Origin of the sequence: Gramella sp. KN1008 (assembly GCF_004332155.1) — a bacterium.
GTDB lineage: Bacteria > Bacteroidota > Bacteroidia > Flavobacteriales > Flavobacteriaceae > Christiangramia.
Genome location: NZ_SJDV01000004.1, coordinates 1 through 115343, shown reverse-complemented (window position 1 = coordinate 115343; position 115343 = coordinate 1). Strand labels below are relative to the sequence as shown.

The following is a 115343-nucleotide window of genomic DNA, read 5'->3' as shown; positions in this document are numbered from 1 at the left end:
TTAAGTAGTTTCGCCAGGTTATCGTCCACCTCTTTCAGATCGTTTATCTGACTATATCTTAAGGGTTTATGATTGTTGTTGACATGTTTGTAGCTTTTCTTGGATATAAATTCGAGACTCTGTGCTATATCGGTAAGATATCCCAGTATCGTTATATAAAAACTACTTCCCCTAACACTTTTTTCATCCAGCCTTTTAATGAAGAAGAAAATATGATCTCTTAATTCCTCAATTTCAGCATCTAATTTTTCCACTCCTTTCTTGCTCTTCTTAAGCTGCTTCTTCTCTTGCAGTGCCAAGCCCTGAAGTACATCTGTATAAATCTTGTTCGTTCTGGTTATCACATTGGAAATATTATTGGCACTTTCGGCAATGATCCCCTGCACAGTACTGCTTTCAGACTTTTGCAGTCCTGAGGTGCTGGTTTTAGCCTCCTGTTTCTTTTTATGAGAAAGATAGTTTCTTACCAGCAATCCGATCGCTACAAGAAGTAAAATGGCAATAGCAGTTCCTCTACCAAGGAAAATGATATATGTTAGGATACCGGCTGCAGCAAAGGCACTAAAGGCCGTAAAGAACCATCCTCCGATCACATTAAGAACCCCGGCTACCCTGTAAACCGCACTTTCACGTCCCCAGGCCCTGTCGGCTAATGAAGTTCCCATCGCCACCATAAAAGTTACATAGGTGGTAGAAAGAGGTAATTTGTATGAAGTAGCGATAGAAATTAAGACTCCGGCAACCGTTAGGTTGATAGACGCCCTAATCATATCAAACGCAGGCTTGTCTTCATAATTAATATATGAATCGTCTTCTTCGGGTTTGGAGAAGCTTCTGCTCATCTTTCTCTGAGCCCTCACTGGAATGATCGTTTTTATTGCTGAAAAAAGTTTGGTGCTACCCTTAACCACACTTCTTGATAGAATATTAGGATCGAATTTTTCAGATCCATAGCCCTGTCTGGAAAGACCAATCTCTGTTTCGGCAACGCTCCTTGCCTTTTTAGAAAGCCACAAGGTAACCACCATGATACCACCCGCGATAAACAGAAGATACGGTTGTGCAGGCACCTTGCTCTGAAGAACTTCCATTGAGAAAGTCGTGGCAGCCTCCCCTGAAGCCGACCAGGCCAGGAATGAATGGTACGCGGCCATTGGCACCCCGATAAAGTTTACAAGGTCGTTACCTGAAAAAGCAAGAGCCAGACCAAAAGTACCTATGGCTATTACAACCGGCAGTACACTCTTTTTAGTCATTTTGGTATAGGCAAACGAAAACAGGGTCCAGAACACATAACTAATTATTATGATAAGCACAGCCTGACTTTCAAGCACATCTTTAAAATCCCCGTAATAAGGAGTCCCTTTAAGACCTTTGAATACTATAAAATAGCCAATAGCGGTCAAACAAAAACCTCCGAAGAAAGCTCCAAAATTCTTTATCTTTTTTTCATATTCAAAGGTGAATATAAGTCGGGAGAGCCACTGGATAATAGCTCCCACAGTAAACGCGATGAAAACAGAAAGAAATATCCCACTAATAATCTGCGTAGCCTTTTCAGTATTTATATAGTTCAGCACGTCTCCAAAAACCTCGGTATCGTTCATACTGATCTTGATGAGTGCCATCACAACAGCAGCACCTAGAAGCTCAAAGACGATTGAAACCGTGGTAGACGTAGGCATCCCCAAGGTATTAAAGAAGTCGAGCAGGAGTATATCGGTGATCATGACCGCCATAAAAATGATCATGATCTCATCAAAATAGAACTCTCCCGGCATGAATATACCTTTCCTGGCTACCTCCATCATTCCACTGGAGAAAACCGCTCCTATAAATATCCCCAAACTGGCGACAATCATGATGGTCTTAAATGAAATTGCCTTTGAACCAATGGCAGAATTCAGGAAGTTTACAGCATCGTTGCTAACCCCAACCACAAGGTCGGCAATTGCAAGAACGACCAATGCCACTAACATTAATAGATAGATATTTTCCATTATTTTAATTTAAATTTTAAGGCCAGTATTTTATATTATCGCAAACACCTGGTACCGAAAATGTTATTCTTTTTAAAAAACAATATCGAGTCCTAAACGGAAAAATCATTGATACTTATTCCGTTTTTGGCGGTGCAAAGAAACAAAACAAATGTTAACTGAATGTTTCCAAACGGTTAATATATAACTACAATTTTCTGTTATTAAAATGTCTTAATTTAATTTTCGAGAAGATATTAAATAAAAACTTACTGTTATTCAATATTGCAAATAATGGATATACATAAAATTCCAAAAAACAAAAAGCCCGACATTTATGTCAGGCTTAAGCTCTTAGCTTAGTACTATCACTTCATATCCGTTTAACACCGGTAAGCTTAGTGTAAATCTTCCATTGCGTTTTGATATATCCAGATCTGATTTTGAAACTCTCGCTCTTGCCGAAGAAAATTCGCCTGCAAGGTCAATATTGATTTCCTTAAAAATTTCAGGTTTCCGGAATCCGGCTTGTGTTTTTCCTGAACAATTAATCAGATGTAGTAGTGAACGTTGCTGATCTGGCTGATACATTAAAACCATTTCAACTCTGGGTGGAGCATCTGTAATGATCTGACGATCATTCCCCAGCAGAGATTCCATAATATCGGAAAACATTTCTATATCAGCCGTTGGAGCCTCCCCCATATAATACTCGCTAATATCCCATTGTCCTAAATACGAGATCTGTCCGTTCCCTACATCACGTGTGATATGGGCGGGCTTATCTTCTAATTCTAAATTAGAAGGTATTCCAAATGGTGGCGGTTGATCGATAAATAATGCCCGACCTCCTTTTTCAACATATTCCTGAATACCATCCATCAAGGCGCCTGGCATAACGATTACGAGATCATAATCCTGTGATGCGTTTTTCAGAGAATCCGGATTTTCTGAAACAGCAACAGGAATATGTAATTCTGTCATCAGGGCATAAATGCCTTTGTTTGTGTGATTCGACCGCGGAGAAGTTTCAGGCCTGCATAGAAGCAATACCCGTGAGCGATTCAGCTGAAGGCCAAAAAGGTCTGAATTTTCTTTATACCATGCATTGAGCCGGGCTGCCTCTTCAAGCTCAACCTGATGTGACGGGTTTAATAAAGTCCCTTGAGTGCAAAACGCAACTGGTGAACCGTGGGCTCCGAATTGATAATAACGCACCTTCATTTCTTCTACTAAGTTCGAATCAAATTCAGAAGGATCACCAGAATAAGAAAACCACTGGTCAATTCCCACTCTGTCAGGATAAGAAGTTCGCTGTCGGTTGATTTGCTCACTGGAGGAATAAATCCAATCACCCGCATGGGTTTCCAAATGATGACCATGACTGGTATCATCCTCATCTGCATTTATATATAGCGTTCCGGGTCGCTTCTTATAAATAGCGTTTGCAATCTTTCTTGAAGTGTTATCGGCTGCTTCTTCAATAAATTCGACGAATTCTGCATCCGGTTCATCAGGCAGAGGCCTTCCGTATTTCTCCTGAAAATCGCTCTTACAACTCTCACAATAGCAAATCTTTTCATGACCGCCAAAGTTTAAAAACCAGTTAATATAAACTATATCCGGCTCATATTTCTCAAGTACTTCGGTAATAATACTTACGCCCTGAGTGGGATAAAAATTCGAGTTCAGACAGGGTTTGGCTCGACCCACGGAATCAGTTACCGTACTGCCATCTTTATGGCGAATAAACCATTCCGGGTGAGCCTCCAGTGCCTCTTTACTTAGATGTGTGAAATCGAAACGTGCTCCAGTCCTCATATTGTTTTGTTTAGCCAATTTAGCCATACCTCCATAAAGATCGCCTCCCTCCGGAAGTGCAGTGCAGGCTTCATTAAAAGGAATATTGGACGGATAGTAGGCTCCTTCATCGACAGCGGTATTCATGATACAGTTGAAATCAGCCTTTACCAGCCTGTCAAATACAGCTTCAGGATCTGCAGATGCATGCTGCGGGCTTAAATGACACCAGGCTAAGCGCAAGGACTCTGTATTGATCCAGGTGGGCTTTAAAGGGGCAGGAGGAAGATCTGTTTTTGCTCTACTCCCGGTTACCAGATCGCTAAAGGTGCGGGCGGTCATTACGGGCAATACGGAAGATGTGATTGCTATTCCACTAATGGAGATAAATTTTCTTCGCTTCATTGTATATATTTAAGAGATTTAGGGGCTTTATTGTGAGGTTCGTTATATCTGTCACCAGACAGTAATTACCTGAAAACGAAAAATGCTGCTGAAGTTTAAAATAAAATGATAAATATCAATAGAATAATATTGGTGAAGTTGTCATTCACTTTCTCTTCAAAGAAAAAATCTATTCCTGTTCTCCACCTTACTCCTGCTTTTCCAGCATCATGAAAAAGTTTTCTATGGCTACGTTTTTTCAAAAAAATAAATATAACTAAAAGAAAATAATGAAGCAGTTTGGAGTTATTATTCCTGTGTTATAAGCATAAAAAAGCCTTACGATTTCTCGAAAGGCTTTTTTATTTGCTCTTCAGAATAACTCCGATCTCTTAATCATCGTCCTCATCATCACCATTCCCATCTTCTTCACTGAGGAAATTCCCTTCAAGATCAAATTCCAGCTCCACACCATTGTTAAGAGTTACCTCATATTCATCGTCATCTTTTTCAGCTTCTATAATACTATTATCTGGATAGTTCTCAGCAATATAATCCAGAATCACCTGGGGTAGTTCAGATGGGTTTATATTTTCTTCATCCTCACCCTGGTCATCATCATTTTCATCCTGGGCCTGTCCAAGGAAATTACCATTCCCGTCAAAAATAAGCTCAATATCGTTATCTAGTTCAACCTCATAATTTCCGTTATTTTCCAGTTCAGCTTCTTCTATATTTATACCGGGATAATAAGTACTTATAAAATCCAAAATATTCTGAGGAAGATCAGAAGGGTCTATCTCTTCGTCATCAAATTCATTTTCATCATTATCAATTCCCAGAAATTCTCCCTGTGAATTAAAGACCAGTTCAACTCCATTACTAAGCTCGATTTCATAGTTCTGGTTATCTTCAATTTCAGCCTCATAAATGGTTAATCCCGGGTAGTTCTCTGTAATATAATCGAGGATGTTTTGAGGCAATGTAGCAGTTCTTACGTGGGTATCTGCTGAAAAAGCAACAGCATTTAGATCGGGCTCTTGCTCAGGTATTGCATCATCGTCTGAACATGCCTGGAGAAGTAAAAACGCGAATAAGACTGCACCTAAAATTCGATATGTTTTCATAATTATCGGTTTTATATGTGTATAAAAAGAAAGCAATTGTGGCAACCTTAAAAATAACGTATAGATACCAATTACATTGTATGAATTAACATTTACAGTTTAAATAAACCGAGGATCGACTTCACCTTTTATTAAGGTTAAGAATTAATTGCTGAGAAGAAATTTAAATTAAAAAACCCCACCGTTTGGTGGGGTTTTTTAAGGCTCCTCAGGTTGGGCTCGAACCAACGACCCTCTGATTAACAGTCAGATGCTCTAACCAACTGAGCTACTGAGGAAGGTTTTGCTTTAAAAGCGGTTGCAAATATAAATCAATTTTTAAATGCTGTCAAAAGATTTTTTTACTTTTTTCAATCAAATTTTTAATTGATTTTCTACTATTCAAACAACCAGCGATATATATCATTTCCGTTGGCATATAATACCAGTGCGATAAGGATAAAGAAGCCTACCATTTGTGCAATTTCCATGAACTTATCGTTAGGCTTTCTACCAGTCACCATTTCATAAAGAAGGAACATCACATGCCCACCATCGAGTGCAGGGATTGGAAGTATATTCATGAAAGCAAGAATAATAGAAAGCAAGGCTGTGGTATGCCAGAAGCCGGCCCAGTTCCAGGTATCGGGAAACAATCCCCCAATAGCACCAAAACCGCCCAACTGAGAGGCTCCCTTCTTGGTAAATACATATTTGAACTGGTAAACATAATCTCTAAGCGTCCAGTATCCATAGTCAAATCCTTTGCTAATACTTTCTGTAAATCCAAAGGTCTTTCTTTTTATTTCTATGCCTGTCACCGGTGCGATCCCTAATTTTCCTTCCTCATCAGGCTCTACGGTAGTACTCAGGATCTCCCCATTCCTTTTATAGACCACTTCGATCTCCTTCTGTTTATTTTCGGTTGAAATAGGAGCGATCTCATGCCAGTAACCAATTTCAGTATTGTTAAGAGAAATGATACTGTCACCTTTTTTAAGTCCGGCTTTTGCCGCAGCCATATTTTCCACCACTGTATCAAGCACCGGGTAATTGATAGGTACAAAAGGCTGCATCACCCCCTGTTCGAACATTTTTACGCCGATTTCTTCAGGGATCGTAATGGTCTCTTCTTCACCATTTTCATGAATAACAGTGATCGTTCTTACATCTCTCATAAAAAGATGCTTGTTGATATCGAGGCTGTTTTCAAATTCCTTTCCGTTAACCTTCAGGATCTTATCTCCATCTTCAAAACCATATTCCTTAAAAGAATCAACCACTGCAAAACCTTCAGGCATCTGATCTGGACCAATATAAACCTTCCCCCATACGAACATGATCATCATATAGATAAGGAAACCAAGCACAAGATTTACGGTTACACCACCAAGCATTATTATTAGTCGCTGCCAGGCCGGTTTGCTTCTGAACTCCCATTCCTTAGGGGGTTCAGCCATTTGCTCCTTATCCATACTTTCATCGATCATTCCTGAGATCTTCACATATCCTCCAAGTGGCAACCAGCCAATCCCATAGACTGTGTCACCGATCTTCTTTTTGAAAAGAGCGAACTTTACATCAAAGAAGAGGAAGAACTTTTCAACCCTCGTTTTAAAAAGCTTAGCCGGAACGAAATGACCTAGCTCGTGCAAAACGATTAAGAAAGAAAGGCTTAATATTAATTGTATGGCTTTTACTAAAAATGGATCCATTAGTTAACTTCAAATTTAAAATCGCACAAAAGTAAGTTTTTATGTGCTCCCAGAAAAGTTTATATTATTTCAACTTGAGCCTTCTGAAATTTTTGGAAAGTGAATTCGACTATTTGAGACTCAGGCTATAACTTTGCACAAAATCAATTCTATGCTCAAGTTCTTTGCACGCTACAAAACCTTTGCCATAGTTTTCTTTATCCTTTCGGTAATAATCGTTTATATAATTTATACCTTAAAGGTTCCGGAAGAAAGACTGCCGGTATATCAGCCCGAAATGGTGAATGCCGAACTGGTTGACTCCACCGTGCAATATGTAAGAAAATATCATAAGATAGCTGATTTCAAACTGGTGAACCAGAACGGAGATACCATTACTCAGGATTTCTATAAAGACAAAATATATATAGCCGATTTTTTCTTTACCACCTGCCTTACCATCTGCCCCGTAATGACCGACCATATGCTGAAGATCCAGAAGGAGATAAAGGATGATAACGAAGTACTTTTACTCTCTCATACCGTATTTCCGGTAGCAGACAGCGTCCCCGTATTAAAGAAGTACGCGGTGGAAAAAGGTGTTCTTGACGAAAAATGGAACCTGGTCACGGGTGACAAAAAGCAAATCTATGATCTTGCCAGAAAATCTTACCTGGCCACCAAGTCTACGGGTGACGGAGGACCTTACGATATGATCCATACCGAAAATTTTGTCCTGGTAGATAAAAACAGGCAAATACGTGGCTTTTATGATGGCACCAATCCTCAAGCAATAGAAGACCTGATGCACGATCTTGAGGTTTTAAAAGCCGAATATAATTAAAGCCTACTTTTTCCCTCTTTAACTTTTGTATTGGGTTAAATTCCATTACTTTTGCCTTGTTTAAAATGAATCTAAATAAAAAGTGAAGGTAACAGTAGCCAATCTTAGAAGGGGCCAGCGAGGGATCATCAAGGAGTTCCCCGCAGATATGCTTCCATTAAAGCTGCTTGAAATGGGTTGCCTTCCCGGAAACGAGGTAGAGCTAGTACAAACCGCCCCCTTTAAAGACCCAATGTATCTTAATATTAACGGCAGCCATCTGGCTATAAGGAAGGAAACCGCTCTATTAATAGAAATTGAACTAATAGGCTAATATGGCTAAGCAAATTAATGTTGCTTTAATCGGAAATCCCAATACCGGAAAGACCTCTGTATTTAACCAGCTCACCGGCCTAAATCAAAAGGTGGGTAATTATCCTGGTATCACAGTAGAAAAAAAGGAAGGGATCTGTAAGTTGCCGCGGGGTATAAAAGCCCATATCATAGATCTTCCCGGCACATATAGTCTCAATGCTTCTTCTTTTGACGAGAATGTAGTTATAGAACTCCTGCTCAATAAAAATGACAAGGATTTTCCCGATGTAGCCGTAGTGGTTAGCGATGTAGAGAATTTAAAAAGGAATCTGCTCCTTTTTACCCAGATAAAGGATCTTGGTATTCCTACTATTCTTGTGGTAAATATGGCCGACCGGATGGAACGGAAAGGAATTAGCCTGGACGTTGAACTTCTGGAAGAACGGCTCAAGACGAAAGTAGCTCTTGTGAGTGCCAGGAAAAGGATGGGAATAGATTATCTAAAGGAACTGATCCTTAATTATAAGCACCTTCCCTTAGATCCATGCGTGAATGCTTCCATTATAGACCCCGACTATTTTGGTAATCTGCGAAAAGCATTCCCAAACCAGTCTTTATATAAACTATGGCTGGTAATTACACAGGACGTGAACTTCGGGAATATTGACCGATCAGGTCTTGAGAACGAGACCGATTTCAACACCAAATCCAAGAGCGACCTTAAAAGGCTTCAGCAGAAGGAAACTATTTTAAGATATCAGTTCATTAACGGGGTACTAAAGGAGACCATGACGGTAGACAAGAATGCAGCCAGAGACCTCAGATCAAGACTGGACCGCATACTTACTCATAAAGTATATGGCTACATGATATTTTTTGGGATCCTGCTCCTAATTTTCCAGGCGATCTACAGCTGGTCCAGCTATCCGATGGATATGATCGATGCTGCTTTTGCCTCGCTTAGTGAAACTACCAAAAACAATCTGCCATCGGGCCCCTTTACCAACCTTATTTCAGAAGGTATCATACCGGGGCTTGGAGGAATCGCCATATTTATCCCGCAGATCGCGTTTCTTTTCTTCTTCATTTCCCTATTAGAGGAATCGGGTTATATGAGCCGCGTGGTATTTCTGATGGACCGCATCATGAGACGCTTTGGTCTTAGTGGAAAAAGTGTGGTTCCCCTTGTATCCGGTACGGCCTGTGCGATTCCCGCGGTAATGGCCACCAGGAATATTGAACACTGGAAAGAAAGACTTATTACGATACTGGTAGTTCCTTTTACTACCTGCTCTGCAAGGCTCCCCGTTTATCTTATCATTATTGCACTGGTGATCCCTGATAAAGCCTTTTTTGGTTTCAATTTACAGGGCCTGACCCTTATGGTTCTTTATCTGCTCGGATTCGGAATGGCGATCTTTTCGGCCTGGGCGCTTAACAAGATCATGAATACAAGGACCAAAAGTTATTTCGTGATAGAAATGCCTAATTATAAGGTACCAATGGCAAAGAATGTAGGGATAAATGTGGTTGAAAAGACCAAATCCTTCGTTTTTGGAGCCGGGAAGATTATACTCGCTATTTCTGTGATCCTCTGGGTTCTGGCCAGCTATGGGCCGGGAGAAAATTTCGAGAATGCCGAAGAGATAGTCTCTTCAAGGTATGATGCCGAAAGTGATATTTCCCGGGGCGAACTGGAGGAAGAAATCGCCTCCTATAAGCTGAAGAATTCCTATATAGGTATTATGGGAAGAGGAATTGAACCTGCAGTGGCCCCACTAGGATATGACTGGAAAATAGGAATAGCCATCATTAGTTCTTTTGCGGCAAGAGAAGTGTTTGTTGGCACCCTGGCAACTATTTACAGTGTTGGTAGTGATGAAGAAGAAACGATCAAGAACCGGATGGCTGCCGAAACAAATCCAGTACTTGGCGGACCTTTGTTCACTTTCGCCAGTGGAGTAAGCCTACTGTTATTTTATGCCTTTGCAATGCAATGCATGAGTACGCTAGCTATCGTAAAACGTGAGACAAATACCTGGAAGTGGCCACTCTTACAGCTTGTTGTAATGAGTAGCTTTGCTTATGTGGTAGCCCTCATTGCATTTCAATTATTGAAATAGTAAGAAATCTGATATAAAACGACTTAAAGAACATGGAAATCTTACAGGAAATATTAGTATTCATCACCTTCTTTGGAGCCAGCGGATATCTCTTCACTAAATTTATCTGGAAACCTTCATTTTTAGGAGGCAAAAAGAAAGAGACCGGAGCCTGTGGAATAGTTTCCGATTGTAATTGCGGGGATTAGTCTTTTTCGAGCCTTAGCCTTACCTCCATATTTACAGTATATTCTTCCTGCTGGATCTTATAACCGGCGGTAGGATACGGAGTGACCTCAAATTCAGATAAGTTAATATCCATTCCTTTCAATTTATCAGATAAAACAAAATCATGACCAGTAATAATGTCGGTGCCCAGTGATTTTCCATCTTCGAAGAATTCCACCAAAACTTTTACATTACCGGCCCAGATACATGTTACCCCATTACCTTTAGGACACCTGGAGTCATTGACCACCTTTTTAAACTGAATCGCTTTATTCTCAAATGAAAGAAGATCCCCTTTACAGAGTTGGGAAGAATAATATTTGTCGGGTATCGCCTGCTGCTCCTGAATTTCAGCAACAGGGAAACAATAGCAGTATAAAGCTGTGATAAGGCTAATTAGGCTGGTCATAAGGTTCTTTTATATATGAACAATCAAAACCCGTGCCCGTTACAGCCCTTACCTATCCAAGACCGACGTCAAGGGTCATCATCACCATAAATCCACCTATGAAGCCCATAGTGGAAATATCGGTAAAATTACCCTGCTGAGCTTCGGGCACCACCTCTTCAACTACAACGAATATCATGGCCCCGGCAGCAAAACAAAGTGCATAAGGCAAAATAGGCTGAAAGGTCATCACCGCCCAGGCACCTAATACCGCAGCAGCCGGTTCAACGATCGCCGAAAGCTGACCATAGTTAAAACACTTCCATCGGCTAAGGCCCTGTCTCCTAAGGGGCATTGAAACTGCAAGGCCTTCAGGGAAGTTTTGGAGCCCTATTCCTAACGCCAGAGCTACCGCTCCGCCAATACTGGCTCCTTCGAAGCCGGCACTCACTCCACCAAAAAGAACTCCTACAGCAAGACCTTCCGGAATATTGTGAAGCGTAATAGCGAGTGTTAATAACACAGATTTATGCCAGGGAGTTTTAATCCCTTCCTTTTCGCTCATTTTAAAGTTCACGTGCAGGTGAGGCAGCACTTTATCCAGTCCGAAGATAAACAGTGCCCCAAGTCCGAAACCTATCACAGCCGGAACGACCTTTACAAAGCCATCTCCCGGACTCATTTCAATACCCGGTGCAAGAAGACTCCAGAAACTGGCAGCGACCATAACACCCCCAGTAAAACCTAGCATCCCGTCAAAAAAGGCACGGTTCATTCCCTTAAAAACAAAGACCAGTGAAGCCCCCAGGGCCGTTAGTCCCCATGTGAATAATGTAGCCAGAAAGGCTGCTAAAATAGGATCTATAGATTGAAAGTACTCTAATATATTGTCCATTTTTATACCGTTTTAATAAAAAGATTGGTCGATATCTGGTTTGATATCATAAGTTTTTTTCCTTCCATTTTGATAAGCATCGACTTGTCAAAATCTTCCTTTTCCATCACCTCCATTTCCTTTCCCAAAGAGATATCGTTCTTATCAAGATACTGAAGAAACTCGGCAGAAGAATCTTTTACTCCAACACAGATACCCGTCTCTCCAATTGCGAGGTCTGCCAACAGGACTCGATTTGCCACACTGAAGTTACCCTGGGCATCGGGAATTGGATCTCCATGAGGATCTCTTTTGGGAAATTCGAGAAATTTATCCAGCTCGTTGGTGAGCTTTTCAGATTTGATATGTTCAAGCTGTTCTGCCACCTCGTGTACCTCATCCCAGTTGAACCCAAGCTTCTCCACCAGAAAAACCTCCCATAACCTGTGTTTGCGTATCACTTCGATAGCTGCCTTCTTACCTGCCTTACTAAGCTTTACGCCCTGATATTTTTTATAATTAACTAAATCTTTATCAGAAAGCCTTTTTACCATATCGGTAACCGAGGAAGCTTTGGTTTGCATCTCCTCGGCAAGAGCATTTGTACTTACTCCGCTTTTATAAGCTGTTTCCAGGTGAAATATGGCCTTAAGGTAGTTTTCTTCAGAAAGACTGAACATATTTTATATTTTATTTCGACAAAAATACATTTTTTAATTTGATAAATCAATTTTTTAGGTAAGCCTAAATTATTTTGTACCTTTGCCAAAAATTGAATTAATGAAGAATCTGCTTAGAATAGTTTTGAGCCTGGTTGTTTCCGCCGTGAGTGCGCAGAACATTGAAGTTTCGGGAATAGTAAACGCAGATGAAAAGCCCGTTCCCTTCGCCAACATATTTGTTCAAAGCACCAGCAAAGGCACCAGTGCCGATATGAGCGGAAATTTCAACATTGCTTTGGATGCTGAAAAAACAGAGCTCACTATCCAGGCAATTGGATTCAAGACAAAAAGGATCAGCATAAACCCTCAGGAATATACCGACAGAAAACTTATTATAAATCTGGAAGAAGATGCATTGGGTTTAGACCAGGTAGTAGTAAGTGCAACCCGGAACCGCATTAATCTTAAGGAAGCGCCTGTAATTGTGAATGTGCTAAATTCCAAACTTTTCAATGCCACCCAATCTGTATCGGTCGCTGAAACTCTCAATTTTCAACCGGGTGTTCGTGTTGAGACCAATTGCCAGAACTGTGGTTTTACTCAGGTTCGGTTAAACGGACTCGATGGAAGCTATACCCAGGTTCTTATCAATAGCCGTGCTGTCTTTAGTGCCCTGAACAGTGTTTATGGACTCGAACAGATCCCAACCTCCATTCTTGACCGGGTAGAGGTTGTTAGAAGTGGTGGCTCGGCACTATTCGGCTCCAATGCGATTGCCGGAACGGTCAATATCATAACAAAAGAACCAGTCCTGAATACCTGGAACGTTTCCGGAAACATGGCCCTGATAGATGGTGAAATCCCAGACAGGACCCTGAATGTAACAGGATCTGTTGTTACCGAAGACCTTAACAGCGGAGTGACCATCTATGGCATGAACCGGGACCGGGCTGCCTATGATGCCAATGGTGACGGTTTTACTGAGATCACGGAACTTACAAACAACACGCTTGGAGCAAAGGCATTTATGAAGCCCAATGAGACAAGCAAGATCACGCTTGATCTTACAGCCCTTAAGGAATACCGAAGAGGAGGCGACAGACTAGAACTTGCTCCGCATTTGACTGATATTACTGAAGAGTTGGATCATAATACGCTAATTGGAGGACTTACCTACGATCTTTCAAACCGGGAAATGAATAATAACTTCTCCTTTTATATATCCGGTCAGCATACCGACCGGAAAAGCTATTATGGTGGACTTGGCGGCGGGAGAACGGCCCAGGATAGTACCGCTGCTTCAAATGCCTATGGAAATACCAAAGATGTTGCGTTCCTTTCAGGATTTCAGTTTACCAGAAACTTTGAAAACAATGATGTGCTTACCACTGGGATAGAATATAACCTCAGCAATACGGAAGATGCCATTACCGGGTACAGTAGGTTCATAGATCAGGAAGTGAACACCTACTCGGCATTTGCTCAATATGAATGGAAACCAGTTGAAAAATTCACTGCTCTCCTTGGCACCAGGCTGGATCATGTTAATGTTCTTGGTGACTATAGTGTAGAAAATGTTGAGAGAAGATCTGAAATAGAGCAGACCGTATTAAGCCCCAGGTTAACCGTGTTATATGATATAACCGAAGAATTACAGTTCAGGGGAGGTTATGCAAGGGGTTTCAGGGCTCCGCAGGCATTCAATGAGGACCTTCATATTTCATCGGTTGGTGGTGAACCCCAGTTCGTGATCCTTTCCGATGATCTTGAAACCGAATATTCCAATGCGTACACCGCTTCGTTCAATTATTCCAAAAGTATAAACAAGCTTCAAACCGATTTCCTGCTGGAAGGCTTTTATACTGAACTTAAAAATCCATTTACAACGGTGAGCACAGGGGCAAGTCTGCCTAATGGTTCTATTCTGAAAGAAGTAAGAAACGGAAGCGGAGCTTACGTAACCGGAACAAATTTCGAAATTGGGGTCTCCCCTTCTTCCAAACTGACATTTCAATTAGGCGGGACATACCAGAGATCTATCTATAAAGAAGGACAGGTGCTCTACGAAGCTTCTGATGAAACCGAGAAAGATGTGATCGTTACTAAATTTGTAAGGAATCCTGATCTTTACGGCTATTTTAATATCAACACCTCTCCATTTAAAGGGTTTTCTGCAGATTTTACAGGTACTTATACCGGTGAAATGAGCATTCCAAAAGTGGTGAATGCTAATGGATTCCTTGATTTAAAGGAATCTCCATCATTCGTAGACGTAAACCTAAAACTGACACAGCATATTGATATAACCGAAAATTTTCATATAAATCTTAGTACGGGAGTCCAGAATGTGTTCAACTCTTATCAGAATGATTTTGATTCCGGCCCTACACGGGATTCAGATTATATCTATGGACCATCTAGACCCCGTACTTTTTTCTTCGGTGTCAAATTTGGAAACCTTCATGATTAAAGCTTATAAATGATGAAACGAATATTTTTCATATTGCTCCTCCTTTGCTTTCAGGGATTAACAGCCCAAAAATCTGAGATCGAATGGATAAGTTTTGAAGAGCTTGATGATTCGCTGAATATTGAAAATAAGCCCGTACTTGTATATTTTTATACTGACTGGTGTGTGTATTGCAAGAAAATGGACAGGAACGCCTTTAAAAACCCTGAAGTCGTATCTAAGGTCAACCAGGATTTCTATGCAGTAAAAATGAATGCTGAAACTCTGGATTCAATAGAATTTGAAGGTCAGACCTTCATCAACGAACAGGCAAAAACTAAACGAAATGGAATTCATCAGATTCCTCTGATCTTAGCAAGTCGGGATAATAAAAAAGTCTCTTTCCCCACGCTTTTAGTACTGGATAAAAAATTCAGGATTCGTAAAAGGAGTTTTGAGTATATGACTTCCGAAAGGATGAAAGAATTGATAAAAGGCTAGAGAATTATTTATAACCCTCTCTCTCCTTCTTAATTTCATCGTAAGCCTCCTGGACTTTCCTGAATTTCTCTTCGGCTCCCTTTCTATAGGCTTCATCCATATGGCCCAGTTTATCGGGATGGTATTTCTTGGCCATTTTCCTGAAGGCCTTCTTCACTTCATCATCAGTGGCACTTTTGTCTATTTCCAGAATAGTATAGGCCGAATCGGTCTTTTTAAAGAACATGGCCTTGATACTCTCGAAATCACGATGACCTATCTGCAAATAGCCGGCGATATCCTTTATCACATCGGCTTCCGCATCGCTTACCCTGCCATCGGCCTGGGCTATTCCGAATAAAAAGTGAATAATCTGGAGCCTGGTGGGATATCTCGTCCTGGCCGCCAGGTAGCGAGCCACATTGGCTGCTGAAACCTGTCTGCTCTTAACCACCTCATTAAAGGTTCTGAAAGTGGCGTTGGCTCTTTCCTTGCCATAAGCCTGAACAAAATAAGACCGTACATAATCCAGTTCGGTTTGTGAGACATGGCCGTCTGCCTTGATTACAATAGAACAAAGAGAAAGTAAATTCAGCTCAAAATCTCCCGGAGAAACCCTTTGCTTCTGCTCCCCGAAAAGAGAACTAAAAATCCCTCCGGAAGAACGAATATAGTTATCCAGTAAAGATCCTATTATAAATCCGAGAATAGCTCCGGGAAACCTGAAGTACATGTATCCCAGAATTGCTGCCAGCCATTTGATCATCGGCAATTTTCTTTAGCCGCTAAGATAGTATTTTCAATATTCAAATATAAATATATGCTCTTATATCCTGATTTCACGGCTATAAAACAAACCTATCTGCTAATAGTAATTAGAAATTTGAAATATGTGCACCTTAACTTAATTTGGTATCTTTGTCATTCATAAACGTTTAATACAAAAACAAGGCATATATGTACCCAGCAGAATTGGTTAAACCAATGAGAAAAGACCTTACAAGCATTGGTTTTGAAGAATTACATACCGTAGAAGATGTTGAAAGAGCTATGCAGGCTAAAGGGACTACTTTAGTGGTAGTGAATTCGGTTTGTGGTTGTGCGGCAGCGAATGCACGTCCGGGAGCCAGAATTTCTCTTCAGAATGCTAAAAAACCTGATAATTTATATACTGTATTTGCAGGAGTAGATAAAGAGGCTACAGATAAAGCGAGAGGTTATATGGTACCTTTCCCTCCATCTTCTCCTTCCATGGCTCTATTTAAAGACGGTGAGCTTGTTCATATGCTTGAGCGCCATCATATTGAGGGACGCCCGGCTGAGATGATCGCCGAAAATCTTATGGGAGCCTATAACGAGTTTTGCTAATCCAGATACGGATTGCTTAACAAGCCACGCAGTTAGCGTGGCTTTTTTTATGCTTCAAATTTGAAATAGCTAAATTTGTACTTTTTAAAAACCAAAATGAAGAAAATCTTTTCCTATCCACTATCGGTCATCTTTTATATTTTCTTTTTCATTACACTGCTCATTTTTCATCCAATTCAGTGGCTGAGTCTAAAGCTGGGGGGATATGAAGCGCACAAAAAAAGTGTGGATATCTTCAATTTCTTCCTTATGAGATGCCTGAACATTCTCGGAACAACTTTTACCATAGAGAATGAATATGATATTCCAATAGACAAAACCTGCATTTTCGTGGCCAACCATCAGGGAATGTATGATATTCCTCCTATCATCTGGTATTTCAGAAAACATCATCCAAAATTTGTAAGCAAGAAAGAACTGGGGAAAGGGATCCCTAGTATTTCCTTCAACCTTCGCCATGGAGGCTCTGTCCTGATAGACCGTAAGAATAGAAGAGAATCCCTGCTAAAGATGAGTGAGTTTGGCGATTACCTGGGCAAAACAAAGCGCTCTGCAGTTATCTTTCCTGAAGGTACACGAAGCAGGACAGGAAAGCCAAAGGAATTCAGAACCAACGGGATGATGATGCTCTTTAAAAAACTACCGGAAGCCGTCGTGGTTCCTATTACCATAAACAACTCATGGAAGCTTTTTAAACATGGGAATTTCCCCATAGACCTTGGGGTACATGTCCATTTAAAAACCCATAAGCCTGTTCCAGTTAATTCCAATGATGCCGCTGGGCTGGCTGCCCAGGTAGAAAGAACAATTATTGCCGATATACGCTAAAGAATATTTATGTCAAAAAGTGCGGTTGTAGAGAACACCATCCATTTTGTAAAAGAAAATCTGAAAAATGCCGAAGGAGGGCACGACTGGTTTCATATCCAAAGAGTACTTAACAATTCGCGGCTCATCGCCAAAGGTGAAAAGTGCGATATGCTGATCGTTGAACTGGGAGCCCTGCTCCATGATATTGCCGATTCAAAATTCCATGCTGGAGATGAAAGCGTGGGTCCGAAAATGGCAGAAGAATTCCTGGGATCACAGGAGGTCTCTGATGAAGTTATACAGCATGTGATACAAATAATAAAAAATATATCTTTTAAAGGCGGAAATGTTGAGCAAAAGTTCTCTTCGATAGAGCTGGATATAGTTCAGGATGCCGACAGGCTGGATGCGCTGGGCGCTATTGGTATCGCCAGAACTTTCAATTACGGAGGATTTAAAGGCCGGGCTCTTTACGATCCGGAAATAGAACCCAATCTCAATATGACCAAAGAGGAATATAAAGCCTCCACTGCTCCTACCATAAATCACTTTTATGAAAAGTTATTGCTGTTAAAAGACAGAATGAATACCGAAACCGGTAGAAGGATCGCAGCCGACAGGCATGCCTTTATGGTTGAGTATCTAAACCAGTTCTACGCGGAATGGAATGGTGAAGCTTAAAAAAGCTTCATCTGGCCATCCTTATATTCTTCATGTAATTTACAGTTAAGCTTAGGCCTTTCCCTGTCTTTCAGATACAAATTCCTTGCTATTTTGAACTGCTGGGCAACCTGTGTTGCAAATTCCCCTTCTCCCTTCATTCTGGTTCCAAACCGGCTATCATTCAAGCTTCCTCCATGCACACTCTCTATTTGATGAAGCACTTTATCTGCCCTGTCTGGCATGGCTTTTCTTATCCAGTCGGTAAAGATCTGGCCAATAGATCCGTTGAGTCTTACAATCGTGTAACCAACCCCAAGTGCTCCCCTTTCTGATATTTCCTTCACCAGAGGCATTATCTCATGAGAGTTTATTGAAGGAATTATAGGCGCCATCATAACGCTTACTGGAATATTTGCAGCAGAAAGTTTTTCTAAGGTGTCAAGCCTTTTTTTAATACTGGCTGTTCGGGGTTCCAGTATCCTCCTTGTTTCTTCCTGCAGTGAGGTAATTGAAAGATTCACATGTACCAGATTATCGGCGGCAAGTTCCTTTAGAATATCAATATCGCGCTGTACCAGGGCATTCTTCGTGATCATTCCCACTGGGTGCCGGTATTTTAGAAAAGTCTGAAGCAGCCTTCTGGTTATCTGAAGCTTTTTCTCTATAGGCTGGTAACAATCGGTATTTCCTGAAAGAACAATGGGAGTCGCTTTCCAGCTTTTACTTTTAAGTTTCTGTTCCAGCAACTCTACAGCATTTCTTTTAACCAGAATCTTTTGTTCAAAATCAAGCCCGGCACTATAGCCCCAGTATTCATGTGAATTCCTTGCATAGCAATAGATACAGCCATGTTCACATCCCTGATAAGGATTCAGTGAATATTCAAGTCCAACATCGGGGCTGGTAACCTTGTTAACAATGGTCCTGGGAAAAGTTTCAATAATTGTGGTTCTGGATTCTGTTGCTTCATCTCCTTCCGCCGCACAATAATTAAGGAAATCATCCCTCATTTCATTGCTATGTTCATTGAAACGGTTCGCTACATTAAGCTGGGCTCCACGACCTTTTATAAATTCTTCAGCAGACATAAAAGCAAAAATATGGAATTTTTCCTTTTTAAAGGATTTATTCCATATTAAAATATATAAAAAGACCGCTATTATTAGCGGTCTCTCATCTGAATTATTTCCCTGGGAAGTCTGCCCTTCGCTTATTTAAAAAAGCAGAGGTTCCCTCTTTAAAATCTTCGGTGCCAAACGAACGACCAAACTCTTGAATTTCGGTCTCAAAACCATTCACCCCAGATTCATAATTGGCATTTATAGCCTTAATTGCCGCACCTATTGCTACCATAGAGTTCTTCATGATCTTATTCGCAATACTTTCAGCAAACTCTAATAACTCATCTGGTTCTACAACATGATTTACCAGGTTATACTGTAAGGCCTGGTTAGCATCTACCATACCAGCGGTCATGATCATTTCCATGGCTCTTCCTTTACCTACTAATTGCGGCAATCTTTGAGTTCCTCCATATCCCGGGATCACCCCAAGGGAAACTTCCGGAAGTCCCATTTTGGCATTATCACTGGCTATTCTGAAGTGAGCTGCCATGGCCAGTTCAAGTCCACCTCCAAGCGCAAAACCATTCACCGCAGCTATCACCGGCTTCGAGAAGTTGGCCACATAACTGAACAGTTTTTCCTGTCCTTCAGCAGCAAGGCGTTTCCCTTCTTTAGGAGAAAAATCGGCAAACTCACTAATATCAGCTCCTGCAACAAAGGCCTTTTCACCGCTTCCTGTCAGGATGATAACCTTAACTTCATCATTAGACCTGGCCTGCTTGAATGCATTATGAAGTTCCTGTATGGTCTCCCTGTTTAGTGCATTTAATTTTTTGGGCCTGTTAACCGTAATGGTTAAAATATTGTCTTCAATCTCTTCTAAAATATTGTTATAACTCATAAGGTTTATTTTGGAAATCTAACATTAAAGATAGTGCCTTTATTTTGTTTTGAAACAAAACTAATTGATCCGCCGTAGGTCTCTACTATATTTTTAACCATAGCCAGGCCCAATCCCATTCCGCTGGATTTGGTGGTGAATTTAGGTTCAAAGACCTTGTCTTTATTCTCATCTAAAATACCTGAACCATTATCTGAAACCGAAACACGCACCAAATCTTCTTCCTCCTCCACCATCACCAATATATGTGGATCTTCCACATCTTTAAGTGCCTGGATCGCATTTTTTACCAGGTTGGTCACCACACGTATCAACTGCGTCCTGTCAAATTTTGCCAGGATTTCATCTTTTTCACATTTGAATTCGATGTATCGCTCATTGAAAATATCAAGAGCAAGTTTCACTATTTTAGGCACGTTAAGGGTCTCATTCTGTTGTGCCGGCATCTTTGCAAAATTAGAAAATGCAGATGCGATAGAGCTCATGGTATCTATCTGATTGATAAGTGTATTGCTGTATTCATCAACCTTTTGCTCAATTTCGGGATCATCCTTATCAAAATTGCGCTGAAAGCTCTGTACGCTTAATCTCATAGGCGTCAAAGGATTCTTGATCTCGTGAGCCACCTGTTTGGCCATTTCTCTCCAGGCCTGCTCCCGCTCGCTTGTGGCCAGTTTCACCGCACTTTCCTCCAGTTCGTCTATCATACTGTTATAAGCTGAAACAAGGGCATAGATCTCTTCCGTGGCATTGGAAAGTTCTATCTTCTGATTCCTTTTGTCCAGCCTCGTCTGATTGATCTTTTCTGAAACGATCTTGAGTGATTTTGTAATATATTTTGAAAGGAAAAATGAAAGTATAATGGCTATGACCAGCATGAATAAATAGACCTCAGCCATCCGCATCAGAAAATTGTTCAGGTCACGATTCAACAGGCTGTCATCCTGGAGATACGGTAAATAAAGTATCGCCAGCGGTTTAAATTTATTATCAGTTATATAAGTATATGCCGACTGGTATTTCTGACCGTTCACTTCGGTTCTGTTCATGTACCTCTTATCGGGAGAGGCTTCCAGCTTCTTTAGGATGCTTTTATCGAGTTTGGTCTCGGTGGTATCTCTAAAGAAAGATTCGTCAGACTTTATGATAAGCTCACCTTCCAGATCATAGATATGAATCTGCATTTCATGAACCTCTGCCATCTCATCTATCTTATCCTTTCCGCTAAAAATAGGTTCAAGATTTTCAGTTTCCACCACATAAGTGGTCTGGTTTAGAACATATTTTATATTCTCAAGGATGGCCTTTTGCTTCCTTTCAAGTCTTTCTTCGTGATAATTTTCGGCTTCCAGCTTATACTGATAGACCGTAACTCCAAATATGAGTATCGAGGCGCCCAGCACCAATAATATCATGGAGATGAAAATACGGGTCCTTAAAGATAATTTAAGCAGTTTCATATAAGCTCACTTGCCTCAATTGTTACAATTATCGCACCATTTCAGGCCTCGGGATTCTTTGCTCTTATTCTCTTATAAAGTCTTATCCCCAGCATAAGTATTGCTGAAAGTAAAAAGATCCCTATCACTCCATAAATCCAGTTGATCGCATCCCTTACTATTACAAGGAAGATCACAGCAAAAAGAATAAGTGTAGAACCCTCGTTCCATATTCTCATTTGGTTGGAGGTCCACTTCACGACATCTTTCTGCAGCTCCTTGAAAATAAAATGACACTTCATATGATAGGCATATAAAAGCACCACAAAAACCAGTTTTACATGCATCCATGGCTGCTGAAGCCATTCCGGGATCATAAATAATAATATGAAAGCAAAGATACTTGCAAGGATGGCCGATGGCCAGGTAATTATGAACCAGAGTCTTTTCGTCATCAGTTTTAGCTGATCACCGATAATTGTCTTTTTGGGTTCTTCTTCCTGAAAGGCCTCTATCTGGTAGACAAATAGCCTGGGAATATAAAAAAGCCCTGCAAACCACGTGATCACGAAGATTAGATGAAGGGCTTTTATATAGTTATAGTATTCCATTATTCTTCTTCAGCTTCAACGAAAAGATAGTTCAGATCCAGTTCATTAAATTGTTCATTAAATTCCTTTACCTCATCAGAAAGCAACCGGTCAAATTTATCCAGTTCGGTATTTATTTTTGCTGTCAGCTCTTCTTTCACCTTAATATCCTGCTCGGTTGGAGGGAAATCATCCATTCCTACCAGGCTGTTCAAATGGGCCAGTTTATTGGTAAGTTTAATTGGGAAATTCAATGGATCCTGACCGCTTCTGTTCTTCGTTTGATAAAGCGCATTCTCAATCTCTGATAGTTGCTCACTTAATGCTTCAGCTTTTTCGATAAGCGGCTCCACTTTTTCATTGCCCTTATATTGTTTCTGAAAGTCCTTTAGCTGGGCTTCTATGTTTCGCATTTTTCGAATGGACTTATGAGCCTTGTCCACCGTATTGTTCACATCAGTAATAAAATCATACTGTTTCTGCATCCCTGCAACATCAACCTCAGCATTCTTATCTGGCAGGATGTTGAAATTTTCGGATAGAACCTCATCCCCTACTTCAAGTACCACCTTATACTCACCCGGAACAGCCTGGGGAGCATCGGTACTTGCCCACCATAATATCATTCCGTCCAGTCGTTCGGCACCTTCACCTCGCATATCCCAGTTATGCATATTTGAACCTTCGGTTACCTCAAGCTTGTTCTTTTCGGCCTCTGAACTAAAACTCTGGATAGTATCATTGGCAGCATTCAGGTAGCTCAGTTTTATCTTTTTGTCCTTTGGATCTGTAACATAGAAATAGGTGGTCACTCCTGAAGGATGATTGGTTCCCGCAGTAAGAGATTCTCTGGAGCGACCATCCATCCTGTATGCATCCTTTGGTTTGAACAAAATATTCGAAGCATCCTTTTCCACCTCGGATAACTGGTGGATTAAGGTAAGATCATCAATTATCCAGAGACTTCTTCCCTGGGTAGCAACTATAAGATTGTTCTCTTTGATCGCAAGGTCTGTGATTGGAACTATTGGGAGATTAAGCTGAAACGGTTTCCAGTTGGCTCCATCATCAAAAGAAATATACATTCCGGTTTCGGTTCCAGCATAAAGTAGATCTTCCTTCTTTGGATCTTCTCTCAATACACGTGTAAAATGTTCAGCCGGGATGCCATCGGTTATCTTCTTCCATGATTTTCCAAAGTCTTCGGTCTTATATAAATAGGGTGTAAAATCTCCCAGTTTATAACGGGTACCGGCTACATAGGCAGTGGCCTCATCAAAGGCTGAAGGCTCAATACTATTGATCATCATCCACTCCGGCATTCCTTTTGGAGTCACATTTTCCCAGCTTTCACCACCATTTCTTGAAACGTGGATAAGCCCGTCATCACTTCCTGTCCATAATATTCCGGGGGTAACTGGGGATTCCGCCGCGGCGAATATTGTACTGTAATATTCAACCGAAGTATTATCCTGTGTAATAGGGCCTCCGGATGACTTTTGTTTTGATTTATCATTTCTAGTAAGATCGGGACTTATTTCTTCCCAGCTTTCTCCTTCATTGGTAGTTACATGTAAATGATTAGAAGCCGTATAAAGCTTATCAGGATCATGCGGTGAGAAGAAAATAGGAAAATTCCACTGGAACCTGTATTTCAGGTTTTCGGCTCCATGTCCCATCGGATTATCTGGCCACACGCTAACACTTCTCACTGTTCCCGTCTCGTGATTATAACGGGTTAAAAAGCCATCATAACTTCCTCCGTACACAATATCAGGGTTTTCCGGGTCTACTGCGATATGAGCGCTCTCACCACCTGCCGTAGGTTCCCAGTCACCTTCATCTATATTTCCTCCTTCGGTACGGTGTTTTATCCTAACGGTAGAGTTATCCTGTTGAGCGGCATATATCCTATAGGGAAAGGCATTGTCTGTAGTCACCCTGTAGAACTGGGCGGTAGGCTGATTGTGATAAGTACTCCAGGTTTCTCCTCCGTCATACGTAACCTGGGCTCCCCCATCATCACCTATTATCATTCGTTCTGGATCCTCGGGTGCTATCCACAAGTCGTGATGATCACCATGCGGCGCATTATGATCGCTAAAGCTTTTTCCGCCATCGGTACTTTTATGATAATCCACATTCAGCACATATACAACATCCTCATCTTTAGAATCGGCATATATTCTTGTATAATACCAGGCTCTTTGGCGTAGTTTCCTCTCATCGTTCATGAGCTTCCAGGTTTCTCCTCCATCATCACTCCTGTAAACACCTCCTTTTTCTTTGTGTTCAACGATCGCCCAGACTCTTTCGCTATTCTTCGGAGAAACGGTAACACCTATAATTCCCAGGGTATCGGTGGGAAAACCTTTATTTTTGGAAATCTCCTTCCAGGTTTCCCCGCTGTCTGTACTTTTCCATAAAGCCGAACCTTCTCCTCCACTACTCAGACTATAAGGAGTACGCTGTACATTCCAGGTGGACGCATACAGTATACGCGGATTATTGGGATCCATTATAAGGTCTACAGCTCCGGACTGGGAATTTGAGAATAGGATCTTTTTCCAGCTCTTTCCTCCATCTGTAGTCTTGTAAACCCCTCTATCCTCTGTGGGTTTATAGATATTACCAAGCACAGCGGCGTAAACAGTGTTGTAATCATCGGGGTGAGTTACAAGTCGTGGTATATGCCGGGTCTTTTCAAGACCGGCCTGCTTCCAGGTCTTGCCTGCATCTACGGTTTTCCATACGCCATACCCGGAAGAAACATTTCCTCTTACCGTTTTTTCTCCACCCCCAACATACATGACGTTTTGATCATTTTTAGCTACTTCTATTGCTCCAATAGAGCCGCCGAAGAATCCGTCAGAAATATTTTCCCAGGTTCTTCCGCCATTCTTTGTTCTCCATACTCCTCCGCCGGCAGCCCCAAAGTAATAAAGGTTTGGTTTTCCCGGTACACCCGTCACCGCCGCACTTCTTCCTCCACGAAAAGGCCCTATAAGTCGGTATTCGAGAGCCTCATAAAGTTTGTTTTCATTATCCTGTGCGTAAGTTTCATTTTGAAATAGACCTGAAGCTATAAGGCAAATGCAAATAGCAGTTTGAAGTAGATATCTGTTCATTAGAAATGGTTTGTTTGAAAGATTTTAAAGATAAGGATTTAAGTGAATTTTCAGAAAGCCTTATTTGAGTGTCTTTACAATTTCCCTATTGAGGAAGTAAGCCGTTACTATCGTGGAGATTATATCGGCCAGCGGAAAGGAGATCCATACACCAATCTCTCCATAATAGATCGGAAGAATGAGTATGAGAGGAATAAAAATAAAACCCTGCCGGGATAAAGTGAGCAAAAAGGCAGGAACAGCCTTTCCTATAGCCTGAAAATAAGCTGCACCTATAAGTTGTATGGTAACTATGGGTATCGCCGAAAACACCCATCGCATTGCCGAAGGTGTTTTTTCTATTATTTCAGTCTTACTGGTAAAAACCTTTACTATGGCAGGAGCAAAGAACATGATGCCGGCAAAAATCACAAGCCCCATTAAGAAGGCATATAATATGGCGGTATTGATACTCTTGCGAACCCGCTCAAATTGCTGAGCTCCATAATTAAAACCTGCGATAGGAAGGAAACCCTGTGTTATTCCTAATACCGGGAACAGGGCGAACATAAGCATCCTTGCTATAATCGCATATACGGTAACTGAATCCTCACCACCAAGATCAAAAAGAATGTTATTCATGAGCAGATAGGTGATACTCACCACGGCCTGTCTCGCCAGGGTTACCAAACCCAGCGCCGACATTTCCTTTAATATAGGAAGGTCCAGACGAAAATGGGAAAAGCGGATCTTCAGTTCAGAATTTTTCGATAAAAAGAACCAGATAATATAAGCCAGGCACAACACATAGGATGTCGTGGTAGCAATGGCGGCTCCCTCCATTCCCATATTAAGGCGATTAATAAGAATATAATCCAGCAAAAGATTCCCAACCGAAGGTATTATCATCGCTATCATCGCGAATCTGGGTTTGCCCTCTGCCCTTATCACACTATTTCCCATCATGGCCAGCGCGAGAAAGGGAACTCCGCATAAGACGATTATATAGTAAATTTTGGCAGGATCAAATATATCTCCCTTTCCTCCAAAGGCAGGTATAAGATCATTAACGAATATCAACCCGGGAATTACAAGAGCACTGGAAAGAAGAATTGTAAGAGTGATCTGGTTACCAAAGGTCTTGAGAGCTTTAGGAGCTTCATCGGCACCAAGGGCACGTGAAATTATGGAGGATCCTCCAATACCGATCGCCATTCCAAGTGCGGCGATAAAGAAGGAAACCGGTAAAACCACATTAATGGCCGCGATGGCGATGGCACCTATCCAGTTCCCAACAAAAATGGTGTCGATAAGCACATTCAGCGACATTACCAGGATCCCTATGGAAGCCGGTACGGCTTGCTGCACCAGTAGTTTTGCTATTGGTTTTTCACCCAGTTCTGCAGACCTGCGGCCGACCATTAAGCTTCAACAGGCTTTTGATGGGCCCATTCATCGATCCATCTTGCCAAAACCTTCACCCAGTCGTCTCTGTCATTCAAACACGGAACTACCGTAAATTGTTTTCCGCCAACTTCATGGAAGATCTCCTCCCCTTCCATAGCTATTTCTTCCAGGGTTTCCAGGCAGTCTGAAACAAAAGCCGGCGTCACAATAGCAAGTTTCTTCATTCCCTGCTTTCCGAATCTTTCAATAGTTCGGTCGGTATATGGCTTTAGCCATGGGTCGAATCCAAGCCTGGATTGAAATGAAACGCTATAAGTATTTGGCTTAAGCCCTAGATATTCAGCGGTTAACCTTGTGGTTTCGAAGCACTGATGACGGTAACAGAACTGATGTGCCGGAGATGGAGACTGGCAACAGGAGCCATCTATCTTACAATGTGAATTGGTTACATCACTCTTTCTTATGTGTCTTTCGGGCACACCGTGATAGGAAAAAAGCAGGTGATCATAATCAACATCCTGGAGACTTTCTTCAATACTATTTCCGAGAGTCCTTATATAATCCGGATGATTGTAGAAAGCCGGAACAGTGGTAAAGTTCATTTCCGGAAAATGTTCTTTTCTTAATTCCTCGGCGAGTACCAGAATAGTCTCGGTGGTGGCCATTGCAAACTGAGGATATAATGGAAAAAGCAATACTTCGTCCACACCTTTATCATGTAGTTCCTGTAAGCCATCTTTAATGCTTGGGCTCCCATAACGCATGGCCAAGGCGATTGGCACAGAGGTATGATCATCGATCTTTGACTGAAGTCTTTCTGAAAGAACTATTAAAGGTGATCCTTCTTCCCACCAGATCTTTTCGTAAGCTTCTGCCGATTTTTTAGGCCTAGTATTAAGAATAATACCTTTCACCAACAAGGTGCGAGCCCAGTAAGGCACGTCTATCACCCGCTCGTCCATAAGGAATTCACCCAGATATCTTTTTACATCTTTAGGATCGGTACTATCCGGAGAACCCAGATTTACCAGCAAAACGCCTTTACTCATAAATTTTTCTTTTTCGGTCCAAAATTAATATTCTGATCAAATATGCCCAGCTATTTCTTATCGGAGTTTTCTATGGCTTAATAATATCAGGTTTACTCATCCAATGCGAATCTAATGCATCTTCTTAAATGTTCAAGAAAATCAGGATCAGAATAAGACTCAGCAGTATGTCCGCCGCCGGTATAAACCGAAATTCCTCCTCCGGTGTAGTTCTGAAACCATGCGATTGGATGATAATCTCCATTTTCTCCTCCTTTATAGGTTTTTTCATCAAGAGACAATAGCACCCTAAGATCAGGCCGGAGGTCTTTATAGTTGTACCATTCGTCTTCCCTTTTCCATTTTTCAGGGAGGTGATCCACGGTGACATGATCGGGCATTATCACATTAACAACGGCAGTCTGCACCCTGGGATGACTTTTGAAATAAGCGCCCACAAGTTTTCCATACCAGGCCCAGTCATACTCCGTGTCTGCCGCAGCATGTATTCCGAAGAAATTCCCGCCATTATCCATATAAGACTGAAATGCCACCTCCTCATCTGTATCCAGGATATCCCCGGTAGTATTCAGAAAAATTACAAGAGCTATCTCTGAAAGATCATTTTCAGTAAAGAACCTACTATCCCTGCTAACCACTGTCTTAAAACCATTTTCATTACCAATTCTCTGGATTGCCTGGATCCCTGCTTCTATGGAAGCATGCCTGTAGCCTTCGGTTTCATGAAAGACAAGCACCTGTTTTTGAGAATGACTTATAAAAGTAAAGCTTAAAAAGACGACTAAAAACATTGTTCTCATAGACCGGAATTTAGTTAACAGACATCGTATATTTCTTCGGAGTAGTTCCGAATTTCTTTTTAAAACCGGCGATAAAATGACTGGCCGTACTATAGCCAAGCTTAAGTCCAACCTCATTCACATTGTATTCACCAGATTCAAGTAATTTTCTTGCATATTCCATCTTATAGTCAAATAAGAAACTATAAACCGAATCCCCATAGATCTCCTTGAAGCCTTCTTTTAATTTTTTCAGACTCAGACCAATTTCATCCGCCAGATCCTGCAGGGACGGAGGCTCGGCCATTCTGGCGATCACAATATCCTTGGCCCGTCTTATCTTATTGATGTTTTCCTCATCGCTCAGAAATGGACACTGTTCAAGGTCGGGATTCTCGGCTTTGTTGAAATACAGACTTAAAAGTTCATAGGCCTTGGCCTTGAAATATATGTTCTTAATACTTGGCGTAAGATTAAAATTCATAATCTGGTTGAGCACCACTGCCATGGAAGGGGAAACAGGTGCCTCTTTATAATATTTCTTATCCCTGTTCTCCTCACTTAGAAAAGTAATATAATTAGCCTCTTCCGAAAAGAGCGCATGAAATTTCTTGATGGAGATCACAAGTGACACGAACCAGGATTCCGGGCGCAAGGATACGTTCAAAGGTAAATTTTGCTGTGGGTTATATAATAGGAGTGAGTTTTCTTCTTCCAGGGGTAATTCGTAAGAGGAATTATTGAAAAGAAATTTACTAAAACCTTTTACATTGAAATGAAATTGAATAAAACTATTATCTATTTCGCGAGACATTAGCCTGGTCTCTTTCGCGTCATTCTGGAACTTCAGAATAAAAAAACCATCTTCTATTTTTATCTCCTCAGAGATACTCACAGCGTTATTTTTTGGGTGTTCATCCATAACTGTAATTTCAAATAATTTAGAACCAGTCTAAACTGATTAACGCGAAATTGGTGCATTCCCTACAAAATTAGGGTATTTTAAGAATTTTATTCTCTTTTTCATGATAATTATCATATATCGACACATTTAGTCCTTCCAGCGTTACTTTTTAAAAGTTGGTTATCTTATTTTTGCCAGCGTATCATCTAAACAGGTACATGGAAGATTACAATATTTCTAGAGGAAAGCATTTTTATACGATAGGTTTAAGTTATAAAAAGGCCGATGCTGAGATCAGGGGTCATTTTAGCCTGGACGAAGCGTCTAAGAACCGCCTTCTTTTGCAAGCAAAAGATGAGGGTATCGATGGCATTCTGGTGACTTCAACCTGTAACCGTACTGAGATATACGGATTCGCTCAGCATCCCTTTCAGCTTATTAAGTTACTTTGTGAGCACACCCACGGGACCGTTGAGGAATTTGAAAAGGTAGCCTATGTCTATAAGAACAAGCAGGCCATTTCTCATATTTTTAAGGTAGGGACCGGACTGGACAGCCAGATTCTTGGTGATTTTGAGATCATAAGTCAGTTAAAGACTGCTTTTATACGTTCCAAGAAATTAGGCCTTGTGAACGCATTTCTTGAAAGACTTGTGAACGCGGTTATTCAAGCCAGCAAGCGTATCAAGAACGAAACAGAGATCTCAAGCGGTGCCACTTCGGTATCATTTGCTTCGGTTCAGTATATCCTGAACCATATTGCGAATGTTTCGGAAAAGAATATCCTTCTTTTCGGTACAGGAAAGATTGGAAGGAACACATGTGAAAACCTTGTAAAACACACAAGGAACAATCATATCACCTTAATAAACCGAACAAAGGACAAGGCCGAAAAGATAGCAGGTAAGTTCAACCTTATCGTTAAGGATTATGCCGATCTTCAGGCAGAGATCCGGAACAGCGACATTCTTATTGTAGCTACCGGGGCGCAGAACCCTACCATTTCAAAAGAACTCATTTATCCTAAGAAAGAACTTCTCGTGCTGGATCTTTCCATCCCGAAGAATGTATCAGATGATGTTAAAGAACTGGATAATGTAAAACTTATACACCTGGACCATCTGTCACAAATGACCGATGAGACCCTGGAAAGACGTAAACAGTTCATTCCACAGGCAAAACTTATCATAGACGAGGTTGAAAATGACTTCAACCAGTGGCTGGAAACTAGAAAATTTGCACCAACCATCAAGGCTTTAAAGAAAAAGCTGAAAATGATGAAAGATGCCGAACTGGATTTTCAACGCAAAAAAATTTCAGACTTCAATGATGAACAGGCCGAGATCGTGAGTAACAGGATCATTCAAAAGATCATGAAACATTTCGCCAATCATCTTAAGGGAGATTCTGAAACCACCGATGAAAGCCTTGAACTTATACAAAAGGTCTTTCATCTAGAAGAGCTACACAAATGAGCAAAGTAATCAGAATTGGCACCAGGGATAGCGAATTAGCTCTGTGGCAGGCCAAAACTGTACAAAATGCACTGGAAAAGACCGGGCACGAGACCGAGCTTGTTCCGGTAAAGTCTACCGGGGACCTTAACCTTGATCAGCCACTATACGAAATGGGCATTACGGGGATCTTTACAAAAACCCTGGATGTCGCCATGATCAAAGGTGAGGTAGATATCGCAGTTCACTCTATGAAAGACGTGCCAACCGCTCTCCCAAAAGGAATTGTTGAAGCTGCCGTTATGAAACGCGCCAGCAATAAGGATATTCTTATTCACAAAGGGATTGATTTCCTGGAATCTGACAGTGGAACCATTGCCACCGGAAGCCTGCGCAGAAAAGCACAGTGGCTAAACCGCTATCCAAAACATAAAGTAGTGGACCTTCGCGGTAATGTGAACACACGTTTGCAAAAACTGGAAGACAACGACTGGAACGGGGCTATTTTTGCAGCTGCCGGACTGGAAAGAATAGAGATAAAACCAGAAAACTTCCTTGATCTAAACTGGATGATCCCGGCTCCGGCCCAGGGTGCCATGCTCATAGTGGCCATGGAAAAGGATGAGTATTGCCGTACAGCACTTTCAGCACTAAACCACGAAGAGTCACAGATCTGTGTACATATAGAACGGGAATTCCTGAAAGTACTGGAAGGGGGCTGTACAGCTCCCATAGGAGGGCTGGCAAGAGTTGTCCATAATCATATTCATTTTCACGGTGCACTGTTCAGCCTGGATGGACAGGAAAAAATAGAGGTTGAAAAATCCCTGCCACTAGAAGAAATTGAGAATATGGGAAGGGATTGTGCTCTTGAAATCCTGGAAAATGGTGGTAAAGAACTGATGAAAAAGATCAAATCGGTTCTAAATAACTGAGCCATGCCTACTGTTCTTTCCACTAAAAAACTTGCTCTAAATCAAAAAGAACTCCTGCTCAATGCAGGCATAGGATTAGTGGAATACAATGCCATTAAGATCACTTTTACCAATTTCACAACAGATAATAAGAAGATCGAGAATGCGATCTTTACTAGTAAAAATGCGGTAGAGGCTATTTTAAAAAAGGATCTGGTAGTCGAGCATTGCTTTTGTGTTGGCGAGAAGACTGCAGCTCTTCTGACCAAAAATGGCTTTCGTATCACTGAAATAACTGAAAACTCCGAGGAGCTGGCTACTAGATTAATAGAAAAGCACGCCAACAGACAATTTCATTTTTTCTGCGGTAACAAAAGAAGGGACGAGTTGCCTGAAATGTTGAAGGAACGCAAGATCAGTTTTTCAGAAATTCAGGTATATGAAACCGACTTAAATCTGAAAGAGTTCCAGTCAGATTTTGATGGGGTCATGTTCTTTAGTCCAAGCGCGGTACAGAGTTTCACTAAAATGAATCAGTTAACGGGTCCTGCTTTCTGCATTGGCCCTACTACCGCCGAAGAAGCGGCTAAATACACCGATAAGGTTCTGGTTGCCACAAAACCCGGGATCGAGAATGTGATCGCCAAAGTTGTGGTATATTTCAAAAATTAATAATATCGTCAGCTAAGCTGAAAAAATACATGCAAATGATAAAAAACGATCTGTTATTAAAAGCATTAAAAGGAGAAAGCGTGGAACGCCCACCGGTATGGATGATGAGACAGGCGGGAAGATATCTGCCAGATTTTATGAAACTTAAGGAGAAATACGATTTCTTCACCCGTTGCAGAACTCCTGAACTCGCCACCGAGATCACAGTGATGCCCATAAGGCAGGTTGGTACAGATGCGGCCATACTTTTCAGCGATATCCTGGTAGTACCCCAGGCCATGCAGGTGGAAATTGAGATGAAACCCGGAGTGGGACCATGGGTTCCCAATCCCATAAATACTCCTGAAAAAGTAGATAGCGTTATAGTTCCCGATGTGAAGGAGGAACTCGATTATGTTTTTGAGGCTATCAAACTTACGAAGCAGGAACTGAATGATGAAGTTCCCCTAATCGGTTTCGCAGGTTCTCCGTGGACCATTTTATGTTATCTGGTGCAGGGTCAGGGTTCAAAAAACTTTGATAAGGCCAAGAAATTCTGTTTTATGGAGCCAATCGCGGCCCACAGGTTACTTCAGAAAATAACCGATACCACTATTGCTTACCTCAAGGAAAAGGTAAAAGCCGGTGTTGATGCTGTTCAGCTTTTTGATTCCTGGGGTGGTCTTCTGGAACCTAAAGATTACCAGGAATTCTCATGGCAATATATGCAGCAGATCATTAGCGCTCTTAAAGATGAAGTTCCAGTTATAGCTTACGGAAAAGGCTGCTGGTTCGCTCTAAAGGAAATGTCTCAAAGCGGGGCTTCTGCTTTAGGAGTAGACTGGACCTGTGATGCCAGAAATGCAAGATACCTGACCGGTGGACAGATCACGCTGCAAGGTAACTTTGATCCCGCCAGATTATATTCAAAACCTGTTGAAATAAGACATATGGTTCACGATATGATCAACGCTTTTGGAAAAGACAGATATATCGCGAACCTGGGTCACGGTATCCTACCGGATATTCCGGTAGATAATGCAAAAGCATTTGTAGACGCCGTCAAAGAGTACAGGTAATGCTTATAAGGTCGAAACTTGCAGGCATGAGTTTTCGGCAGATCTGGGTGCTGACAAAAGTGCTTATTAAAAAGCCTTTATTCATCATCCCAACTTATAAAGCTACTAAGAAGACAATTGCTATCTGTAATATACACTTCGGAAAGGATCATCATAAAGATACCCGGGCCAATGCTTTTAGACATGCGCTCTGGAATTTTTTGATCTGTGAAAAATGTTCTGAAGTTTCCAGATCGATAGATGCAGTGGTTTATTGGAGCGAGAAGGTGACCAATTTGCATGAATTGATATCACCAAACAGAGAAATTGCCAGAAAAATGGACCTTCATAACAATTTTATTGGCCGCAACCTGTTTTTAAGTAATCCGGAAACCGATGCTGTAAAGGAACTTGAAGATATGCTTCAGGACGCCATAAAGGTTGGCTCGGCAAAGGAAATCGAAAATGCGGGCAATAAATTAGTATTTATAGAAGACCGAAATTTCAAAAATGAAAGAAAGATTTTACAGATATATCGAGGAACTTCAGGACAGGATCACTTCCAGGCTGGAGGAAATAGACGGGAAAGCGAAATTTCATGAAGACCTGTGGAAGCGTGAAGAGGGCGGTGGCGGCCGAACCAGGGTCATTGAAAATGGGAATGTCTTTGAAAAAGGGGGGGTGAATATCTCGGCTGTTCACGGGCCTTTGGCACCAGCCATGCAGAAATACTTTAATGTAGGTGATGTTGATTTTTTCGCCTGTGGGCTTAGCCTCGTGATCCATCCAAAGAACCCAATGGTTCCAACCGTTCATGCCAACTGGCGGTATTTTGAAATGTATGATAAGAGTGGGAAAGTCATTGACCAGTGGTTTGGCGGAGGTCAGGATCTCACGCCATATTATCTGTTTGAAGAAGACGCCAGGCATTTTCATAAAGTTTCCAAAAAAGCCTGCGATCCTCACGGTTTCTCATTGTATTCAGACTACAAGAAAAAGTGTGACGAATATTTCTGGAATTCTCACCGCGATGAAGCCCGGGGAATTGGAGGCTTGTTCTTTGATTATCTGAAAGAAGACAGTCATATGAAAATTGAAGACTGGTACGATTTTGTTACCTCGGTCGGTAATTCATTCCTGGAAGCTTACGTCCCTATTGTTGAAAGAAGGAAAAATCTTTCCTACACTCAGGAGAACCGTGACTGGCAGGAAATAAGAAGGGGAAGATATGTGGAATTCAACCTGGTTCATGATAAGGGCACCTTATTCGGATTGAAAACTAACGGAAGGATCGAGAGCATTTTGATGAGCCTTCCTCCACATGTTCAATGGAAGTACGACCATCATCCTGAACCGGAAAGCGAAGAGGAGAAACTTGTAAAAGTACTTGAAAAACCTGTAGATTGGGTTTAAATTGACAATTGATAACTGATAATTGAAAACTATGTATCCGTTACGCAGAAATCGAAGATTACGAACCAGTGAATCCATAAGATCGCTGGTAAGAGAAACCATAATTTCACCGAATGACTTTATCGTTCCGCTATTTATTGTAGAGGGCAGGAATGTGAAAGAAGAGATTGCTTCCATGCCGGGTTATTACAGATATAGCCTGGATCTTATCGAAAAGGAAGTAAAGGAATTATGGAGCCTGGGCCTTAAATCTGTATTACTTTTTGTGAAGGTTCCTGAAAACCTTAAAGATAATGCAGGTAAAGAAGCAATTAACCCTGAAGGTCTGATGCAACGGGCTATACAAACAGTAAAGAATGCAGTTCCGGAAATGCTGGTAATGACCGATGTTGCCCTTGATCCCTATTCTCAATATGGCCATGACGGAATCATCGCTGACGGAAAGATCCTGAATGACGACACTACGGCGGTTCTTTCGGAAATGGCACTTTCCCATGCAAAAGCCGGAGCCGATTTTGTCGCACCCAGTGATATGATGGATGGTCGGATCTTCGAGATAAGAAGTCTTCTTGAAGACGAGGGCTTTCATGATACGGGTATCTTAAGCTATAGCGCGAAATATGCTTCAGCATTTTACGGACCTTTTCGTGATGCACTGGATTCAGCACCTGTTGAAGCTCAAAATATCCCAAGAGACAAAAAGACCTATCAGATGGATCCCGCGAACCGTGAGGAAGCCATAAGGGAAACATTGATGGATATTGATGAGGGAGCAGATATTGTAATGGTAAAACCCGGACTTTGCTATCTTGATATAGTTCGCGATATTAAAGATGCTGTGAACGTTCCGGTGGCCGTTTACCAGGTTAGTGGTGAATATGCCATGATAAAGGCTGCCGCAGAAAAAGGCTGGCTGGACCATGATGCAGTGATGCTGGAACAACTCACCGCCATCAAACGTGCCGGTGCCGATATGATCGCCAGTTATTTTGCCAAGGAAGCAGTTAAATTAATTTTCTGATCAATTTAACTATTTTATACAAAGCCTTTTCGCTCGAAAAGGCTTTTGTTTTGGCTTTTATCATTTCTTTTAAAAAATTTGATTTGAGAATCTCTAAATTAGCCAGTCTAACAGTCAATTAAGCGTATGGGCTTATTATTAATTTTTGCCACACTTTCGATCTTCTTTTCATTTATGTGTTCTATTCTGGAGGCTGCGCTGCTAAGCATTACCCCCTCCTACATTAAGATCAAGAGAAAAGAAGGTAAGCACTACGCCAAAATCCTGGCTCACCTGAAACAGGATATCGACAAGCCCTTAATCGCGATTCTCACTATAAATACAATTGCGCATACGGTTGGAGCGATACTCGTGGGGGTACAGGCCGAAAAAACCTATGGTGATGGCAGCAATGCTGTTGGGATAGTTTCGGCTATTATGACCATGGCTATCCTGGTCCTTTCGGAGATCATCCCAAAGACCATTGGAGCAACCTACTGGCAACGGCTGGGTAATTTCACGGCCAGATCTCTAACTATTATGATATTCCCCCTGAAATACACCGGAATATTATGGCTGATGATGCTGACCACCAAACTAATAGGAAAATCGGCACATGTAAGTACCATGAGCAGGGAAGAATTCGCTGCGATCACTGATGCCGCTGAAGAAGAAGGCGTTTTTGAAGAGAGTGAGACCACGGTTATCAAGAATTTACTGGTGTTCAAATCGGTCGAGGCCAAGGATGTAATGACACCATTTTCAGTAGCGATCACCGAAGATGAGCGAATGTCTCTGGAGGAATTTCACAGAACGCATAAGAACCTGAAATTCTCAAGAATCCCGGTCTACCGGGATAAATCCAACCATATCACCGGCTTTATCCTTAAAGATGATGTCCTGGAGCAGATGATAGAAGAAAAGGGAAAACAACCCTTAAGCAGTATTAAAAGAGATATACTTGTTACCAATGACAACACTCCAATTCCGGAACTGTTTGAAATTTTTGTTCAGAAGCGCGCGCATATTTCCATGATCGTAGATGAATATGGGAATGTGACCGGAATTGTCACCATGGAAGATATCATTGAGACCCTCCTGGGACTTGAAATAATGGACGAGAGCGATAGTGTGGAAGATATGCAGATGCTTGCACGCAAAAATTGGGAACGTCGCGCAAAACGCCTAGGATTGATCCAGAGAAAACAGGACCAGGAAACGGAAGACCAGGAAGAAGCCAATGAAAACAGCCAGAATTAAAACTCCGCTGGGAATTGCAGAATTGAGTGGAGATTTGGACGGACTCTCTTATGTGAAAATCTTTGATGAGGAAAAAACTGCGATTAGTGAGCAGATTCCTTTAGAATTGAAGCCTGCCGCAGAGCAATTACAAAAATATTTCAAAGGAGAGTTGAGAGGATTTGATCTTAAATTAAATCCACAAGGAACCGATTTTCAAAAAAGGGTATGGAACAAATTACTGGATATCCCGTACGGAAAAACCACTTCCTACCTGGAACTATCAAGAAAACTGGGCGATGAAAAAGCAATACGGGCTGTTGCTTCTGCCAATGGCAAAAACCCTTTATGGATCATTGTTCCCTGTCACCGTGTGATAGGTAGCGACGGTTCCCTTACAGGATATGCTGGCGGCCTGCATCGCAAGAAATGGCTGCTCGACCTTGAAAATCCTCCAAACCAGCAGAGCCTTTTCTAAAATTCATTAAATTCATCCTATGAAGAAACTGCTTAAGTATCTGTTAATATTCATAGGGTTTTTATTATTCGCTTCGCTTATTTTATATATGCTGGGCTATGGTTATATTTTTAAAGCTGTTAGCACCACCTATCTTACGGGACATAAGACAGCATTTATAGACGATCACCCCTATTTTGAAAATAATGTTATCCGGAATTCTTCCGACAGTATCCAGGAATGGCCATTACATAATGAATATAATGAGGTGAATGCCACCCAAACCCTGGACAGTCTGAACCAGGAACTGGAAACAGCAGCCTTTCTTATCATTAAAAATGACAGTATCTGGTTTGAAAAATATTATAACGGCTATGATGAGAAATCGAAGACCAACTCCTTTTCAATGGCCAAAAGTATTGTCACGGCTCTAATGTTCAAAGCGATTCAGGATGGATACATCGAAAATATCAATCAGCCGGTGGCCGACTTCTTTCCGAAATTTGATAAAAGACTAACGGTAGGAGATCTTTCATCCATGTCTTCGGGACTCAACTGGAATGAAAATTATTATAACCCTTTCGGCTCCACGGCACGGGCTTATTTTGGTAAAGACATCAGGGAGCAGATCCTGGAACTGGAAGTAATCGAAACGCCCGGAGAAGAGTTTGAATACCTCAGCGGAAACACCCAATTGCTGGGTATGGTAATTGAAAAAGCAACGGGAAAGAGTTTAAGCGAATATTTAAGCAAAAGCTTCTGGAAACCCCTGGGAATGAATGACAATGCACTATGGCAACTGGATAGTGAGGAAAATGAAATGGAAAAAGCCTATTGCTGTATTTCAAGCAACGCCAGGAACTTTGCTAAGTTCGGTAAGCTTTTTATTAATTATGGTGAATGGAAAGAAAGACGGGTTCTGGACTCTTCTTTTGTTGCTCTCGCCTCTGAGCCCAGATTTGAGGACTCCCCACACTATGGGTATGGTTTCTGGCTAAGTGATCATAAGGGGAAAGAAATCTTCTATATGAGAGGAGTTTTAGGCCAGTACATTATAGTGATCCCAGAGGATGACATAGTGATCGTCAGGCTTGGTCGGAAACTTATCCGCAAGGCTAAGAAAGATAAGCATTACAAGGATTTTTATATGTATATTGATGAGACCTATAAGATGTTAGATCATGCTTCATAAATTAAACCTGGAGAACATCCTGTTTCTGGATATAGAAACGGTTCCCGAATTCAGAAATTATTCGGACCTCAGTGAGGAGAAAAAACAACTCTGGGAAGAGAAATCGAAGTATCAGCGCAAGGATGATTATTCTGCCGAAGAATTCTATGAAAGAGCAGGAATATGGAGTGAATTTGGTAAGATCATCTGTATCTCGGTTGGTTTTTTTAATTTCAGGAATGGAAAGAGAAATTTCAGGCTAACAAGCTTTAAAGGTGAAGAAGAAAAACTGCTAAGGGATTTTACGGCATTACTTGAAGAGTATTTCTTTCAGCCTTCTCACCTCCTCTGCGCGCACAATGGAAAGGAATTTGATTTCCCTTATATCGCCCGTCGAATGCTTATTCATAATATGAGATTGCCCTCCAAACTTAATCTCTTCGGAAAGAAACCCTGGGAAGTACCTCATCTTGACACGCTAGAACTGTGGAAATTCGGAGATTTTAAACATTATACTTCTTTGAAACTGCTTACTCATGTGTTAGGAATCCCTTCCCCAAAGGAAGATATTGACGGATCCATGGTTAGAGAGGTCTATTATGAAAAAGGAGAAACCGACCGCATAGTGAAATATTGCGAAAGGGATGTTGTGGCGATCGCTCAGGTGATCCTCAAACTGAGACAGGAACCACTACTGGCAGAATCGGAGATCGTTTCAGTATAAATTATTCTTAAAATACTGTTATTCAGAGAACATTACTTGGCTTTCCTGTTTCTAAATGTTTAACTTTAATTTATTCTAAACCAATAAACCTTAAATTATGTATTTATACATTGAAATGTGGAACGTTACTACCAAGTGGATGAAACTCGGTCATGAAGAAAGGCGCAAACTGATGGACGACATGAAAGGCCGCATTAAAAACATGAAGGCCAGTGGCGTTGAAAATCTTGGTTGGGCAAGAAATGACGAGCATACTCCCTATCGTAGTGACTATCGCTATATGACGGTTTGGAAAATGCCTTCTATTGCTGAAGTAGAAGTATTGGAAAGCAATTTAAAGAAGACCGGTTGGTATGAGTATTTTTCTCAGGCCAATTCTAGAGGTAAGCTTATAAACCAGGATGAGGCAATAGACTTTCTTGTAGATATTGAAGAAAGTTCAACTTCTTTAACCTGAGAAAGTTTTAATCTGAAAGAAAAAAAAGCCGGATCCCATGATCCGGCTTTCTGTTATAATTTCATCTCTGGAATATCTCCCTCAACGATCAGTTCTCCTTCGGTGGCATTCTGAATTTCTTCTACACTCACTCCAGGTGCTCTTTCCAAAAGTTTGAACCCTTTTTCGGTAACCTCAAGAACAGCAAGGTTCGTCACTATTTTAGTTACGCATCCCACACCGGTTAAAGGCAAAGTACATCTCTTAAGCAATTTTGATTTTCCGGCCTTATTGGTATGCATCATTGCGACTATGATGTTTTCGGCAGAAGCCACAAGATCCATTGCACCTCCCATACCCTTTACCATTTTTCCCGGAATCTTCCAGTTGGCTATATCCCCATTTTCGGCCACTTCCATTGCTCCAAGAATGGTAAGATCCACATGCTGCCCTCTTATCATTCCAAAGCTCATAGCCGAATCAAAAAAACTGGCACCGGGGAGCGAAGTTATGGTTTGCTTTCCTGCATTTATAAGATCGGCATCCTCTTCACCTTCAACAGGGAAAGGTCCCATTCCAAGGATACCATTCTCGCTCTGAAATTCCACCTGAATATCATCCCTAACAAAATTGGCCACCAGCGTAGGAATCCCTATTCCTAGGTTTACATAATACCCATCCTTAACCTCTTTGGCTATTCTTTGAGCTATTCCATTTTTATCTAACATATTTCTAATTTGAATATTTGAGAATTAGGCGATTTGAAAATTATCTTTTTTTTGAGGTACTTATAATTTTCGAAATAATTCTCATTATTATTTCTAATTCAGTTATAATCTCCTCATTGGGAGAAGGTAAAATTTGAGACTCTTTGCATAACTGCAACCAGTACTGGGTTTCTTCACATTCCTTTGCAGAAATTTTGAACTTATGAAGGAAATCTGCAGGACTTTCTGCATTCTGAGCTTCCCGAATGTTCGCTCCAATTGAAGTCCCGCTTTTAAAAAGCTGGGAAGCCATTTCAAATTTCTTTTCCAACCTGAGTTCTTCAGAAAATAAAATAATCTTCAGTGAAAAGTCAAATGTCCTCTGAACGATTATATTTTCTTTATCATCTCTCAATTTTCAAATTCTCAAATTGATTAATTCTCGATTTACTATGAACGTACAGTACGCTGTTCAATCCTCTTTTCATAGTTCTCTCCCTGGAAAATCCGCTGTACAAAAATTCCAGGAATATGTATCTGGTTCGGGTCTAATTCACCAGGCTCCACAAGTTCCTCTACCTCAGCAACCGTGATGGTCGCCGAACCGCACATTACAGGATTAAAATTCCTTGCAGTTCCCTTAAAAATAAGATTCCCGGCCTTATCTCCTTTCCAGGCTTTTACAAAAGCGAAATCTGCTTTAAAGGCTTCTTCCAGAACATACATTTTACCATCGAACTCACGGGTTTCCTTTCCCTGAGCCACTTCGGTACCGTAACCCGCAGGTGTATAGATGGCCGGAAACCCTTGTTGAGCCGCCTGACATCTTGCCGCAAGCGTTCCCTGAGGAATAAGCTCCACATCCAGTTCACCGCTCAGCATCTGCTTTTCGAAGATCTCATTTTCTCCCACGTAGGAAGAGATCATCTTATCTATTTGTTTTTTGTGAAGAAGGAGTCCGAGGCCAAAATCATCTACCCCGGCATTGTTAGAGATACAGGTAAGATTCTTTACGTCAAGGCGTACAAGTTCAGAAATGGCATTCTCCGGGATTCCGCAAAGACCGAAACCTCCGAGCATAAATGTCATTCCATCCTCAACTCCTTTAAGGGCCTCCTGTACATTATCAACCGTTTTTATGATCATTTTTTCAGAATTTTATCCGAAAATACGAAAATAAAAAGCTGGCTACAATGCTTCGTAGCCAGACTTATTGAATAATTAAGAAATTTTATATGCTTTTATTGAGAAAAGTCTAAAAATCAAGCTCGTCGGGAACCGAATTATCAGATTCCTGAGAAGAACGATAATTTTCACAATTCACTTCGATACTCAGGTTTTCAGGACGTTCAAATGGTTCCTGGGAAACCTTCAGTTCATCATCTCCATAGACATCCTTCATGTACATACCCCAAATTGGTAAAGCCATGGTAGCTCCCTGTCCATAAGTGATCGTAGGGAAGTGAACCGAACGGTCTTCAGCACCAACCCAGACTCCGGTGGCAAGATCGGGTACCATCCCGATAAACCAACCGTCACTCTGATTTTGTGTGGTTCCTGTTTTTCCGGCAATAGGGTTCTTAAAGTCATACGGGTATCCCGTAACAGCTCTTTCATAATCCTGCCGGCCTTCCGCCCAGGTTCCCCTTAGACGGACACCAGAACCGTATTGCGTCACTCCTTCAAGCAAATTAACGGTTACATAGGCCGCTTCTTTACTCAACACATCACGGGTTTCCGGAACATGCTGATACAGCACGGTTCCGTTCTTATCTTCAATCCTGTTAACAATAACAGGTTTTACGTAAACTCCCTGATTAGCAAATGTGCTGAAGGCCGAAACCATCTCAAAAAGACTGAGATCGGCAACTCCAAGCGCTATTGATGGAACCGCCGGAATATTATCGGTTTCTATGCCCAGTTTACCCACAAGATCGATTACTGGTTGTGGCCCGGTCTTATCTATCAGTCGCGCCGTAACAGTATTAATAGATTGCGCCAGGGCACTTTTTAAGGATACCATTCCTTCATAATCGGAATTCCCGGCATTTTTAGGAGACCAGTCATTCTGATTCCCATGTTTACCAGCTTCAATGGTGAATCTGGTCTTTGGTAATGTATCACAGGGTGAAAACTTTAACTGATCTATCGCAGTTGCATACACGAAGGGTTTGAAAGTAGAACCTACCTGTCTCCTACCCTGTTTTACGTGATCATATTTAAAATGCTTGAAATTGGTACCTCCTACCCAGGCCTTAACCTCGCCGGTCTGGGGCACCATAGACATCATTCCGGCCTGCAAAAAAGATTTGTAATAAAGAATGGAGTCTCTCGGAGTCATTGTAGTGTCAATCGTTCCGTTCCAGCTGAATATCCTCATATCGGTCTTTTCGGTAAAAGACTTTCTTATCTCCTCTTCAGATTTCCCCTGTGCTTTCATCTTGCGCCATCTCTCAGATCTTTTCATAGCACTTTCAATAATACTCTCCTTTTCAGCATTATCAATATCCCTGAAAGGTGCAGTAGGGTTATTCTCATTCTGGCGGTCAAATTCCTTCTGAATATGGGCTATATGCTTTTGCACGGCCTTTTCGGCATATGCCTGCATTTTAGAATCTATGCTGGTATATATCTTTAAACCATCCCGGTAAAGACTATATTCACTACCATCAGGTTTGGGGTTCTCCTCTATCCATTCCTTCATGAATCCCTGAAGATAAGCCCTGAAATAAGTCGCCATTCCTTCATCATGACCTTCAGGAGTAAATTCTATCTTCATAGGCAATTGCTGGAGAGAATCCATTTCGGTTTCTGAAATGTATCCATTTCTTGCCATCTGCTCAAAAACCTGGTTCCTCCTCGCTTTAACCATTTCCGGTCTTCTAACCGGGTTATATAAAGCTGCATTTTTTAACATCCCAACCAGAACTGCAGATTCCTGAATATTGAGATCTTTGGCTTCCTTATCAAAATAAATCTTTGATGCTGAACGAATTCCCACCGCCTGGTATACAAAATCATATTTATTAAAATACATCGTTATGATCTCTTCCTTGGTATACTGCCGTTCAAGCCTGGTGGCTATGATCCATTCCTTCACCTTTTGCAGAACACGCGCAAAAGGATTACTGGAAACATCTTCTGTAAAAAGAAGTTTAGCAAGCTGTTGGGTTATTGTACTGGCCCCACCTCGTGTTCCCAGGTAAACTGCTGCTCTTACCGTTCCCTTAGCATCGATTCCTGCATGCTGGTAGAAACGTTCATCTTCTGTGGCGACTAAAGCCTGCACAAGATGTTCCGGGAGATCCTCATACTTTATAGGGGTTCTATTCTCACTATAATATTTTCCAAGTGTTTTTCCATCGGAAGAAAATATTTCCGTAGCCAGATTAGTTTCAGGATTTTCAAGTTCTTCAAAGGTTGGCATCTTGCCAAATGCTCCCCAGCCGGCGAGCAGGAAAACAAATATTGCAACCAATAAACCTATTCCGAATAAAGTCCAGAAGCCAACTATATATTTCCTATTGCTATGCGCAGGTTTCTTCGATTTTTTAGATGTGCGGGCCATTTATTTTTTCAAAAAATTAATTTTCACTTTTTTCAATCCTGAATCCAACGTGGGTGATACCTTGCAGCTCTTCTATGCCTTCTACTTTACCATTCTTACGCATCGCCTGCTGAATGGTTACCCTATAATCCCCTGGTTCGTCAAATTGTACTTTCTCCTTATACCACAGCTTACTTTCTTTCACGTCACCAAAACCCGTGCCGAGCCATTCTCCATCTGGCCTTGCCATTTCATATTCCAGTGTATCGCTTATCACCTTTCCCTGAGGAAACTTGATCTCGGTGATCAGAAATAAATTACTATACTGGTAATCTTTATTATTGCGAATATTGATAAACAAATTATAAACTCTGCTGGAGTCAAGTTCGCCAAGTTTAAAGGAAATGATAGAATCTTTGTGCCAATCTTTAACCGGCTTGTACTCATCATAAACCCTTTTCCGGTCACAGGCAGAGATCATCGTGATCATTCCTGCTAAAAAAGAAACAAAAACCGCACTACGCATTCTTAGACTTTGAGGGATTTCCTTTCCGCTTTTTTCTCTTCTTATTTTTTCTTTTTCTTTGGTTCTTCGGTTTATCAAAACGCGTAAGACTATCTTCGCCAACAGCATCTTTAAAGCCTTTTTTATCATCTTCCTCCAGTTGGATCTCCAGTTCATACTCTTCCAGACTTCCAACAACATCGCCTTTTTTATTGATAGCGACTATCTTATTGGCCTGTTCCGGACTAAGTTTATGCCAGGTCATCCATTCTCCTTCATAGGCATACCATAAAAGACCTTTGAAAATATCGATTTTCTGACAAACCGCCACTCCTTTCTTGGTCTTTAGTTTAACGTCTGTTTTCGGAAAAGATTTTAAAGCTTCGAGATAAGTATCGAGTTCGTAGTTAAGACAGCATTTAAGTTTACCACACTGTCCCGCCAGTTTTTGCGGATTCAGTGACAATTGCTGATACCTTGCCGCTGATGTACTAACCGATCTGAAATCGGTTAACCAGGTAGAGCAGCACAGTTCACGCCCACAGGAACCAATTCCACCAAGCCTCGCAGCTTCCTGCCTGAGACCTATCTGCCGCATCTCGATACGGGTATTGAATTCGCGGGCGAATTCCTTGATTAATTGTCGGAAATCCACGCGGTCATCGGCAGTGTAATAGAAGGTAGCTTTGGAAGCATCACCCTGGAATTCCACATCACTAATCTTCATACTAAGATTCAGCCTGATCGCGATCTGCCTGGATCTTTGTTTGATCTTTTCTTCTCTGCTTCGGGCTTCCTGCCAGACATCAATATCTTTTTGGGAAGCTTTTCGATATATTTTCAGAATTTCGTCAGAGTCGGGGTTTTCCTTTTTCTTTTTCATCTGGACCCTCACCAGCTCTCCCGTAAGGCTAACCATACCTACATCATGGCCAGGATTAGCCTCGGTAGCTACCACATCGCCGATGCTCAGACTTAAGTTCTCTGTATTTTTATAGAAATGTTTTCGGCCGTTCTTAAAACGCACCTCCACATAATTGAAAGGTTCCACACCTCCAGGAAGAGACATGTTGGAAAGCCAGTCGAAAACAGTGAGTTTATTACAACCGTCTGTTCCGCAGGTCCCATTATTCTTACATCCTTTAGGCTGACCGTCTTTCCCGGTCGAGCAACTGCTGCAAGCCATATATTATATATATTGAGGAAGTTACTTTAAAGCGTAAGTCACATCACTCTGTCCTGCCCACAGGCATTAATTGCAGAATCAACTTCATCTCCAACAGGCTATGTTTCACAGCCCGACGCTACTAAATAAAGCACCTCCTTGAGGTTCATAAAAAATTTTCAAGGTAAATATACCAATATTAATTGGCAACGCCATTTAGAAAAAGAAAGCTACTGCTTAAACAGCAGAACCTCAGACCTCCCCTTTTTGAAAATCTTATTGCTGGCACCTTTACCCTTGCGAAGTTTTTTCTGTTCCTCGTAGGGCAATGCCGCGATTTCCTTACACTTATCTGAACAGCAATTATTCATTTTCTCAGCACATTCTTCACACTGAATGAATAACAAATGGCATGCCTCGTTGGCACAGTTCACATGAGTATCACAGGCCTTACCGCACTGGTGGCACTGAGCAATCACATCTTCTGAAATTCTTTCGGCACGACGATGATCGAAAACAAAATTCTTCCCGATAAATTTATTTTCCAGGTTCTGGTTCTGTACCTGTCGGGTGTATTCAATAATTCCACCCTCCAGCTGATACACGTTTTTGAAGCCACGGTGCTTGTAATATGCACTGGCTTTTTCACAACGAATTCCACCGGTACAGTACATCACCAGATTCTTGTCTTCCTTATGTTCCTTAAGATCTTCTTCTATGATAGGCAAAGAATCCCGGAAAGTATCCACATCTGGAGTTATTGCTCCTTGAAAATGACCAATTTCACTTTCATAATGGTTTCTCATATCAACCAGTACCGTATTGGGATCGCTGATAAGTTCGTTGAACTTCCTGGCATCTACATGTACACCTTTGTTGGTAACATCAAAAGTTTCATCATTCAGTCCATCCGCCACGATCTTAGTACGCACCTTCACCTTAAGCTTAAGGAAAGATTTGATATCGTGTTCTATGGCGATATTCAAGCGTACATCTTTCAGAAAATAAATATCGTCTATAAAGGCCTTGAATTCATTGAAACGTTTGGCAGGAACTGAAAGCTGGGCATTGATACCTTCATGAGCAACATAAATCCTTCCCAGTACATCCATCTGGTCCCAGGCTATGAATAAGTGATTTCGGAATAATTCAGGATTCCCGATCTTAGCGTAAGCGTAAAAAGAGAGCGTAAGCCTGTCTTCGCCGGCTTCTTCTAAAAGAGCTTCTCTTTCTTTAGCGCTTAATTTATTGTACAGTTGCATGCTATACTAATATTTTAAGAGTTAAAGATTTATTTTATTTATATCATTTTCGCGGTAATTATCTTTACCGGACAGGCTTTCTGTGCCTGTAAACAGGGGTCAAAGATACTGTTATCGTGTGATTTAAGGGTATAAAATCCCTTTTTTTCATTAGAGCGGAGCAACACGCTCTTCCCGTCTTTTTTAGACATCTGGAATTGAGCCGGTGCCATCTCTACACAGTAATTACAACCAATACATTTTTGACGCTGCAAAGTTACAACTACCATTAGGCTTTCACAATTTTATAGAGTTTATCTGATAAGCGAAGTCTGAAATCAAGGGGAATTGTACAGGAATCACCTTTCGAGGCTACTTCAGAAACTTTTTCATCTACCATTAGTTCCTCAAGATCGAACTCTTTCACCCCGGTGGTAGGACCCGTAACCAGAAGACGGTCTCCCAGTTTAATATCATAGGCCTCGATTTTGAACTCACCAATGCCCGATTTTGGAAAATAATGAGCTCCCTTACCTATATACACTTTCTTCTGTGTCGCATGAGAACCGGAACCTTCACTCCATTCACCAAGTTTCTGACCCAGGTAATAGCCACTCCAGAATCCTCGATTATAGACTTTCTTAAGTTCTTCCATCCAGGAGGCTACCTTTTCTTCACTATAAGATCCATCATAGTAGGCATCAATAGCTTCCCTGTAGCTCTTAATTACCTTCGCCACATATTCAGGTGCCCTTCCCCGGCCCTCTATCTTTAAGACCTTTGCTCCCGTATCTATTACCTGATCCAGAAAATCCAGCGTACATAGATCTTTGGGCGACATCATATACTCATTGTCCAGTTCTATTTCAAAACCGGATTCCTGATCTATCACCGTATATTTCTTCCTGCAGTTCTGTTTACAGGCACCTCTGTTGGCTGAAGAATTGTGTGAATGCAGACTCAGGTAACATTTTCCGGAAACAGCCATACACAGAGCTCCGTGCCCAAATATTTCGATCTCCACCAGGTTACCTGAAGGTCCTTTTATCTGCTCTTTTTCTATTTGTTCGCAGATCTTTTTTACCTGCCGTAAACTTAGCTCCCTGCTCATTACCATGGTATCGGCAAACATGGAATAGAAACGCACCGTTTCAATATTGGTAATGTTTATCTGGGTAGAGATATGAACTTCCATACCAACCTGACGCGCATAGGCAATAACCGCCTGGTCCATCGCAATAACCGCGGTCACATTAGCGTTTTTCGCACTATCTATCAGAGTTCTGATGATAGACAGGTCGTGATCATAAATAATAGTGTTAAGGGTAAGATAGGTTCTTACATTTTTTGCCTCACATCTTTTAACAATTTCGGCAAGATCTTCAATAGTGAAGTTAATGCTTGCACGGGCACGCATATTCAATTGTTCAACACCAAAATAAACCGAATCGGCACCGTTATCAAGGGCCGCCTGCAGGCTTTCAAAGTTACCCGCCGGAGCCATCAGCTCTATTTTTCCTGAACTGGTCATAACCAATAAATTTAGGGTGCGCAAAGATACATCATTTCAATTGATTAGAGGTTGGACAGCATATTATTTGGCACAGCCATCTACATATTCCATAATTTTGGAATAATTCCAAAAAACATTGATAAGTTTTATTGTATTGAAGAAAAACTTATAGTATTTTAGCAGACCTTATTTATTAAAAATAAAATTCATACATGAGTAACGATAAAGAGAAAGAAGCAAAATTAAAGGCTTTAAAGCTTACCCTGGATAAAATGGATAAGACCTACGGTAAAGGTACAGTCATGAAAATGAGCGACCAGGCCGTAGCTGATGTAGAGGCTATTTCTACTGGTTCCCTTGGTCTTGACCTTGCCTTAGGAGTGGGCGGTTATCCACGAGGAAGGGTTATCGAGATCTACGGTCCCGAATCTTCCGGTAAAACAACTCTTACCCTTCATGCTATTGCCGAAGCACAAAAAAAGGGAGGAATTGCAGCTTTTATTGATGCCGAACATGCTTTTGACAGATTCTATGCGGAAAAGCTTGATGTAGATATCGATAATCTTATTATTTCTCAACCGGATAACGGGGAGCAGGCTCTTGAAATAACCGATAACCTTATTCGTTCAGGCGCAATAGATATAATAGTGATCGACTCGGTGGCGGCACTTACTCCAAAAAGTGAGATCGAAGGAGAAATGGGAGATTCCAAGATGGGGCTTCACGCGAGGTTAATGTCTCAGGCCCTAAGAAAGCTTACCTCCTCTATTAGTAAAACCAACTGCACGGTGATTTTCATTAACCAGTTAAGGGAGAAAATTGGTGTGATGTTCGGTAATCCTGAAACGACTACCGGTGGAAATGCACTAAAATTCTATGCTTCAGTTAGACTTGATATCAGAAGGTCTACTCAGATCAAGGATAGCAGTAACGAAGTGACCGGAAACAAAACAAGGGTAAAAGTGGTAAAGAACAAGGTAGCTCCACCATTCAAAACTGCAGAATTCGACATCATGTATGGTGAAGGTGTATCCAAGATTGGGGAGATCATCGATATTGGTGTTGATTATGAAATCATTAAAAAGAGTGGATCCTGGTTCAGTTATGAAGACACTAAACTGGGACAGGGAAGGGACGCTGTGAAGATTTTACTTAAAGACAATCCCGACCTGATGGAAGAGCTCGAAGAAAAGATCAAAAATGCGATCAAGATCGCGAAGCAATAATTAAAAATCCCCTCACGGGGATTTTTTTTGTTTTGCACGCAACCATTTTCAATTATATGTATCTACTAACAAAAGCATATAATCTGATGAAAAAAAATGTATTTATTCTATTTTTAGCTCTATCATTTACGAGTTGTTCGGTAGATGATGAGGGTCCTTCTTTTGAATACGATATTGCGGAAATTATTTCGAATAATTTACCAGATCAATTTGAGTTAGGAGAGACCTATGAAGTTACAGTAACATATTCACTACCTTCGGCGTGTCACAATTTTGCTGGTATTGATGCGAGAAGAGCCGGAAACACGGGAGAAGATGTTAGAACTATCTACGTTGCAGCGATTGCAGCGATTGAGTTGGGTACCTCTTGTGATGATACTGTAGAAGGCGATGAAGGAACCACTAAATTTACCATTCCGATAACTGAGGAAGAGGATTATACCTTTAAATTTCTTATTGGAGAAGCCGGAGGCGAAGCAGTTTACGAAACGGTGGTTGTTCCTGTTGGTCAGCCTGAAGTATAGACAAAGTAGTAGCTAATTAAATTTAAGTCATACATCTTTTAAGTGGGGTTAAAAGATCTTATTCTCAAGTGCAAAAAACAGGATAGAAATGCACAGGAACAGCTTTATCGCCTATATGCGGCAAAGCTCTTTGGGTTGTGCCTCAAATATTCTGATAACCGCCAGCAGGCGGAAGACAATCTACAGGATGGATTTGTCACCATATTTGAGAAAATAGCCCAGTATAAAGATACAGGATCTTTTGAAGGCTGGATGAAAAGGATAATTATAAATACCGCATTGCAAAAGCACCGGCAACAAAAGGTATATGGCATTACGAACGAAAGCCACCTCCCTGAAGAAGATATAGAAGTAGAAACTGAAGAGCTTTCGGTGGACTTTCTCCTGGAATGTGTACAGGGTCTTCCAGACCGTTACAGGCAGGTTTTTAACCTTTATGTACTGGATGGCTACTCGCATAAGGAAATCGCAGAGCTTTTAAATATCTCTGAAGGAACCTCAAAATCCAATCTTGCCAGGGCAAGAATGGCATTAAAAGATAGAATTGAAAGAACCCAGAATATTCAAAATTCGGCTCAATCATCATGAAAGAAAAGAAGAACATAGACCGGATTTTTCAGGAAAAGTTCAAGGATTTTGAAAGAGAACCCAGAGAGAAAGTCTGGGATAACATCACTTCAAAACTGGACGAGAAAAAAGAAAAGAAAGCTTTTGTCATTCCTCTATGGATGAAACTGGGAGGTGTCGCAGCGGTTATCGCTGTAATTCTGGCCAGCGTTCTTTTCATACAAAATCAGAAAATAAATCAGAATGGCCCTGGAGTAGTATTTGAAAATCCTGAAAATCAGGACGGAGAAAATACAGGAACCTATGACCAAAAAGGTGCTTCCGAAGATGGAAATCTCGAAAATCAGGTAGCCTCTGAGGAGGCAGATGAATTAAAAGATAAAGTTGAAAGTACCAGCTCATCTCTGGAAAATTCTTCCAATTCATCTTCCACATCAAAGAATAATCGATCTAAAAAAACGAACAGTTCCAATAATGATCCGGTATATATCGATCAGCAGGAATCGGCACTAGCTTCAGAAGAGACAAAAAGTAATGTCAGGGAACAAGGGCAAAATGAAAAAGAAAAAGTGGTAATAAAGCCGGAAGTAAAAATTAAAGAGGCTTCCGGCATGATTGCCGAAGCCGAAAAAGATTCAACCAAAACAGAGAGCCTCCTAAAAGACCCTGAAGAAAATGCACTTGCCCGGTTTGAAGAAGAGAAGAAAAAAGATGAAAAAGAAGAAGCAATAGCCGAGGTCAATTCAAAAAGATTGAGACTTTCAACTTTCGCGGCACCTATTTTCTATAAGAATATGGGAAGTGGAAACGAACTTTCATCCCAATTTTCGAATAATGCATCGTCTTCAGAGGTCACTCTTTCCTATGGGATGAAGATCGCTTACGAACTCTCTGATAAGATCAGAATAAGAACCGGTGTAAGTAAGATCAATGTGAGCTATAATATTCAGGATATTTCATATTCGCCTGCGGCAATAGGAGTTAGTCTGGATAACGTAAATCCTGCAGAAGAGAATGTGCAGATAAGGAATAACGCTCGCTCTGGTAACGAAATGAGTTCCGGGTCTTTCACACAGAACTCCCTGGCAGCTTCTATCTTTACACCCGGTGAGATCAATCAGCAATTTGGCTTTATAGAAGTGCCAATTGAGGTAGAATATGTTCTAATAGACCAGAAATTTGGCCTCAATCTTATAGGGGGGGGAAGCAGCCTGTTTCTCGACAAAAACCGGCTGGACCTGGTAGCAGGAAACACTTCCACGAACCTTGGTGAAGCCAGCAATATTAATAGTACCAGTTTTAGTACTAACATCGGGCTTGGAATGGATTATAAACTGAATGATCAATTTAGTATTAGCCTTGAGCCAATCTTTAAATATCAGCTGAATACCTTTAATAATGTGAACAACGTGCAGCCGGTGAATTTCGGAATTTATTCCGGCCTGAACCTTAAATTTTAAGAAATGGAAGGGTTTTGAAGTTCTTTAAGTATCACCTGACGAACCTTTTCTTTTAGCGGCCGCCGGTCCTGCAGCTTAAGCCCTCCCGTGCAAACGAAGTTATGGATCTTCACTCTTAGTTTTCCCGGTCCTCCAGAAAAGAATGTGTAAGAGAAGCGTTTCTTAGTGTCATGGAAGGTTAAAGGCACTATCGGGATCTGATGCTCTATTGCCAGCCTGAATGCACCATCTTTGAACTCGTCCAGAACAATGGATTCATCATCCGGAACCCCGCCTTCGGGAAAGATGCATACACTGTTTTCCTGTTTTAATCTTCTTTGGGCCTCATCAAAAGCATCCTTCTTACTTCTCTGATTGTTTCTGTCAACCAGGATACAGGTTCTTCGATAGAAAAATCCAAAAACCGGGATCTTACTAAGTTCCTTTTTCCCAATAAACACAAACGGTTGTTTGATCACATATAGCATGAGCATAATGTCCAGCATGGAAGTGTGATTTGCCACCAGCATATAACTTTTATGTTTGTCAGGAAATTCATCAGCATTCACCTTTACAGAAAACCCCATTCCATGTATGATTATCTTTGCCCAGAGACGTGCACAGATAAAGAATTGAGGATAGAATCTTTCAGCCGAGGTGAAAACAAGCAGAAAAGGGAGCATTATCACTATTGGGATAACCATCAGAATATAGAACCAGATGCGCCATAATAGAATTCCCGCCTTTTTTAGATAACTCATGACTCCAAAAGTAATGAAATGAACCGAGGGAATTCTATAAAAAAATTACCTTTGCAGGAAAATTCGAGAAGTCAATGGCCAGAATACTTACAGGAGTACAAAGCACGGGAACACCACACTTAGGCAATCTTTTAGGCGCAATCATGCCGGCGATAGAAATGACCAATAAGCCAGATAATGAATCATTTATTTTTATTGCAGACATGCACTCCCTTACCCAGATTAAGGATGCCGAAACCCTTAGGCAAAACACCTATTCTGTAGCAGCTACCTGGCTTGCCTGTGGTTTGGATATTGAGCGCAGCGTTTTTTACCGTCAAAGCGATATTCCCCAGGTTACTGAATTAACCTGGTACCTAAGCTGCTTCTTTCCATATCAGAGATTGACCCTGGCGCATTCCTTTAAGGACAAGGCAGATCGTCTGGAAGATGTAAATGCAGGCTTGTTCTCCTATCCCATGCTAATGGCAGCCGATATTCTGCTTTACGATGCTGAAATAGTCCCGGTAGGAAAAGACCAGTTACAACATCTTGAAATGACCAGGGATGTGGCTTCACGATTCCACGCCAAAATGGGTGAGGTTTTCGTTCTTCCTGAGGCGAAAGTACAGAAGGATACTATGTATGTTCCGGGAACAGATGGTGAGAAAATGAGTAAATCCAAGGACAACACTATCAATATTTTCCAAACCGATAAGAAACTGAGAAAGCAGATCATGGGTATTCAGACCGACAGTACTCCGTTAGAGGAGCCAAAAGATCCGGATACCTGTAATGTATTTGCCTTATATAAACTCATCGCAACCGATGAACAGATCTCAGAAATGAGAAAGAACTACGAGGCTGGTGGTTATGGCTACGGACATGCAAAACAGGCGTTTTTCGAACTTGTTAAAGACAGGTTTCAGGAACCAAGGGAGAAGTATGAGTACTATATTAACAATCTGGAAGAAGTTGATAAAGCTCTGGCCAAAGGAGCCGAAAAAGCCAGACTGGTGGCTGATGAAGTGCTGAAAAAAGTTCGTGAAAAAGCTGGTTACTAGATAGCTTCAAATAATTTACCGGGCAATGGCCTTATCACACCTTTTAATTCCATATTCAACAACAAAGAGGCTGTTTTAAAAGTGGGAAAATTACAGTTAAGAGCCAGGAGGTCAAGTTCTGTTTTACCCCTGCTCTTTAGAAATTCATAGAGCTTCTGCTCATCATCTTCCAGTTCTACGAACAACTGCTTCTGAACCGATTTTTGTTTTTCTTCGATTTCCCAGTTAAGAATATAAGCAAGATCTGCCGCTGACGTAAGCACATGAGCCTTCTGGGCCTTTATAAGATTGTTACAGCCCAGGCTGAACTTATCGGTGGGTCTGCCAGGCACGGCAAAGACTTCGCGATCATAAGATCCGGCAATATCGGCGGTGACCAGAGCTCCCCCTTTTTCAGCACTCTCAATAACTACCGTAGCCTCACTTAACCCTGCAATTATCCGGTTACGTTTCAGAAAATTATTACGGTCAAATTTATCGGTGCTCCAGAAATCAGTGAAAAAACCACCATTTTGCTCAACCTGAGCGACATATTTCTTATGCACCTTCGGATATACCTGGTTAAGTCCATGAGCAAGGCAGCCAATGGTTTGAAGCCCGTTCTTTACAGCGGCTTTCTGAGCAGTAATGTCAACTCCATATGCAAATCCTGAAACGATCACAGGTTCCAGGGGTGAAATATCTTCAATCAATTTTTCACAAAAAGACATCCCATGGGAAGTAATCTGTCGCGTTCCCACGATACTGATAATCCGTTTTTTCTTCAGGTCTATATTACCTTTTGAGAACAACAATATAGGACCATCAATGCAATGTTTAAGTTTTTCCGGATAATCGCTCTCCTGAAAATAATGATACTTAATCTTATTGGTTTCAATAAAATGTAATTCCTCTTCAGCAGCCTTAAGATGCCCTGGATCATTAATCTCTTTTATCCTAATGCTCCCAACGCCGTCAAGTTTAAGCAAATTAGACTTCTTCTCCCTGAAGATATTTTCAGCATTTCCAAAATGCCTTATAAGTTTCTTTGCTGTGGTATCTCCCAGATTTGGAATATGTTGCAAAGCCAGGACATAGAGTAAGTCTTCCGATTTCATGCAGCCTAATTTGACTAAAATTACAGAAAAAAAGATTTGTTAATAAAATTTCTTTGGGTAACTTTAACCCACTACCAATAACTTATATTTTTGCTGCCCATGAATATAACCAGCCACATCCAGGACCTACTCTACAGATACGAATGCGTAGTTTTACCCGGTTTCGGGGCCTTTTTATCCCAGAAGCAATCGGCATATATAGACAACGATTCCAATGAATTCTATCCACCTAAAAAACTTATTTCTTTCAACAGGCAGTTGATCAAGAATGACGGGCTTCTGGTGAATTATATTGCAGAAGTGGAAGCGGTGAAGTACAATGTGGCAAGTAATATGATCCAGGAATTCGTTTACGATCTGGAAAACTCATTACAGAATGAATCGAAAGCTGAGCTGGCAAATATTGGTAAGTTCTATCTGGATAGCGAAGACAAACTTCAGTTCGAGCCATTTACCCAGATAAATTTCCTTACTCAGTCTTTTGGGCTTGATTCCTTCAAAACCACTGCGGTTCAAAGAGAAGTATACAAGCAGCAGGTAGAAGAACTGGAAGAAAAAGCTCCACTTCTTTTCACTCCTGAAAAAAGAAGCTCTAAAATACTTAGATATGCTGCCATAGGATTGATAGCTATTGGAATTTCAAGCTTTGCCGGTCTGAATATTTACAGCAGTCAGGTTTCAAAACATAATATCGCTGAGCAACAGGAGGCTGAAAGCAAACTGCAGGAGCAGATACAGCAGGCTACCTTTGTAATAGACAATCCTCTGCCAGCCGTCACTTTTGAAGTTGAAAAACAATCAGGTAATTACCATATAGTTGCCGGGGCATTTAGAGTTGAAGAAAATGCCGAGAAGAAGGTAAAGGAATTACGCGAAGAAGGCCATAAGGCGAGACTTATTGGAGCCAACAAATATGGACTTCACCAGGTAGTTTATTCAAGTCATCAGACTCGCAGGGAGGCTATCAACAAACTTTATGAAGTTAAGAGAAGCAATGAAGGTGCCTGGTTACTGGTTCAGGAACTTTAATACTTTATTAACGGCGCTACCTCCTAAATCCTCCTTATTTTTGCACAAAAATAAATATGGAGGCTAAACTACCCAGCGAATCGCGTACTACCTTGACAGATCTGGTCTTACCCAGTGAAACCAATCCATTGAACAATCTTTTTGGTGGTGAATTACTTGCCAGAATGGACCGTGCTGCGAGTATTGCGGCCAGAAGGCACAGCCGTAGGATCGTGGTGACCGCCTCTGTTAATCATGTTGCCTTTAATAAAGCTATTCCTTTAGGTAGTGTTGTAACCGTAGAAGCAGCCGTTTCAAGGGCTTTTAAATCTTCCATGGAGATATTTATCGACGTATGGATCGAAGACCGGGAAAGTGGCCGCAGAAGCAAGGCTAATGAAGCTATCTATACTTTCGTTGCAGTAGATGAAACCGGAACTCCCGTTAAAATTCCACCATTAGAGCCTGAAACAGATCTTGAAAAGGAACGATTTGCAGCAGCATTAAGAAGAAAACAATTGAGCCTGGTACTCGCGGGTAAAATGAAACCTGCAGAAGCCACCGAGTTGAAGGCCTTGTTTGAATAAGCAAAAGGAAAACTTACTTTCCTTCAATTTGAGACCGGATAGATGTGTTTCAGTGCGAGGAAAATCCTTCCGGTTTACGTTTACTTATTATAGGTGAGTTTTATACCGAAGTAATCTCTTTTTATTAAAAAGTCGTCTAAATCAATTTTACATTCGATAGATCCAGTCTGCCGGATCCATTTTCTGATTGTTCTTATACAGCAAAAAGTGCAGGGTCGTTTTGCCGGTAGTCCTGCTAGTGGCTATCTCTCCAATCTCCTGTTCAGTTACCACCACATCTCCTCTTTTAACATACACTGTTTCCAGGTTATTATAAATGGTGATATAATCACCATGCCTTACCATAACCGCTTTATTGGCTCCCTTAACAGCCTGAACCTCACTAACGGTACCGTTAAAAACAGCACGGGCCTTCCCTCCTTCATCGGTATCTATACGAACTCCATTATTATTTACCATTACCGATCTTACCACAGGATGCCGCTGTTTGCCATATTTCATCGTAACCACTCCTGATCTCACTGGCCATGGCAACTTCCCTTTGTTATTATTAAAATCGGCCGCAAGCGCTTTGGCCGCAGGAGTAAGTTCATAAGTATCTCTGGAAGAAGAACCGCTTTCTTCATTGCTCTTAGCGATAGATTCACGAATCATTCTTTCTATGGCGCGATCTATCTCGTCAATCTCATTTTGCTTTTGCCTTATCTGCGCCGCGAACTGCCCTTCCCGTTTTTTTATCGTAGCCATCAGCTCCTGCTGAGATCTTCGGTTCTTTTCCAGTTCAGCCCTCGTTTTACGGTTTTCGGCAATCAATTGTTCCTTTTCTTCCTTTTGTTGTACAAGCCTGGAATTAAGTTCCTGCAATTGTGCCGTGTTTGCCTTTATTTCCTCTCCCTGCTGTTTTCTATACTCAGTATACTGTTTCATATACTGAAGCCGCTTATAGGCCTGTAAAAAGTTCTTAGACGATAACAGGAACATGATCCTGCTTTGCTGGGATTTACTTTTATACGATCTGCGGATCATTCTGGCATAATCCTCCTTAAGTTGTTCGAGTTCCTTCCTTAGTTGGCCAATTTTGTTGGTATTCGTATTTATTTCGCGAGTAAGAAGGTTTGCCTGCTGATTGGTAAGTTTAATAAGGTCTTCTGTGCTTTTGATCTGCTGGTTGAGATCCTCCACCTGACCAAGAACAGAACGCTGCTTTTTTTGATTGGAGATACGCAGTTCATTGATCCTGCTTATCTCGTTTCTGAGTTCTATCCGCCTTTTTTCAAGCTCGTCACGATTAGTCTGAGCATTGGTAACATTAAAACCAAGAAATAGGACAAATAGGAAAAGTAAGGGTCTAGAATAATTTATTCCGATCATTTTAAACTGATTTCTTCATAACCTGACGGGATCTCAAACGGGAAGCTCACCTCTTCGTTAAAAGAAAGGGATCTGTAAGTTAGATCTATATTGGTGCTGGAGCCTCCTTCATTTGCAATGATCTTAATATTTTCCGGAAATACCATTCCGTCCACGCTTTGATATTCTGAATAGGTTACAGTTAAACTTCGGTTCTCATTCTCCTGTGCCAGCTGCTGGGCACCGGCTTTGAAACTACCCGGATTTAAAAGGAACATTTTCTTCATATTGTCCACGCCATCATTAACAAATTGAAAACCACGAGGAGATTGCATAAAATCATATTCTTCTGCCCGCAGGTCATAAATAGCCTGACCGATCAATAAATTTTGGAGCTTTTTAAAATCCAGCGGGGTTCCCAGGAATTCGCTCACCAGGCTGAAGTCTCCTTCAAAATAAGTCTGGGTTACCTTTTCATAATAACTTACACTTGTAGGTGTGATATAGGCTTTAGCCACCGGAAAACCAAGAATACTGGCGCTCATCCAGATCGCTTCATCTTTTTTCATTCTAAAGCTCAGATTCACGGACTGGGTCTTTTCAGTATTCTGATAAACGGCACGTAACTTTCCTGAAGCCGTGTTAAAATCGGTTTCGTTGGTATAGTGCTTTTTGATCACTGAAACAGCTTCGGCATTCTTTGTAGCAATTCCCGAGGCAGACCTGCTGCTACCACAACTAATTACAAATCCGGAAATTGCGATTAAAACAAATATCTTCTTCAACATCAGTTAATTTCTTTTTTCAAATTTTGCGCCTTGCGACGATACTCTTCTGCTTTACTAACATTATTCATACCATTGTAGCTAATAGCCAGCTGAGAATAGAAGTCAACCTCCATGCGAATATCATCTATCAGGTAATCCAGGCCTTCCATAAGGCTCTCTTCGGCAGCTTCAAAGTCTGCAAGTTTATTCAGCGCAACACCCTGAAGCAGATAAAATACCGCCTGGGACGGAAAACTTTCCAGTGCCTCAGCACTTAAATCCCTCGCAGCTTCATATTTTTCGAATTCAAGCTGCAAAAGAAGTGTATTCCTGATAAGTTCAAAATTATCGGGATTTTCCTTAAGACCCAGTTCAAAGAACGTGAGAGCGTCTTCTCTATTGTTCTTTTTCATGTAATACTGCCCCAACTGTTCATAAAGCTTTGGCGCATTTTCCCATTCGGTAAGCTTGCCGGCAACCTGAATAAGTACCTCTTCATAAGCGGGATTGTCCTGAACAAAAGTCAGGAAATCATTAAGAACCTTGAATTTTGATTCGACATCAATCTCTTCACTTTCAAAGACGATTTTCATGGACGCAACAGCAGCGTCAGCATCGCCTTTATTGAGATAGAACTTGTATAGAGCCAGATGCGCTATAGAAGAGCCGGGATTCGCTTCTAAAAGCTCCTGTGCCACCATGAAAGCCTCTTCTTCGTCTCCCTGCTCACTATAGATATAGATAAGGTTAAGATAATTCTGCTCCACTTCGGGGTTATCGGTAATACTTTGTTGTAAATTATCTATTTGTGCCCCGGTATTACTGGTGCGGGCATAGATCTGTCTTCTCATGGAATTACGATAACTGCTAACTCCGAGTTCTTCATCCAGTTCATCCAGTAAGCCCAGCGCTTCATCATAATTTTTATTAAGAAGATAAAGATTGGCTAGGTCTTCTTTATATGTTTTATCAAACGAAATAAGCTTCTTCACCGTGGCAATAGCACCGTCATAATCCTCGGTCATTCCGTAGGTCTGAAAAAGGTAGACAAGAATAGGTTCCTTTTTTGGCTGAAGCTCATGAGCCTTCTGAAAATTATCAATGGCCTTATCAAACTGTTCAAGTTCACGGTAATTCTTTCCCAGTTCAAAATAGACCACCGCCCTTTCTGAGTCCAGGCTGAGACATTTCTCGAGAGCGATTATCGCTTTTTCGTAATTCTCTATTCCTTTTTGCTTTAGGGCCTCAAAGAAATACTCCTGAAATTCATCGGTTACATTTCCCAGATCATCCTGATTAACATCCTGCAAAGGCTGTGGCACCTCCTGAGATTTTACAGGAAATGCCAGAATGGCCATCATCAGGGTGATAAACAGGTATTTCATTTTTAATTTTTATTCCAGTACCGAATAGTCTCCAATGCTAATCTGAGTGAAGTTACCATCAAATTTAGCATGATTCCCGATCATAGCGTTATCCAGACTGGCATTTTTTATAACCGCCTCTGTTTGGATAAGGCTGTTTTTAATCGTTGAATCCTCAATCCTACTGCCATCACCTATCGAAACATTGGGTCCTATCTTCGCATTTACAAGTTCGACATTTTCTCCAATATAACAGGGTTCGGTTATCTCGGCATTTCTGATCTTCACAGAGTCGGATATAAGCTTTTCACCATCCTGATGAAGAAAATTCAACATACGCCCATTGGTTTCTACAGTTACATTCTTATTCCCGCAGTCCATCCATTCATCTACCTTCCCTGGAACGAATTTCAAACCATTGGCTCTCATTCTTTCTATTCCGTCATTAATCTGGTATTCTCCTCCCCTGGTAAGTTTATCATCAAGCACCCCCTGAAGTTCATTTTTCAATACTTCAACATCCTTGAAATAATAGATTCCTATAACTGCAAGATCTGACACAAATTCTTCGGGCTTTTCTACAAGATCTGTGATCTCACCAGCCTGGTTAAGTTGTACCACTCCAAAAGCTGACGGGTTTTCCACCTTTTTAACCCACATCACGCCATCAGCCGATTTGTCAAGGTTGAAATCTGCCTTGAACAAGGTATCGGCATAAGCGATCACCGCAGGACCACTAAGCGATTCCTTGGCACACATAATGGCGTGACCTGTCCCAAGAGGTTTGTCCTGATAGTAAATGGTCCCTTTCGCTCCGAGGCTATTCGCGATCTTCATCAGATCTTTTTCAACCTTTTCACCAAAATCCTCTGCAATTATAAAGGCTACTTCATCTATCTTTTCATCAAGAACCTTTGCGATATCTTCTACGAGCCTATGAACGATTGGCTTACCCGCTATTGGTATTAAAGGTTTTGGAACTGTTAAGGTATGTGGACGAAGTCGCGACCCGCGACCCGCCATTGGTACGATAATTTTCATTTCAATTTTTTTAAGTGCCTCCGGAATTGCCTGAATGGAATTCAAAGAGGTTAATGATTTTCTTTTTTAATAATTATTTGTGGCCAGTGCTACCAAATCCGCCGGCCCCTCGTGCTGATTCCTGAAGTACCTCGGCCTCTTCCCACTTTATCTGCTCATGTTTAGCGATTACAAGTTGTGCCACCCTTTCACCGTCTTCAACAGTAAATTCGTCATTGGAAAGATTCACCAGAATAACTCCTATCTCACCGCGATAATCAGCATCTACAGTACCGGGAGAATTAAGAACTGTGATTCCTTTTTTGGCGGCCAGTCCACTTCGTGGTCTTACCTGAGCTTCATAGCCAATTGGCAACTCGATAAAAAGTCCGGTTTTTATGATGGCTCTTTCAAGAGGTTTTAGCACTACCGGTTCATCGATATTTGCCCGCAGGTCCATACCAGCGGAAGCTTCGGTTTCATAATTTGGTAAATCGTGCTTCGATTTATTAATAACCTTTACAATCATTGATTTAGGATTTTATAAAGTTGTTTGCGTTCCATTGAAAATACTATCAGAAGGAATGCTCCTGTCACAGCTATTCCTGCCATATAATTTTCCCTGAAAAATGTGAAGGAAAGTATTGAAAGTCCCACAGAAAGCAACAAATAAAAACTTATTTTTTTAACGTTATAAGGTACAGGATAGTACTTTTTTCCAAGAAAATAGGAAATAAGCATCATACTGCCATATGCTACCAGTGTAGCCCATGCGGCCGCCATGAATCCCATAACCGGAATCAGGACAATATTCAGCAAAATGGTGATAATCGCTCCAAAGATCGAGATATACATCCCGGTACGGGTCTTATCGGTAAGTTTATACCATACCGAGAGATTATGGTAGACGCCCAGAAAAAGATTGGCAAGTAAAATAATCGGGACTATCCCAATCGCCCTCCAGTATTCCGAATCCCTAATCACCAGGGCTTTGAAAAAATCAATAAAACTTACCAGGATAAGGAATATAATGCTTCCGCAGATTACAAAATACTTCAGTATCTCCGCATAGGTCTCTCTTGCATTTTCTTTTTGAGAGTGATTAAAGAAGAAGGGTTCGGCTCCCATCTTAAAGGCCTGGACGAAGATGGTCATAAAGACGGCCAGTTTATAACAACCGGAATAAGCACCCATAACCTCTTCTGAGATCATATCCTTGATCAGGATCTTATCAAGATTTTCATTTATCACGAATGCGATCCCTGCCACCATGATGGGCCAGCCATATTTCCACATCTGTTTAAAAATGCCAAATTCAAAGCTGATCTTAGTCCTGAAAAAGTAAGGCAGTAATAATAAAAATGTCACACCGCTTGCCGCAACATTGGCCATAAAAATATAGCCCACAATATCCTTTGGCCCATAATTATTTAGAACGAATTGCGGTGCATATTGCGGATAATCCCTGACAAACCAGAGAAAATAGAAATTGAGTAGCACATAGATCAGGATATTGATGATCTTAATCCCGGCAAATTTGATGGGTCTTCCGGTAGCCCTAAGATATGCGAAGGGAACAACTACTAATGTATCAAGAACCAGCACGCTGAACAGCAACTGAAAATAGAACGGATCCAGATCCATTAAGGCAATAAGCGAATCCTGAAAAATAAAGACTCCAATCGCAAAAAGAACCGTAGTAACCGTAAGAGCAATGAAAGCAGTTGAAAATACGCTCCCCTTTTCTTTGGACTGACTGAAGAACCGGAAAAAAGAGGTTTCCATCCCATAAGTGAGCACCACATTAAAGAATGCAGCCCAAACATAAAAAACAGTATTCACCGAATACTCCTCTGCAGGAAGAATATCGGTATGTAACGGCACCAGCACAAAGTTCATGAGGCGTGGGAATACCGTCGCAAAACCGTAAATAAGAGTGTCTTGAAAAAATCTTTTTAAAGTACTCAACAGGAGCGGGTTGATTTATTACAAATATCTGAATAAATCACAATTATGAAAGCCAATGGGCTATTCCTTTTCCACAATTCCCGTGAGTTTATAGTATTTTACCTTATCGTTCTGAGTAAATACAAGAATGGCTTCGTCATCATCTATTTCGAAGGGACTTTTCTCCGGCAATTGTGGCGGTTTGTTGCCATATTCTTCTTTCGGATCTTCATGCATCACAATATCACCGGAACCCATGCGGAAATCTGCCACATACAGATTCGGTTTTTCCTCACTCTTCTTAAGATCTGATTTCATTCCGTGGAAATAAACAGCGTCCAGGGATATGCGATTATCCTGTATGGTAGTAACGGGGATATTTAACCTAATTCCATTTGAATTATATGTGTAATAGACCTCACTGAACTGGGCCGGGATACGCTCCTGCAAATCTTTATTGCTGCCGCAGGAAGCAAAAACAGTCAGAATAAAAACTCCGGCTAAAAATTGTAATGCATTCTTCATAATGTTGGCTTTTTAGATTCTGAAGTTATAAAAACAAAAGCTGTACCAAAGAAAAAGCCCTCATTTCTGAGGGCTTTTAATTCTTCCGTCAAGCTGAACTCGTTTAACTATGTTGAATCTTCGATTTCAGCTTCTATAAGATCCTTCAATATCCCCGATAGTTATCGGGCCAGGATGACGTTTATTTATCCATTCAACGCTTCAGCACCACCAACGATCTCAAGGATCTCATTGGTAATAGAAGCCTGTCTTGCTTTGTTATATGAAAGTTTAAGATCATCCCTAAGCTCTTTCGCATTATCTGTCGCTTTATGCATCGCCGTCATACGTGCACCATGCTCGGCAGCAAAAGAGTCTCTCAGACCTTTAAAAAGCTGCATTTTGAGAGACTTTGGAATAAGGTCTTTAACTATCTCCAGTTTTGAAGGTTCAAAGATATAATCCAGTTGCTTGTTGCTTTCACTTTCAAACGTCTGGATAGGAAGGAACTGTTCGTCCATCACGATCTGAGTAGCCGCATTCTTGAACTGGTTGTAAACGATATCAATTCTATCGAATTTTCCGTCAAGGAAAAGCTGCATTAATTCTTCAGCGATTTCTGAAACGTTCTCAAAAGTAAGTTCATCAAATATCCCATTATTGTTGGTATGAACAGGATAGGTCTTTTTAAGGATATCGTTAGCTTTTTTACCTAAGCTGTAAACCTCTACCTCTTTATCCTGATATTCCTCCTGGATCTTACTTTTCACCTTCTTGATGATGTTAGTGTTAAAAGCTCCCGCTAATCCCTTATTTGAAGAAATAGCAACAATTAGAACCTTTTTCACCTCACGCTCCTCAGCATATTTGCTTCCGGAGTCATCATCGAGAGTAGCACTTAAATCCTGTAGCAACTGGGTCAGTTTTTCAGCATAAGGTCTCATGGAAGTGATCGCATCCTGAGCCTTGCTCAACTTTGCAGCCGATACCATCTTCATGGCACTGGTGATCTGCATCGTTGACGATACCGAAGTGATCCTGCTACGTAATTCTTTTAAGTTTGCCATTTGTTATAATTATAAATTCAAAATTTAAAATTCTGAATTTTAAATTTAGTTCTTGTATTTAGATGAAAGCTCTTTGGCAACCGAGGTCAAGGTATCGGTAACTTCATCCGTAAGTTTTCCTGCTTTCAGGGTGTCAAGAATATCTCTGTGCTTTGCATTAAGATACTCAAGAAAATCCTGCTCAAACTCTTTTACCTTATCAACCGGCACATCTCTTAGAAGGTTCTTGGAACCTGCATAGATGATGGCGATCTGGTTCTCTACCGGATAAGGATCGTTTTGTCCTTGCTTAAGGATTTCCACGTTACGCTTACCTTTTGAGATCACATTCATGGTAGCAGCATCTAGATCTGATCCAAACTTGGCGAATGCCTCAAGTTCACGATACTGAGCCTGGTCAAGCTTCAAAGTACCCGCAACTTTTTTCATAGACTTGATCTGAGCCGAACCACCAACACGGGATACAGAGATACCCACGTCAATCGCCGGACGAACACCAGAGTTGAAAAGGTCTGATGTTAAGAAGATCTGTCCATCGGTAATCGAAATTACGTTTGTTGGAATATATGCCGAAACATCTCCTGCCTGAGTCTCAATAATCGGAAGAGCGGTAAGTGATCCGCCACCTTTCACTTTATCTTTAAGAACATCAGGAAGATCGTTCATTTGCTTTGCAATATCATCATCAGCGATCACCTTAGCCGAACGCTCAAGAAGTCTTGAGTGAAGGAAGAATACATCCCCTGGATACGCCTCACGTCCTGGTGGACGACGAAGTAGAAGGGATACCTCACGGTAAGCAACTGCCTGCTTAGAAAGATCATCATAAACGATCAATGCAGGACGACCCGTATCTCTAAAGAACTCGCCGATCGCAGCACCTGCGAAAGGAGCATAAACCTGCATAGGAGCAGGATCTGATGCGTTCGCAGCAACAATTGTAGTATAAGCTAAAGCTCCCTTGTCTTCAAGAACCTTAGCGATCCCTGCTACAGTAGAGGCTTTCTGTCCGATAGCTACATATATACAATATACCGGTTCTCCGGCATCATAAAATTCCTTCTGGTTAAGAATGGTATCAATACAAACGGTAGTTTTACCCGTCTGACGGTCACCAATCACCAACTCACGTTGCCCTCTCCCCACAGGAACCATCGCATCGATAGATTTAATACCTGTTTGAAGTGGTTCACTTACCGGCTGACGGTAGATTACCCCTGGAGCCTTACGCTCTAGTGGCATCTCATAGGTCTCTCCTTCAATCGCTCCTTTACCATCGATTGGATTTCCGAGAGTATCAACCACACGACCAACAATTCCTTCTCCTACTCTGATAGAAGCAATACGCTGGGTTCTTTTAACTGTAGAACCTTCTTTGATCTCTTTTGCAGGACCTAAAAGTACTACCCCAACATTGTCTTCCTCAAGGTTAAGTACGATCCCTTCAAGACCGCTTTCAAACTGAACCAATTCGCCGTACTGGGCATTTGCCAACCCATATACACTAGCAATACCGTCACCTACGGTTAGAACGGTACCTACTTCGTCTAGAGAGGCCTTGGATTCAAAACCTGATAATTGTTGTTTTAATATTGCTGATACTTCAGCAGGATTTACTTCTGCCATAATTATTCAAGATAAAATGGTACGACTATAGCGTACCGGTTTTAATTAAATTTTTGAAACGTATGTGTTGTCTTTTAATTCTCTTTTTAGCCTGGTGAGGTCTCCAGATACACTTGCATCATATTGCAAGTCTCCTATTCTTAATATAAAACCACCTATAATATCCTCGTCCACAATATTTTTGATAGTGGCTTTAGAACCTGTAAGTTCTTTCACCTTTAAAAGAACAGCAGATTCCAACTCTTTATCTAGAGGCACAGCAGTGGTTACAACTGCCTGCCGTATATTGTTCATTTCATTATACTGTATGATATACTGCCTGGCTACAAGATGAAGAATCTCTATTCTTCCATTTTCAAGCAATATATCTATAGCACCTTTTGTTACTCCGTCCAGATCCTTGAAAATCTCTAGTAAAGCACTTCTCTTAATACTATTTTTAACAACAGGACTGGTAAGCATATTCTCAAGGTCCCGGCTATTAAGCACTGTGCGGGAAATTGAGTGCATATCCTCGTGTACGGCTTCTGCCGAATTCTTATCCTTTGCTAAAGAAAGGATCGCCTTTGCATATCTTTGTGCTGCTCTGGTTCCTTTCATAGTTAATTAAGCTTAGCGTCACCAAGGATCTTCTCGATCATTCGGTGTTGTTCTTCCTTGTCTGATAATTCTTTACGCACCACCTTCTCTGCGATCTCCACTGAAAGTTCTGCGACCTGATTCTTCAGTTCAGCCATTGCAGACTGCTTTTCAAGCTCAATACTTCTTTTAGCATCGGCGACGATCTTATCGGCTTTAGCTTTAGCTTCTTCAGAAGCATCTGCGATGGTCTTCTCTTTTAACTCACGAGCTTCTTTTAGGATAGCATCTCTTTCAGCGCGTGCTTCCTTAAGCAGCTTATCGTTATCGGCTTTCAGGTTTTGCATTTCCTTTCTGGCGTTTTCAGCTGAAGCCAATGCGTCGTTAATAGACTGTTCCCTGTTCCTAATAGAATTAAGAATAGGTTTCCAGGCAAATTTTGCCATAAGGAAAAGCAGTACTAAAAAGACTATTGTCTGCCAGAAAAACAAGCCAAATTCGGGAGTTATTAATTCCATAATTTTAAATAATAATAGTTAAAACATCATCTTAAAAAAGTCCTTTCGCAACCAACCGTTGCGAAAGGAGCTCTTTGTAAATCAATTATCTTAATACACCTAGTAGAGAAGCAACAACTCCAAAAAGAGCAACCCCTTCTACAAGTGCAGCAGCAATAATCATAGCTGTCTGGATTTTTCCAGAAGCTTCTGGCTGACGTGCGATAGCATCCATGGCAGAACCACCGATTTTACCAACACCTACTCCGGCTCCTAGAACCGCTAGTCCAGCTCCTAAAGCTGCAAGACCTACATACAATAATTCCATAATTGAAAAAATTAAAAATTAAAATTAATGATGTTCATGTTCCTCAACCGCCATCCCAATAAACAGGGCCGACAGAATCGTAAAAATAAACGCTTGAAGGAATGCTACCAGCAATTCCAATACTGTTATAAATAAGGCGAAAGGAACCGAAATTCCGGCAACGCCCGCATGTTCTAAAATAAATATCAATCCTATCAAACTAAGGATGATAATGTGCCCCGCCGTAATGTTAGCAAAAAGACGGATCATAAGAGCGATTGGCTTAATGAATAAACCGGCACCCTCAACGATCGCAAGAATCGGTTTTACCCAAGCAGGGATCCCAGGCATCCAGAAGGTGTGCTTCCAGAAGTCCTTGTTTCCATTTACTAAGATCAGCACTAGAGTGAACAATCCAAGAGATACTGTCACAGCTATGTTCCCGGTCACGTTAGCCGCACCAGGAAGCAGTCCCATTAAATTGGTGATCCAGATAAAAAAGAAAACCGTCAAAAGGAAAGGCATGAATTTCATGTATTTCTTCTCTCCCAACTGAGGGATTGCGATCTCATCTCTCACGAAAAGCACAAGCGTTTCAAGAACGTTGTTAAATCCTTTTGGAGCGTGCTCATGTTTTTTGTGATGTCTCGCCAGTCCTATCCAGAAAAAAAGAATCATCAGAATGACTGTGAGAAACATGGCTGCCACATTTTTGGTAATGGACAGATCCCAAGGCTTACTAGCATTCACCGGATGATGCTCTTCATCAAACTCAACAGCAGTTGCATCAGCATCCAACCTGTAAATGTCCTCGTGAAGGTTCACAAACCTCATCCCGTCTTTTTCAACCACATGTTTACCTTCGGTATCGTGGTGAAATTCACTGGACATGAAAGTAACAAGCCCGTTTTCGGTATATAGAATAACAGGTAACGGAAGAGTCACTGAACCGTCTCCCTCTCCAAAGAAATGCCACCCGTGCGCATCACCAATATGGTGCATGATCATTTCGGTAGCATTAAATTCATCTTCAGCGCTGTTATCGTCTTCCTTTGTTTCTCCGGCAAAAAGATTCAGGGGAAGTAAGGCAAAGCCTAGTGCAAGTGTCACTATAATCTTGAAAGATTTATGTGCTGTCATAGTACCTGTTCTACTTAAAAATTATGGGCTCTAAATTTCCGTGCAAAGGTATACTTTTAATTTTTATCTGAAAGCCCCGCTTATAATTTTTTAGAGCTTTCAATAATTTTAACGATTTTACTGAAATACAGGCAGTTATTTGATATTGATTAGTTTAACGGCGTAAACGGTTTCAAAAATCAGAAATAAAAAATAAGGGACAAAAAAAGCGATCATATCATGAAAAGGATTGGCCACATCACTTAACATCATGGGAAGAAGAAAGAGCACGGCTGCAAGCATTTTCAGAAGACTGCATCCCATAAAGGCAAAGCCTGTTTTATCGCTAAAAGTCTTATGGACATAGCTAAGGAACAGGTAGATTAAAAAAGTAGCGATCACATGAAAAGCATATACTAAAACCGTGGTATAATATAGATTGGTCTCCATCAAGAAATTGACAAGAGAATACTGAATTGCAAAAAGCAATATAGAGAACGGAATAAAAAGTTTGAGGAAAGAGAGCAGTTTTAACTTCATTTAGTCGTCGTTCAGGTTTTTTACGCCTCTGTAGACCTGGTATAAGGCAATGAAAACACCCAGGAGTGATAAGGAAATGGTATAAACAGAATATTTGTTGGGATATTTGCCATCCAGCCATATCCCAACAAAGACTCCTGCAGCTATAGTTATACCCATTTGAAACGCTATGTTTACAAACTGGAGATACTTATTACGCTGATCTTTTTTCATCATCTTTTTTAAGAGGTTTTACTCCTCCATTCATCTCACAGGTGGCATTGAATACAGCTCCGGGTTCTACCGCAAGTTTTCCTGCAACCACCTCGCCTTCAATATTGGCAGTGCTTCGCAAACTTAAAACGCCTTTTACGAATAATTTTCCTCTGAATTTTCCTTCAATGTCGGCGTTTTCACATTCAAGGGTACCATTCACAAGGCCTCCTTCGCTAATTACCACTTTGCCGGGAGTCTTAAGACTACCCTCAAGAGTGCCTTCAATTCTGAAACATCCCTTGCCAGAGATCTCCCCTGTGATAATGGTGCCGGCGGCAATACGGTTCTGTTGATTCTGGTCGGTTGTAGGTTTGGATTTTTTGGGGTCTGAAAACATAGTAGGTAGGGTTTAATTGTTGTCCATGTAGATTCTTAAATTTTTCTTAATTTGTACAATTCTATAATTTTCTGCGGACAAAACAAAGGCTTCCCTGCCTATTTTATATTTTTTATTTTTCTGTAATAATTCCTGAAATCCCAGTGCTTTAGATTTATTTTCTAGTCCATGTACCACCACAAAGGTTTGTTGCGGACTGTATACATCCACTGAAACAGAAAGTTTGCTATAATCAAGTTCAGATATAGCCTTTTCCAGTGAATTTTTTAGCCTGGTCAATTCCGATTCTTCCTTAGTCTCAAAAGGATAAATAAGCTTGAAGTTGGTTTGCAGGCTGTCTTTATTAAATTCCAGGGCTTTTAAACCCGGAATACTTGAATTAAGAAGGTTCTGGGCTTTACGGCCTTCCTCGGTTTGTGGATAAGTAGTGGCAATATAATTAAGAGCCTGTTCATAAGCGTCAAGACCTAAAAGTCTTGCATTGGCCTGGGCTTTTAAAAGCTCCAGTTTTGGCACGATCGGGTCTCCAGTAAATCTCTGGATATATTCATTTGCCATCGCGATCACTTCTTCGTATTGCTGGGCCTCATATTTTTGAAAAAGTCCTTTATATAAAAGATCGGGGCTATTCTCATCTTCCTGTATACTTGCGGGATTCAAAATAAAGGCAGCATATCTGGAATCGGGATAGTTTTGAAGAATGTCTCTTTTTATCTCTTCCTGTTCTCTTAGTTTACCCTGAGCCCCGTATATTTTATATAGATTGTATTTAGCAGGCAGGATCAAACGTTCTTCGGGTTCATTTTCCAAAAGGAATTCTAGTCTTTCTGCAGCCAGATCATATTCGCCGTAATTCTCATTATAGATAACACCCAACTGATAATAGGCAAGATTACGCTGAGTTGCCAGGCTATCCAGCACAGAACGTTCGCCGGGAATCCTCATCACATATTCCATAGGATCGTATAACGGATTATTGTCAAGATTGATATCCATTATTCTTTCCTGGGCATTTATCGAACTCTGATTAAGGGCATTGGAACCCCATCGCCAGTTATCGGCAAGTTCCCTGCTTCCCCAGACTCTTAAAAATTCCTGAGCTCCTCTCGATACACGAAGAGGATTGTAAAAATAGAATGTATTTGCTGAACCGGAACCACCTGCCGAAGGAAGAGCGTTTGCCGAAGGAAAATTATTTTCAGGTCCAATACTTGCAGTATAAACCGGCAATTCCCCGGCTTCCATTTCCTTAATGGCTTTAGCTTTTAGCGCGTCGGTATAATCGGTGAAATAGGCGATCTGTTCGTCCTCTGAAAGAGAAGCCAGATAAAGTATGCTATCAGTTTCTTCTGCCATCGTTTCATACTTGATAACATCTTCCAGGTTCTTGCGTTTTTTCTTAATAGTTCTAAACTCCAGAAGCTGGGGAGACATATAAGTAAGGGTACTATCATAATACTTGCCTGCATCCTGATATTTAGCCCTGTCAAAATTTATATTCGCGAGGATCTCATAATTGATGGACTTTAAATAAATATCACTGGAAGGAGACCTTAACGACTTGTTGTAATATTCAATTGCCTTATCTGTTGAATCCAGCCTGGTATAATATTCTCCCAGCTGAAAGTAGATCTTATCCAGGTACGGCCTGTTTTCACGGTCTTCTTCAAGCTCGGTGAGAAGTTCAAGAAGGTATTCCTCATTTCCCGAATTAAAATCAAAATTCCTGGCCTTCTCAACGTACGCATTTACGTAATAGATTCGTGGAGATTTCCGATTAAGAGCAATTACCTCATCAAAAGCTGCATTTGCAGTTGCTGTTTCTCCCAGCCTGTTGTGTAACTGTCCAAGAATATAAAAATATCGCCCTTTTTCTGGATTGATATCAGTAAAATCTGCAGCGTTATAGAGAGGGGCAACCGCGCTGTCTAACTGATTTAGATTGATGTACGCCTGAGCCAGACTTGCGCTGGCGTCTGCCAGATCCTGATCCTCAAGACGGTCTGAATCCAGTACCTTCTTTAGGTTCTTGATCGCGAGCTTTTCATTACCAAGCCTTATATTGGTCTTTTCCCGCCATATACGGGCATGAGTGATATTGTCGCTGGCAGGGTACCGGTAGAGTATATAATTGAAAGCATCGAGAGCCGGAATAAAACGCTGATCAAAATATCGTGCTTTTCCTAACAGCAGGTAAGCCTCATCCATTTGTGGGTTGCGCTCCTTGCCTCCTATCTGCATGGAATGCTTTTGTATTGCCTTAACGGCTTTTTCTTCTGCCCTTCCAAAGTTCTGATTTCGAACGCTGTCCGGCAGGAGGATCTTATCGTCCACATCAAGCCGCTCTACAGGTAGTATATCCCAGTAATTATCGGCATAATTCTGATTGATCTCCTCCCTTCCCTGTTCAAGTGCAAGCTGCCCATTATAAAGCGTATTATATTCTGCAGTAACAGCATGATAATTACGATTTACAAATGAGTCCTTTTTCCTCGAGCAACTCCAGATGATGATTGACAATAATGAGAAAAATAATATTCGGGTTATCGGCTTCAAAATCTGTATCTTTTCCAGGTTAGAATAACTAATTATTTCAAAATTTAGTATAAAAGTAAGTTTCTTTTTCCAAATCAGATTCATTGCAAGGTAATTCAAAGAAAATTCCTGTTTTTTTGAAAATTAATGAAAACATAGAGACGCTATTAGCTATTTTATTGTGATTTTATCAAAATTTAGATTCTATTTATAAATATTTGTTAAATGACTCCCGTTTTTTAATATATTTAATTATCACTTTTTAAATATTTTAAAATGAAAAAGCTTCTAACTCTGCTATTTCTGCTTAGTACAAGCGGGATGATGGCCCAAATTGTCATTACCGGTAATGTTACAGATGAAAAGGGAAAGCCTATTTCAGGAGTAAATATCATGGTTGAAAATGAGACTGTAGGTACTTCAACCGATTTTGAGGGTGAATTCACCATCGAAACCACAGCAAATTTGCCGTTAAATTTAGTGTTTTCAGCAATAGGCTATGGTTTGAAATCAATATCAGTTGTCTCTGCAGATCAAACCGTTAATGTGGTTCTTACTGAAGATGAAACTCAGCTGGGAGAGATCGTGGTTTCCGCTTCAAGAACTCCAGAGAGGATTTTTGAATCACCGGTAAGTGTTGAACTAATTGACAGACAAGACATTCAAAATACTGCTTCAGCAGATTTCTACGGAGAGCTTGAAAACCTTAAAGGGGTGGATATTAATACTAATAGTCTCACCTTTAAATCAGTAAATACAAGAGGCTTTGCGACCTTCGCAAACACAAGGTTTGTACAGCTTGTAGACGGAATGGACAATTCTTCCCCCGCGCTCAATTTCGTCCTTGGCAATCTGCTGGGGATATCACAGCTTGATCTAAATAATATCGAATTGTTACCCGGGGCATCCTCAGCTCTGTACGGAGCAAATGCTTTTAACGGGATCCTTTTTATGAACAGTAAAAGTCCTTTTGATTTCCAGGGTTTAAGTGCTTATGCCACGGGTGGTGTTACCTCTCAGGATGCTGCCGGTACTAACGGTTACTATGATGTTGGAGTAAGGCTTGCAAATAAATTTTCAGATAAGTTCGCCGCTAAGTTCAATTTTTCCTATTTAGAGGGAACAGACTGGTTTGCGGTAAGCGAAGAAAATCTTTTAAATCCCGGCGCAGGGCGTGCTGAAGATCCTAATTACGACGGCTTAAATATTTATGGTGATGAGGTAAACACAAATATAAGAGGTGTAGGTACAGCCCTTGTAGCGGCGGGACGTCTTCCCATGGGATCAGAGCAATTACTTCCTAATGAAGCTGTAAGCCGAACTGGATATGCCGAAACCAGCCTGCACGATTATGATGCGCAAAGCCTGAAACTTGACGCTGCTTTACACTATAGACCATTTGCCGACGATTTTGAAATCATTTATCTGGGAAAATATGGGAGAGGATCAACTATTTATCAGGGAACCAATCGTTATGCTATAAAAGATTTCTGGTTACAGCAACATAAATTAGAAGTTAGGAATAATAATTTTTTTGTACGTGGTTATATAACCGATGAAGATGCCGGAGATTCTTACGATACGCGATTTGCAGCAATAAATATTAACCGGGTATGGAAGTCAGATCAGCTATGGTTTGGAGAATATGCCGGAGCATTCGTTCAGGCCCGAAACCAGGGCGCCTCCGAAGACCAGGCACATGCCATTGCAAGGCAATTTGCCGATACTGGCCGGTTAGTACCGGGCACACAGGAATTTAAGCAGGCCTTTAATGAAGTGGTTTCTGATCCTGATTTTACCACCGGTGCGAAATTTCAGGATCAGTCTCAGTTAAAACACATAGATGCAAACTATAATTTTAGCCACTTGACTGATGCATTTACAGATATCCAGGTAGGTGGTTCATTCAGGCAATACAAGCTGAATTCTTCCGGAACAATATTTACCGATATAGATGGACCAATTCAATACAATGAATATGGATTATATTCCCAGATCCAGAAAAAACTGATTGATGAAAGACTGAAACTTACAGGGTCCATGAGATATGATAAATCTGAACTTTTTAAAGGGCAGGTTACCCCAAGATTTTCAATAGGGTATACAATTGGCGAGGACAGGAACCATAATATTCGTGCTTCAGTGCAAACCGCTTTCAGAAATCCTACGACCCAGGATCTATATATCGGCCTGAATGCAGGTAGGGCCGTTCTTGTGGGTGCAGCAGAAGATAACCTTGACAGGGATGTGAGGACCTTTCCCGTTAGTGGAGGTGGTCAGGCCGTTACCGGTTCTCCAACAGTTGAAGTTGTAGGAAGACAGGCCTATGAAAATGCATTTTCACTGAATTCGGTTTTGCGTGGTGCACCCCAGAAAGCAGAAGTAGATCTTGTACAACCTGAAGAAGCCGTAGTTTATGAAATTGGCTATCGTTCTCAAATGGACCGGGTAAGTATAGATGCAAGTTTTTATTACAATGTCTATGAGAATTTCATTTCTAATGAAACCACTTTGGTTCCTTTCTACGGAGAGGTTGGCGACAACAGCCTGTCTCTATTAGCATTACAGAATGAAGATTATTTCCCCTACCAAACTTATACTAATTCTGATGCAGATGTAAAATCTTATGGTGCAGTTATAGGCTTAAATGTTGAGCTATGGGATAATTATAGTTTAGAAACCAATTATACCTATGCCCAGCAGGATTTTGATCAGGCTTCAGATCCGGATTTCAGAACCAGTTTCAACACACCTAAACACCGCGTGAAAGCATCTTTCGGAAGTCCGGAAGCCTATGAGAATTTCGGGTTTAAATTAAGTTATAGGTGGAGTGATGAATATTTCTGGCAGGCCACTTTTGCAGACGGAAATGTACCGTCATATTCAGTACTTGACGCCCAGGTTAACTACACCATACCGGCGTGGAAAGCAAGGATCAAGCTAGGCGCTAATAATATTCTAGGTGATGAATATTTTACTGCTTATGGAACGGGTTATATAGGATCGCAATATTTTGCTTCTATAATTTTCAATAATCTGTAAAAAAATGCGGTCTTAAGTTTATTATACCTCTTTCCGAGTTTATTTAGGAATCTAGGTATCCTTGAACTTAAGTTCAATTTGACTAATTAACTTAAGACCGTAATTTTTATTACTCTAAAATTTCTCTTGAAAAATAATCTTCAAGTTCATTTAGAGTGGCTTCTGAAGTCTCTATATCCTTAACAATATCTCCTTTATCAAGAACAACGATACGTTCACAAACCTCGGTAACGTGGATAAGATCATGACTTGAAATAAGTACGGTGGTTCCGGTTTTTGATAGCTCCTTCAGGAGTTTCTTCAATCTTATCTGGGTGGTAGGGTCAAGATTTGCAAAAGGCTCATCCAGGATCACCACTTCGGGATCGCCGATTAGGGCTGCCACTATACCAACCTTTTTCTGGTTACCTTTGGAAAGGTCCCGAAGATACTTTTTTCGGCCAATGATCTCACCATTGAATAAGTCTTCAAACTGCGTGAGAAAAGAATCAATATCGGCCTTATTTCTGTTTCGTAGCTCTCCTATGAAGTAAAAGTATTCTTCAGGCGTAAGATACCCGATCAGGAAACTTTCATCAATGAATGAAGAAGTAAAAGGCTTCCATTCCTCACTTTCGCTAACAGTTATATCCTTGTTGAAAATATTGCCGGTTGTAGGCTGAATAAGATCCAGTAAAAGACTAAAGAAGGTAGTCTTTCCGGCACCATTATTTCCTACAAGGCCAAAATTCTGTCCCGGCGGGATATCCAGATGCTCAATATTGAGTACCCTGGTGCCATTATATACTTTTGAAAGATTGGTAGCCGTGATCATAATTATTCTCCTTTTTCTTTAAATCCCTGTATCATCACGTATTTTCTTTTCCTGTAACGTCGTACGAGGAAGGTAAGCAAGCTGGGGCGTAATACAAGCCCCATAATTCCGAGTCCTGCCAGAAAACCTACCGCGATTTCATAGTTTATAAATTTGTTGAGTATCCAGAAGAAAAAAATCGGGATAAGCAATAATGGTAAACCAACCAGCCACTGTGAAGCTCCCGTTCCCTGATAATTCATAAACGGACTTTTATCAAGATCTATCCTTTTTTTATTGAATGACCCCGCATACAGCAGTACCGGGATATTTACACCCATATTATAAAGCGCACAGGCGATATTGAGCAACAGAATATTCCATCCAAAATATACATAAGGAGTAGACAGAATAGCCAGAACCACTACACTAAAGGTAATAAGTCCCATCTTGGAAGCAAGGTACTGCCTCATGGAAATATTCTGGGCCATGATCATGGGGTAGTATGATGCATCCCAAGAAGGCACGAACTGCCCAAAATTGATCATAAAGATCCCAGTAATGAATATCCCAACAAAAACGAAAAATGCAGGCATTTCCTGGTAAGTGTCATTAGGATAGAAAATCAGGCCGTAAGCCAGGAATATGAAAGAAAGATAGATAGTTGTCTTGGGCCTTTTATTCCTCCATATGAGCTTAAGGTCCTGTTGCAGAAAAGGTGCAATACTTCCAAATTTCCTGGTCCAGCCGAACTCCCGCGTATTAGCCTTTTTGTTTCTCCCCTTCAGGTGCGCATCCAGATAAAACTTACCTTCAAGATTGAGTTGATTCCACTTAAAAAGAAAGATTACTAGAATAAGAGGTATAAAACCCAGATACGGATTTTGTACTATCAACTGAAGGAGCTCTCCAAAGTAAGCAGTTATTTGAAATATCTCGAGATAATCCAGAAGGGCCAGTACCCCTGCCCCAATTACCAACGGGATAAGAGCCTTAAGATTCTCGGTAAAACGTTTCTTTATGATAAAATTGATGAAATTAACGCAAAGGGTTATTGAATAAACCCCGAGCATCCAACCCAGCATATTCAGATAGCCGTAACCTCCCTTTACAATGCAAAAAACTCCAAATGGGATTATCAGGAAAAGTGGCAGAATATTATAAAAGGAATAAAGGGATTTCAGAAGTACAAAGTTAACCACCTTTCTTTTTCTAATAGGAAAGGTCATCAGTGGTTTAATATCCAACACCGGAAGGGTTTGAAGCATAAATCTGAATACGAGTTCCAGGACAAAATAGATAAGGGCAAACCTGTTTACCACCTGCAGAGGATCAGCTTCCGGATAAAACTCTTTCAGCATCGGATACAGAGCAATTCCAAAGAAAAGGAACATGGCAGAAAAATAGAGCGCCAGGAATATCATAAAGATCTTCAACCCCAGGCTTTTTCCCAAGCTGGCCGACCTAAAAAAGGATTTCCACTCTAACCAGATGAATTTCCCAAACATATAAACACGTTTATTCTATAAGTATAGAAATTTAAAGGAATGTTACGACTTAAAAATCGGCATACTTTGTATTTTTGCGCACAAATAAAAAGTAATGGCTAAATTTTATCCGCTAAAAATAAAGGAAATAATTCGCGAAACAGCCCAGGCGGTAAGTTTATCTTTTGAAATTCCCGATAATCTAAGAGAAGAGTTCAATTTTCTGGCCGGGCAATACGTCACAATAAAGACAGAAGCAGACGGTGAAGAAATAAGAAGGGCCTACTCCCTTTGTTCAGCTCCTAATTCTGAAGAATTCAAGGTAACCGTAAAAGAAGTTGAAGGAGGCAGATTTTCTGTGATCGCCAATAATAAACTGGTTGCAGGAGATATTCTGGAAGTGCATCCACCAGAAGGAAAATTCGTTCTGAAACCTGGAGAGAGTAGAAAGAATTATGCTGCATTTGCTGCTGGAAGTGGGATCACACCGATACTTTCTATCATAAAAACAGTACTGCGTGACGAACCTCACAGTAAGTTTGTGCTTACTTACGGGAACAAATCCATAGACGATACCATTTTCTTTAAAGAGTTGCTGCAATTGCAGTCTGAATTTCCACACAGGTTATTCATTGAGTTTGTTTACAGCAGGACCAAAGAGGAAAATGCACATTTTGGCAGAATTGAGACCAGCACCGTAAATTACGTGCTGAAGAATAAGTTCCAGGATCACCCTTTTGATCAGTTCTACCTTTGTGGACCAGAGGCTATGATCAATCACGTTTCTGAGGTGCTTAAGGAGAACGGGGTTAAGGATGATCAGATCCTGTTTGAGCTTTTTACCAATTCTGAAGAAGAAAAGGAAATTGAGGGAGATACCGAAGGGCAAACAGAGGTGACCATACTTATAGATGACGAGGAATTCTCGTTTTCTATGGATCGTACGAATGTTGTTCTGGATGAGGCACTCGAGCACGATATAGACGTCCCTTATTCATGTCAGGGCGGGATATGCAGTAGCTGTATGGCAAGAATCACCGAAGGGAAGGCTGAAATGAGCAAGAACCAGATACTTACTCAGGACGAGATCGAAGAAGGTTTTGTTCTTACATGTCAGGCACATCCCACTACTCCTACGCTAAAGCTGGACTTTGACGATCTGTAATTTGACCTTAAGATCAGTCATTCAGGACCTCATTGATTTTTAATACTACCAATTCCGGAGGAATGCTGCGCATCACATCTTCGTAGCCCTCCGGAACTTTATTCCCGTAGACCGATGTAGGTATCTTGGGATAACGATCCAGATCCGGAAGAATGCAATTTTCCATCGGCTGATTAAAAGCTTTAAATCCGGTATAGGGATGTGTCACGCCCCAAAGGCTGATTACAGGAATCCCGTAGACCGCCGCCAGATGGGCATTCCCGCTATCCATAGACAACATTGCATCCAGATTCGAAATAAGGCTCAGTTCTTCCGAGTATCTCAGTTTACCCACCACGCTTATGCAATTTTCAAACTTCTGCTCCCAGCTCTCCAGTTGTACTCTTTCGGCATCACCTCCTCCGAAAAGTATCAGCTTGATATCATTTCTTCTGGTAAGCTGGCCGAGGACTTTTTCCATTAAATCTGCCGGGTAACATTTAGACATATGCTGAGCAAAGGGAGCTATTCCCAGCCATTTTCGGGAGTCCCTCCCTACTACCTCATATATTTTTGAAATAAGTTTTCTTTTCGTCTGCGGAATATAAGCTGAAAGATCTATTGGGTAACCCAATTCCCTGAAAACATCGGCATACCGCTGGTGGGTGGATTTCAAAGGTTTGAATTCCTTATTGTTCTCCCGGGTCAAAGCCTTTTTTTCGGCTCTCCCTTTATCTATTTGCTTAAAGGGTATCCCATAAAAATAAAAAACAGATTTAAGGATATTGCTGCGCAGAACATCATGCAGATCTGCCACCATATCTATTTCTTCATCACGCAACTCCCGGGCCAGGGTACCCAGTCCAAGCACACCGCTATGCACACCATCTACATCAGCCTCATAAACCCGTACATTGGGAAGATGACTAAATAAAGGTCTGTAAAAGGCACGTGTAAGTACGGTTATGGTAAGTTCCGGATAAGTTTGTACAAGCACGCTAAGTACGGGGACCATCATTGCGACATCGCCCATAGCCGATAAACGGATCACGAGAATATGTGAAGCCTTTCCGGTTGTTTGAGCCACGGGATTTTCGGAACCCTCCATAACTTACTTTATTTATTGCTGCGAAGTACCGGATTCAGTTCTTCGTCATTGTACATTTTCATCTGTTTATAGACCTTCATGTACTTCTCGCCTTTGGAAATATCTTCCAGCAACTGGTCAATCGCAGTAGAAAGATCTACGCGCTGTTCTATGAGTACATCCAGTTTAGCCTTACATTTCATCTGGTGTTCCTGTGATGCATCTTCGCGGTTAGCCTCCTCGTTCATGTGATAGATCTTAAGGGCCAGAATCGAAAGTCTGTCAATTGCCCAGGCAGGACTTTCAGAATTGATAGTAGCATCCTGCTTAGTCTCTACATTCTTATATTTTTCAAGAAAATAACCGTCTATGTATTCTACCGTATCTGTTCTATCCTGGTTAGAAGCATCAATAAGTCTTTTGAGCTTTAAAGCAGCTTCAGGATCTATGTTCTGGTCCCTGATAATATCCTCGTAATGCCACTGTACCGTATCTATCCAGCACTTTCTGTATAACAGGTGCTCAAGAAGATTCTTATCTGCATCATAAGGATTTATAAATTCCTGATCCACGCTGTCTTTTTCGTGGTATTTCTCTATAACTTCTCTGAAAATAGTATTTGCTTTATCTGAAAACATTGTCAATTATTTCTCTTTTTAATAATTCATTCTCGTGCTAATCCTGCATATTTCATAGCGAATACAAAGATATTATTTTTAGGAAGAGTATAGCCTGAAAGTATTGGTAAACCTGAATGTTATACCACAAATGCTACTATAAAAGGCATCAGGATAAGAGTGGCAAGAATGATCTCCTTGAAAATCCTGTCCTTTTTACTGTCAAAATAATTTGAAGCGATTATACTAAGGGGAACGAAAAAAAAGATCAGCTCACTCCCGTCCTTGGTTGGGGAAAAAATAGCTACAGCTATTGATACTGCGAGACTGAACAAAATCATACTCAGGATGGGCCGCCTCGTGATACTCGCCTTTTGTATAGTCCCAAAATACTGAAAAAGTGTCCATAGTAATAAGCCAAGCGTAATGCTCAGGGGAACAAGGACCTTCACTTCTCCATAACCTGAAAAATCAAAGTTACTCGCCTGGAACCAGTCTGAAAATGTATAAAACTGATCATAAACCAACAAATGGAAACAAATGGTTAACGAGGCTACCGCCAGAAATCCCACTAACGGTACAAGCCAGTTCCTGAATGCTGATGCAAAATTAAGAATAGCAAAGAAAACAATGGCAAAGAAAAGACCCGACCAGAAATGATAGAGCGTTGCGATGCTTATCCAGAAAGCCGCATCAAATATCTTCTTCTGAATGAATTTGTGAGATCTGAGGCTTATTATTCTCCTAAGAGCAAAAAGAATACAAAGATTAGCTATGATAACAGATCCATTCTGTAATAAATTAAAAAATGAAATGGCAAAAACCGCAAATAATAAAGTTTTATAGGCGCTGCGTTTTGTTAGCTCATTCTTTTTAGCAATAAAATTCAGAACCAGCAGACTTAGTACTAGCACAAGAAGAACTGCCAGTTTTTCTAAAAATTCTCCCCAGCTAAAGCCATTTTCCCATGTTGTGAAATTCACGCCAATATAGAAAACACACATAAGCAGAATGATCACCGTAAGGTTTAAAGGCTTGGATTTGCTAAAAAAGCTTGTTAGCATTGGCGTTTTTTATATTTTTGTAAGCACAAACAAAGTTCAAACAATGAAAGATTTTTTTGAGGGAATAGCCTGGCTTTTTGAAAACATACTTTTTTATCCTCTTGATGCTTTAAGAGAACTTGAACTGGATTCCTGGTTTCTTGCAAATATCCTTAACTGGATTTTCGTTATCATTGGTTTCCTTGCATTCTTCTACTGGATGAAGCAGTTACAGAAATTCAACGATAGAAACGAAGAGAACAGGGAATCTACTTCTCATTCGTTCCTAGGATAAATCGAAACCTATATCCTTTCTAAAATACATCTTATCAAATTGCAGTTTTTCTGCACTTTGGTAAGATTTTTTTAGTGCCTCTTTGTAATCCTTTCCAAATGAGGTTAGAGCTAAAACCCGTCCTCCACTGGTTACAATCTCCTCTCCATCTTTCTTTGTCCCAGCATGGAAAACGATAGAATTATCAATTTCTTTTAAACCTGTAATGGTTTTTCCTTTCTGGTAAGATTCAGGATAACCACCAGATACGAGCATTACAGTAGTAGCTGCTCTTTCGTCCACCTCCACATCTATCTGATCCAGGTTACCTTCCCAGGTTTTTTGAAATAAATCAACCAGATCTGTCTTTATACGCGGCAGTACGACTTCGGTCTCAGGATCTCCCATTCTTACATTGTATTCAATTACATAAGGTTCGCCTTTAACCTTTATAAGACCAATAAAAACAAATCCTTTATAATCGATTTCTTCCTCCTGAAGACCTCTCACCGTGGGTTTTACAATACGATCCTCGATCTTCCCCATTAATTCATCATCGGCAAACGGAACAGGTGACACAGCTCCCATTCCCCCGGTGTTCAGGCCGGTATCTCCTTCTCCAATCCTTTTATAATCCTTAGCTGTAGGCAGGATCTTATAGTTTTTCCCATCGGTAAGTACAAAAACGCTTAATTCTATCCCATCAAGAAATTCTTCGATAACCACCTTTTTACTGGCAGCACCAAATTTCCCTGAAAGCATATTCTCAAGCTCCTTTTTGGCTTCCTCAAGCTCATCAATTATCAGTACTCCTTTCCCTGCCGCTAGTCCGTCAGCTTTTAAAACATAGGGAGGTTTAAGTGTTTCCAGGAAGTTTTTACCGGCTTCAAGGCTTTCAAAACTGAAACTTTCATAGGCAGCAGTGGGGATATCATACATGGCCATAAATTCCTTGGCTCTTTCCTTACTTCCTTCCAGCAACGCTCCCCTACCCGATGGGCCAATGATCTGAATATCCTTCAGCCTTTCATCATTCTTGAAGAAATCAACGATTCCTTTCACAAGCGGATCTTCCGGCCCAACAACGATCATTTTTATATCCTTTTCAAGAGCAGTATTTGCAACTGCCGCGAAATCTATTGGATTTAAATCCAGGTTTTCAGCAATTTCCGCAGTTCCTGCGTTCCCAGGTGCTACAAAAAGTTTATCGCACTTGGTACTTTGGGCGATCTTATAAGCAAAAGTATGTTCGCGGCCACCTGAGCCCAGGATAAGGATATTCATCTGCATCTAATTTTAATTATTGCCTCAAAAATAATTGTTTGTAAATTGAAGCACCAATAAATTTGTTAAAAAAGCACTGTTGCCCTTGGATTGGTTCAAACTTTCACTACAACTCAATAAATTCCCCATTAAAAGGGCGCAAAAAACCCTTGAGAAGATCCAGGCGATCCCGGAAGAGGTATATGCTGAATATCAGCGAAAACGAAGGAATTCTATCATAGATTATCATATTCAGCATAATTCATTCTACCGTGAATTCTTTAACTGGGATGGTTTTGATGACTGGAAATATGTTCCAATCATGAAAAAGGCAGATCTTCAGCATCCTCTCAGGGAACGTTTAAGCTCAACCTATAACACAAAAACCGCGTATGTGGGAAAGACTTCTGGAAGTAGCGGGCATCCCTTCATATTTGCCAAAAATAGATTTGCCCATGCCCTGACCTGGGCTGGTTTTCAGGATAGGTATAGATGGTATGACATAGACCTCAACAAATCCCTGCAGGCAAGGTTTTATGGGATTCCTCTGGATTTCTATGGAAATATCCAGGAAAGGCTCAAAGACAGGATAAGCCTGAGACGTCGTTTTAATATTTTTGATCTTAGTGAGCCCAAAATGGAAGCTTTTCTGAAACGTTTTCGCAATTCCAATTTTGATTATCTGAATGGATATACAAGCGCGATCGTCCTTTTTGCCCGATTTTTAAAGGACAAGGGAATTATTCTTAAAGAGCTATGCCCCAGCCTTAAAATATGTATAGTCACTTCTGAAAGACTATTTGAAAAGGATAAGGAACTTATTGAAAATTCCATGGGTGTGCCGGTAATCAATGAATATGGGGCAAGCGAAGTGGGCCTTATCGCGTTTGAGGATGAAAACAATCACTGGATCGTGAATTCTGAAGATCTCTATCTTGAGATACTGGATGAAAATGATAATATCTTACCCTACGGTGAAGAAGGCCGGGTGGTGATCACCTCTCTTTTCAATAAGGCTCATCCCATGATCAGGTATGATATTGGTGATATTGGCTGCCTGTCTAAAGAAAGTACACTTAAAAAACCGATTCTTGAAAAGCTGATAGGCCGCACCAATGATATTGCCAGACTTCCCGATGGTAAGGTAGTACCTGGCCTTACCTTTTACTACGTAACCAAAACGGTGATTGAAGATAGCGGTAACATTAAGGAATTCGTTATAATTCAAACAGATATAGAGAGCTTCAGGATTGAATATGTTAGTGAAAATGAACTTTCAAAAGAAGAGAAGATCAGGATCCTGGATGCAATAAAAACTTACGTGGGTAAAAATCTAAATATCAGATTTGAAAGAAAAGAGATCCTGAAACGAAGCCCAAGCGGAAAACTGAAACAGTTCACCTCCCTCCTCAAATAGGCTTAATTTGCCTGGATTTTATGAAAAACTGTTCATTAAGAAAAATCAACATTCTCCATAAGCTTTTTATAAGACCATAGCCAAGTACCTGATTATAGATCCTGAAATTATATCTAAGCATCTCCAGCTTATTATTCGAAATGGAATTCTTTCTAACTCTGTAAACTGCCAGGGATTCACGAATACTTTGCATAGGCCCTCCTTTTTCTATCACCTTAAGCCATAAGGCCCAGTCCTGTCGCTTTCGAATTGCGGGACAATAGATCTTTCCCAGTGCCTTTACACTGTAGATCCCCGTCAGGTTTCCTACATAATTTGCTTTAAGCAGTTTGTCATAAGTAAGCACCGGTAAGGCCTCTATTTTTTTATTCAATGGTTTTCCATCTTCACTAATAAGCTCATAGCTGGAAAAACAGGCTGGAATACCTTCTTTTGAAAGAATTTGGAGCTGCTTCTGAAGCTTTTCGGGCTTCCACCGGTCATCTGCATCAACAAAAGCTATAAAGTCGCCTGTTGCCGCTTTAATTCCTTTATTCCGGGAAATATGGGTGCCCTGATTCGTAGGATTTTTCAGAATACGGATACGTGCCTCGGTCTTTGAATATTTCTCAATGATCTGAAAACTGGAATCTGACGAGCCGTCGTCTATTATCAAAAGCTCCCAGTTTGGATAAGTTTGTTGGAGAACCGAAAGGATCGCTTCAGAAATAAAGGCCTCCGAATTATAGGCCGGCATTATTACCGAAACTAATCCGTAATCTTTCATCCTTATCTTCTGATGTGTTTGGAAAAATCCTTATGCTCCCTTTTTTCAAGTTCATCTTCACTTAAATTCCGGAAATATTCATAAGTGATCTTCATTCCCTCCTGCCTTGAAACTTTAGGCTCCCAGTTCAAAACTTCCTTTGCTCTTGAAATATCGGGCTGTCTTTGCATTGGGTCATCCTGAGGCAATTCCTTAAAGACTATTTTCTGATCGGTTCCGGTAAGATTAATGATCTCTTTAGCAAAATCAAGAATACTTATTTCGTCAGGATTCCCAATGTTCACTGGGTCTGAATACTCACTTAAAAGCAACCTGTATATACCCTCAACCTGGTCATCTACAAAGCAAAAAGACCTGGTTTGTGAACCATTTCCAAAAACCGTCAGGTCTTCTCCCCTTAATGCCTGACCAATAAATGCCGGGATCACCCTTCCATCATTTAACCTCATCCTGGGGCCGTAGGTGTTAAAAATTCTCGCTATCCTGGTTTCCAGTCCGTGAAAACGATGATAGGCCATAGTGATAGATTCCTGAAATCTTTTGGCTTCATCATAGACTCCCCTTGGGCCAATAGCATTCACATTTCCGTAATATTCCTCGTTCTGCGGATGTACCTGGGGATCGCCATATACCTCAGAAGTTGAGGCAATCAGGATCCTGGCATTCTTTTCTTTTGCCAAACCAAGGCAATGAAGTGTTCCCAGAGAACCGACTTTGAGTGTCTGAATTGGGATCTTCAGATAATCAATGGGACTCGCCGGAGAAGCAAAATGAAGGATATAATCAAGTTTACCAGCTACGTGAACGAATTTCGTCACATCATGATGGTAAAATTCGAAATTCTCATTACGTATAAGGTGCTCGATATTCTTCAGATCTCCGGTTATAAGATTATCCATACCAATAACCTCATATCCTTCTTTTATAAAACGGTCGCAGAGGTGTGATCCAAGAAATCCGGCCGCACCGGTAATAAGTATTCTTTTAGCCATAAGAGTTTAATTGCTTAAAAAGTAATCATTTTTCATCAATAAGCAGGTGAAGACTCTCCTTCCATTCCGGAATTCTGAATCCGAAATTATGTTGAGCCTTTTCCTTGGAAAGCACACTGTAAGCAGGTCTTTCCGCAAGGGTCTTATAGAATCCGGTTTTATTTAGGGTGACCTGATCTATTTTTCCGGAGTAATCCAGGATCTCCTTTGCGAAATCATACCAGGTAGCCTCTCCCAGATCACTGAAATGATAGAGTCCGTATTCTTCTGAACCCGAATTGATTATTTTCAAAACGAATTCGGCAAGATCATTTGCATTTGTAGGGGTTCCCAATTGAGAGGTAGTAATGTTCAGCTCAGCCTTCTCATCAGCTTTTCTCCGGATGGTATTAAAAAAATTATGGCCGAATTCTGAATACAACCATGAAGTCCTGAATATAAAATACCGGTCAAAAATCGATTTAATATTCTCCTCCCCTTTCAGCTTTGAAGCTCCATATACATTTATCGGTTCAACCTGATCAGTTTCAGAATAAGGTCTGGAAGTCTTTCCGTTAAAGACATAGTCTGTGGAAAAATGAAAAAGCGTCGCGTTGTACTTTTTACAAATTTCAGCAATATTAGCGGCAGCCTCAGCATTTAATGCGAAAGCTTTCTCCTTCTCTTTTTCCGCCTGCTCTACATTCGTATAAGCCGCAGTATTGATAAAATAATCGATATTTTGTTCACTAAAGGTTTCTTCCAGACTTTGTTTTGAGGTAATATCCAGTTCTTTAGACGAACAGAATAAGAAGTGATAATTTGGATATTTCTTAGCCTGTTTCTGAAAACATTGCCCTAGCTGCCCGTTTGCTCCTGTTACCAGAATAGTTTTCATTGAAAAGCTTCCTTAAGGGTTGGCAAATTTTTGTCCTTTTCACTCAGAATCATCTCGGTTTCCGGAAAATTCCAGTCGATATTCAGGTCCGGATCATTGTAAATTATTCCACCTTCCGAGCCAGGCTTATAATAATCATCACATTTATAAGCAAACACCGACTTTTCAGAAAGGGTGAGGAATCCATGCCCGAAACCTTTTGGAACATAAAGCTGATGCAGGTTCTGATCGTCCAGAATGGCCGAATAGGTCTTTTTAAAAGTAGGGGAATCAGGTCTAAGGTCTACCACCACATCCAGCACTTTACCGAAGATGACCCGCACAATCTTGGTTTGCGCAAACTCACCTTTTTGATAATGCAAACCGCGAAGTACTCCATAACTGGAAACCGACTGGTTATCCTGAACGAATTCGGCATCTATTCCTGTAAGTTCAGCAAGGCGTTTACGGTGATAGGTCTCAAGGAAAATACCCCGATGATCCTCAAATATTTTAGGTTTTATAAGAAAACAGTCTTTTAAGGGTGTTTCTTCTACCTGCATTTTTTGGTTTTATGAATTAAAAATCTGTTCCAGGATCTTTTCTGTAATAAGATAGGTTGGTTTAACACCTGAAGTTCCCAGTCCTCCGGAAGCCAGTGTGCTACCGGTCTCAAGAGGATTATCTGAAGCATAATAGGCATATCTTACCTTTACGTTCTCGTCTATACTCCCTCTTAACCTGGAAGCCGCCTGAATCGCCTTCTGATAGTGCGCTCCTTCCATCTCCAGTCCACACACGTTCCACGTGGAGTCATGGAAGAATTTCAGAATATCCTTATTCTGAAGCGAGGTTCCCAAAACGGTAATCATCGCTCCATCAACCACATTGATCCCATGTCCGTCAAGATCGGACTTTTTAAGTTCATTTTTAAAAGGATAATTATCGGCCGTACCTTCAAATAAATGGGCATCGGGGATCATAATGTCTCCCTTCCCTCCTTCAAGAATTCCTGCTTTACCCATAATTGAAATGGACCTCACGTTCATTCTGAACTCCTTATCTTTATGGTTCAAAGGTTTCAATAGCTCATCCATAGTTTCATACGCCTGTTCTCCAAAAGCATAATCCATTACAATAATCACGGGCTTTTCTTCGGGACTTAGATTAACGAAATTGGTATTATTAAAGCCTGCTTCCAATTTTGCTGTATCGAAGATCTGCACATCAATATTTGTCCCGCTCTTATCTTCAATAAAGAACATACCCTTATCCAGCGCAGCTTTAGTAACCTTATTCCGCAATCCTCCATTACCGCTATCGCTCAGTTCTTCATAAATACTCAGTACTTTCTTCTTTTTTAGCTCTGTCTTAAAAGCGTAAGGAGTGTATAGAGTATTCATCACACTATGCATATTGGCACTAATAATATGAAGAGGCCGATGCATAAGATCGTTCTCAATTAATTTGAGCTTAATATTATTTGCCCAGATCTCACCATGAATGTGATGGCCGAGTCGCTCTCTTAATACGGGACTAAAGGTGATGATCCGTTTCTTATTATCAATGGTTTCCTGAATGGCCATTTTTCCTAGAGACCAGATAATCCTCAGGAATCTATCAGGATTACCAGGGGTGGAAAACTTTGGATAAACCAGGTTTAACTCATGAAATGTACGTCCCAGAATACTTGCAGTATGGGTTAGGGCCACCTCCCGCTGTGCCTGGCTTAGCTCTTCCTGATTAGCGGCAAACTCAAGTTTCTCCCAGTCACGATTCACACTGCCATCTTCATCTATTAGAACCCTTTTCATGATCTTATGGGATTCAATAAAAAGAAAGGTCAAATGAGTCAGGATATCATAAATTTCAGATCTCCCGCGGGTGATCTCAATATTCATCTGCTCCTCATCTATCCGGTAGCAGTTTCTCCTTCTTTTTGGCGGAATGATAGGTTTAAAATGAGAATTCCCGTAACCCTCGTCACTGGTAAGATTGATATAACGGCATTCTTCAATCCCTTTTGGAAGCCTGTCAATAACATACAGCAATCCCTCCAGCTCGGCCTTCTCATCGGCTATGGACCCATAGATCTCCGGCCTAAGTGTAAAAAGGGATTCCCTTAAGGTTTCTCCCGAAACTCCCATTGGTTTATAGAAACCCCGGTTAAAGAGATGCCTCATGGTTATATACATGCGTTCAATTGCACCGGAACTTTCCTGTGCTCTTGTTCGTCCCTGTAATTTCAATATAGACATAGTAGTTTTTTAAATGATCTCGTATAATTTATCGGCAATTTTCCGGTCATTAGACAGTCTTGGAAGCTTGTTTTGTCCGCCAAGTTTACCTATTGACTTCATATACACCTGAAAAGCATTCCGTGGCACCCTGGTGATCTTTAGCCGTTGGAGAATATGCCCTTCTATCAAATCTAAATAATAGGAGTTCTGCCGTTGCAGCGATTTGTCAATTATATCGGCAAATTTATTCAAATCTTCCGGTTCCTTCTCAAATTCCACGAACCATTCATGATAAGGTAGTTCTTCTCCATCCGGATTAATCTGCGGCGCCACCGTAAATTCGCTAATGGCAGCCCCTGTTTGTATTACCGCTTCCTGCATGGCTTCCTCCACTTCTTTGGCGATCACATGCTCTCCAAATGCCGAAATAAAATGTTTTATTCTACCGGAAACAATCACCCTGTATGGCTTCAGCGACGTAAACTGAACTGTATCTCCAATATTATAGGCCCATAAACCGGCTGTTGAAGAGATAATCATCACGTAATTAACGCCTGTTTCCACTTCTTTCAGCAATAATCTTCGGGGGTTTTCGTCATAGAATTCATCGGCGTTTATGAATTCATAGAACATCCCTGAATCCAGCTGAAGCAACATGCCTTTTTCGTCCTGTTTGTCCTGAAAGGCAAAAAAGCCTTCAGAAGCAGGATAGAGTTCTATACTATCCACCTTTTTACCAATAAGATTTTCAAATTTTGAACGGTACGGTTCATAATTCACGCCCCCGTAAATGAAAAGATCAAAATTCGGAAAGATCTCACCCACTTTTTTCCCGGTCTTATCAATAAGTCTCTCAAAATACATCTGCACCCATGAAGGTATCCCACTGATCACTGACATATCCTCCTTAAGAGTTTCATCCACTATCGCATCCACTTTAGTTTCCCAGTCTTCAATACAGTTTGTTTCCCAGCTGGGCATTCGGTTTTTCTGCAGATAAGCGGGCACATAATGCGCTACTATCCCCGACAGTCTTCCCAGTTTCACCCCATTTTTTTCGTTAAGTTCAGGGCTTCCCTGTAAGAAGATCATTTTACCATCTACAAAGCCTGAATTGCCCGTATCGTTTATATAACATAAAATGGCATTTCTGGCGGCATGGATATGAGTAGGCATGGATTCCTTTGTAAGGGGAATATACTTAGCTCCACTGGTAGTGCCCGAAGTTTTGGCATAATATAGCGGCTTTCCGGGCCAGAGTACATCTTCTTCTCCCGCTACCATTTTATCTACATAATAGCGAAGCTCTTCATAATCCCTAACCGGAACCTTGGCTACAAAATCTGAATGTGACTTTATGTTGTAAAAATCATGATCCTTACCAAACTGTGTATTTCTGGCCTTTTCAATAAGATCTTTAAAGACCTTATCCTGGGTTCCATGCGGATCACTGGCCCATTTGTCAATTTTCTTTCTGATGTAAGCGGCAAATATTTTAGCTGCAAAAGACTTTATAGACATAAACTAATTAAAATCAATATATTCTGAAGGGTCTACGGGGTTACCTTCGTTCCAGAGTTCAAAATGAAGATGCGGACCAGTGGTTAATTCGCCAGTAGACCCCGCGGTGGCTATTACTTCTCCGGCCCTTACCATATCACCCTGAGATTTGGTTAAAGAAGCATTATGCTTATATGCTGAAAGAAGCCCGTAACTATGTTCAATTATCATTACATAACCTGTTTCGGCGGTCCATTCGGCAAAGATAACTCTACCATCAGCAACCGATTTTACGGGTGCATTTCGTGAAACCACGATATCTACAGCATAATGACGGTCTTCAATACTATAAGGTTCAGATATCGAACCCTTAACGGGAGGGAATAGTGAAAAATTGATATTATCTGTAGCAGTGGGAAGGATATTGTATTTATCTTCCTGAGCCACCTCTTCCCTTAATAAAGAATCAGCTTTTATTCGGTTGATCTCCTCGTATTCCTGGTCTGAAATTGGCTGGCTAAGTATTGAATCCCTGTCAAGGCGTTCAAGGTCAAACTCACCGGTTAGAGCACTTTTTATGGAAGAAAGATATTGATCGTTAAGTCGGATCACATTCTGCAGGGAGTCGGTCTTATAGGCCAGATTCGCAGCTTCTTCCTTAAGTTCTGTCGATGAGTAGCCAGGGATATATTCTCTAAGAGGGGTAAAAGCGATGAGCACAGTGGTTGCAGCAACGAGGAAGATTGCTGAAAGTCCTACCGCTACAAAAACATTTAACCTGGTCAAACGAAAAGAAAAACGCTCTTCGAAGGTATCTTCATTGAGGATAACCATTCGATATTTATGGAGCAATTTCTTGGTAAACTTCTTTTTGTCTTTTTTATCCTTTGCCATAGACCAGTTTAGATTTTACAAAGATAAATTAAATAAATTCCCTCATTATACCTCTACAAAAGATAAAATACCAGGTATTTATGAAAGGCAATTTATTGACTTCTTAACGTTAATATTGCTTAATTCTTGTTAAGTTTGTAAAACTAAATTAAAAGACATGAATGCATTTATTTTGCCTTTGGCCATAGGAGCGCCGCAAATTATTTTAATTGTAGTGGTGATATTATTGCTTTTTGGAGGGCGTAAAATTCCTGAATTAATGAGAGGGCTTGGTAGCGGTATTAAAGAATTTAAGGATGCTTCCAAAGATGATGATAAGGGAGCAACTCCAGATGACGGTAAAAAAGTTCCGGAGGAGAATAAATAGTCTTCCACCCTATATAACACATAAAAAAACCCAACTTTTCAGTTGGGTTTTTTAGTTACTTTATCTTCGCTGAGCGGAGAATGGCATCCAGCTCAAAAATATTGTCCCGTTTCCCCCGTGAAGGAGAAAAAACAAAGCCTTCAAGAATTAAAAACCTGTTATTCGCTTCGTCTTTAACTGCGTAATTCACAAAAGGGCCAGCCATAAAAGCGTTTTGCACTTCCCAGGTTCCTCTCGTTTCATAAGCAAACTTGCCACCTATTTTAGTCTCAAAAAGATATGGTGCATAGGCTTTTTCCGTGATCATGTATGAACCTTCAACCGGTCCGGGGATCTGAGCCTTTCCTATGGAATCCCTCATTTTAGAAATATTAGCGATCACGCTGGAATCATTTTCTATACGACTTATAGGGACTTCATAAACAAGAATCTCCATATTCCCCTTTGGTATCTCTTTCCTAATCCAAACAAAGTCATCATCTTCCTTAGCATATCGATACGCAGAAGGAAAATTAAGTTTTAGTCCAAACTTTTCCTGAAGCGATTCATCCTTCTTTAAAGACTTTCTGATTCTTCTTTGCTTTTCCTTAAGCTCGGTTTTCTTTAAAAGACTTATAATAGAATCAGATTCTTTATTGATCACCTCTATTATTTCTTCCTGATCCCTGCCCTGTACAACTATACCGGTTTGAGGTCTTGCAAATTCGTCAGATACCAGGGCCATACCTTTTTCACCTTCTTCTATCTTTAGAAAGATACGGCTGTTCCTTACAAAACCTGTAAATGTCTTAGGTGGGATCTGGCTTAAACTGAAAAGAGGTTCTTCCTGAGGCAACCCGTCTACCGGGGCCGCAAGATTATCACGTATAGCTTCACCTACCTGTCCTTCCCAGAGATCGTTCTCTATTACGACGGTTAACTGATTAATATTTCCAGAAGAATCGCTGAGAATACGATCGTTAGGAGAGGTTTTATCATTTTTACAGGAAAACAATAAGATAAGAATGGCTAGCAGGCCTAAGCTACGTTTCATTTTTTCGGTTTTGGTTATAATCCTAGCCCTTGTAAACCTTAAGTTTCATACCGGGTTTCAGACTATTTGTGTTCATATCGTTCCAAGCCCTCAAATTTTGTACCGTAACACCCGGAAACTTTTTAGAAATACTCCAAAGAGAATCTCCTTTCTTCACGGTATATACTTTAGGATTTGAATTTTTGCCTGAAGTAGAGTTTTCTGAACTGGACGTAACCTCCACCGGTTTTCGAGGGTAAATGGTAAGATACTGACCTATTCTAAGGTTATTACTTCTCAGATTATTCCATCTCTTTATACTGCTGATGCCTACTCCGTAACGCTCGGCTATCTTACCTAGATAATCTCCTTTTCTCACTCTGTAGCGAATGCGATCTTCGGTTTCCACATAACGTGGAAGCTCCTTTTCCTTCTCTATCAGTTCATTTTGGGCATACTGGTAGATCGCATTTTCATTGCTAACAAATTTACCTACTGCATACTTTGGTAGTCTAAGACTGTATTTTTCTTCCTCTACAAAAGGTATGATATCAAGTTTATAACTCGGGTTTAAAAACTGGAGCATTTCCTTTTCAACCCCCGTTATCTTATTTATCTGATCAAATGTAAGCATATGTTTCACCTGGAGAGTATCGGTCTCGAAATAGACCACATCGGGTCTTTTAGGCTGGAATTTATGCTCATCGGCATATTCAAAAAGGTAAAGTGTAGCTAGAAATGCAGGTACATATCCCGCTGTTTCACGTGGAAGATATCTTCTTAAATGCCAGTAATCCGTAGCTCCCCCACTTCTCCTTATAGCTTTGGATACATTTCCCGGCCCTGAATTATAAGAGGCTAGTACAAGATCCCAATCTCCAAAAACCTTATAGAGGCTAGCAAGATACTTAGCGGCAGCTTCAGTAGATCTCACCGGATCCATACGCTCGTCTACATAAGAACTTACATCCAGACCATGCATTTTTCCAGTGGTGAACATGAACTGCCATAAGCCGGTGGCTCCCACCCTGGACTTGGCCCTTGGATTAAGCGCTGATTCCACCAAGGCCAGATATTTAATCTCCAGAGGAATATCATATTTATCAAGTTCCTGCTCGAACATAGGGAAATAGTAACTGCTTAATGCCATAAGCCGCTCCATTCCTTTTTTATTCCTTTTGAGGTAAGATTTTATAACGCTTTCCAGGATCGGATTGTATTCAACATTAAATGGAGTCCTGGCATTTAAGCGTGCTAGACGTGCCTTAAGGGTGTCTGTGGGCAATTCTTTATAGACTACCTCTTCATAATCCTGCTCATGAATGCTTTTCTGCATTGTCTCGAACAGGTCGGAATTGGTTAACTCCATTTTCCATAAAGAGTCTATGGTTTTAGCCTTCGGAAGGTCTTTTAAAGCAACTTTAGAAGAATCCCTTATAACCGCCGAAATAGGTAATTTATTCCTGAACTCGGGATCCGGCTGTGCTAGTTTGATATCGATGTTATCGCTTTTCTGGAAGATCTGGACCCTGAAATTCGCTTTTTCTATTCGTTCATTTTTCTCTTTCTCCTGCGCAAGGACCGGTATCCCTACAAGAATCAACAACAATAAAATTTTTCGTTTCAGCATATATTCATTTTACAATAACGAACGAAAAAACATCAAAATTCGTACCTCTTTACTTGTTAATTGCTTCAATACCAGGTAAAGATTTTCCTTCAAGCATTTCTAGCATAGCCCCGCCACCAGTGGAAACGTAACTTACCTTGTCTTCAAAACCGAATTTTTTAACAGCGGCAACAGAGTCTCCACCTCCTACGAGTGAGAATGCACCATTTTTAGTAGCTTCGGCAATAGCCTCACCTAACTGAATAGTTCCCTTAGCGAAAGTATCCATTTCGAATACTCCCAGCGGACCATTCCAAAGAATGATTTTAGAATCATTTATAACCTTTGAAAAGTTCTGAATGGTCTCCGGGCCTACATCAAGCCCCATCCAGCCATCCGGGATATTATCCACACTCTCTGTTTGGGTACTTGCCTGTTCTGAAAAACTATCTGCAATAACAGAATCTACAGGAAGATGAACTTCAACTCCCTTTTCCTTCGCTTTTTTAAGGATTTCAAGGGCAAGTTCCTGTTTATCCTCCTCAACCAAAGAATTTCCAATATGGCCGCCCTGAGCCTTAACAAAGGTATAGGTCATCCCTCCACCAATAATAAGATGGTCTATTTTATCCAGAATATTTTCTATAACAGTGATCTTTGTAGAGACCTTTGCTCCCCCAAGAACAGCTGTTACAGGCTTTTCTTTGCTGTGCAATACTTTATCAAGACTTTTAATTTCCTTTGCAAGTAAATATCCAACGCATTTATCTTCAAAGAATTTAGCGACAATCGTAGTAGAGGCGTGTGCCCTGTGGGCAGTACCAAAGGCATCATTCACATAGATGTCACCTAATTTTGAAAGTCTTTCTGCAAATGCCTCGTTGCCTTCTTTTTCTTCATCATGAAAACGAAGATTTTCCAATAAAAGGATCTCTCCCGACTGAAGATTCTTAGCCGCTTTCTCAACCTCTTCACCAATACAGTCTTCAACAAATTTTACTTCCACTCCAATAACCTCAGAAACCTTATCAACGATATGCTGAAGAGAATATTTGCTTTCTTTTCCTTTAGGTCTTCCAAGGTGAGACATTAGAACAACACTACCACCGTCCTCAAGAATTTTAATAATTGTAGGTTTCGCTGCTTCGATGCGGTTCGCATCGGTCACCTTCATTTCTTCATTAAGCGGAACATTGAAGTCAACTCGTATTAATGCCCTTTTATTATTAAAATTGTAATCGTCTATAGTTTTCATAGTAATGCTTTCTTACAAATATAATTTTTTCCGAAGATAATAAAGCTTATATAATTTTATATTTGCCTATGCTTTTTAATGATGTAATTGGTCTTCCGCACATAAAAAATCACCTCACGACCACGGCCGATAGAAAGAGGATTCCTCATGCACAGCTTTTCACAGGAAGCTCTGGAAGTGGCACTCTGCCTATGGCGATAGCTTATGCTCAGTATATTCTTTGCAAAAACTCAGGAGGAGAAAATGATACTGAAGAGTCTCAGGCATGCAATATGAAGTTCCGGAATTTTTCGCATCCAGACCTGCATTTTGCTTTCCCTGTTGCCGCCAATGATAAGATCAAAAAACACCCGGTCTCTTCACATTTTCTAGAGGAGTGGAGAACTTTCTTAAAGGATAATCCATATGGGAGTTTATATGACTGGTATCAATGTGTGGGAATAGAAAATAAGCAAGGTCAGCTTAGTATCCATGAGGCTCAGGATATTATGAAATCCCTGTCCCTTAAATCTTATGAAGGCGGATTTAAAGTAATGATCATCTGGATGCCGGAGAAACTGAATATCGCTGCTTCCAATAAACTGCTAAAGTTAATAGAAGAGCCTCCAAACAGCACAGTTTTTATCCTGGTAGCTGAAGATGAAGAACAGATAATACAGACAATAAGGTCAAGATGCCAAAGCCTTCATTTTCCGCCATTAAGTGAGGCAGATATTGCCGAGGCCCTTGTAGAAAGAGAGAATTGTGACCCCTCCCTCGCCAGGAAAATAGCTCACCAGGCAAACGGAGATTATACCAAAGCCAACCATCTGTTGAAAAAGGATTCCAGTGACGAGCAATTTGAAACCTGGTTCATCAGCTGGGTAAGAAGTGCCTTCAAGGCTAAAGGCAATAAGTCTACTGTTCTTGAACTTATTTCCTGGAGCGAGGAACTTGCGGGGCTAAACCGGGAAACCCAGAAGAGCTTTCTTCTATATTGTATAGATTTCTTCAGGCAGTCACTGCTTATGAATTATAAGGCAAAAGATCTGGTCTATCTGGAGCCGTCCAGCGAGAAATTCAAACTGGAGAATTTCGCGCCATTCATTCACGGGAACAATATCATGGATATAATCGAGGCACTGGAAACTGCGATCTATCATATAGAACGTAATGGAAATGGAAAAATAATATTTACCGATCTTTCAATTAAACTAACCCGATTTTTACATAAAAAAGCCGCTTAAACATGGAAAATATTACCGCTAACTTAACAGAACTACTCATCCTGATTTTTATTCTGATCACATTTATGCAGTCTGGCATAGATAAGGCTACCGACTGGAAAGGAAATACCGGATGGCTTAAAGACCACTTCTCAGGCACCTTCCTTGGAGGAATGGTTCCTATGATGGTTGCCGTTGTTCTGATACTTGAGGTTATCACAGGAATACTGTCAATACTTGGAATCATATGGCTATTAGCTTATGACGAAGGAGCCTGGGCCCTTTATACCTGTGTACTTTCCTGCATCACATTACTGATGCTTCTTTTTGGTCAGCGCGTCGCAAAAGATTATGCAGGAGCTTTTACCATTACAGGATACTTTATTGTATGTATTTTTGGTGTTTATTTATTGAGTTAAACTGAATTTATTCCAATAAAAAAAGCTTCAGAAAAATCTGAAGCTTTTTTATTATACCGGAAAAATGTTCCGGTTATTCTTCTGTTTCTTCCTCAATTTCTTCTTCTATTTCATCTTCAACTTCCGCACCACCGTATTCTTCATTAAGTTCTTCGAGGATCTCCTGGGTTATATCCAGTCCTTCTTCAGCATACATGATGTTAGCACTTTCATTTGAGCCAAAGATGTAAGTATAGTCATGCTCTTCTCCGTAAGCCTTCACGTAATCCTTTACTTTGTTCACAAGTGAATCCATAGCAGCGTTGCTCTCCTCCCTTAAACGGTTACTCTGCATTTGCTGTTGTTGCTGGATCATTTGTTGTTTCTGCATCAATTCCCTTTCCTTTTCCTGACGAGCAGATTGAGACATTGAATTCATTTCTGACTGATATGCCTGAACTTCCTGTTGAAAAGCGCGGGCTACCGAATCCAATTGTTGTCTTACAGAATCAGATTTAGACGTGAACTCAGCTTCCACATCTTTCATCTCCTTATATTCCTGAATTAAAACTGTGGTATCCACATAAGCGGTTTTTTGCTCATTACATGAAACCATCATAATTGCAATTGCGGCAATTCCAATAAATCTTTTGATCATAATTTTTTGTTTTGAATGGCAAATGTATAAAACTATTTTTTGTAGAAAAGCAGAGAATAGCATTAATATAATTATTTCTAATCACTATAAATTTATTTATAAAGATAATCTATTAATAATTAAGTAACTGTAAGCCTCTTAAGGGAGTTTTGAAGAAACGGAAAGGTGTTGAATAAGCCAGGTTAGTTAAAACGTCTTAAATCGCTTTAAATCGATTATTTTAGCCTTTTCTGAAAGAAATAGGCAACAGAGGAATACTCTCCGGTCTTTTTAGCTTTAATATTGGAAACAAGACCACGGTAAACAGCATTAAAGATATTCGGTCTTTCCTGTCTATTTTTCTCGCTTAAGAGACTTACATAAAAAGAATCAAATTTGAGAGGTTTTTCCTTCAATAGAAAAAAGCCCTTATTTTCTAATTTCTCAGTTAAGCCTTTTCTTGAAAAATGCCAAAGATGTCGGGGCACATCCCAGGCTGCCCAATTCTCATTATAATATCTGGAATCATAAGAATTGTAATTAGGAACGGCAATAACTAAAATTCCGCCGTCCTCGAGAAGACCATGAAATTGTTCAAGCTTCTCTTCATAATCGGGAAGATGCTCCAGAACATGCCAAAGACTTATCACATCATATTTCTTATCTCTTAAGTGGGCAAGATCGGTTTTAAGATCCAATCCTTTTAAAATAGCCAGATCTCTTGCGAGCTTATTTGGTTCCACCCCTTCCACTTTCCAAAGAAAGGATTTCATTTTATTCAGAAAATCTCCCGTACCGGCCCCAATATCCAAAATATTCCCGTGCTTAATTTCCGCACGGATCCAATTAGCTTTTTTAGAAAGCATGTATGATTTTACGAACTGATAGATTTTATCCTGAATATTTCTGGAAGAATCCCGGTGAGAAATGTATTCTTCACTATCATAATATTTTTCAAGATTTTCTGGAACGGGAAATGTTTTTAAAATTCCTTTTTCTGCCGGCAGAATTTCAAATTTCTCACCGCTAACCAAATAATCTTCACACACCAGCTTTTGCTCTGATGTGATACTTTGATCTAATTTTCCGGTTGTAGTTATCAAAAATTTTGAATGTTTGTTCCACGTGGAACATTTAAAAAATTATCTCCCCATATAAACAAGTAGAACCGAAATATCATTCGGACTAACTCCGCTTATCCTTGATGCCTGTGATACGGTTGCGGGTTGAACTTTTCTGAGTTTTTCACGAGCCTCAAATGACATGGATTTGATCTTTGAATAATCAAAATTAGAAGGAATTCTAATATCTTCCAAACGGTTAAGCTTATCAGCATTATTCTTTTCTTTTTCGATGTAGCCAGAATATTTTACCTGGATCTCAGTTTGCTCAATCATTTCTTCATCCAGATCTTCTTCTTCTATAAATTCCTGAACCCCGGAGAAATTTTTAATATCCTCCATAGTGATCTGTGGCCTCGAGAAAACCTTAAAAACCTTATCGCTTTGTTTCATAGGGGACGATTTTTTATCCTCCAAAACCGGATTTGCCTCTTCGGGAACCACGCTTAAATCCTTCAGGAATTGAACAAATTTAAATGACTTTTCCTTTTTCAGTTCCATTTTTCTCATGCGATCTTCAGACGCCAGACCAAGATTATAGGATCTTTCAGTAAGCCTGAAATCAGCATTATCCTGTCTTAATAAAGTTCTGTATTCTGCACGCGAGGTAAACATTCTATAGGGTTCCTCAGTGCCCTTTGTTATAAGATCATCAATTAAAACACCTATATAAGCCTCGTTTCTTTTCAGAATAAATTCTTCCTTTTCCTGAACTTTGAGGGCTGCATTTATTCCAGCCATGAAACCCTGGCAAGCAGCTTCCTCATACCCGGTAGTCCCATTAATCTGTCCGGCAAAATATAAACCTTCTACCAGTTTAGTTTCCAGGGTATGTTTTAATTGAGTAGGTGGAAAATAATCATACTCTATAGCATAACCTGGTCTAAAGAATTTCACATTCTCAAAACCATCCACAGATCTCAGGGCTCTGAATTGAACATCTTCCGGTAATGAAGTAGAGAACCCATTTACATAAACTTCTACTGTATTCCATCCTTCCGGTTCTACAAAAAGTTGATGCCTGTCCTTATCTGCAAACCGATTAATTTTATCTTCTATTGAGGGACAATACCTAGGACCTATACTTTTAATTCTTCCATTAAACATCGGAGAACGATCAAAACCATCACGCAGAATATCATGAACTTCATTTGAGGTATAGGTCATGTGACAGGATCTTTGTTTAGTCAGAGGTTTTGTCTCATCCGAAAATGAAAATTTCCCAGGTATATCATCGCCGGGTTGTTCGATCATTTTTGAATAGTCCAAAGACCTTCCATCCACTCTCGGAGGAGTTCCTGTCTTCATCCGACCGGCTTCAAAACCAACATCGATTAGATCTTTTGTGATTCCGGTGGCCGCCCTTTCTCCTGCTCTACCGCCACCAAATTGTTTATCTCCAATATGGATGAGTCCGTTTAGAAAAGTACCGTTAGTGCAGATAACCGTTTTAGCGAAAATTTCAAGCCCAAGAGAAGTTCTAACTCCAACTATTTTTTCATTTTTGATAATAAGCCCCGCAACCATTTCCTGATAAAAATCTAGATTCCGAGTTTGTTCGAGTTTAAGTCTCCAGTCCTCAGCAAATCTCATCCGGTCACTTTGAACTCTTGGACTCCACATGGCCGGACCCTTGGATTTGTTAAGCATCTTGAATTGGATAGCACTGGTATCGCTCACGATTCCGCTATAACCACCCATCGCATCGATTTCCCTGACAATCTGCCCTTTTGCAATCCCACCCATAGCCGGATTACAACTCATTTGAGCAATGTTTTGAAGATTCATTGTGATGAGCAGGGTTTTGCTACCCATGTTTGCAGCCGCAGCTGCCGCCTCACTTCCAGCATGCCCAGCTCCAACTACAATTACGTCATACTGCTTTTCGAACATATCCTGTAATAATTTTTCTTATTGTTCCACGTGGAACAATTTGATTTTTTCTTCTTCCTTGCGTCGCATCAATTCCTGATCCCTTTCAGACTTATCTTTATAACCGCAAAAATGCAAAACGCCATGGATCATTACCCGTTTTAATTCTTGAATAAATTCAACATTAAAATTATGAGCATTTTCCTCCACTCTTTCGGTACTTATAAAAATATCGCCGTGTAATGTATTTCCTACCGTATTATCAAAACTTATGATATCGGTATAGGTGTCATGCGAAAGATATTTAAGATTGATTTCATGAAGATATTCGTCGTCGCAAAAAATATAATTTATATCGCCGATATATTTATTTTCTGAAAGAATAACCTTTTCAATCCACTCACGGTATTTATTCTCATCAGCAAGTTTAAATTCGTTCTCGCTAAAAAAATTAATCTCTCCCTTTTCCAAAATATTCCTTGACCTTTTCTCTGTAAATTTGGCGCAAAGGTAAGGTTTGTCTGTTTAAAATTTCAGTGGAATTAAAATATTCTTTTGCCTTATCAATCTGATTCTGAAGAGTGTTTTGGTATTCCTGTAGATTGGTTTCAGATTTCCTTTTTTCACTTGTACCCTGAAGCTGATGCGCTTTTTCAAATTCAAGAAGTTCGTACTCCAGCCTCTGCATCCTTTTTACAGTCTCCGGATCAAAACCTTTATCCAATAATTGTTCCTCGATCTGCTTCATTTCATCCACAGGACTGTTACCTTCTTTCAACCCGTTTTGTTCAAGAAGTTTTTCCATCTGCATCCTAAGCATCTGTTGTTCCTTATAGATCTCATATAGATCCCCATTGCTTCCCTCACCTTCATTTTGATTACCTTCAGGTTCGGGAGTAGGTTTCCCTTCCATGCCCTGTTTCATTTGTTCCATTAGTTTTTTCTGTTCCTGGATAATATCCTGCAAATGAAACTCCTGCCCACCGTTGCCCTGCCCTGATTGTGGAGTGCCCATCATTTGCTGCATGGAGGTAAGTATATTATCCAAAAGGTTTGCAAGATCGTTAGCCCCGGTCACTACATATTGCTGACTGGCGGTTCCCTGAGGAATCTCATTTTCAGATAATCTTTCTATAGCTTTTTCAATGTCAAATTCAACATCGGTAAGTTTCTGAGTAATGGATTCATTAATCATTGGATTCTTAAGCGCCAGTGCGTAAAGACTGTCATCTATATGCCTGAAATTTTCCCTCAGATTACTCTGCTCTTTTAACCTCGCAGCATACCTTGGATTGTTCTGTTGCAACAGTTTAAAATCGTTAAGAAGCTCTTCCTGTTCAAAAGAAAACACAATCAAATTATCCAGAATTTGTCGCAAGGTTTCCGCATCGGCCTCCAGTTGCTGTTGTTGCATTTGCATAGACATCTGCTGCATCTGAGAACTCATCTGTTTCATTTTTTTAGCGGCATCTTCCTGTTTCTTCTGGGCCTCCGATTTTTTGTTTTCCTCTAACTTTTCAGTGGCATCCTTTTGATCTTTTTGAATACTCTCCTCATCTATCTCCTCCCTGCCTAAATCCTTCGGCTCTTTCAGTTTCTGATTTTCCTTTTCAAGCTCATCCATCTGCTGCCGGAAATCATTGAATTTTTCATTTAATTCTTCCTGATTTTCCCTGGTATTATCCTTTTCAGTTTTGGAAATATTTTCCTGTTCCTCTGCAAGTTTTTCAAGATCCCGTGCTAATTTCTGTTTCTTCTCCTCTACGTAATACCGTTTGGTAAGTTCAAGCAACTGTTCAAGATTTCTCTGGTTGTTCTGATTCTGTTTTGAAAGTTCTTCCAGCTTTTTTCCAAGATCTTCCTTTTGTATCTTTTCAGAATACTTTTCAAGTTCTTCCAATAAAGCCTCATTTTCCTCAAGTCTTTTTTCATTATTCTCAAGTCGCTTGCTCAATTCTTCTTTCATACTAGAAGGTTCTTCAGATTCATTCTTCTGAAGACTCTTTTCAAGTTTTTCAGAATAATTCTTCATCATTTCATTCTGCTTCTTCTGTCGCTTCAGAAACTCTTCAAGCTTTTTCCTTTCATTATAATTCAATTCTTCTTTTTCCTTTTCAACTCTGGATAATTCTTTAAGCTCCTCATCAGATTTTTCATAATCCTTGAGGCGTTCACCTATCTTTTCTATGGCATCATTTTGTTCCTGCAGATTCTCATCGATCATTTCTTCTTCAGTTTTCTTCCGATAAGAAAAGGTTTCAGATCTACTGGATTTTGCCCCGTTAACGCCATCATTATCATAGATCCTGAAATAGAAAAGATAACTCAACCCGTTTTCCAGTTGAAGGTTTCCAGGAAAACTGAAGTGGAATTCATCAAAGCTTTCCCTGGAAACGGGTAAACTGACAAATTTCAGGTTTGCTTCATCATTTTCAGGATAGTAAACCAATTGAAGGCGGCTTAATCCATAATCATCTGAAACATCACCTTTAAAATACTGAATATCAGAATCTAATGAATCCCTTTGACCAATAACCTGAATTTCAGGATACTCATCTTTGACCACCTTTACCGAATAATCCAAAGGTTCATAATCCTTAACCATAGGATTGGAAGAACTTACGACATATGGCAGATTGGATCTTACAGTCTTTTTAAAATTGGAAACCCCACTTTGGGATGCCAGATGATAAACGGAATCAGCTATCGTAAAATTGATATTTTCTGTATTGCGAGTATTAAAATTCCACTTTATTTCGGTTCCTTCCGGCACCGTAATATTTCCCGTACCCGAAATGATTTCATCCTTCAATCCTGTATAAACAGGATAATCAAGGTTCATTTCAAAATTCAATAATTTAGGAACTTTAATAACTTCCAGTCGGTGATCCACGGAACCAACCTCGTTGGAAATAAATTTGAATTCAACATCATCCGACAAATCTGTAAAAGTATACTCAAAGACACCCGGAGCCGTTTGTCTCATAAAACTATCGGCATCATTATATATTACCCGGACTGTTTCGGGATTATAATCTCCAATGGTCTTTACCTGAAGTTTAAAGTTCTCCCCTTCCCTCACCTTCAATTCATTATTCTGTATCATAAAACTGAAGGGAGCTGGTTTTAGATAAACGGTATTGTAATCTGAGAGTCGGCTGAAACTCTGGGTGATAAAATCGGCTTTTCCGGCAATTACCAGACCCAGGACTATAAGGACAGGAAATACGATATACCGTAGATATTTTCTGTTCTTTTTTAGATCTATTGCATTTGTAAAAGGAACCGGGGTGAGTTCTTTTGATCGCTGATCGATGCTGGCCAGCAGTAATTCAGATTCTTTAGAATCGTTTTTAAGTTGTAGAAGATTAGTTAGTTTATCGTTGACTTCAGGAAAGTGCTTACCGATGATCCTCGAAGCCTGGAATTCATCAATTCCATTTGTTAGCTTCAGAAGTTTCATCAAAGGGATTCCGATGAATTTAAAAAGGAGAACGATTTCAACCACAATAAAAAGCCAGAAAAGTATGGTCCTTCCGATAGTTGATAACCATAAGAAATATTCCAGGCCAACTACGATCAAAAAATAAAGAAGGCCTGTAGCGAGGAACAAAAGGCTCCCCTTAAGTATCAGGTTTAGATAATACTTCTTTATAAAAGCTTCAAGTTTCTCCTGCACCAATCCGAAATTCTCCATTTTCAACAGCAATGTTTCCTTAAAAATACAATAAAATTCCATCTTCTCCACGATGCCCTTTCTCCGGTTTAGGATTGCTTGAAGAAGGTTGTATCTTTGCCTTCAAAAATCAACAAAATATGTCTTCTAAAGTAAGAGTGAGATTTGCTCCCAGCCCAACGGGCCCGTTGCACATTGGTGGTGTAAGAACGGCTTTGTACAATTATCTTTTTGCTAAAAAGCACAATGGAGATTTCGTGCTTAGAATTGAGGATACAGACCAGAATCGTTTTGTGGAAGGCGCCGAAGATTATATTATTGAATCCCTTAACTGGTGTGGAATTCCCTATGATGAAGGCCCGGGAAAGGAAAAAGGCTTCGGTCCTTACAGACAGAGCGAACGCAAAGATATATACCGGGAATATGCCGAAAAACTGATTGAATCAGGAAATGCTTACTATGCTTTCGATACGGCCGATGAGCTTGATGCTCATAGAAAAGATCACGAAGAAAAAGGAAAAACCTTTATCTATAACTGGCATAATCGCGAAAAACTGAAAAACTCTTTATCACTTTCAAAAGAGGAAGTTCAGGAAAAACTTGATGGCGATGAACCATATGTGATACGTTTTAAATCACCTAAGGATGAGATCCTTCATTTGAAGGATGTGATTCGCGGGGATATGGAAATTGATACTAATATCCTTGATGATAAAGTTCTCTTTAAGAGCGACGGTATGCCAACCTATCACCTGGCTAATATCGTGGACGATCATTTAATGGAGATCACTCATGTAATTCGCGGAGAAGAATGGTTACCATCGCTGGCTTTGCATTATATGCTTTACAGAGCTTTTGGATGGGAGGCTCCTGAATTTGCACATCTTCCGCTAATTCTGAAACCTCAGGGTAAAGGAAAATTAAGCAAGAGAGATGGTGAAAAAATGGGCTTCCCGGTATTCCCTTTGGAATGGAAAGATCCTAAATCGGGTGAAACTTCAGCAGGATATAGGGAAGACGGATATTTCTCCGAAGCGGTGGTGAATATGCTTGCTTTTCTTGGCTGGAATCCTGGAACTGAACAGGAATTCTTCGAACTGGAAGAGCTCACTAAAGCTTTTGAACTGGAAAGAGTTCATAAAGGAGGTGCGAAATTCGATCCTGAAAAGACCAAATGGTTCCAGCAGCATTATATTCAACTTGCAGATAATGATCTTCTCACCGAAGAATTTCAGAAAGTGCTAAAAAAACAGGAGATCGAAGCAGAAACCGAGTATGTTCATGCAGTGGTAGATCTCATCAAAGAAAGAGTTGTTTTTGTTGAGGATTTCTGGGATCAGGGATATTTCTTCTTTATAGCCCCTACTTCGTATGAGCCTAAAGATTCCAAAAAAGCATGGAAAGAAGATACCAATGAGCTCATGAGTGAACTTATTGAAGTTCTAAAGGCTCAGGATGAATTCGAAGCTGAAAAACTTCAGAACGAGGTGAAATCATGGATCAAAAGCAAGGAGATAGGTTTTGGAAAGGTTATGATGCCTTTAAGGATAGCTTTGGTTGGCGCTTTGCAGGGACCCGATCTGTATAAGATTGCTGAATTCGTAGGTAAGAAAGAAACCATTAAACGAATTGAAACCGCTATAGAGACGATACATTAAACAACATGATAATTTTATTAAAACCCGGATGTGTATTTTCATATCCGGGTTTTTATTTTTATAAGGCTTAAGGCTTTTATTCTTAAATTGAAGCTCTAATTTAATTCACAATTATGCTCAATTTAATCTTATTGCCAATTCTTGGGGTTGTTACTCTCCTAGTACTATTCTCAGGAATCTTCATCGTGAAACAGCAGTCGGCTGCCGTAATAGAAAGGTTCGGAAAATTTACGAGTATCAGGAATTCCGGACTTCAGTTAAAAATTCCTGTAATAGACCAGGTTGCAGGCCGGATAAATCTTAAGGTACAACAGCTCGATGTACTTGTGGAAACTAAAACAAAGGATAATGTATTTGTAAAGCTGAAGATATCAGTACAATTCCAGGTGATCAAGAATAACGTCTACGATGCCTTCTACAAGCTTGAAAGTCCGAGTGACCAGATTACTGCCTATGTTTTTGACGTTGTGCGCGCAGAAGTACCTAAAATGAAGTTAGATGACGTGTTTGAACGTAAGGATGACATCGCTATAGCAGTTAACCGTGAGCTAAACGAGGCTATGGAAGATTATGGATACGATATCATTAAGACCCTTGTAACCGATATAGATCCAGATGTGCAGGTGAAAGCGGCCATGAATCGTATCAATGCCGCTGAACGGGAAAAAGTGGCAGCAGAATATGATGCCGAGGCAGACAGGATTAAGATCGTAGCAAAGGCACGTGCTGAAGCGGAAAGTAAGAGACTCCAGGGACAGGGAATCGCCGATCAGCGACGTGAAATAGCCCGCGGACTCGAAGAAAGTGTTGATGTTTTGAACAATGTTGGGATAAATTCCCAGGAAGCTTCAGCTCTTATCGTCGTCACCCAGCATTACGACACCTTGCAGGCTATTGGGGAAGAAACCAATACTAATCTCATCCTGCTCCCAAACTCGCCGCAAGCAGGTAGTGATATGCTGAATAATATGGTGGCTTCCTTTACGGCTTCCAACCAGATAGGAGAAGCTATGAAAGAACAGAACAGAAAGCAGCCAGAGAAAACCAAGAGAAAACCGAATAACGGAGATGCATAAAAAAAGCCCCGAATCGGGGCTTTTATATTTTCAATATTCTGATTATTTCCGTTTTCGTGAAGTAGAAGTTACCACCCTTTTCACACCAAAGATCTTAGAAACAGCTTTAAGAACAAGGGCTTTCTGGATAATAGAACCTATTGTGCTTCCAATAAGGGATACAGGCGATAATCCTTCTTTAGCCTGATCCAAGCTAAGCTTGATCTCTTCCTTATCTATCTCTGTCTGCAATCTAAGGATCTGCAGATCTTTGTCTATTTCTTCAAAGGAGGAATATGTTCTCATCACTCTTCTTTATCGTTAAAAATAATCTTAGAGAACTTTCTAAGTAGTAGTTTCTCTATAGGCTCTTTTCCAAAAATGAAAATAAGAACGAAAACCAGAAGGTAAAAACCACCAACTATAAAATAGCCTGAACTAGGAACACCTATCGCTTCGCTAATGACTATAGCCAGTGCAAAAGATATCATTATTCCTGCTGTACTCAATAAAAAACCGAGAACCAGAAAACGGACCAGGGAAGTAGCTCCCTTCATTCCATGTTTAAAGGCCTTAAGTTTGTAATATTCCGCATTACTGTGCAGGAATGCCTGAATATTATCGTTTAAATCATGAATACTGTTGGAAAGTTTTTCAAATGCCATAAAAAGATTATACTACGGCCTTATCTGGCTTATTCCCAGAAGTGTTGCCTGGTTTATCTTTTTGCAATTTAGCATTTTGTTTTCGTAATTCCTCAAGTTTGGTTTCCATCGCGGCCAAAATATCATCTGCCTTATGACTTGCGGAAGATAAGGTCTCCTCAAGTCTCTTTTCAAAATCCACTCTTGCTTTTTTGGCTCTATCACTCAAATTGGATGAAGTTTCCTGATAACGTTTGTTCAGTTTATCCTGAGCATCCTGAGCATCCTTTTTAAGCTTTTTACGGGTGTTCTCACCTGTATCGGGAGCATATAGAAGGCCTATTCCCGCTCCTATTGCGGCTCCTGTAATCAATGCTAAAAGGGTATTTCCTGTATTTGCCATAAGATTTTGAATTTTAAGTTATTATTCACTCAAAGATAACGGAAGCCAGTACCTTTGGTTGTTAATAACCGGTTAATATGTTAAAATCCTTTGCTAAATTATTCTTAAAGCAAACCGTTAAGGAATTATTTTCCCTTTTTCGCCCAGGAATCTCTAAGAGTAACGGTTCTATTGAAAACCGGTTTTTCAGGAGTTGAATCCTTATCAACACAAAAATATCCTATACGCTGGAACTGTACCTTATCCAGCTCCTGTGCATCCTTAAGACTTGGTTCAAGGTAACCGGTAACCACTTTTAATGATTCTGGATTTACAAAATCAAGATAATCCTTCTCCTTATCTCCATCAGGTGCTTCTTCTGTAAACAATCTATCATAAAGTCTCACTTCGGCTTCTATAGCATGTTTTACGGAGACCCAGTGAAGTGTTCCTTTCACCTTTCTTAGTGATTCTTCAGTACCGCTTCCACTCTTGCTCTTAGGATCATAAGTGCAGTGAATCTCGGTGATATTGCCTTCATCATCCTTGACCACATCCTCACCCTTTATGATATAAGCGTTCTTTAAACGAACTTCTTTTCCTAAGGTTAATCTGAAAAATTTTCTATTAGCACTTTCCTTAAAATCCTCGCGCTCAATAAAAAGTTCCCGGGAAAAAGGAACTTTCCTATTCCCAGCTGACTCGTCTTCAGGATTATTCTCCGCTTCCAGCCACTCTTCTTCGTTTTCAGGATAATTGGTAATTATTAGCTTTACAGGGTCCAAAACCCCCATCACCCTTGGAGCAATCTTATTAAGGTCCTCCCTGGCACAGAATTCAAGATGCGAAACATCAATTAAATTCTCTCTTTTTCCAACCCCGATAGAATCGGCAAATTTCCTAATGGACTCAGGTGTATAACCTCTTCTTCTAAGCCCCGAAATAGTAGGCATTCTTGGGTCATCCCAGGACTCTACATATCCTTTTTCTACAAGATGAAGCAGTTTTCTTTTACTAACAATGGTATGACTAAGATTCCTTCTTGCAAATTCTCTTTGTTTAGGTTCAAAATCACCCGGTTTGCTAACCTTTTCTATGAACCAGTTATAAAGTTCACGATGCGGTAGAAATTCAAGTGTACAGAATGAATGTGATACCTGTTCAATAAAATCACTCTGACCATGAGCCCAGTCATACATTGGATATATCTTCCAGTTATCTTTAGTACGATGATGATTCTTATGTAAACACCTGTACATAACCGGATCTCTCATCAGCATATTTGGTGAAGCCATATCAATTTTTGCCCTTAAAACATGACCTCTTTCAGGAGTTTCTCCATTCTTCATCTTCTCAAACAATTCCAGGTTCTCTTCTACTGAACGATTGCGATAAGGACTTTCGGTTCCAGGTTTTGTAGGTGTACCTTTTTGTTCAGCGATCTCTTCTGAAGTCTGGCTGTCAACATACGCATCTCCATTTTTTATCATTTCCACGGCCCAGTCATATAACTGCTGAAAATAATCTGAAGCATAACATTCCTTAGCCCATTTAAAGCCCAGCCATTCAACGTCTCTTTTGATAGCGTCTACGTACTCCTGTTCTTCTTTTATTGGATTGGTATCATCGAATCTTAGGTTCACAGGGGCATTATACCTCTCGCCCAGTCCGAAATTAAGACATATCGAAGAGGCATGTCCAATATGAAGATACCCGTTTGGTTCCGGAGGAAAACGGAACTTCAGATCATCTCTTTTATAATCCTTCTTTAAATCTTCTTCTATGATTTGCTCAATAAAATTGAGCGACTTTTTTCCTTCGGCCATAACTGAATTAAAATGAAGTGCAAATTTATCAAATTTTAAATCGATAGCAGTGTTTACAACATAATTGTATTATTTAAAAGATGGGTCAATAATTGAAAAGCTCAAAAGGGCAACTTATCTTTGTCAAAAATAAGTAGTGGGAGTAATCAAATTAAAGAATATCAAGGTCTTCTCCTATCACGGATGCCTTGATGAAGAAGAAAAGATTGGTAGTGAATACCGGGTGGATCTAAAAGTTTATGGTGATCTTTCACATTCAGCCAAAACCGATAAATTAAGTGACACCATAGATTATGTTCATTTGAATAAAATAGTCAAGGAAGAAATGGCTATCCGCTCCAAACTGCTTGAAAATGTTGCTGAAAGGATCCTTAAAAGGATAATGGACGAGCTTATAATGGTTCAGAAAGCAAAAGTTGAAGTTTCAAAGATCAATCCTCCTATTGGTGGAAATGTAGCTATGGTGAGCGTAAGCCGTACCAAATCCCGCTAGATTTTAGTTTTGAAACTTAAAATTTTTATTACATTTGCCAACCTATTGATGGCATCGTGGCCGAGTGGCTAGGCAGAGGTCTGCAAAACCTTGTACAGCGGTTCGAATCCGCTCGATGCCTCAGACAAAGCTTCCCTTAGCGGGAAGCTTTTTTATTTTTCAAATTCTTCTGTTTCAACCAGATTTTCAAGTTTTCCAATAACTGAATTATTTGGAGTTATCTCGTCCAACTGATCCTTTATTTCATCTACCTGATAAGGAAATACTCCCTGAAATATTAATATACCACCAAACACTACCAGTAACAAGCTGATACTTTTTTTCATTACATAGATACGGTTAGGAGTAAGTTTACGGTTAAGTTTTTTGGCCAGCAGAATCTTTACCACATCAATAATCAGATAGGTTCCAAGCACGGTGCCGAAGAAAACACTAATCCTGTTCATGTCCATATCCATTTTAGGACCGAATACGATGATTACTCCAAGCCAGAATCCCAGAACACCTATATTGATAAAATTAAGCAGGAAACCCTTTGCAAATAACCCGAAATAGTCGCTCTTTCCAAGTTTCCTTATCTCAGGTGTCTCATCTTCTGTCTGTAAAGTCTTTCTAGTCTGTAAAAAGCTCATCACTCCATAGGTGGTAAGGATCATTCCGCCAAAGATAAAAAGAGCCGGATCATCCTTTATACGCTCCAGTAATTTGGTAGTACTAAAGTAAGCTATAAGAAGAAAGATTATGTCAGCGAGTATAACCCCCATATCAAAAGATATGGCAGCTCTGAAACCTTTAATAGCAGCGGTTTCCAGCAATACAAAGAAAACCGGGCCAAGTAAAAAAGCCAGAAAAATACCCAATGGTAAACCTGCTAAAACGTCCTGTAACATACAGTAAGGTTATGTTGCAAATGTAAACTTTTTGATCTTTTAGTAGGATCGGCAGCATTTGCATCAAGGTTTTAAATATATGGAATGAAAAAATAAATTTTAATCTTCTTCCACTTCGTCGCGGCTTCCCAGTAAAGTAAAATCAAGATGTCTCTTTACGAGATCTGCATTTTTAACTTTTACATATACCTCATCTCCCAGTGTGTAAGTTTTCCCGGTCTTTCTTCCGGTAACAGAAAATTCTTCGGGATCATACTCATAATGATCATCATTAAGATCCCTAAGCCTGATCATTCCTTCACATTTATTCTCCACTATTTCAACGAATATACCCCATTCTGTAACCCCTGAGATCACACCAAGGAATTCCTCATCTTCATGATCCTGCATAAATTTAACCTGCATGTATTTGATAGAATCCCTTTCGGCATTAGAGGCCAGGTTTTCCATTTCACTACTGTGATGACATTTATCTTCATACTCTTCTTCACTGGCAGATTCATTCTTATCAAGGTAATGCTGAAGCAATCTGTGCACCATTACATCCGGATATCTTCTTATAGGCGAGGTGAAATGAGTATAAAAATCGAAAGCCAGCCCATAATGTCCAATATTCTCGGTTCCGTAATAAGCTTTACTCATAGAACGTATGGCAAGAGTATCTACCATGTTCTGCTCCTTTCGCCCCTGCACATCCTCTAATAGTTTATTTAAGGAAGATGTAGTGGACTGCCGGTCCTTTAAGTTTAATTGATGACCAAACCTCCCAACGATATTTTGAAGAGCAGCCAGTTTTTCCTCATCAGGTTCATCATGGCATCTGTATACAAAAGTTTTCTTCGGCTTTTGTTTTCCTATAAATTCGGCCACTTTACGGTTAGCCAGGAGCATAAACTCCTCTATAAGTTTATTGGAATCCTTGGCGGTTTTGAAAAACACTCCAACCGGATTATTTTCTTCGTTCAAATTGAATTTAACCTCTACTTTATCAAAGGAAATGGCACCTTCACGCATACGTCTCGAGCGCATCTTTTTTGCCAGCCTGTTAAGAGTGCAAATAGCTTCAACAAGAGCTCCTCTAACGGTATATGCATGTTTTCTTATGGAAATATCATCAGGAATGGTACCCGTTCCTGTTTCAATAATATGCTGTGCCTCTTCGTAGGCAAAACGCTCATCTGAATAAGTAACGGTTCTTCCAAACCACTGATCTTTAACATTGGCATTATCATCAATTTCAAATACAGCAGAAAAAGTAAATTTTTCCTCATTAGGCCGTAAAGAACATGCATTATTTGAAAGAATTTCAGGTAACATAGGCACTACCCTGTCCACCAGATATACTGAAGTTGCACGTTCAAAAGCCTCTTCATCCAGGATGGTTCCAGGCTTCAAATAATGCGAAACATCAGCTATATGAATACCAATCTCGTAATTTCCATTTTTGAGAGACTGAAAACTAAGGGCATCATCAAAATCTTTCGCATCCCTCGGATCTATGGTGAATGTAAGTACATCCCGCATATCCCGCCTTTTTGCAATTTCTTCCTCATTAATGGAAGTATCTATCTTATTTGCAAATTCTTCAACTTCTTCAGGGAAATCATGGGGAAGTCCATATTGTGCAAGGATAGAATGAATTTCAGTATGATGTTCTCCAGGCGTACCAAGTACTCTGGTTATCCTGCCAAAGGGAGAATCAGCCTTTTCCGGCCATTCTTCAAATTCAACTACCACTTTATCACCATCTTTTGCGCCATTAAGTTTGCTTCCTGAAACGAAAAAATCCGTATACATGGAGTTATCATCAATAACCACAAATCCAAAATCCTTTTTTTGCTGGAGCGTTCCAACAAATTCAGTTCTTTTACGTTTAAGTATTTTAGTTATTTCACCTTCAGATCTTTTGCGCCTGCGGCGATTATAAACATAGATCTCTACAGTATCCCCATCAAAGGCAGCATTAAGGTCTTTGGCTGCTATAAAAATATCATCTGCAAGCTCTTCCACCATTACGTAGCCATAACCCTTGGTGGTTAAATCCAGTACTCCGGTATAATAATTTCGTTTTGAATCAATTTTAAATTTTCCACGGTCTACCTGCTCAATCTGTTTTTTTGCCGCGAGTTGGGCAAGTTTCTTTATAATCTGATTCCTGCTACTGGCATCATTAACTCCCAGAACCGCGGCTATTTGTTTGTGATTATAAGTTTTCCCTGGATTATTACGAAGTATATCTATGATACTCCTGGAAAGATCTCCTTTTATTTGAGTCTTGTTCTTTTTCTTTTTCTTCATTATCGCTTAGTATACCATAAAATTAAGTCATTATAATCAGACAATAAGTTTTTCATTTTAAAGTTTTGTTAAGAGCCGATAATTTAAGCTCGTTAAAATGCTTTTAACACATAAGATATTTTTTTTACGGTTTTTTAAAAAAAATTAAAAACATTCTTAATTTTTTCTTAATTTAGATTTAACATTCCCCAGATACTCCCCTCATATTTTTGCAATTAGGATCATGAAAGTTGATAAAGCAACTAAATATTCAGTCATGTTTTTCCTCATCTTTATTTTTGGGGTGATCTTCTTTGTAGCTTATATCAATCGAACGCTCAATAAAAAAACCGAGATCTTTCCTTTAAATACCGAGCAACCCAATACAGAAATAGCTTTAAAATTTGAAAGATAAAGTCTATCTTTAAGAGACTTGTTAAAGTTCTTATGAAAGATTATAAGTGTCTTGCGACCTTTACCTATCCCTATGAATATTTCGTACTTAAATTAAAGTTCGAAGAAGCATCTGTACGGCATTACTTCCAGAATGAGACCCTTGTAGGCTTGCTACCAATGTCTTCTTTCGCCTTTGGAGGGATCAGGCTTATGGTTCACCCAGCAGACATTACAAGAGCAAAGGAAATCATAGACTCTCTAAACGACAAATCTTCGCACTTACACATCGTTTAGTTATAAACATTATATATCATATTTATTATTTCTTCTTTTTTAAAAAATTTAAATGATGTTATATGATGGTGTGTTAATTTGTAGAATATTTTTTCTGGATAAAACTTGGATATTCTGTTGTGCTTTTTTGATAACATCTTATCAACATAGCTATTAATTCTTAACTCCTTGATATTCTTATTATTTTAAGATTTACTTAACAGAAGTTCATAAAATTGTTTTAATATATTTTCTG

112 protein-coding genes and 2 tRNA genes (1 of these 114 running past the window's edge) are annotated in these 115343 nt (G+C 40.4%); 41 read left to right on the top strand and 73 right to left on the bottom strand.

The genetic code is table 11. The annotated features are described in order from the left end of the window. The 5 genes from EZJ28_RS08795 to rseP all read right to left on the bottom strand — a co-directional run. Positions 1-2000: the 5' portion of an inorganic phosphate transporter gene (locus tag EZJ28_RS08795; RefSeq protein WP_131396967.1), read on the bottom strand. The gene continues 244 nt to the left of window position 1, outside the view; the window shows 2000 of its 2244 coding nt (coding positions 1-2000); its start codon is at positions 1998-2000; the stop codon falls past the left edge of the window. A gap of 333 nt (positions 2001-2333) precedes the next feature. Then, entirely contained in the window at positions 2334-4184 is a 1851-nt protein-coding gene (locus EZJ28_RS08790; RefSeq protein ID WP_131396963.1) for a beta-galactosidase, read from the bottom strand. Positions 4185-4555: 371 nt separating this feature from the next. Next, on the bottom strand, positions 4556-5290 hold the full coding sequence (locus tag EZJ28_RS08785; RefSeq protein ID WP_131396961.1) for a PepSY-like domain-containing protein: 735 nt from the start codon (positions 5288-5290) through the stop codon (positions 4556-4558). Between the two features lie 204 nt (positions 5291-5494). Beyond that, positions 5495-5568 (bottom strand) — tRNA-Asn (locus EZJ28_RS08780). Positions 5569-5667: 99 nt separating this feature from the next. Continuing rightward, positions 5668-6984 carry an RIP metalloprotease RseP gene (gene rseP, locus EZJ28_RS08775; RefSeq protein ID WP_131396959.1) on the bottom strand — a complete coding sequence of 439 codons (1317 nt, stop codon included), beginning with the start codon at positions 6982-6984 and terminating at the stop codon, positions 5668-5670. A 151-nt stretch (positions 6985-7135) separates the two neighbouring features. Between rseP and EZJ28_RS08770 the strand changes: the two genes are divergently transcribed. The 4 genes from EZJ28_RS08770 to EZJ28_RS16000 all read left to right on the top strand — a co-directional run bounded on the left by EZJ28_RS08770 (position 7136) and on the right by EZJ28_RS16000 (position 10412). Further along, the gene (locus EZJ28_RS08770) at positions 7136-7807 is read left to right on the top strand and encodes an SCO family protein (protein WP_131396957.1); all 672 of its coding nucleotides are present in this window, start codon (positions 7136-7138) and stop codon (positions 7805-7807) included. Between the two features lie 82 nt (positions 7808-7889). After that, a complete protein-coding gene (locus EZJ28_RS08765; RefSeq protein WP_131396955.1) occupies positions 7890-8120 on the top strand; it encodes a FeoA family protein in 231 nt (76 codons plus the stop codon). A gap of 1 nt (position 8121) precedes the next feature. After that, on the top strand, positions 8122-10224 hold the full coding sequence (gene feoB, locus EZJ28_RS08760; protein ID WP_131396953.1) for a ferrous iron transport protein B: 2103 nt from the start codon (positions 8122-8124) through the stop codon (positions 10222-10224). 32 nt (positions 10225-10256) lie between these two features. Beyond that, positions 10257-10412 (top strand): hypothetical protein, encoded by a 156-nt coding sequence (locus EZJ28_RS16000; protein ID WP_165499054.1) that lies wholly within the window; start codon positions 10257-10259, stop codon positions 10410-10412. Here the strand turns inward: EZJ28_RS16000 and EZJ28_RS08755 are convergent. Genes EZJ28_RS08755 through EZJ28_RS08745 form a run of 3 tightly spaced genes read right to left on the bottom strand, consistent with a single transcriptional unit; the run spans position 10409 to position 12373 of the window. Further along, on the bottom strand, positions 10409-10840 hold the full coding sequence (locus tag EZJ28_RS08755) for a hypothetical protein (RefSeq protein WP_131396948.1): 432 nt from the start codon (positions 10838-10840) through the stop codon (positions 10409-10411). The two genes, EZJ28_RS16000 and EZJ28_RS08755, sit on opposite strands and share 4 nt — an antisense overlap. Positions 10841-10892: 52 nt before the next feature. Beyond that, complete coding sequence (locus tag EZJ28_RS08750; RefSeq protein ID WP_131396946.1) at positions 10893-11714, bottom strand: ZIP family metal transporter; 822 nt, start codon at positions 11712-11714, stop codon at positions 10893-10895. A 2-nt stretch (positions 11715-11716) separates the two neighbouring features. Further along, positions 11717-12373, bottom strand: coding sequence for a metal-dependent transcriptional regulator (locus EZJ28_RS08745; RefSeq protein ID WP_131396944.1), 657 nt, complete (start codon positions 12371-12373; stop codon positions 11717-11719). Between the two features lie 100 nt (positions 12374-12473). On the opposite strand from EZJ28_RS08745, the gene EZJ28_RS08740 reads away from it, so the two are divergent. Together EZJ28_RS08740 and EZJ28_RS08735 are read left to right on the top strand one after the other, a co-directional pair. Further along, entirely contained in the window at positions 12474-14825 is a 2352-nt protein-coding gene (locus EZJ28_RS08740) for a TonB-dependent receptor (RefSeq protein ID WP_131396942.1), read from the top strand. Between the two features lie 9 nt (positions 14826-14834). Continuing rightward, a complete protein-coding gene (locus EZJ28_RS08735) occupies positions 14835-15305 on the top strand; it encodes a thioredoxin fold domain-containing protein (protein WP_242670095.1) in 471 nt (156 codons plus the stop codon). A gap of 4 nt (positions 15306-15309) precedes the next feature. On the opposite strand, the gene EZJ28_RS08730 is transcribed toward EZJ28_RS08735, so the two are convergent. Then, on the bottom strand, positions 15310-16050 hold the full coding sequence (locus EZJ28_RS08730; RefSeq protein ID WP_131396939.1) for a TerB family tellurite resistance protein: 741 nt from the start codon (positions 16048-16050) through the stop codon (positions 15310-15312). Between the two features lie 191 nt (positions 16051-16241). On the opposite strand from EZJ28_RS08730, the gene EZJ28_RS08725 reads away from it, so the two are divergent. From EZJ28_RS08725 to EZJ28_RS08715, 3 genes are all read left to right on the top strand, one after another. Then, positions 16242-16652, top strand: a complete 411-nt coding sequence (locus EZJ28_RS08725) for a BrxA/BrxB family bacilliredoxin (protein WP_131396937.1) — start codon at positions 16242-16244, stop codon at positions 16650-16652. A gap of 96 nt (positions 16653-16748) precedes the next feature. Continuing rightward, the gene (locus EZJ28_RS08720; protein WP_131396935.1) at positions 16749-17480 is read left to right on the top strand and encodes a 1-acyl-sn-glycerol-3-phosphate acyltransferase; all 732 of its coding nucleotides are present in this window, start codon (positions 16749-16751) and stop codon (positions 17478-17480) included. Between the two features lie 9 nt (positions 17481-17489). Next, positions 17490-18143, top strand: a complete 654-nt coding sequence (locus tag EZJ28_RS08715) for an HD domain-containing protein (RefSeq protein WP_131396933.1) — start codon at positions 17490-17492, stop codon at positions 18141-18143. On the opposite strand, the gene EZJ28_RS08710 is transcribed toward EZJ28_RS08715, so the two are convergent. The 9 genes from EZJ28_RS08710 to EZJ28_RS08670 all read right to left on the bottom strand — a co-directional run bounded on the left by EZJ28_RS08710 (position 18140) and on the right by EZJ28_RS08670 (position 29383). After that, positions 18140-19213 (bottom strand): PA0069 family radical SAM protein, encoded by a 1074-nt coding sequence (locus EZJ28_RS08710; RefSeq protein ID WP_131396931.1) that lies wholly within the window; start codon positions 19211-19213, stop codon positions 18140-18142. The two genes, EZJ28_RS08715 and EZJ28_RS08710, sit on opposite strands and share 4 nt — an antisense overlap. A gap of 94 nt (positions 19214-19307) precedes the next feature. Next, positions 19308-20090 carry an enoyl-CoA hydratase/isomerase family protein gene (locus EZJ28_RS08705; protein WP_131396929.1) on the bottom strand — a complete coding sequence of 261 codons (783 nt, stop codon included), beginning with the start codon at positions 20088-20090 and terminating at the stop codon, positions 19308-19310. 5 nt (positions 20091-20095) lie between these two features. Beyond that, the gene (locus EZJ28_RS08700) at positions 20096-21550 is read right to left on the bottom strand and encodes a PAS domain-containing sensor histidine kinase (RefSeq protein ID WP_131396927.1); all 1455 of its coding nucleotides are present in this window, start codon (positions 21548-21550) and stop codon (positions 20096-20098) included. Between the two features lie 41 nt (positions 21551-21591). Then, on the bottom strand, positions 21592-22140 hold the full coding sequence (locus tag EZJ28_RS08695; protein ID WP_131396925.1) for a CopD family protein: 549 nt from the start codon (positions 22138-22140) through the stop codon (positions 21592-21594). Beyond that, positions 22140-25247, bottom strand: a complete 3108-nt coding sequence (locus tag EZJ28_RS08690; RefSeq protein ID WP_131396923.1) for a glycosyl hydrolase — start codon at positions 25245-25247, stop codon at positions 22140-22142. The genes EZJ28_RS08695 and EZJ28_RS08690 overlap by 1 nt, the downstream gene beginning before the upstream one ends. A 60-nt stretch (positions 25248-25307) precedes the next feature. Continuing rightward, complete coding sequence (locus EZJ28_RS08685) at positions 25308-26648, bottom strand: MATE family efflux transporter (RefSeq protein ID WP_131396921.1); 1341 nt, start codon at positions 26646-26648, stop codon at positions 25308-25310. After that, positions 26648-27682 carry a ferrochelatase gene (gene hemH, locus EZJ28_RS08680; RefSeq protein ID WP_131396919.1) on the bottom strand — a complete coding sequence of 345 codons (1035 nt, stop codon included), beginning with the start codon at positions 27680-27682 and terminating at the stop codon, positions 26648-26650. Before hemH ends, EZJ28_RS08685 begins: the two co-directional genes overlap by 1 nt. Before the next feature lie 92 nt (positions 27683-27774). Then, complete coding sequence (locus EZJ28_RS08675; protein WP_131396917.1) at positions 27775-28482, bottom strand: ThuA domain-containing protein; 708 nt, start codon at positions 28480-28482, stop codon at positions 27775-27777. A gap of 10 nt (positions 28483-28492) precedes the next feature. Continuing rightward, the gene (locus EZJ28_RS08670) at positions 28493-29383 is read right to left on the bottom strand and encodes an AraC family transcriptional regulator (protein ID WP_131396915.1); all 891 of its coding nucleotides are present in this window, start codon (positions 29381-29383) and stop codon (positions 28493-28495) included. Positions 29384-29583: 200 nt separating this feature from the next. Between EZJ28_RS08670 and hemA the strand changes: the two genes are divergently transcribed. The 12 genes from hemA to EZJ28_RS08610 all read left to right on the top strand — a co-directional run bounded on the left by hemA (position 29584) and on the right by EZJ28_RS08610 (position 39903). Further along, on the top strand, positions 29584-30840 hold the full coding sequence (hemA, locus tag EZJ28_RS08665; protein WP_131396913.1) for a glutamyl-tRNA reductase: 1257 nt from the start codon (positions 29584-29586) through the stop codon (positions 30838-30840). Next, positions 30837-31754, top strand: a complete 918-nt coding sequence (hemC, locus tag EZJ28_RS08660) for a hydroxymethylbilane synthase (protein ID WP_131396911.1) — start codon at positions 30837-30839, stop codon at positions 31752-31754. Before hemA ends, hemC begins: the two co-directional genes overlap by 4 nt. Positions 31755-31757: 3 nt before the next feature. After that, positions 31758-32405, top strand: a complete 648-nt coding sequence (locus EZJ28_RS08655; protein ID WP_131396909.1) for a uroporphyrinogen-III synthase — start codon at positions 31758-31760, stop codon at positions 32403-32405. Between the two features lie 35 nt (positions 32406-32440). Continuing rightward, a complete protein-coding gene (gene hemE / locus EZJ28_RS08650) occupies positions 32441-33463 on the top strand; it encodes a uroporphyrinogen decarboxylase (RefSeq protein ID WP_131396907.1) in 1023 nt (340 codons plus the stop codon). Beyond that, positions 33463-34044, top strand: coding sequence for a DUF6973 domain-containing protein (locus tag EZJ28_RS08645; protein WP_131396906.1), 582 nt, complete (start codon positions 33463-33465; stop codon positions 34042-34044). Before hemE ends, EZJ28_RS08645 begins: the two co-directional genes overlap by 1 nt. Continuing rightward, positions 33953-34855 carry an oxygen-dependent coproporphyrinogen oxidase gene (hemF, locus tag EZJ28_RS08640; protein WP_131396904.1) on the top strand — a complete coding sequence of 301 codons (903 nt, stop codon included), beginning with the start codon at positions 33953-33955 and terminating at the stop codon, positions 34853-34855. The genes EZJ28_RS08645 and hemF overlap by 92 nt, the downstream gene beginning before the upstream one ends. 31 nt (positions 34856-34886) lie before the next feature. Beyond that, positions 34887-35876 carry a porphobilinogen synthase gene (gene hemB / locus EZJ28_RS08635; protein ID WP_131397515.1) on the top strand — a complete coding sequence of 330 codons (990 nt, stop codon included), beginning with the start codon at positions 34887-34889 and terminating at the stop codon, positions 35874-35876. A 126-nt stretch (positions 35877-36002) separates the two neighbouring features. After that, positions 36003-37115: a CNNM domain-containing protein gene (locus EZJ28_RS08630; RefSeq protein ID WP_131396902.1), complete on the top strand. Its 1113-nt coding sequence runs from the start codon at positions 36003-36005 to the stop codon at positions 37113-37115. Continuing rightward, positions 37096-37572 (top strand): methylated-DNA--[protein]-cysteine S-methyltransferase, encoded by a 477-nt coding sequence (locus EZJ28_RS08625; protein WP_131396900.1) that lies wholly within the window; start codon positions 37096-37098, stop codon positions 37570-37572. Before EZJ28_RS08630 ends, EZJ28_RS08625 begins: the two co-directional genes overlap by 20 nt. A 19-nt stretch (positions 37573-37591) precedes the next feature. After that, positions 37592-38743, top strand: coding sequence for a serine hydrolase (locus tag EZJ28_RS08620; protein WP_131396898.1), 1152 nt, complete (start codon positions 37592-37594; stop codon positions 38741-38743). Further along, positions 38733-39446 carry a 3'-5' exonuclease gene (locus EZJ28_RS08615; protein ID WP_131396896.1) on the top strand — a complete coding sequence of 238 codons (714 nt, stop codon included), beginning with the start codon at positions 38733-38735 and terminating at the stop codon, positions 39444-39446. The genes EZJ28_RS08620 and EZJ28_RS08615 overlap by 11 nt, the downstream gene beginning before the upstream one ends. A gap of 97 nt (positions 39447-39543) precedes the next feature. After that, a complete protein-coding gene (locus tag EZJ28_RS08610) occupies positions 39544-39903 on the top strand; it encodes a DUF6616 family protein (protein WP_131396894.1) in 360 nt (119 codons plus the stop codon). Between the two features lie 53 nt (positions 39904-39956). Here EZJ28_RS08610 and EZJ28_RS08605 read toward each other — a convergent pair whose 3' ends face one another. From EZJ28_RS08605 to EZJ28_RS08565, 9 genes are all read right to left on the bottom strand, one after another. After that, on the bottom strand, positions 39957-40610 hold the full coding sequence (locus tag EZJ28_RS08605; RefSeq protein WP_131396892.1) for a CoA transferase subunit B: 654 nt from the start codon (positions 40608-40610) through the stop codon (positions 39957-39959). A 40-nt stretch (positions 40611-40650) separates the two neighbouring features. Then, the gene (locus tag EZJ28_RS08600) at positions 40651-41004 is read right to left on the bottom strand and encodes a four helix bundle protein (protein WP_131396890.1); all 354 of its coding nucleotides are present in this window, start codon (positions 41002-41004) and stop codon (positions 40651-40653) included. A 35-nt stretch (positions 41005-41039) separates the two neighbouring features. Beyond that, positions 41040-41735 (bottom strand): CoA transferase subunit A, encoded by a 696-nt coding sequence (locus EZJ28_RS08595; protein WP_131396887.1) that lies wholly within the window; start codon positions 41733-41735, stop codon positions 41040-41042. Positions 41736-41844: 109 nt separating this feature from the next. Then, on the bottom strand, positions 41845-44157 hold the full coding sequence (locus EZJ28_RS08590; RefSeq protein WP_131396885.1) for a penicillin-binding protein 1A: 2313 nt from the start codon (positions 44155-44157) through the stop codon (positions 41845-41847). Between the two features lie 16 nt (positions 44158-44173). Further along, a complete protein-coding gene (locus EZJ28_RS08585) occupies positions 44174-44662 on the bottom strand; it encodes a gliding motility lipoprotein GldH (protein ID WP_131396883.1) in 489 nt (162 codons plus the stop codon). Further along, positions 44655-45827: a regulatory iron-sulfur-containing complex subunit RicT gene (locus tag EZJ28_RS08580; protein WP_131396881.1), complete on the bottom strand. Its 1173-nt coding sequence runs from the start codon at positions 45825-45827 to the stop codon at positions 44655-44657. Before EZJ28_RS08580 ends, EZJ28_RS08585 begins: the two co-directional genes overlap by 8 nt. Positions 45828-46036: 209 nt before the next feature. Beyond that, positions 46037-47068: a rhodanese-related sulfurtransferase gene (locus EZJ28_RS08575; protein WP_131396879.1), complete on the bottom strand. Its 1032-nt coding sequence runs from the start codon at positions 47066-47068 to the stop codon at positions 46037-46039. Between the two features lie 38 nt (positions 47069-47106). Further along, positions 47107-47337 carry a ferredoxin gene (locus tag EZJ28_RS08570; RefSeq protein WP_131396877.1) on the bottom strand — a complete coding sequence of 77 codons (231 nt, stop codon included), beginning with the start codon at positions 47335-47337 and terminating at the stop codon, positions 47107-47109. Continuing rightward, a complete protein-coding gene (locus tag EZJ28_RS08565) occupies positions 47337-48578 on the bottom strand; it encodes a peptidase U32 family protein (RefSeq protein ID WP_131396875.1) in 1242 nt (413 codons plus the stop codon). The genes EZJ28_RS08570 and EZJ28_RS08565 overlap by 1 nt, the downstream gene beginning before the upstream one ends. Before the next feature lie 194 nt (positions 48579-48772). On the opposite strand from EZJ28_RS08565, the gene recA reads away from it, so the two are divergent. From recA to EZJ28_RS08545, 4 genes are all read left to right on the top strand, one after another. Continuing rightward, entirely contained in the window at positions 48773-49786 is a 1014-nt protein-coding gene (gene recA, locus EZJ28_RS08560; protein WP_131396873.1) for a recombinase RecA, read from the top strand. A gap of 86 nt (positions 49787-49872) precedes the next feature. Beyond that, entirely contained in the window at positions 49873-50310 is a 438-nt protein-coding gene (locus tag EZJ28_RS08555; protein ID WP_131396871.1) for a hypothetical protein, read from the top strand. 42 nt (positions 50311-50352) lie between these two features. Then, positions 50353-50898 (top strand): RNA polymerase sigma factor, encoded by a 546-nt coding sequence (locus EZJ28_RS08550; protein WP_131396869.1) that lies wholly within the window; start codon positions 50353-50355, stop codon positions 50896-50898. Beyond that, positions 50895-52337, top strand: coding sequence for a hypothetical protein (locus EZJ28_RS08545; RefSeq protein WP_131396867.1), 1443 nt, complete (start codon positions 50895-50897; stop codon positions 52335-52337). The genes EZJ28_RS08550 and EZJ28_RS08545 overlap by 4 nt, the downstream gene beginning before the upstream one ends. Here EZJ28_RS08545 and EZJ28_RS08540 read toward each other — a convergent pair. Beyond that, on the bottom strand, positions 52334-53077 hold the full coding sequence (locus EZJ28_RS08540; protein WP_131396865.1) for a 1-acyl-sn-glycerol-3-phosphate acyltransferase: 744 nt from the start codon (positions 53075-53077) through the stop codon (positions 52334-52336). The two genes, EZJ28_RS08545 and EZJ28_RS08540, sit on opposite strands and share 4 nt — an antisense overlap. Before the next feature lie 74 nt (positions 53078-53151). Here EZJ28_RS08540 and trpS point away from each other — a divergent pair, with 74 nt between their 5' ends. After that, complete coding sequence (trpS, locus tag EZJ28_RS08535; protein ID WP_131396863.1) at positions 53152-54120, top strand: tryptophan--tRNA ligase; 969 nt, start codon at positions 53152-53154, stop codon at positions 54118-54120. On the opposite strand, the gene dprA is transcribed toward trpS, so the two are convergent. Continuing rightward, on the bottom strand, positions 54117-55217 hold the full coding sequence (dprA, locus tag EZJ28_RS08530) for a DNA-processing protein DprA (RefSeq protein WP_131396861.1): 1101 nt from the start codon (positions 55215-55217) through the stop codon (positions 54117-54119). The two genes, trpS and dprA, sit on opposite strands and share 4 nt — an antisense overlap. 99 nt (positions 55218-55316) lie before the next feature. On the opposite strand from dprA, the gene EZJ28_RS08525 reads away from it, so the two are divergent. Then, positions 55317-56246, top strand: coding sequence for an SPOR domain-containing protein (locus EZJ28_RS08525; RefSeq protein ID WP_165499053.1), 930 nt, complete (start codon positions 55317-55319; stop codon positions 56244-56246). Positions 56247-56302: 56 nt separating this feature from the next. Further along, a complete protein-coding gene (locus tag EZJ28_RS08520) occupies positions 56303-56812 on the top strand; it encodes an acyl-CoA thioesterase (protein ID WP_131396857.1) in 510 nt (169 codons plus the stop codon). A 147-nt stretch (positions 56813-56959) separates the two neighbouring features. On the opposite strand, the gene EZJ28_RS08515 is transcribed toward EZJ28_RS08520, so the two are convergent. The 17 genes from EZJ28_RS08515 to EZJ28_RS08435 all read right to left on the bottom strand — a co-directional run bounded on the left by EZJ28_RS08515 (position 56960) and on the right by EZJ28_RS08435 (position 72731). Then, a complete protein-coding gene (locus EZJ28_RS08515) occupies positions 56960-58183 on the bottom strand; it encodes a murein hydrolase activator EnvC (RefSeq protein ID WP_131396855.1) in 1224 nt (407 codons plus the stop codon). After that, positions 58180-58950: a DUF4292 domain-containing protein gene (locus tag EZJ28_RS08510; RefSeq protein WP_131396853.1), complete on the bottom strand. Its 771-nt coding sequence runs from the start codon at positions 58948-58950 to the stop codon at positions 58180-58182. The genes EZJ28_RS08515 and EZJ28_RS08510 overlap by 4 nt, the downstream gene beginning before the upstream one ends. Next, entirely contained in the window at positions 58950-60314 is a 1365-nt protein-coding gene (locus tag EZJ28_RS08505; RefSeq protein ID WP_131396851.1) for a tetratricopeptide repeat protein, read from the bottom strand. Before EZJ28_RS08505 ends, EZJ28_RS08510 begins: the two co-directional genes overlap by 1 nt. Positions 60315-60323: 9 nt before the next feature. Then, positions 60324-61334, bottom strand: a complete 1011-nt coding sequence (locus EZJ28_RS08500; protein ID WP_131396849.1) for a sugar phosphate nucleotidyltransferase — start codon at positions 61332-61334, stop codon at positions 60324-60326. Positions 61335-61407: 73 nt separating this feature from the next. After that, positions 61408-61842 carry a dUTP diphosphatase gene (gene dut / locus EZJ28_RS08495; protein ID WP_131396847.1) on the bottom strand — a complete coding sequence of 145 codons (435 nt, stop codon included), beginning with the start codon at positions 61840-61842 and terminating at the stop codon, positions 61408-61410. Further along, positions 61839-63281: an oligosaccharide flippase family protein gene (locus EZJ28_RS08490; protein WP_131396845.1), complete on the bottom strand. Its 1443-nt coding sequence runs from the start codon at positions 63279-63281 to the stop codon at positions 61839-61841. The genes dut and EZJ28_RS08490 overlap by 4 nt, the downstream gene beginning before the upstream one ends. A gap of 60 nt (positions 63282-63341) precedes the next feature. Further along, positions 63342-63785: a hypothetical protein gene (locus EZJ28_RS08485; protein WP_131396843.1), complete on the bottom strand. Its 444-nt coding sequence runs from the start codon at positions 63783-63785 to the stop codon at positions 63342-63344. Between the two features lie 185 nt (positions 63786-63970). Next, positions 63971-64831 carry an ATP synthase F1 subunit gamma gene (atpG, locus tag EZJ28_RS08480; protein WP_131396842.1) on the bottom strand — a complete coding sequence of 287 codons (861 nt, stop codon included), beginning with the start codon at positions 64829-64831 and terminating at the stop codon, positions 63971-63973. 45 nt (positions 64832-64876) lie between these two features. Beyond that, a complete protein-coding gene (gene atpA, locus EZJ28_RS08475) occupies positions 64877-66457 on the bottom strand; it encodes a F0F1 ATP synthase subunit alpha (protein ID WP_131396840.1) in 1581 nt (526 codons plus the stop codon). A gap of 45 nt (positions 66458-66502) precedes the next feature. Further along, entirely contained in the window at positions 66503-67057 is a 555-nt protein-coding gene (gene atpH / locus EZJ28_RS08470; protein ID WP_131396838.1) for an ATP synthase F1 subunit delta, read from the bottom strand. Between the two features lie 2 nt (positions 67058-67059). Next, positions 67060-67554, bottom strand: a complete 495-nt coding sequence (locus EZJ28_RS08465) for a F0F1 ATP synthase subunit B (RefSeq protein WP_131396836.1) — start codon at positions 67552-67554, stop codon at positions 67060-67062. 85 nt (positions 67555-67639) lie between these two features. Continuing rightward, the gene (gene atpE / locus EZJ28_RS08460) at positions 67640-67861 is read right to left on the bottom strand and encodes an ATP synthase F0 subunit C (protein ID WP_011711113.1); all 222 of its coding nucleotides are present in this window, start codon (positions 67859-67861) and stop codon (positions 67640-67642) included. A 24-nt stretch (positions 67862-67885) separates the two neighbouring features. Further along, entirely contained in the window at positions 67886-68980 is a 1095-nt protein-coding gene (gene atpB, locus EZJ28_RS08455; protein ID WP_131396834.1) for a F0F1 ATP synthase subunit A, read from the bottom strand. Between the two features lie 135 nt (positions 68981-69115). After that, entirely contained in the window at positions 69116-69499 is a 384-nt protein-coding gene (locus tag EZJ28_RS08450; protein ID WP_131396832.1) for a hypothetical protein, read from the bottom strand. Next, on the bottom strand, positions 69500-69715 hold the full coding sequence (locus tag EZJ28_RS08445) for an AtpZ/AtpI family protein (RefSeq protein WP_394346089.1): 216 nt from the start codon (positions 69713-69715) through the stop codon (positions 69500-69502). Then, entirely contained in the window at positions 69693-70091 is a 399-nt protein-coding gene (locus tag EZJ28_RS08440) for a polymer-forming cytoskeletal protein (RefSeq protein WP_131396830.1), read from the bottom strand. Before EZJ28_RS08440 ends, EZJ28_RS08445 begins: the two co-directional genes overlap by 23 nt. A 12-nt stretch (positions 70092-70103) precedes the next feature. Continuing rightward, positions 70104-72731 (bottom strand): hypothetical protein, encoded by a 2628-nt coding sequence (locus EZJ28_RS08435; protein WP_131396819.1) that lies wholly within the window; start codon positions 72729-72731, stop codon positions 70104-70106. A 171-nt stretch (positions 72732-72902) separates the two neighbouring features. Between EZJ28_RS08435 and EZJ28_RS08430 the strand changes: the two genes are divergently transcribed. After that, positions 72903-75668, top strand: a complete 2766-nt coding sequence (locus EZJ28_RS08430; RefSeq protein WP_131396817.1) for a TonB-dependent receptor — start codon at positions 72903-72905, stop codon at positions 75666-75668. Positions 75669-75777: 109 nt separating this feature from the next. Here EZJ28_RS08430 and EZJ28_RS08425 read toward each other — a convergent pair whose 3' ends face one another. Both EZJ28_RS08425 and EZJ28_RS08420 read right to left on the bottom strand, forming a co-directional pair. Continuing rightward, positions 75778-76482 (bottom strand): ABC transporter ATP-binding protein, encoded by a 705-nt coding sequence (locus EZJ28_RS08425; RefSeq protein ID WP_131396815.1) that lies wholly within the window; start codon positions 76480-76482, stop codon positions 75778-75780. Between the two features lie 2 nt (positions 76483-76484). Then, positions 76485-77969: a DUF5687 family protein gene (locus EZJ28_RS08420; protein ID WP_131396814.1), complete on the bottom strand. Its 1485-nt coding sequence runs from the start codon at positions 77967-77969 to the stop codon at positions 76485-76487. A 94-nt stretch (positions 77970-78063) separates the two neighbouring features. Between EZJ28_RS08420 and EZJ28_RS08415 the strand changes: the two genes are divergently transcribed. Beyond that, entirely contained in the window at positions 78064-79113 is a 1050-nt protein-coding gene (locus EZJ28_RS08415) for a ferredoxin--NADP reductase (protein ID WP_131396812.1), read from the top strand. A 13-nt stretch (positions 79114-79126) separates the two neighbouring features. On the opposite strand, the gene EZJ28_RS08410 is transcribed toward EZJ28_RS08415, so the two are convergent. The 3 genes from EZJ28_RS08410 to EZJ28_RS08400 all read right to left on the bottom strand — a co-directional run bounded on the left by EZJ28_RS08410 (position 79127) and on the right by EZJ28_RS08400 (position 81860). Beyond that, on the bottom strand, positions 79127-80200 hold the full coding sequence (locus EZJ28_RS08410) for a glycosyltransferase family 9 protein (RefSeq protein ID WP_131396810.1): 1074 nt from the start codon (positions 80198-80200) through the stop codon (positions 79127-79129). A gap of 8 nt (positions 80201-80208) precedes the next feature. Further along, entirely contained in the window at positions 80209-80817 is a 609-nt protein-coding gene (locus tag EZJ28_RS08405) for a DUF4254 domain-containing protein (RefSeq protein WP_131396808.1), read from the bottom strand. A gap of 119 nt (positions 80818-80936) precedes the next feature. Further along, positions 80937-81860 (bottom strand): DUF6427 family protein, encoded by a 924-nt coding sequence (locus tag EZJ28_RS08400; protein WP_131396806.1) that lies wholly within the window; start codon positions 81858-81860, stop codon positions 80937-80939. Between the two features lie 43 nt (positions 81861-81903). Here EZJ28_RS08400 and EZJ28_RS08395 point away from each other — a divergent pair, with 43 nt between their 5' ends. Further along, the gene (locus EZJ28_RS08395; RefSeq protein ID WP_131396804.1) at positions 81904-82134 is read left to right on the top strand and encodes a uracil phosphoribosyltransferase; all 231 of its coding nucleotides are present in this window, start codon (positions 81904-81906) and stop codon (positions 82132-82134) included. Here EZJ28_RS08395 and purD read toward each other — a convergent pair. After that, positions 82126-83397, bottom strand: coding sequence for a phosphoribosylamine--glycine ligase (gene purD, locus EZJ28_RS08390; protein WP_131396802.1), 1272 nt, complete (start codon positions 83395-83397; stop codon positions 82126-82128). The two genes, EZJ28_RS08395 and purD, sit on opposite strands and share 9 nt — an antisense overlap. A gap of 85 nt (positions 83398-83482) precedes the next feature. On the opposite strand from purD, the gene EZJ28_RS08385 reads away from it, so the two are divergent. Beyond that, on the top strand, positions 83483-84793 hold the full coding sequence (locus EZJ28_RS08385; RefSeq protein WP_131396800.1) for a phenylacetate--CoA ligase family protein: 1311 nt from the start codon (positions 83483-83485) through the stop codon (positions 84791-84793). On the opposite strand, the gene EZJ28_RS08380 is transcribed toward EZJ28_RS08385, so the two are convergent. From EZJ28_RS08380 to EZJ28_RS08350, 7 genes are read right to left on the bottom strand one after another with little or no spacing between them, the layout of a single operon-like run. Beyond that, complete coding sequence (locus EZJ28_RS08380) at positions 84786-85559, bottom strand: glycosyltransferase family 2 protein (RefSeq protein WP_131396798.1); 774 nt, start codon at positions 85557-85559, stop codon at positions 84786-84788. The genes EZJ28_RS08385 and EZJ28_RS08380 overlap by 8 nt on opposite strands. Positions 85560-85561: 2 nt before the next feature. Then, positions 85562-86551, bottom strand: coding sequence for a UDP-glucuronic acid decarboxylase family protein (locus EZJ28_RS08375; RefSeq protein WP_131396796.1), 990 nt, complete (start codon positions 86549-86551; stop codon positions 85562-85564). Positions 86552-86576: 25 nt separating this feature from the next. Then, positions 86577-87428 carry a dTDP-4-dehydrorhamnose reductase gene (gene rfbD, locus EZJ28_RS08370; RefSeq protein ID WP_131396794.1) on the bottom strand — a complete coding sequence of 284 codons (852 nt, stop codon included), beginning with the start codon at positions 87426-87428 and terminating at the stop codon, positions 86577-86579. Further along, positions 87425-87970, bottom strand: a complete 546-nt coding sequence (gene rfbC / locus EZJ28_RS08365) for a dTDP-4-dehydrorhamnose 3,5-epimerase (RefSeq protein WP_131396792.1) — start codon at positions 87968-87970, stop codon at positions 87425-87427. The genes rfbD and rfbC overlap by 4 nt, the downstream gene beginning before the upstream one ends. A 9-nt stretch (positions 87971-87979) precedes the next feature. Then, positions 87980-89665 carry a DUF6909 family protein gene (locus tag EZJ28_RS08360; protein ID WP_131396790.1) on the bottom strand — a complete coding sequence of 562 codons (1686 nt, stop codon included), beginning with the start codon at positions 89663-89665 and terminating at the stop codon, positions 87980-87982. A gap of 9 nt (positions 89666-89674) precedes the next feature. Then, entirely contained in the window at positions 89675-91168 is a 1494-nt protein-coding gene (locus tag EZJ28_RS08355; protein WP_131396789.1) for a GH3 auxin-responsive promoter family protein, read from the bottom strand. 3 nt (positions 91169-91171) lie between these two features. Beyond that, a complete protein-coding gene (locus EZJ28_RS08350) occupies positions 91172-92041 on the bottom strand; it encodes a M23 family metallopeptidase (RefSeq protein WP_131396787.1) in 870 nt (289 codons plus the stop codon). Between the two features lie 157 nt (positions 92042-92198). Between EZJ28_RS08350 and tatA the strand changes: the two genes are divergently transcribed. After that, positions 92199-92408: a twin-arginine translocase TatA/TatE family subunit gene (gene tatA, locus EZJ28_RS08345; RefSeq protein WP_131396785.1), complete on the top strand. Its 210-nt coding sequence runs from the start codon at positions 92199-92201 to the stop codon at positions 92406-92408. A gap of 55 nt (positions 92409-92463) precedes the next feature. Here the strand turns inward: tatA and EZJ28_RS08340 are convergent, their stop codons facing one another. The 3 genes from EZJ28_RS08340 to EZJ28_RS08330 are packed head-to-tail and all read right to left on the bottom strand — an operon-like array spanning position 92464 to position 96284. Next, complete coding sequence (locus EZJ28_RS08340; protein ID WP_131396783.1) at positions 92464-93441, bottom strand: DUF4837 family protein; 978 nt, start codon at positions 93439-93441, stop codon at positions 92464-92466. A 22-nt stretch (positions 93442-93463) separates the two neighbouring features. Continuing rightward, positions 93464-95050 (bottom strand): lytic transglycosylase domain-containing protein, encoded by a 1587-nt coding sequence (locus EZJ28_RS08335; protein WP_131396781.1) that lies wholly within the window; start codon positions 95048-95050, stop codon positions 93464-93466. 49 nt (positions 95051-95099) lie between these two features. Next, positions 95100-96284 carry a phosphoglycerate kinase gene (locus tag EZJ28_RS08330; protein ID WP_131396780.1) on the bottom strand — a complete coding sequence of 395 codons (1185 nt, stop codon included), beginning with the start codon at positions 96282-96284 and terminating at the stop codon, positions 95100-95102. A 68-nt stretch (positions 96285-96352) separates the two neighbouring features. On the opposite strand from EZJ28_RS08330, the gene EZJ28_RS08325 reads away from it, so the two are divergent. Together EZJ28_RS08325 and EZJ28_RS08320 are read left to right on the top strand one after the other, a co-directional pair. Next, positions 96353-97510, top strand: coding sequence for a DNA polymerase III subunit delta' (locus tag EZJ28_RS08325; RefSeq protein WP_131396778.1), 1158 nt, complete (start codon positions 96353-96355; stop codon positions 97508-97510). 2 nt (positions 97511-97512) lie between these two features. Beyond that, positions 97513-97908 carry a DoxX family protein gene (locus EZJ28_RS08320; protein WP_131396776.1) on the top strand — a complete coding sequence of 132 codons (396 nt, stop codon included), beginning with the start codon at positions 97513-97515 and terminating at the stop codon, positions 97906-97908. Between the two features lie 73 nt (positions 97909-97981). Here the strand turns inward: EZJ28_RS08320 and EZJ28_RS08315 are convergent, their stop codons facing one another. From EZJ28_RS08315 to EZJ28_RS08295, 5 genes are all read right to left on the bottom strand, one after another. Beyond that, positions 97982-98545 carry an OmpH family outer membrane protein gene (locus EZJ28_RS08315; protein WP_131396775.1) on the bottom strand — a complete coding sequence of 188 codons (564 nt, stop codon included), beginning with the start codon at positions 98543-98545 and terminating at the stop codon, positions 97982-97984. A gap of 215 nt (positions 98546-98760) precedes the next feature. Then, complete coding sequence (locus EZJ28_RS08310; protein ID WP_131396773.1) at positions 98761-99627, bottom strand: class I SAM-dependent methyltransferase; 867 nt, start codon at positions 99625-99627, stop codon at positions 98761-98763. Positions 99628-99666: 39 nt separating this feature from the next. After that, positions 99667-101538, bottom strand: coding sequence for a tRNA uridine-5-carboxymethylaminomethyl(34) synthesis enzyme MnmG (gene mnmG / locus EZJ28_RS08305; RefSeq protein ID WP_131396772.1), 1872 nt, complete (start codon positions 101536-101538; stop codon positions 99667-99669). Positions 101539-101556: 18 nt separating this feature from the next. Continuing rightward, positions 101557-101988, bottom strand: coding sequence for an rRNA maturation RNase YbeY (gene ybeY / locus EZJ28_RS08300; protein WP_131396769.1), 432 nt, complete (start codon positions 101986-101988; stop codon positions 101557-101559). Next, positions 101969-105214, bottom strand: a complete 3246-nt coding sequence (locus tag EZJ28_RS08295) for a DUF4175 family protein (RefSeq protein WP_131396768.1) — start codon at positions 105212-105214, stop codon at positions 101969-101971. The genes ybeY and EZJ28_RS08295 overlap by 20 nt, the downstream gene beginning before the upstream one ends. 119 nt (positions 105215-105333) lie before the next feature. On the opposite strand from EZJ28_RS08295, the gene gltX reads away from it, so the two are divergent. Both gltX and EZJ28_RS08285 read left to right on the top strand, forming a co-directional pair. Then, the gene (gene gltX, locus EZJ28_RS08290; RefSeq protein ID WP_131396766.1) at positions 105334-106851 is read left to right on the top strand and encodes a glutamate--tRNA ligase; all 1518 of its coding nucleotides are present in this window, start codon (positions 105334-105336) and stop codon (positions 106849-106851) included. A gap of 113 nt (positions 106852-106964) precedes the next feature. Then, a complete protein-coding gene (locus EZJ28_RS08285) occupies positions 106965-107927 on the top strand; it encodes an SPFH domain-containing protein (RefSeq protein ID WP_131396765.1) in 963 nt (320 codons plus the stop codon). A gap of 42 nt (positions 107928-107969) precedes the next feature. Here the strand turns inward: EZJ28_RS08285 and EZJ28_RS08280 are convergent, their stop codons facing one another. The 4 genes from EZJ28_RS08280 to EZJ28_RS08265 form a co-directional block, all read right to left on the bottom strand. After that, on the bottom strand, positions 107970-108212 hold the full coding sequence (locus EZJ28_RS08280; RefSeq protein WP_131396763.1) for a DUF6327 family protein: 243 nt from the start codon (positions 108210-108212) through the stop codon (positions 107970-107972). Then, on the bottom strand, positions 108212-108571 hold the full coding sequence (locus EZJ28_RS08275) for a hypothetical protein (RefSeq protein WP_131396761.1): 360 nt from the start codon (positions 108569-108571) through the stop codon (positions 108212-108214). Before EZJ28_RS08275 ends, EZJ28_RS08280 begins: the two co-directional genes overlap by 1 nt. A gap of 7 nt (positions 108572-108578) precedes the next feature. Beyond that, entirely contained in the window at positions 108579-108953 is a 375-nt protein-coding gene (locus tag EZJ28_RS08270) for a YtxH domain-containing protein (RefSeq protein ID WP_131396759.1), read from the bottom strand. Between the two features lie 125 nt (positions 108954-109078). Next, positions 109079-110758 carry a glutamine--tRNA ligase/YqeY domain fusion protein gene (locus EZJ28_RS08265; protein ID WP_131396756.1) on the bottom strand — a complete coding sequence of 560 codons (1680 nt, stop codon included), beginning with the start codon at positions 110756-110758 and terminating at the stop codon, positions 109079-109081. A gap of 136 nt (positions 110759-110894) precedes the next feature. On the opposite strand from EZJ28_RS08265, the gene folB reads away from it, so the two are divergent. Beyond that, on the top strand, positions 110895-111251 hold the full coding sequence (gene folB / locus EZJ28_RS08260; protein WP_131396754.1) for a dihydroneopterin aldolase: 357 nt from the start codon (positions 110895-110897) through the stop codon (positions 111249-111251). 50 nt (positions 111252-111301) lie between these two features. Continuing rightward, positions 111302-111372 (top strand) — tRNA-Cys (locus EZJ28_RS08255). A 31-nt stretch (positions 111373-111403) separates the two neighbouring features. On the opposite strand, the gene EZJ28_RS08250 is transcribed toward EZJ28_RS08255, so the two are convergent. Both EZJ28_RS08250 and rnr read right to left on the bottom strand, forming a co-directional pair. Further along, on the bottom strand, positions 111404-112141 hold the full coding sequence (locus tag EZJ28_RS08250; RefSeq protein ID WP_131396752.1) for a LysE family translocator: 738 nt from the start codon (positions 112139-112141) through the stop codon (positions 111404-111406). Between the two features lie 99 nt (positions 112142-112240). Further along, the gene (rnr, locus tag EZJ28_RS08245; protein ID WP_131396750.1) at positions 112241-114439 is read right to left on the bottom strand and encodes a ribonuclease R; all 2199 of its coding nucleotides are present in this window, start codon (positions 114437-114439) and stop codon (positions 112241-112243) included. A gap of 223 nt (positions 114440-114662) precedes the next feature. Between rnr and EZJ28_RS15995 the strand changes: the two genes are divergently transcribed. Further along, positions 114663-114833: a hypothetical protein gene (locus EZJ28_RS15995; protein WP_165499052.1), complete on the top strand. Its 171-nt coding sequence runs from the start codon at positions 114663-114665 to the stop codon at positions 114831-114833. Between the two features lie 32 nt (positions 114834-114865). Then, positions 114866-115108, top strand: a complete 243-nt coding sequence (locus EZJ28_RS08240; protein WP_131396748.1) for a DUF2007 domain-containing protein — start codon at positions 114866-114868, stop codon at positions 115106-115108. Positions 115109-115343: the final 235 nt, after the last annotated feature.

Bases quoted from the DNA above. Each gene is read 5' to 3' on its own strand.
- EZJ28_RS08790 (WP_131396963.1), bottom strand. From the start codon at position 4,184: ATGAAGCGAAGAAAATTTATCTCCATTAGTGGAATAGCAATCACATCT.
- EZJ28_RS08785 (WP_131396961.1), bottom strand. From the start codon at position 5,290: ATGAAAACATATCGAATTTTAGGTGCAGTCTTATTCGCGTTTTTACTT.
- rseP (WP_131396959.1), bottom strand. From the start codon at position 6,984: ATGGATCCATTTTTAGTAAAAGCCATACAATTAATATTAAGCCTTTCT.
- EZJ28_RS08770 (WP_131396957.1), top strand. From the start codon at position 7,136: ATGCTCAAGTTCTTTGCACGCTACAAAACCTTTGCCATAGTTTTCTTT.
- feoB (WP_131396953.1), top strand. From the start codon at position 8,122: ATGGCTAAGCAAATTAATGTTGCTTTAATCGGAAATCCCAATACCGGA.
- EZJ28_RS16000 (WP_165499054.1), top strand. From the start codon at position 10,257: ATGGAAATCTTACAGGAAATATTAGTATTCATCACCTTCTTTGGAGCC.
- EZJ28_RS08755 (WP_131396948.1), bottom strand. From the start codon at position 10,840: ATGACCAGCCTAATTAGCCTTATCACAGCTTTATACTGCTATTGTTTC.
- EZJ28_RS08750 (WP_131396946.1), bottom strand. From the start codon at position 11,714: ATGGACAATATATTAGAGTACTTTCAATCTATAGATCCTATTTTAGCA.
- EZJ28_RS08745 (WP_131396944.1), bottom strand. From the start codon at position 12,373: ATGTTCAGTCTTTCTGAAGAAAACTACCTTAAGGCCATATTTCACCTG.
- EZJ28_RS08740 (WP_131396942.1), top strand. From the start codon at position 12,474: ATGAAGAATCTGCTTAGAATAGTTTTGAGCCTGGTTGTTTCCGCCGTG.
- EZJ28_RS08735 (WP_242670095.1), top strand. From the start codon at position 14,835: ATGATGAAACGAATATTTTTCATATTGCTCCTCCTTTGCTTTCAGGGA.
- EZJ28_RS08730 (WP_131396939.1), bottom strand. From the start codon at position 16,050: ATGATCAAATGGCTGGCAGCAATTCTGGGATACATGTACTTCAGGTTT.
- EZJ28_RS08725 (WP_131396937.1), top strand. From the start codon at position 16,242: ATGTACCCAGCAGAATTGGTTAAACCAATGAGAAAAGACCTTACAAGC.
- EZJ28_RS08720 (WP_131396935.1), top strand. From the start codon at position 16,749: ATGAAGAAAATCTTTTCCTATCCACTATCGGTCATCTTTTATATTTTC.
- EZJ28_RS08715 (WP_131396933.1), top strand. From the start codon at position 17,490: ATGTCAAAAAGTGCGGTTGTAGAGAACACCATCCATTTTGTAAAAGAA.
- EZJ28_RS08710 (WP_131396931.1), bottom strand. From the start codon at position 19,213: ATGTCTGCTGAAGAATTTATAAAAGGTCGTGGAGCCCAGCTTAATGTA.
- EZJ28_RS08705 (WP_131396929.1), bottom strand. From the start codon at position 20,090: ATGAGTTATAACAATATTTTAGAAGAGATTGAAGACAATATTTTAACC.
- EZJ28_RS08700 (WP_131396927.1), bottom strand. From the start codon at position 21,550: ATGAAACTGCTTAAATTATCTTTAAGGACCCGTATTTTCATCTCCATG.
- EZJ28_RS08695 (WP_131396925.1), bottom strand. From the start codon at position 22,140: ATGGAATACTATAACTATATAAAAGCCCTTCATCTAATCTTCGTGATC.
- EZJ28_RS08690 (WP_131396923.1), bottom strand. From the start codon at position 25,247: ATGAACAGATATCTACTTCAAACTGCTATTTGCATTTGCCTTATAGCT.
- EZJ28_RS08685 (WP_131396921.1), bottom strand. From the start codon at position 26,648: ATGGTCGGCCGCAGGTCTGCAGAACTGGGTGAAAAACCAATAGCAAAA.
- hemH (WP_131396919.1), bottom strand. From the start codon at position 27,682: ATGAGTAAAGGCGTTTTGCTGGTAAATCTGGGTTCTCCGGATAGTACC.
- EZJ28_RS08675 (WP_131396917.1), bottom strand. From the start codon at position 28,482: ATGAGAACAATGTTTTTAGTCGTCTTTTTAAGCTTTACTTTTATAAGT.
- EZJ28_RS08670 (WP_131396915.1), bottom strand. From the start codon at position 29,383: ATGGATGAACACCCAAAAAATAACGCTGTGAGTATCTCTGAGGAGATA.
- hemA (WP_131396913.1), top strand. From the start codon at position 29,584: ATGGAAGATTACAATATTTCTAGAGGAAAGCATTTTTATACGATAGGT.
- hemC (WP_131396911.1), top strand. From the start codon at position 30,837: ATGAGCAAAGTAATCAGAATTGGCACCAGGGATAGCGAATTAGCTCTG.
- EZJ28_RS08655 (WP_131396909.1), top strand. From the start codon at position 31,758: ATGCCTACTGTTCTTTCCACTAAAAAACTTGCTCTAAATCAAAAAGAA.
- hemE (WP_131396907.1), top strand. From the start codon at position 32,441: ATGATAAAAAACGATCTGTTATTAAAAGCATTAAAAGGAGAAAGCGTG.
- EZJ28_RS08645 (WP_131396906.1), top strand. From the start codon at position 33,463: ATGCTTATAAGGTCGAAACTTGCAGGCATGAGTTTTCGGCAGATCTGG.
- hemF (WP_131396904.1), top strand. From the start codon at position 33,953: ATGAAAGAAAGATTTTACAGATATATCGAGGAACTTCAGGACAGGATC.
- hemB (WP_131397515.1), top strand. From the start codon at position 34,887: ATGTATCCGTTACGCAGAAATCGAAGATTACGAACCAGTGAATCCATA.
- EZJ28_RS08630 (WP_131396902.1), top strand. From the start codon at position 36,003: ATGGGCTTATTATTAATTTTTGCCACACTTTCGATCTTCTTTTCATTT.
- EZJ28_RS08625 (WP_131396900.1), top strand. From the start codon at position 37,096: ATGAAAACAGCCAGAATTAAAACTCCGCTGGGAATTGCAGAATTGAGT.
- EZJ28_RS08620 (WP_131396898.1), top strand. From the start codon at position 37,592: ATGAAGAAACTGCTTAAGTATCTGTTAATATTCATAGGGTTTTTATTA.
- EZJ28_RS08615 (WP_131396896.1), top strand. From the start codon at position 38,733: ATGCTTCATAAATTAAACCTGGAGAACATCCTGTTTCTGGATATAGAA.
- EZJ28_RS08610 (WP_131396894.1), top strand. From the start codon at position 39,544: ATGTATTTATACATTGAAATGTGGAACGTTACTACCAAGTGGATGAAA.
- EZJ28_RS08605 (WP_131396892.1), bottom strand. From the start codon at position 40,610: ATGTTAGATAAAAATGGAATAGCTCAAAGAATAGCCAAAGAGGTTAAG.
- EZJ28_RS08595 (WP_131396887.1), bottom strand. From the start codon at position 41,735: ATGATCATAAAAACGGTTGATAATGTACAGGAGGCCCTTAAAGGAGTT.
- EZJ28_RS08590 (WP_131396885.1), bottom strand. From the start codon at position 44,157: ATGGCCCGCACATCTAAAAAATCGAAGAAACCTGCGCATAGCAATAGG.
- EZJ28_RS08585 (WP_131396883.1), bottom strand. From the start codon at position 44,662: ATGCGTAGTGCGGTTTTTGTTTCTTTTTTAGCAGGAATGATCACGATG.
- EZJ28_RS08580 (WP_131396881.1), bottom strand. From the start codon at position 45,827: ATGGCTTGCAGCAGTTGCTCGACCGGGAAAGACGGTCAGCCTAAAGGA.
- EZJ28_RS08575 (WP_131396879.1), bottom strand. From the start codon at position 47,068: ATGCAACTGTACAATAAATTAAGCGCTAAAGAAAGAGAAGCTCTTTTA.
- EZJ28_RS08570 (WP_131396877.1), bottom strand. From the start codon at position 47,337: ATGGTAGTTGTAACTTTGCAGCGTCAAAAATGTATTGGTTGTAATTAC.
- EZJ28_RS08565 (WP_131396875.1), bottom strand. From the start codon at position 48,578: ATGACCAGTTCAGGAAAAATAGAGCTGATGGCTCCGGCGGGTAACTTT.
- recA (WP_131396873.1), top strand. From the start codon at position 48,773: ATGAGTAACGATAAAGAGAAAGAAGCAAAATTAAAGGCTTTAAAGCTT.
- EZJ28_RS08555 (WP_131396871.1), top strand. From the start codon at position 49,873: ATGAAAAAAAATGTATTTATTCTATTTTTAGCTCTATCATTTACGAGT.
- EZJ28_RS08545 (WP_131396867.1), top strand. From the start codon at position 50,895: ATGAAAGAAAAGAAGAACATAGACCGGATTTTTCAGGAAAAGTTCAAG.
- EZJ28_RS08540 (WP_131396865.1), bottom strand. From the start codon at position 53,077: ATGAGTTATCTAAAAAAGGCGGGAATTCTATTATGGCGCATCTGGTTC.
- trpS (WP_131396863.1), top strand. From the start codon at position 53,152: ATGGCCAGAATACTTACAGGAGTACAAAGCACGGGAACACCACACTTA.
- dprA (WP_131396861.1), bottom strand. From the start codon at position 55,217: ATGAAATCGGAAGACTTACTCTATGTCCTGGCTTTGCAACATATTCCA.
- EZJ28_RS08525 (WP_165499053.1), top strand. From the start codon at position 55,317: ATGAATATAACCAGCCACATCCAGGACCTACTCTACAGATACGAATGC.
- EZJ28_RS08520 (WP_131396857.1), top strand. From the start codon at position 56,303: ATGGAGGCTAAACTACCCAGCGAATCGCGTACTACCTTGACAGATCTG.
- EZJ28_RS08515 (WP_131396855.1), bottom strand. From the start codon at position 58,183: ATGATCGGAATAAATTATTCTAGACCCTTACTTTTCCTATTTGTCCTA.
- EZJ28_RS08510 (WP_131396853.1), bottom strand. From the start codon at position 58,950: ATGTTGAAGAAGATATTTGTTTTAATCGCAATTTCCGGATTTGTAATT.
- EZJ28_RS08505 (WP_131396851.1), bottom strand. From the start codon at position 60,314: ATGAAATACCTGTTTATCACCCTGATGATGGCCATTCTGGCATTTCCT.
- EZJ28_RS08500 (WP_131396849.1), bottom strand. From the start codon at position 61,334: ATGAAAATTATCGTACCAATGGCGGGTCGCGGGTCGCGACTTCGTCCA.
- dut (WP_131396847.1), bottom strand. From the start codon at position 61,842: ATGATTGTAAAGGTTATTAATAAATCGAAGCACGATTTACCAAATTAT.
- EZJ28_RS08485 (WP_131396843.1), bottom strand. From the start codon at position 63,785: ATGAAGAATGCATTACAATTTTTAGCCGGAGTTTTTATTCTGACTGTT.
- atpG (WP_131396842.1), bottom strand. From the start codon at position 64,831: ATGGCAAACTTAAAAGAATTACGTAGCAGGATCACTTCGGTATCGTCA.
- atpA (WP_131396840.1), bottom strand. From the start codon at position 66,457: ATGGCAGAAGTAAATCCTGCTGAAGTATCAGCAATATTAAAACAACAA.
- atpH (WP_131396838.1), bottom strand. From the start codon at position 67,057: ATGAAAGGAACCAGAGCAGCACAAAGATATGCAAAGGCGATCCTTTCT.
- EZJ28_RS08465 (WP_131396836.1), bottom strand. From the start codon at position 67,554: ATGGAATTAATAACTCCCGAATTTGGCTTGTTTTTCTGGCAGACAATA.
- atpE (WP_011711113.1), bottom strand. From the start codon at position 67,861: ATGGAATTATTGTATGTAGGTCTTGCAGCTTTAGGAGCTGGACTAGCG.
- atpB (WP_131396834.1), bottom strand. From the start codon at position 68,980: ATGACAGCACATAAATCTTTCAAGATTATAGTGACACTTGCACTAGGC.
- EZJ28_RS08450 (WP_131396832.1), bottom strand. From the start codon at position 69,499: ATGAAGTTAAAACTGCTCTCTTTCCTCAAACTTTTTATTCCGTTCTCT.
- EZJ28_RS08445 (WP_394346089.1), bottom strand. From the start codon at position 69,715: ATGATGAAAAAAGATCAGCGTAATAAGTATCTCCAGTTTGTAAACATA.
- EZJ28_RS08440 (WP_131396830.1), bottom strand. From the start codon at position 70,091: ATGTTTTCAGACCCCAAAAAATCCAAACCTACAACCGACCAGAATCAA.
- EZJ28_RS08435 (WP_131396819.1), bottom strand. From the start codon at position 72,731: ATGAATCTGATTTGGAAAAAGAAACTTACTTTTATACTAAATTTTGAA.
- EZJ28_RS08430 (WP_131396817.1), top strand. From the start codon at position 72,903: ATGAAAAAGCTTCTAACTCTGCTATTTCTGCTTAGTACAAGCGGGATG.
- EZJ28_RS08425 (WP_131396815.1), bottom strand. From the start codon at position 76,482: ATGATCACGGCTACCAATCTTTCAAAAGTATATAATGGCACCAGGGTA.
- EZJ28_RS08420 (WP_131396814.1), bottom strand. From the start codon at position 77,969: ATGTTTGGGAAATTCATCTGGTTAGAGTGGAAATCCTTTTTTAGGTCG.
- EZJ28_RS08415 (WP_131396812.1), top strand. From the start codon at position 78,064: ATGGCTAAATTTTATCCGCTAAAAATAAAGGAAATAATTCGCGAAACA.
- EZJ28_RS08410 (WP_131396810.1), bottom strand. From the start codon at position 80,200: ATGGAGGGTTCCGAAAATCCCGTGGCTCAAACAACCGGAAAGGCTTCA.
- EZJ28_RS08405 (WP_131396808.1), bottom strand. From the start codon at position 80,817: ATGTTTTCAGATAAAGCAAATACTATTTTCAGAGAAGTTATAGAGAAA.
- EZJ28_RS08400 (WP_131396806.1), bottom strand. From the start codon at position 81,860: ATGCTAACAAGCTTTTTTAGCAAATCCAAGCCTTTAAACCTTACGGTG.
- EZJ28_RS08395 (WP_131396804.1), top strand. From the start codon at position 81,904: ATGAAAGATTTTTTTGAGGGAATAGCCTGGCTTTTTGAAAACATACTT.
- purD (WP_131396802.1), bottom strand. From the start codon at position 83,397: ATGAATATCCTTATCCTGGGCTCAGGTGGCCGCGAACATACTTTTGCT.
- EZJ28_RS08380 (WP_131396798.1), bottom strand. From the start codon at position 85,559: ATGAAAGATTACGGATTAGTTTCGGTAATAATGCCGGCCTATAATTCG.
- EZJ28_RS08375 (WP_131396796.1), bottom strand. From the start codon at position 86,551: ATGGCTAAAAGAATACTTATTACCGGTGCGGCCGGATTTCTTGGATCA.
- rfbD (WP_131396794.1), bottom strand. From the start codon at position 87,428: ATGAAAACTATTCTGGTAACAGGAGCAAACGGGCAGCTAGGGCAATGT.
- rfbC (WP_131396792.1), bottom strand. From the start codon at position 87,970: ATGCAGGTAGAAGAAACACCCTTAAAAGACTGTTTTCTTATAAAACCT.
- EZJ28_RS08360 (WP_131396790.1), bottom strand. From the start codon at position 89,665: ATGTCTATATTGAAATTACAGGGACGAACAAGAGCACAGGAAAGTTCC.
- EZJ28_RS08355 (WP_131396789.1), bottom strand. From the start codon at position 91,168: ATGTCTATAAAGTCTTTTGCAGCTAAAATATTTGCCGCTTACATCAGA.
- EZJ28_RS08350 (WP_131396787.1), bottom strand. From the start codon at position 92,041: ATGGCAAAGGATAAAAAAGACAAAAAGAAGTTTACCAAGAAATTGCTC.
- tatA (WP_131396785.1), top strand. From the start codon at position 92,199: ATGAATGCATTTATTTTGCCTTTGGCCATAGGAGCGCCGCAAATTATT.
- EZJ28_RS08340 (WP_131396783.1), bottom strand. From the start codon at position 93,441: ATGAAACGTAGCTTAGGCCTGCTAGCCATTCTTATCTTATTGTTTTCC.
- EZJ28_RS08335 (WP_131396781.1), bottom strand. From the start codon at position 95,050: ATGCTGAAACGAAAAATTTTATTGTTGTTGATTCTTGTAGGGATACCG.
- EZJ28_RS08330 (WP_131396780.1), bottom strand. From the start codon at position 96,284: ATGAAAACTATAGACGATTACAATTTTAATAATAAAAGGGCATTAATA.
- EZJ28_RS08325 (WP_131396778.1), top strand. From the start codon at position 96,353: ATGCTTTTTAATGATGTAATTGGTCTTCCGCACATAAAAAATCACCTC.
- EZJ28_RS08320 (WP_131396776.1), top strand. From the start codon at position 97,513: ATGGAAAATATTACCGCTAACTTAACAGAACTACTCATCCTGATTTTT.
- EZJ28_RS08315 (WP_131396775.1), bottom strand. From the start codon at position 98,545: ATGATCAAAAGATTTATTGGAATTGCCGCAATTGCAATTATGATGGTT.
- mnmG (WP_131396772.1), bottom strand. From the start codon at position 101,538: ATGTTCGAAAAGCAGTATGACGTAATTGTAGTTGGAGCTGGGCATGCT.
- EZJ28_RS08295 (WP_131396768.1), bottom strand. From the start codon at position 105,214: ATGGAGAATTTCGGATTGGTGCAGGAGAAACTTGAAGCTTTTATAAAG.
- gltX (WP_131396766.1), top strand. From the start codon at position 105,334: ATGTCTTCTAAAGTAAGAGTGAGATTTGCTCCCAGCCCAACGGGCCCG.
- EZJ28_RS08285 (WP_131396765.1), top strand. From the start codon at position 106,965: ATGCTCAATTTAATCTTATTGCCAATTCTTGGGGTTGTTACTCTCCTA.
- EZJ28_RS08280 (WP_131396763.1), bottom strand. From the start codon at position 108,212: ATGAGAACATATTCCTCCTTTGAAGAAATAGACAAAGATCTGCAGATC.
- EZJ28_RS08275 (WP_131396761.1), bottom strand. From the start codon at position 108,571: ATGGCATTTGAAAAACTTTCCAACAGTATTCATGATTTAAACGATAAT.
- EZJ28_RS08270 (WP_131396759.1), bottom strand. From the start codon at position 108,953: ATGGCAAATACAGGAAATACCCTTTTAGCATTGATTACAGGAGCCGCA.
- EZJ28_RS08265 (WP_131396756.1), bottom strand. From the start codon at position 110,758: ATGGCCGAAGGAAAAAAGTCGCTCAATTTTATTGAGCAAATCATAGAA.
- EZJ28_RS08250 (WP_131396752.1), bottom strand. From the start codon at position 112,141: ATGTTACAGGACGTTTTAGCAGGTTTACCATTGGGTATTTTTCTGGCT.
- rnr (WP_131396750.1), bottom strand. From the start codon at position 114,439: ATGAAGAAAAAGAAAAAGAACAAGACTCAAATAAAAGGAGATCTTTCC.
- EZJ28_RS15995 (WP_165499052.1), top strand. From the start codon at position 114,663: ATGAAAGTTGATAAAGCAACTAAATATTCAGTCATGTTTTTCCTCATC.
- EZJ28_RS08240 (WP_131396748.1), top strand. From the start codon at position 114,866: ATGAAAGATTATAAGTGTCTTGCGACCTTTACCTATCCCTATGAATAT.